The following is a 115,343-nucleotide window of genomic DNA, read 5'->3' as shown; positions in this document are numbered from 1 at the left end:
GGTAATAGCATTGCTGCTAGTGCTACTAGTATTGGTGTTTTGCTAGTTGCTCGTGTGCTTTCGGCCTTTTCACATGGGGTATTTATGTCAATTGGATCCACTATCGCAGCAAGTTTAGTACCAGAAAATCGCAGAGCTAGTGCTATTTCCATTATGTTCACAGGTCTCACCGTAGCAACTATTACGGGTGTACCTTTTGGCACATTCATTGGGCAGCAATTCGGCTGGAGGCTTGCTTTTATATTTATTGTTGTTGTCGGCATTATTGCTTTCATCGCTAACAGTATTCTTGTTCCATCGAATTTACGAAAAGGTGCTCGTACTACATTTGGCGATCAGTTCAAACTTTTGACAAATGGTCGTTTATTACTTTTATTTATTATTACGGCTTTAGGATATGGAGGTACATTCGTTGTCTTTACGTATTTATCTCCACTTCTTCAAGATATCACTGGATTTAATGAGAAGACAGTTGCTGTTATTCTACTTATCTATGGAGTTGCCATTGCGATTGGTAACGTGATGGGTGGAAAGTTGTCTAATCAAAATCCGATTGGTGCATTATTTTATATGTTTATTGTGCAAGCCATTGTGCTCTGTATCTTAACATTCACGGCTCCATTTAAAGTAGCTGCATTAATTACGATCATCTTAATGGGATTGTTAGCTTTTATGAACGTGCCGGGACTGCAAGTATATGTAGTAATGCTAGCTGAGCGTTTTGTACCGAGTGCAGTAGATGTGGCTTCTGCGATTAATATTGCAGCATTTAACGCTGGAATCGCAATTGGATCCTACCTGGGTGGAGTAATCACCGATTCTATTGGACTTATTCATACACCGTGGATAGGAGCATTAATGGTTCTAGGAGCTGTTATCTTAACAGATTGGAGTCGAGCCCTAGAGCGAAAAGATCAAAAAAAGTGTAGCGTAGAATTTAGATAAAGAAGGATAGAAATTCGAAAAACCCGACCTTTCAACATACGTTTACAGAATGCAATGGCTATCAACTATGCTTGCTTTCTTTGTTGGTAAAATTTAATCGATAAACCAAAATTATTAAATGTTGTTTGGAGGAAGGTGACGGATACTTACGTAGACAGCAATACAGTTCGAATTTAATTTCAATTTATAACAATTAGGAGGTCAATTTATGGTTGCAAAAAATTTACAAGATACAACTACTCTGCATAACGGTGTAAAAATGCCCTGGTTTGGTATCGGGGTGTTTAAAGTAGAAGAAGGTCCCGAGTTAGTTAATGCTGTGAAAACAGCCATTAAATATGGTTATCGCAGTGTTGATACAGCAGCTATTTATGGAAATGAAGTGGGAGTCGGACAAGGTATTCGTGAAGGAATGAAAGAAGCTGGTATTTCTAGAGAAGATCTATTTGTGACATCGAAAGTTTGGAATACCGATTTAGGATACGAATCTACAATCGCAGCCTATGAAACGAGCTTAAATAAACTTAGTTTAGAGTATCTAGATTTATACCTCATTCACTGGCCTGTAAAAGGTAAGTATAAAGATGCATGGAGAGCATTAGAGACTCTTTATAAAGAAGGACGAGTAAAAGCTATTGGAGTAAGTAATTTTCAAATCCATCATCTTGAAGACTTGATGAAAGAAGCAGAAATTAAACCAATGGTGAACCAAGTGGAATACCATCCACGTTTAACCCAAAAAGAACTTCAGTCGTTTTGTCAGAAACATGGAATTCAGCTAGAAGCTTGGTCTCCATTAATGCAGGGTCAATTACTAGATAATGAGGTTCTACAAGAGATCGCAAATAAGTATAACAAATCTGTTGCTCAAGTCATTTTACGTTGGGACTTACAAAACGGCGTTGTAACCATTCCAAAAACTACAAAAGAACATCGCATTGTGGAAAACGCATCGGTATTTGATTTTGAGTTAACGGAAGAAGATATGGAGCGGATTGATGGCCTGAATCAGAATCATCGAGTCGGTCCAGACCCAGATAATTTTGACTTTTAATAGAAAGCAGAAGGGTATGGATGTATTCTAACATCTATATCTTTGTTATAAAAAAGAAAGATGAGGCTTGATATTATCCCCTACAGGTAGAAAGTAAAAAAGAGAACATTTGATATGATGTTCTTAGGAGTCTATCTGGGAGGGAAATTTTTATGGAAAAGAAAGGGCAAATTTTTAACACATATACAGAAGAGCCGAAATGGGAAGTCGTTCGTTTGAAATTGGAGGGAGCTGGTCTCATTCAATAGCTCCGTGAGCATTTTGGAATCAAGAGCGCTGTCAAGATTGCACAATGGATCAAGAAAGTTCAACGTGGCAAGTCATTGGAAGATCAATGAGGATGTAGAATCGCAAACATTTTTCCAGTTTGGAAGAGGAAAATGCGTATTGAAAGCACAGGTGGAATACCTAAAAAAGCGCCATCCAATCTAAACGGGAAGGAGTGATCCTAAAAGCGGAAAGGTTTCAAATATTACGGATGATTACAAAAGCAAGCACCTGATGCTTCCACGGAAGGTAAGGCTTGTAGAATTGATGGATGTAATCTTTTTTGGTGAGCAGCTGACCCGCTTTCTGATCGCGTTTGTGTGGGGCAATGTTCTATCTTTTATGTCTAATGTGATGTGTCCATTCAAAAACGGAATGGGTATTGGCAAACAGTGCTTGGCACTGTTTGCCACGAAAATGGGTTTATGCCTAAGCAGCCGTTCGATCGCCCAAACAGAAAGCGAATTACGATGGTGTTCTCCCTATCGACTCCGGGGTTTTATTCTATTTTTTAATGGCGCCAGCGACATCATAGTCAAGAGGGTCTAATTCTGTTGGTTTTCCGAGCACAAGCTTTGCCAGTTCAGAACCTAAGTAAGGACCAGCTGTCAGTCCGGATGCGCCTAATCCGTTGGCCACATAGATGCCTTTGAAACCTAGAAGCGCTCCAAAGATCGGAAGAAAACCAGGAGTGTATGGACGAAAGCCAACTCTTGTTTCAAGATAAGTACAATTTGCTAGCCCTGGAGCTACCGCTAAAGCTTTGTCCAATACTTCGTGCAATCCGCCAGCCGTTATTCTGCAATCGAAGCCAACCTCATTTTCATGAGTTGCTCCAACAACGATACGGCCATCTTTAAAGGCAAGAAGATATTGATTATTTGGCGACATGACAACGGGCCAGTTGTCTGTATCCTGTTCTGGTCTTTCAAGGTGAACGATTTGAGCTCTTTGCGGAACCACTAAAAATTCAATGCCTAACGGTAGAAGCAGCTCTTTTGACCACGCACCAGCCGTTGCAATGACTGCATCTCCAACATATTGTCTTCCTTCTACTTCGACACCGATTACTTGAGCACCTTCATAGATAAGTTTTGCGTTTCCTCTGATATAAGTAGCCCCAAGCTTTTGCGCTGCCCGAACTAAGGAGTCACGAAGTGCTCTTCCATTGACGCGGGCGGCGCCGCCGACATGAATGGAGCTATACTCCTCTGCTAATGGCGGAAATAGCGCTTTTGTTTCTTCCGGAGAAAGCCGCGTAATTTCGCCCATTTCTGGTGCGTCTTCACGACGTTGTAATGCTCTTTCCTCTATCTTTTGAAGCTTCTCTTCATCTATATGGAGACAGATTGCTCCTACACGCTCATATCCGGTTTCAGTTTCACCATAGGATTTCAGTTCTTCGATTAAAGTAGGATAAAATCTCGCTCCGCCTTTCGCTAAACGATACCAAAGCTTATTTCGGCGCTGGGAAACCCATGGACAAACAATTCCGGCCGCGGCATCCGTTGCTTGGCCTTTGACACCCCTGTCTATTAACGTTACAGCAGCTCCTTCTTTTGCCAAGTGATAAGCGGTAGACGCTCCTAAAATTCCTCCTCCAACGACTATGTATGATTTCATAAAAAACACCTTTTCTGTTTTTTCTTTTTCCATCATTAGAATAGCACATGATGAAGCATTTGCGAAAAGCAGCAAGAGTTCATTTCTAAGGGGATCCATCTAGCTCAATTCAATATGTACAGAAAAATGACGCCTCTTCATCGATCTTACGGAAAGACTTAGACAGATGGATCTTCTTCAAAACAAAATAAAGGAACGTGTTACAAAACGCATTGCGGACAGTGACAGGCACTGTTCGCAATGTCATAAACTTCAGAAAGGTTCATCATTATTATTTAATTCATACTGTTTTTTAAAGGGGCGGTTTTGACCTCACATGCATTTCACAATATAATTTTATGTCTTTATATTGTGTTGTGGAGGGGGCCATTTTGCTTTAGGGGCAGCCTCTTATGTCACATCATCTACAAAATACTTTACGGAATAAGCTGGTTAACAATAAATTTGGCACTTGCCAATGGGTCTATTTTTTGTTGAAATTCCCTTATTTTATTGTGTAAAAACTCCAACTCTTGTGGAGAAAACAGTAATTTTTCGATCAAAATATCAATATGATTTGTATCATCAATTTTTATAGCCAAATGATTATTTATTAAAAAATCACAATTTTTTTCTTCATGACCAGGGATTGGTTGATATATATACATAGGCAGCCCCTTTGATAATGCTTCAAAACAGGTCAATCCGCCCGGTTTTGTAATAAGTAAATCAGCCGCTTCCATCCACTCGTCAATGTCGTTAACGAACCCTAAAATGTGAAAATGAGGATGATGGAACATTTCATCTCTTAACAATGCGGTTCTTAGTGTTTTGTTAAATCCAGTACATATGATTACCTGAATTTTTTCTTTCCATTTTAAAAGCGCATGAGCAAGTGGCTGAATTCCGCCTAATCCTAATCCTCCTCCCATGATTATGACGGTAGGAATATTTTTTAATTTTAATTTTTTTCGCATTTCCTGTTTGTTTTTCTTTATCCAAAAATTTGACCTTATTGGCAAGCCCGTTACTACAATCCGATCTTTTGGAATTCCCATATTTATTAATTGATTATACACATCCTCACTCGATACCAAATATACATCTACCTCTTGATGGACCCATGCCCCATGAACATGAAAATCCGTTATCACCGAGCAAAGTGTGAAATTATAACCCATCCTCTTTAGTAAGGATGCAGATGAGCTGGTAAATGGATGGGTGCAAATAATAAGGTGAGGTTTTTCCTGATGAAGAAGAACTTCAATTTGTCGATGGAATAGTTGAAAAATAATAAATTTTTTCCAATTAGAAAGAGGCTCGGTTTGTTTATAGTGATACATTTTTCTCCATAATGAAGGAGACCGGACGATTATTTTGAGGTAAGTATTAAGTAGCAGTTTTGCGGTAAGAGGATGGAGTGTTTGCCCCACCTCTAAAATTTTTGTTTGGATTGAAGGTGCAAGATAAGAAATTCCTTGTACCAACGCTTCCGCAGCTTTTGTATGACCACTACCAATGGCTTCTGATAGGATTAATACTTTCTTACTCACGAATTACACTTCCTTACTAATTCATCTAATTTTAAGGACTTGCTATTTTACTGATGATGGCACCACATTCGCTAGACACTTTATGGGCAAATAGCCAAACAACTGGTAAAAGTACTAATAAAGTGTTATTGGCTTTCTTATTAGAGACTCTAAAGGAAACCAGTTAAGTTCTGAAATGTGCAACACATAATATGATTGAAGTACTACAGAATAGACAGGATAGGTCCGTCTTTTTAGTACAATACAGTTTTTGTACTGAGGACCCTATTGTGAATTCACTAAATGCTTGGTTAAAGGTAGCTTACACTAGATAATTACGTGGAAACTGACAACTTTTGTTTACTTAGAAACAAATCGGTTATGACCTTGTATCCTAAATCATTAGGATGAACTTCGTCTGCCAATAGGTGAGGTTTGTTTAAAAAAGAATCCATAGGGTTAATGGCATGTACATTAAAATCGTTTGCTATTTCTTCATAAAATTTGTTTATCCTTTGAATTAATTGATTGGCTAACTTAATTTATGATCCGGGGTGCCAGGATTATAAAGCCCCATCAGGAATATATGAGTATTTGGGTTTGTTTCAGTTATATTGTGTAATATATGTGTCAAATTTTGTTTTAACATTTGAATCGTACTAATGTATCCCAATAAATTAACGTTATTCTGATAAGCACGAATCAAATCGATTCGGCCTATTGTAATCGTAATATGGGTGGCCCTCTTCAATAAGTCGCGTATTTCGGAATCAGTAAGAAATTGAAGCAATTCCCCGCTGCTTCTCCCTGGTTTACCAAAATTCATGTACTGGCACTCTTTCGTTTGTTTTATTGATTGAAAAAAACTGGCCGCAAATGACCGTTCATGTGTAGAAGCACCTACTCCGGCAGTGAGGGAATCTCCTAGGGCAATATAAAAAACTCGATTTTCCATTTGTTCCTCCTTTTGCACGTAAAAAAGAAAGTTATTATTGGCTTTTTACATTATGTTCATTATTTATTTTTTTATTTATCGTTTTTAACATTTTTCCCGAGAAGCCTCCCTTTCTCTAAACGGAGTGAAGGAGGGAGATGAATCGGGAGGTTTTTGATTCATAAAAACGAACATATGTTCTATAATCAAACGTATCTACGGATTGCGTAAGCAAGAAGTAGTAGAAGGGTTGGACAGCCCCATCGATGCAGGGCCGATGTTGCTTACGGAATCCATCAAGAAGACTTCCGATGCAGATATCGAGTAGAAGGAGACCGCCTTCTTCTACGCAGAAGCTTCTTCGATGGAGGTGGTAAGAAACTCTCACCTCTCAATGAAATGTAGGTGGGAGAGGTTCATTACTGGGGAATCGTTTGAACGTGTCTATTCTTCAAAAAGCTTAATAACAAAGTCCTTTAAATCGATTAACCTTGGCGGTTCTTTCACGGGGTGTTTCGTACCGGTTATGATAAGGGGAATTGTTGAATCGTATTTATGTAAAGAGCCGTGGCTTCCGCCATCTAAATGAATGGGATAAAACTGGCTTTTGAATTCGTATCTTGGCCGGGCTGTAACTACAGTCATGGGTATCTCCTGTGAATACATGGCTCCGTATAGTCTTGAAAGTGCGTCAGGATAATCTCCATAATCGACAATGTCCTCGTGAAGTCGCAGATCAAGGACCGTCCATTCCCCATTAATTTCCCATGATGATCCATAAATATCGACATATTGACCATTCGGTTTAAAATAGATTTCTCTCCCCGATCCCCCTTCTTTTACCCGAACTCCTCCATTCTTTTTTGTTGCGACAATATCAATTCGTGTTTCAGATAACAATTGCTGCAAGATTTTCTCCTCTAAGTTTGGCTTTAAAAGGTAAATATAAGCCATTCGCTCGTTGTTGCAAACGACAATATCGTGATCGTTCACATCTTCACCTAATTGAAGACTATGAAATCGTTCCAACAATACATCAAGATCAATGTTAAACTCTTCTTCTTTTCCAATTTTCGTTTGCCCGTGGTCGCTGGTGACAATAAATACAAACTGATCAAGTGCCTCATCCCAGGAATGAAACGTATTTAAAATCTGCTGTATGCATTTATCCACTTGTATCAAAGATTCCTCTGCATGATCGGGACTTTTCTTATGTATCCGATGGTCGTTGTCCGGAAGGTATACGAGCAAAAAATCTGGAGCATTCCCAGATTGAATGAGCGACTTAGTTGCCGATACGGCATAAGCATCGGTGATTCCGTACAATTGTTTAAATCCTTGCAGCTGCTTCGGGATATTTTGTATATCCGTTTGAACCATTGCCCCCCAATGTCATGACATCAGGACCGGAAATTTCTTCACGAAAACGGAATCTTGTTTGTTGTTAAGTCGAGCAAAAAAGGAAGCTGAACCCGATGTTTTTTAACACCCCTGTGGACCATTGTGTTAATGGAAGCCGATGTTTTTCCTCTCATCGCCAGTTCCTCAAAAATAGTCGAAACTTGTTTGCTTAAATGTTTTTCATTGAGGTTGTAAAGGACATTTTTGGCACAATTGGACAGTCCGAGTTTGCTTACGCACTTCCATCCATTTCCATAATTAATAATTTCTTTTTCTTTAGGATCATACCAAACGAGTCCAGGAACCCGATGAACATTAGGATATGCACCTGTTAACAATGAGCAGTCAACCGAAGCAGTCATTGTAGGAAAACTTGTAATGCAATTAGACCAATATCTTCCCCGCTCAACTAAAAATTGAAGTGCCGGAACTGTTCTTTGCTGCAAGCAATTTTCCAGTATGTCAGGCATTAATGAATCAACTAGAAGCAATATCACTTTCTTCATGATCATCTTCCTTCTCTCGTTTTATTAGATAAGTAAAGTATGTTACAAAAACGCGGAGTTTATGATGTATTCAGAGATTAGATAATGGGGGAAAAACTTCCAGATTATTGAAAAATCTAAATCATGAGGGATTTGGATCTCGATGGCTAGGATGAAATGTCCCTTGAGGAAATACGGTATTCATGAAAAGAATAAGCCTTGGTTAATTGGCGAAATTGTCAGCAGTGGTTGTATTTGAAGGCGAAAGAAGATGTCAAAAAATTGTATAAGATGATCGGCACCCGTGTCAATATTCAAGATAACTCGGTTTTGTACCAAAGTCCAAATCATCCACTTATTATTGAAGACGATGTAACAGTCGGTTATCAAGTTATTTTACACAGTTCCATTATTAGAAAAAACGCGTTAATCGGTATGGGGGCGATTATTTTAGACGGAGCAGAAATTGGTGAAGGCGCATTTGTCGGCGCCGGCAGTTTCGTTCCTCAAGGAAAAAATCTCCCTATATACAACTTGCCTTTGACCGTCCAGCAAAAGTCATTCGCGAACTAACAGATAAACGTGAAATGAAACGAATCCGCCGCGAATACGTTGAGAAAGGTCAATATTTTATAAATCATTACAGCAAAAATAATCATGCGAAAACCGCACTTAATAATGAAGCGTAGTTTTCGTTCTAACTAAACAAAAAATCTTACAATTTTTACAGTAAATTTGTATTATCTAAACATTATTTTTTTATTATATAAATGAGCAATTTTTTAAAGGGAGTACGAGCAATGATGACAAAATTTCTGAATCATGTTTACGATTTAGAATGTCGTATTTTCCGCAGTATTAACCGCCATTTTGACCGCAAGTTTTTAAATCTCTATTTCCGTTATATTACCCATATTGGCGGAGCGACTTTTTCAATTTTAACAGTAATATTAGCTATATTTCTACTCCCGCAAGATTGGCGCATGACCGCTGTTGCAAGCGCTTGTGCCTTAACGATAAGTCATATCCCTGTTGCCATCATGAAACGTCTCTATCCTCGTCAAAGACCATATTTAATATTAGATGAAACAAAAGTATTACAAAACCCGTTGAAAGACCATTCCTTTCCATCTGGACATACAACAGCTGTATTCTCAGTGGTAGTCCCATTTTTGCTAGCCTTTCCACACTTATCTTTTTTGCTTCTACCCCTTGCCATTAGTGTCGCTCTTTCAAGAATTTATTTAGGACTGCATTATCCGTCTGATGTCCTTGCAGGATGCCTGCTTGGAACAATAGTTGGCATTTTAGCTTTTAACAGCATACATTCCTTATTATGAACCTCTCCCACATATACCTCGTTTAGAGGTGGGAGACTTCTCAAAAAATGTTAAAAACGAAAAATGCCGGCCGATTGGCGAACAGTGACAGGCACTGTTCGCACTTGAGCTGCCGATTCTTTTCAGTGCCATCATCGGTGGAGCACTTGTCGGTGCGGGAATTGGGCTGATGTTACGTCACGAAACAAGCACTGGGGGAACCGATTTATTAGCACAATTTATCTCAAGGTTAACGAACTACAATGTCGGCATTCTTATTTTTATCATCGATGGAATCGTGATTCTTTGTGGAAGCTGGATTGTTGGGCTTGATATTTTTCTATATTCGGTTGTAGTGGTGACCGTGGTTGGAGCTGTAACAACAATGCTTACCTCGATGAACCGAAAAGTAGGAGGAATATTTACGTTATAGGGAGTTATGTGAAAATAAAGGCTCTATCCTGAAATAAGTGTGGATAACTTTTACTGTTATTTCATTCATCGATGTGCCAATTTGTATTAGCATGGCTGTCTGTTATCGTTAATTGTTGATTTTCGACCAATGAAAAGCCACTTTATGATTATAAGGTAGCTTTTTTGTGCTTATTTTATTCAACTATCGAACTCCGTTAGCTCAACAAATTTTTAGCACTAAGAACTTGATTTCAAAAAAGTTATTTCCGAATTTCAAGGAATAAAACAGACATACAAATGTTTCTATTGCATTGTCAAAGAAATGGTGTTGATCTTGAATTTATTGATGGTACAAATGTAATGATGTTGCTGTAGATTGGTGTCAGGATTAAATAAATAATTTTTAATTTAGCGAAATGAAACGTCTGGCTTCTCAAGCTGGACGTTTTTTATTTTCCTAAAATTACTTAGGTAATGTCATAGGTATAACATTACCGACATATTTTTATTTTAAATCATTTCGAGTAGGGGAGAAGGAGATGAAAGTATATAATGTTCACCAAGCACTAAAAATACTTCAGGAATATTACATTACTGACTCAATTCAGATGGTTACTCGTTGGATCAGAGAAGGAAAGATTAAAGCAGAACGTTCAGCAAACCGAAAGGAGGGTTGGCGAATTCATCACGATGATTTATTCGAGTTTATTGAAGAACACAGACCAGGGTTACCTGAGGTAATGGGAGTTTATGAATGGTATGTAGAAAACTCTTTTTCAATGTTGGCGAGTGACCATCGTGAAAAACAAAATAAATTGGATTCCGAAGAAGTTAAAGGTGATAGCACTCACTCGGAAGAATTAATTAAACAGCTCATGGAGGAGAAGAATCAATTAGAAAATCAACTCATTAATATGCAGGATGAGTTGAACTTGGTTTACGAGCAAATCACTGAATTAACGGTTAAAATTCAAAAGCTGGAAGAAGAAAATGCTTTTTTAATCGGTTTATATGAGCAAATAGATGAGATTTATCAAGAATTAGATGAGATGTATCAAGAATTAAAAAATAAGAATCAACAAGAAAGTAGTAATGAAACACCAAAAACAACGGAGCACAAATTAAAGAAAAAGATGTCTGTTAAAGATTTTAAAACAATTTTCGAAAAAGTGATCAAGGGATACGAAAGTGAAACAATAAAATTCATACAGCAAGAAAATGAACTAATCAACGAAATATATACGTTGTTTTTCAATGAAGATGGAGAGTTAAAAAATGAGGTTATTTATGATGATGAAAAATATCGTTGTCCATTGACTAAGAAGAAGTATAAAAATTTAAGATCCATGCTCAAAAACGCTATCCGAACAAAATTAGAACAAATCCTAAATCCAGTTGACGGAACAGTGTTAGCTAACGGTTCGAGTAGTTAGTCTTTTTCTTATTAAATGGATCTATTAAATTCTAATGTTGATTTTTAAACCATAGAAAAAGACCGAAATCAATCGGTCTTTTTTGTATGTCTTGTTCAACTATCGCACCCCGTTAGTTGAAGTAGAAACCTTCACAATCTCTGCTTTTTGCTTTGTTGAAGAAGTTTGGATTCTCCTGTACGTTCCCATTCTTCTACTGTTTCATATGCTCTTTCTGGAGAATACCCTTTCCCTACAAGAACTCCCATTAGAATAAATTCTTGAAGAATGTGTGTTAAATTTATTCCTCTTTTAACATCCTCTAATCCTTCATTTACCAAAAATTCCGTGTACTGTATCCATTCATCTGGAGTCCTGCCAAAAATAACTGTATTTCCATTGCCATGACCGTAGCCTTTTTCCCCAGCCAATGCATCTGCTTTGGTAACATGAACAGTACCAAATGGATGGTTAGGAGGAGCATATATCGAGTAAAGTTTTAGCGGGATATTACCTGTATTGATTACATTGTGCCATGTTCCAGCAGGTATCATAATGGCAGAGTCATCATAGATTTTTCTTTCAAAGTTTAAATTATCTTTACTCTTGCCCATTCGAACAATCCCTTGACCTTGTTCAATACGTAAGAATTGATCAACGCTAGGGTGCATTTCCAAACCGATATCTTCGCCCACATTGAGACTCATCAATGTAACTTGCAAATGATTTCCTGTCCATAAAGCGGTACGATACGTATTGTTTTGCTTCGTAGCCTTATTGATATTAACTACAAACGGTTCTGGTCCATAATCTTTTAACTCAATTTTATCTTTTCCCTTTGATGATTGTAAAAAACCCAATCGTTTAGCATGCCCTATCTCATTGGGAATAGTCCAGTAAACAGGCTGTCTTCCATAGTTATACATTGGTACGTTAACATAATAAGGATATGGATATGGATACATAAAAGGAACATAGTACATTTTTCTCACCCCTTCGCAGATTTATAAAATTATTCTATGCACTATGTTTAATTTTTTTGCTCTGTTATCGTTTATTGTTGATTTTTTGACTAAAAAAACCGCCCATGATAAGAGCGGTTAATTGAACTATCGCACCCGTTAGTCATAATGAACGAAAAAGCTCCAGTTCGCTTAACGTAGATTGCACTTGTCCATAATGGTAATGCATAACCAATACCATCTACCAAGTGTAGAGCTACAAACGAAAGGAGCTAATTATTATGAAGGATGTACAAAAATTCGTTGGTTTAGACGTATCGAAGGAAATGATTTCTGTTGGAGTGGCAGAGGCTGGACGTGGAGAGCCGCGTTTTCACGGTAATGTTCCCAATAATCCTGAATCTGTTCGTAAATTAATGAAAAAACTAGGCAACCCTGAAAATCTCCATGTGTGTTACGAAGCTGGATCTACCGGATATGGACTTGTTCGATTACTCTTATCTATGGGAATTGATTGTATTGTAGTGGCACCTACGCTTATTCCTCGCCGGGCTGGTGACCGTGTCAAAACAGACCGAAGGGATGCGTTGCGATTAGCTCAGCTTCTTCGAGCTGGGGAATTGACACCTGTTTGGACTCCGGATGAAGACCATGAAGCGTTACGAGATTTAATTCGGGCGAGACATGATGTGAAAGAGGATTTGCAACGGGCTCGTCAGAGATTGGTTCATTTCCTGCTTCGCAACGACATCCGACCTCCTCAAGGCACACGGAATTGGACGGTCAAACACCGGAATTGGCTCAATACCTTAAAGTTTGAAAAGCCATCCTTGCGTATCGTGTTTCAGGAGTATCTTCACGCCATTAAAGAAATAGAGGACCGCATGAAGCGAATCGAGGCAGAGATTCATCAGGAAGCTATTCATAGTGAACACGCACCTGTAATCCAGGCACTTCAAACCTTAAGGGGAATCGCGGAAGTAACGGCGGTGACGTTAGTCGCAGAAATTGGACAATTTTCACGGTTTTCCAGTGCCAGACAGTTAATGTCTTATGCCGGTCTTGTTCCGAAGGAATATTCCAGTGGATTCAGCCGTTGGCAGGGTTCCATCACGAAGATTGGAAATGCCCAGATTCGCCGTGTCCTTTGTGAATCTGCCTGGTCATACCGCCACACTCCTTCTGTAAAAGGAGAGTTATTGAAACGACAAGAGGGACAAGATCCTGAAGTGAAACGAATTTCTTGGAAAGCACAAAACCGTCTTCATAAAAAATTCTATCGTATCACCTCTCGTGGAAAAAGTGGAAAGCAGGCTGCGGTCGCTGTCGCGAGAGAGCTGATTGGATTCATTTGGGCGATTGGTTGTTACATTGAGGAGAAGAAGTTGAATGAAATAAATGTGGCTTAAATTCTAGTGGAAATGGATGATATATAGGTTCTTGCTTGTACATGTAACAAATTTTGAAGGTTTGGCTCGGAGGCAAAATCCCCGGTAAGGAGAACCCTCATCTTCAACTATGTACTAGGTTGCATAACCGAACGTACGCGGTTAGTCCGAGGCAGCTCCGTGACGGATAGGATTGAAATGCGGTATCCAACCCGCGAATATCAGACTGTAAACCGCCGTCAACGTATTTTGCCTTCGTGCCAAGATTTCAAATTCATCTTTTTTCAGCTGCATCATAATATCCTTTCATCGCTTTGATTTGTCAAGGGAACCCCACCCTTGACAAATCAGCGAGAAAGGACCAGTAGTTGGTAAGCTGAAAAAAGGTTATCCTTATCCTAAAACGGATCATTTGATTACATTTCAAAAGAGCTTGACTGTGAGCTTGACATTTTCGTTCATATCAGTTGAACAAGAAAATCTTATTATCACAATGGGTGGAAATGGGGTATGGATATAAAAAAATTTAAAGAGATTGTCAAGGAAACTACAACTTCTTATGGAATGATAAAGAAAAACAATAGTTATTACTTTAATAGCCAAGAAATAATATGTGTTCTTGGTTTGCAAAAATCGTCTTATCACTTCCAGAGAATGAATTAACTTCCATCATCTGTGGTGAAGCCCACTTCATGGTTGGCTAACGGGGCATGTTTGCTGAAGAAGAACGTGAGAACATCTACTTATAGTCGAAATGAGAAAATTTTATCAGGAGAAAAATTTTATGAATAATTTTCATCAATTAGTGAACCAATTACAGGAACGAGTTAGGCAAGAACCTAATAATGTTTGTTTAATAAACGATTTAGCTATCGCATTAATGGAAATCAACCATTATGAAGAGGCGTTTTTCCAGTTTAAAAAAGCGGCTGATATTCATCCAAATGTACAGTCGCTAAAAACTTGGCGTATTTCTACTATCATGAGGGAGAACCATTAGAGGAAGGTGTGTGGAGAATTAAAGAAAAAGAAGCCATTGAGCTTTTAAAAAAGGCCATCCAACATAATCCATCATCCTATTTTCCGTATAATTTATTGGGTGAAATCTATACAGTCAACCATCATTATAATCAAGCCAAAGAGGTATTATTAAAGGCTATCTATATTCAACCTACTCTAGAAAACTTAAATAATTTAGGTATTTGTTATTATAAAACATCATTTCTTGAAAAAGCAGCCGAGTATTTTTATAAGGCGAACTTGGAAAGGAAAGAGAGTAACTTTAGCTTGTATCCATTACTTAGTTATGGGATCTGTTTGGCGGAACTAGGGGAAAGGGAGGAAGCTTTAAAAACCGCAAACCAATTACTTATTCTTAATCAGGAGTTAGAAGATAATTTTGAGGACCAAATCGCTCACATTTATTACATTACAGGAGATTATTCTGAATTTGTTAATATTTACTCCAAATTAGATTTACTTTTTTATGAAGTAGATTGGATACCGCCTTATCTGTTTGCGCTTAAGGAACTTGGCCGATTAGATAAAATGGAAGATATTGTTGAATCGATCATCAAGCATAAATTAAAAGAAATCCAGGAAACTCTTGTAGATGACGAAGAAGAGTGGGAGCCTGGAAGAAAAGAAGAATACATGAATGAATTACAAATGGAAATAAAATTTTTGAGAAATTCGGCGAGGCAAATAATGGAAGGAAAACAGCCTACCTTGGAATATGAGCCCATTGTTGAGACAAGATGTTATTTATTTGGATGTAAAAGGCATAATAACCCTAACTATTTACCTTGTTAAACAAACGGATGCGACAGTGGAACAAGACATACAAAAAAGACACACTTCAGACATTGGCATTTTCATTTTTATACTCATTGGGGTAATCATGCTGTAGATGCTTTACGTGCTTTACATTCAATTATACAAAATCATCAATTTGATGTTGATTAGACTTGCTTCAAAGACTGTTATTTCGCTAACGGGTACGTTTCTGCAACAAGAATGGCAACGCTTTTTTATTCAACTAATGAAGTAGGTTAGTTGAACAAGAGAAGTGATAAACTGGCTAAGAAGTGAAGATATTGATCACTAAGGAGGTCGCTGTGGTTTTAGCAAATTTATTATCAACCGAACAAGATATCAAAAAGTTAATAAGTAGTAAAAAGCTGACTGTATATGTTCGTTCTTTTTATCAAAACTCAGAGAATGAAACCTCACATGTTGTGTTAATTAACGAAAAACAAGAACCATTTTCAATTATGAATGAACCATATGACCATCCATTTTGGGGTGAAATTGATCGAATCTCTATATGTTATGACGAGAACTATCGTGAAGAATTATTAGAATACTACTCTGAAGAAAAGAACGATTGGCGATATAGAGATGTTAATTATATTAGATTTACTGAAATTCATCATCCAAGATTGAGTGTTTATCGCGAGGAATATGAAGCATTTTCTGCTGAGGAAAAATGTAAAGAACAAATCCAAACAGATTTTGCTTTATTGCTTGAAAGTGAAAATAAGAATGTATTGATATACTGTTCGGAATTAGGTGCAACTCTTTATGTTATTGATGATGTGGAAAAAGTAAAGGAAGTTTTAGCCGGTGCCCAAAAAATAATTTAATGGTAGCCGGTGTTTTTCAACTAGCGGGGCAGATTACTGCACGAATCCAACTTATTTTGTACGTTAAAGTTTGATAATAAAGTAAAGTTAGGGGTATGATGTCAAGATGATTATTCCTGTACTAAAAGGGATAGATGTCATGTGCGATGACTGGGGAGAAGAACCTGATGATTTTTATGTTTGTCTAGATGCTTATATTGGTGAAGAGGGAAGTAAAAATCCCTACGAATATGAATTATTTAGGTTTCATATTATAAGCCCCAAAAGACTTGCAAAAAATTTAAATGATACTCTTGAAATAGACATAGGACGAGGATACTTAATAACTAGTGATTATAGCCTTCCAAGGATAGAAAGTAAAATTAAACAACTTCTAACTAATTGTAGAAGGGAAAATTGGGATGAAGTTATTCATGCAATAAGTCGGTACGGGATTTGGGCAGATGAAAGTTAATAATTTTAGTTTTTGTTCAAGGCACATCCAAATAGTGAACTACCCAAATTTATCAACGCTTATAAAAGTGCAAGTTCTACAATTTCCACAAGTGAAAAGGAAACTTTGGAAAGAATATTTTTGGTCAAGAAGTTATTGCTTACTGACAACAGGTGGTTCACCCATTGAAGCAATAAATAAATATATAGAAAATCAAGGATGAGGTAAGGGGATTGGATATGGCCAACAAAGCCTATAAGTTCCGTCTATACCCAACCAAAGAATAGGAACCATTGCTCATCAAAACATTTGGTTGCGTTCGCTTTGTATATAACAAAATGTTAGCGGAGCGGAAAGACATGTATGAACGCTTGAAACACGACAAAGAAGGATGGAAACAACAAAAATTTCCGACTCCTGCAAAATATAAAGAGGAGTAAATTAGCATATTATTTTGGGTCTCCTTTTTCAATGGCTGGTACGATGTGTAGCGATTGTTTGAAAATATGATCTAGTGACCGGAGAACGGATTTCAGGATGGGACATCCTGTTTCGGGGATTGTCCATCACACCGTCAAAAGTGGTAGGAATGGCTGGCAAAGCAGGGGTCAAAAGAGCGAAAGTGGCAGAAGCAGCAGCCGATGTTTCCAAATTGGTCTCGCAAACGAAACATGTTCTCCGCTATGATAAAGTTATGCCTGTCCTTCAAGCGGTATACCACCAAGTCGTAAAGGCGCCGATTACCAACACGATCCGTTTGTTCAAAAAGCAATGGGACGATCTTCTTGACAGCGTTCCATTTGTCCAATGGCAGCCCTCCCTCGCAGGAGTTGGAGCGGTGCCAAGTGGACAGATGATAGGAATCACTGAAGAATCCGTCAGCTCTGTGCGTATTTCGATGAGTCAAGCTGGGGATGGAGTGATTAGAAAAGGATCGGGTGTTGTTGCTAAGGGGACGGGTAAACCTACATCACCTAATATCCATGCCAAGGTTAACTATGGAAGCATTACACCAGAGAAGGACGAAGAAAGGTACTCAAAACAAATGTAGAGTATACAACTCCTACAGGATACACTTATAGAACCGATGACAAAGGACGTATTGTCAGTGCTGAAGGTAAACTTAACTTGGGGGAGTCCAAAAGAAATAATCATGCTCAGAAGGTGGCGGGTAGAGAAGATAGACTACCAGATGATGAAGGCGGACATTTAATAGCAACTATATTTAAAGGTTCGGGTGGGCTTGATAACCTAGTTCCTATGAATGGAAATTTGAATAAAGGAGAATGGAAGAAACTTGAGAACACATGGGCCAAGGATTTAGGTCAAAAAAAATCAGTAGAGGTAAAAATTAAACCTAAATATTCGAGTGATTCTCAACGTCCCGATAGCTTTGAAATAAAATATAAGATTGGAAAAGGCAGATGGATAAGAGTCGATTTTGAAAATGTTTCGGGAGGGAAATCAGGTGGATGAAACTAAATTAGACAGTATATATCAAGCGATCGCACAGAACATTATTGAAACAATACCGGAGGATTGGACTAAAGTTTATTTGTATGCGGAAATAACCGAAGGAGTACGTAAATCTTATTTCTTTTACTACCCAGTTGGGAGTGATGAACCTGTATACAGTCATGATATTCCTGAGTTGTTTGATATTGATGAAAACGAATATGACCAATTGTGGTATCAATTATTGGACTTATTGCAAGAACTATGGAATGAATTCAAAATCAATTCAAATCAGCCTTGGTCAAATCTTACCTTGATACTTGATAATGAAGGTAATTTTAAAATTGATTACAGCTATAATGATCTTTCTAAGGTTGACCCTCATGAGCAACAAATCATCTGGGAATATAAGTATCTGGGACTCATTCCAGAGGATGACGATGACAAGGAAATCTCAAGGAAATCTTAAAAGAATATTTAAACAGCATTAAAGAAAATAATGAATGATATTAATTATTTGTACCTGGCACCACCCGATTTGATTTGCGGATTAAAGCGGAGTAAGAAATAAACACGATCATCTTAAGAAGTAGGTCGATTGAGGACTCTACAATGAATAAAGTCAATCAAAAGGGGGATACATATCATGAGTACCCCCTTTGTTTTTTCAACATAAAGATTTTGATACCGATATAGCCAAACGGACGATTTTGTTTTTCTTCATTTCGTATTCACATAAAAGGCAGTGAGTTTCTTCATTCAAGAAGAATGCGCCATTCCTTATGGCAAACTGTCGGGTGTTGGAGAACTCATATTTATTAGTACATGCCTGAAATTTGCCGAAAGAGAAATAGGAGCAATTTACAAGATATTTACCCTATCTTCGCGATAAATAAATAAGAAAATGTTAGATTGTTGCTGGGATGGTCGCAATGTGCTGATAATCCCTGAAAATAAAATAAGGAGGTATCAACGCAATGAAAAACTTGAAAAAGAAACTCGGTTTATCTGTAGCTGTTGTTTTGTCTACATTAACGTTTGCAACAGCGTATGCGACAACTTCTGTTCCAACAACTTCTACAACTTCAGAAAACCCAAATGTAAGCTCTTTAAGAACGGATGAACCTACATCTTATCGAATTGATCAACTAAAAGATATTGCCATGTACTATTATTGGCATGGCGGAGATCTTGAAAAAGCAGAAAAAGAGATATTTAAAGGAATCACCCTGAAAGGGAAATATGATGTTGTTGAACAAGCATTTAAAGAAGCAACCCTAATAGATCCATATAATCTTGATCTGAAATTTTCGCTTGCATCCACACAAATCATTCAGAAAAAAATTCCAGAAGCGTTACAAACGTATAAGCAGATATTAAATTTAGACCCAAATAATTTCAATGCCAATCTGCTTTACGGGGTTTACTCAAAAGTAAATGGAGACAATGGTGCTTATAAAAGCTCTATTGCAAAGTTAAGACAGCTCGATTCTAAAAAAGCAAATGAATATATTCAAAAATTAAAAAGAACAGAAAGTATTATCAATGGAAAATTAAATACGGAAGTTCCAGATCATTTGCCACAAAAAGACCATGCAATTGTCATCCTTGGATATGCTCTTGCCGATGACGGTTCGATGAGACAACCGCTGATTGAACGTTTGAAAGTAGGTCTTGCCGTTGCAAAACAATACCCGAATTCAAAGATCATTGTAACTGGCGGGGTTCCTAAACAAGGAATTACAGAAGCAGAGGCAATGAGCAACTGGTTGGTTTCTCAAGGAATTGACAAAGATCGAATTATTCTCGAAAATAAGTCAACAGACACGGTGGAAAATGCCCTTTTTACCACTGCCATACTTGAAAAAGAGGGAATAAAAGACGTGACCCTTGTAACAAGCGCAAGCCACATGAGAAGAGCGTTGACGGTATTTAAAGAAGCCAGCGATTTTTATGATAAAATGAATGGCAAACATACCAACAGAAACTTCACCAATGTTGTTTATTTGGACTATCCAACAATCGAGGAAGCACACAAAGTAACGAAAGATGAAATGCTTGTGATCTACCGTGACTTGTTTCGAGTTTCTGGAATTTGGCAATATCCTGGGCTGCAAAGATAAACGAAAATCACGAATATGAGTTGTATACCATATTCATCTTATCTGCAATCAACAAAGAAGGTTTCCTAAAAGTGATCGCTTTTGGGATACCTTCTTTTATTTAATAGCTCTGCATCCTCACCGACTCCTTCAATAAGAGCGAATCCTCTTCGATACTGCCACGGCAATCCCAAGAAGTAGAAGTTACCTCTCTTTGGTGAAGGGGTTATCCTCTATGGTCTAAACTATTCGGAATTTGAATCCATCTATAATCCAGTTGCCCATTTTCCTTGCCAACAATGGCAAACATGGGAATGTAGAAATATTGTAACAAACTTTTCATGCGAAATAAGCGAACAAGATTATAATGAGTTTATAGAAACATTATGTCAAGAAAATAAAGTTTGGTGATGAAAATGTATGGAAATGGACATCCGCATCAAATCGGGAATTCCTACAGGCAAGAGAAGAAGGATGTGGATTATAATGAAAACCCATTTATCGTCATTTGGGAAGTAACGAGAGCATGCCAGCTTAAATGCGTTCACTGCCGCGCCGATGCGCAGCCTGTTCCAGATCCAAGGGAATTAACTCATGAAGAAGGCATCAAGCTGATCGATGCCATTTACGAAATGAATAATCCGATGCTTGTTTTCACTGGCGGCGATTGCATGATGCGGGAAGACCTTTTTGAACTGGCGGATTATGCCATTAAAAAAGGCATGCGCGTCTCCATCACACCAAGCGCCACCCCGAATGTGACGAAAGAAAAAATGGAGAAAGCTAAACAAGTGGGGCTTTCGCGCTGGGCTTTTAGCCTTGACGGGCCAACACCGGAAATTCACGACCGTTTCCGCGGAACACCTGGCTCATTTGAACTTACAATCGAAAAAATAAAATACTTAAACGAATTGAACATGCCGCTACAAATTAACACGGTAATTTCACGTTACAATTATGGCCATCTAGAAGAAATGGCGAATTTGGTTGCTGATCTGAAAGCGGTCATGTGGTACATCTTTCTGCTTGTTCCAACCGGAAGAGGGCAGATAAATGACTGCATTACCCCCGCCGAGCACGAAAAAGTGTTTCGCTGGCTATATGAACTAAGCAAAACAGCGCCATATGATATTAAAACAACCGCGGCACAGCATTATAGACGTGTAGTGCTACAGCAAAAAATGCGCGAACATAAAATTAAAAACGGTGAAATTCGTTATGAGGATACGATTACAACCGATACAGCTTCCATGATCGATGGCTTGAAGCGCGCTCCTAAAGGCGTTAACGATGGGAATGGATTCGTATTCATTTCTCACATTGGCGATGTCATGCCAAGCGGCCTGCTTCCGATTGTATGCGGAAACGTTCGCGAAACCCCGCTTTCGAAAATTTATCGAGAGTCAAAGGTATTTAAAGACTTGCGCCAGCCTGACAACTACAAAGGAAAATGCGGTGTTTGCGAATTTCGTTATATTTGCGGCGGTTCCCGCTCCAGAGCGTACGCGGTTACAGGAGATTATATGGAAAGCGAACCATTCTGTGTGTATATCCCGATGGCAATGAGGAAGAAGGAAAATGCGCCATTGAGCTAACCGTTTGTTCAATGAGGCAACTGCTGATTGAACGTTTAAAAGTAGGTCTTGCCGTTGCAAAACAATACCCAAATTCAAAGATCATTGTAACTGACGGGGTTCCTAAACAAGGAATTCCAGAAGCTTTGGCAATGAGCAATTGGCTGATTTCTCAAGGAGTTCAAAAAGATAGAATTATTCTCGAAGATAAGTCAACAGACACTGTAGAAAATGCCCTTTTTACCACTGCCATACTTGAAAAAGAGGAAATAAAAGACGCTACTCTTGTAACAAGCGCAAGCCACATGAGAAGAGCGTTGACGGTATTTAAAGAAGCCAGCGATTTTTATGATAAAATGAATGGCAAACATACCATCAGAAACTTTACCAATGTGGTTTATTTAGATTATCCATCTATTGAGGAAGCACACAAAGTAACGAAAGATGAAATGCTTGTGATCTACCGTGATTTGTTTCGAGTTTCTGGAATTTGGCAATATCCTGGGCTGCAAAGATAAACGAAAATCACGAATATTATATTGACATAATTCATCTTAAAGGAAGTTCCCATAACCCCCCCCTTGGCACCCAAGGGGGTTCAACTAAGCCGCTGAAGAAGAGGGGATTATTAATACTGTCTACTTGACAGGGATATGTTCCAATACTCTGGCTCTTTTATTTTCCTTTTTCTTCAATCCAAAACTTTCTCCACATTCACCCTCCCCGAAAAGAAAGTCGCTCCATTGCCCATATCGGCAACTCGGTCAGGGGTAAGTGAGTTTACCAGCTGTTTCGTACCTGGGGAATCGGCCCAGAGACCTTGAGTGACAACGACACCTGGAAGTACGTTTTCTCCAACAGAAACCTTCAATACACATTCTCCTCGATTGTTCCACACTCGGACTTGATCTCCATCCATAATACCTTTCGATAAGGCATCTTTAATATTCATATGCAAACGTGGTTCCTTTTCAAAAGAAATGTGTTTTTCATTATTAGAAAAGGTTGTGTTTAAGAAATTATGGTTGGGACCAGGCACAAACAAAAAAGGGAAGTCTCCATCGTTAACAAGTGGTGTATAGGTTGGCAAAGGAGGGTAGCCATCTTGTTCCATCTTCCTTGAATAAAGTTCAATTTTTCCGCTAGGTGTTGGCAGTTTTCCTGGCAACAATGGTTTTACATTTGCTTTTACATACTGCTTTTTAAACAATGTTTCATAATCGATTCCTTCAAGGTAAGGATTGTTTGGGTTATCCAGGGCTTGCGAAATCATTTCAGCTTCTGTCTCATATAAACACTGATCCTCGAAGCCCATTTTTTTCGCAAGCAATTGGAACACTTCGACATTCGATTTGGACTCTCCATATCGTTCAATAACTGGCTGCTGAATTTGAACATAATGGTGCCAGTATGATGTATAAAGATCCGTATTTTCGAATGAAGATGTTGCAGGAAGTATAATATCTGCGTATTTTGCTGTTTCTGTCAAAAATAAGTCATGCACGACGACAAAGAGATCTTCCCTTGCCAGACCTTTTCTTACTTTATTGCTATCCGGTGCAACAACCGCAGGATTTGTACCGTACACAAATAATGATTTTATCGGTGGATCTAATTCCAATAATGCTTGGCCAAGCAGGTTCATGTTTATGATTCGTGTATGTTTATTTTGCAATAAATCCGGGCGTTGCAAGCTCATTGTATTAAGGGCCAAATAACCACTATTTGATTTGATGGCACCGCCGCCTTTTACAAGCCATTGTCCTGTCAGGGCAGGAAGACAAGCAATTGTACGAATACACATGCCCCCATTGTCATGATGCTGAAGACCATTGCCGATTCGAATAAAGGAAGGCGTGATTTGACCATACATCCTGGACAGTTTATAAATATCTTCAACTGGAACACCTGTTATTCCGGAAACAGTGATGGGGTCGTACTGGACAACATGCTCACGCAACTCTTCATGTCCGATTGTAAATTGCTGTAAGAAATCGGTGTCTACCATGTTTTCGGCAAATAAAATATGCATCATGCCCAGAGCGAGAGCAGCATCGGTACCCGGCAATATTGGAATGAACCAATCTGCGAATTGGCCGGTTTGATTTTTATGTACATCAATGACAATAATCTTTGCTCCATTCTTTCTAGCTTTTTGGGCAAGTACAACCTGATGCATGTTTGTGCTTACAGCATTAATTCCCCAGAAGATGATTAATTTTGAATGTATAGTATCTTCAGGGTCTATTCCAAAGCTGCCTCCCATTGTGTATTTATACCCTTGCTGGCCAGCTGATGAACAAATTGACCGATCCAGCAGGGAAGCACCCAATCGATGAAAAAACCGCCGGTCCATTCCTTCGGCGCTGAGTCTTCCCATGTTGCCATAAAAGCTATACGGAAGAATGCTTTCAGGTCCCTCTGTTTGGATCAGCTCTTTCCATTTGGCAGTAATTGTATCAATCGCTTCGTCCCAGCTTATCCGCTCAAATTTCCCTTCTCCTTTAGCTCCCGTACGTTTCATTGGATATTTCAAGCGCTTTGGATCGTAAATTCGTTCAGTTATATTCCGTACTTTATTGCATATATTTCCCTTTGTCACAGGATGATTCGGATCTCCCTGTATTTTTACAATTTTTCCGTCTTGTTTATGCACCAGTAACCCACATTGATCAGGGCAATCCAGAGAACAAACGGATGGAAATACACCTGTTAGCTGCTTTACAAATGAGTGCATATATAGGCTCCTTTCATCATCAGGTTATATCATAATACTATTTTGTTAATTTAAAACATTAATAAAATGACTTTATTGATTTAGATGGTCAATATAATAAAATAATTTGAAAAGTAAGGTAACTTATCGGAATAGTTAGAATGATGATCATTAATTTAGATAACTATGGAAATTAAATATTTTTTAACTTTTATATCTAGAGAGGTGGAGGGACTGGTCCAATTGATCTTCTCTGGATAATGAACTCTTGTCCCTATAAAGACAAACACCTCCATCAATCGAATGAAGTTATACTTCGATTAGGAGGTGTTTTTTCCTTGTCCCATTTTACTAGGACACTTTACTATTCAATCCGAGTTTTTTAATGCTAAAGATATTATCAACCATAAATAATAACTAGGAATGGCTGCGTTTTCTAGAAATACAACCCACGTTTGCCAACAGACCTGTATGTCCAAATTTCAAAGATTTTGCACTAGACCCTTTTTTTCTTTATATTCACTGTTTTTTTCTCTTCCGTTTCTATTCACGAAAGAAAATGTGGCAAGCAGCAATAATATGACAAGGCAAACGGTAGAACCGATTACATTATTTTTATTAAATATAAAAGAAATGAAGATAATCAATAAAGATGCGATTGCTAATATCGTTGTGTATGGGAACCATTTTACCTGGAAGAACGGTTTCTCCTTATAATGGGAACGGAGTTTTAGTTGTGCTAAGCAAATACTCATCCATACTAAAAGAACCGTAAAACCAGGTATCGTCATTAAATAGCTGATGACTTGATCTGGAGTCATATAAGCGAAAAATACCCCAATCAATATACATATGGTGACGATCATAATTCCGTTTATCGGTATTCCTTGTTTGGAAATCTTTAATAACCTTTTTGGAGCTTCACCGTTTTGCGCCATGGAATATAACATTCTGGAAGTCGCATATATCCCCGTGTTTGCCGCTGATAAAACGGCTGTTAAAAGAACAAAATTCATGATATGAGCTGCTCCAGGCAGTCCTGTGATGCTCAATACCTGAACAAATGGGCTTTCTTCCCCCGAAACTTTATTCCATGGCATTAAACCGCATATAATAAGAATAGGAAGAATATAAAAAAGAATGACTCTCCATACGGTTCCCTTAACTACTTTTGGCAATACCTTCTCTGCATCTTTTGTTTCCGTAACAGCGACACCAATTAACTCTGCCCCGCCATATGAAAACATGACGACTAAAAAGGCGCTCAACATTCCTCCGACTCCATGAGGAAAGAACCCGCCGTGTTCCGTGTAGTTAGACAAAGGAGCATCAATAGTGCTTGGAATGATTCCTGATAAAATACAAAAACCTAAAATAATAAAAGCGGTTAACGCGATAATTTTAATTCCTGCGAACCAAAACTCAATCTCCCCATAGTACTTTACATGAAACAAGTTAATGCCGACGATCAAGACGGTGCAAAGGAAACTTAAAAGCCATAACGGTACGGATGGAAACCAATATTTTAGGAAGCTTCCTGCCGCTAAAAATTCGACAATGGTAACAATAGTCCAATTGATCCAATAAAGCCATCCTACGATAAAGGATATATGAGATCCAAAAGCTTTATATACAAGATGCTGAACGTTTAAGTTGGGATAGACAATGGCCATTTCAGCCAATGCCGCCATCACAATAAATAATAATAAACCTCCTAATAAGTAAGCAAAAACGACACTTGGCCCCGCTATATTTAATGTATCTGAACTTCCTTTAAAAATACCCGTTCCAATCATGCCTGCTAGAGCAATAAACTGGACGTGCCTAGGTAATAAACCTTTCTTTAAATCTTGATGACTTTTTTCCATATTGGCCCTGCCTTCCTGTCGCAATATTAAATGATGGTTTATTTACAGATAATGATAGAGTTATAAAAACTAAAATAAACACACTAGAAATAAAAGGTAAAATCGAAAAGCTGTTTTTTCATTAATAAATCCTTTCTGAAACTTTTTTGCTTAAACGCTTTTATGCTTTTATGTAGTTAAGTATAAAATATGTTTTTAGAATATAATAGTATTCTTCTGTTTGTCAAGAGCGTGTCGCAAAACTCATTCGAAATTGTGCATAAAAAAGTCTGTTTCCTGAGTACGGAATCGCAACATTTTTCTAGTTTGGAAGAGGGAAATGCGCATTGGAAAGCGAAAGTGCCATCCAAATCTACATGGGGAAGGGGAGTAATCCCAAAAGCGGAAAGGTTTTATTATATTACACGGATGGATGCCAAACGCAAACACCTTCGTAGAAGATATGGCTTGTGGAATGGATGGATGCAATCTTTTTTGGTGAGCGGCTGCCCCGCTTTTTGGGTCGCACTGTGCGGGGCATGTTCTATCTTTTATGTCTAACGTAAAAAAGGAAAGGGCAATCAGATATGTGGTTAAAATCCAACCAAGCGTGTTGGTGATAAGCACTTAGTTTTTTCCTATGGATAGTCTATTTATTTAATAATTTTTCCAAATGTTTAACCGTAGGCGTTAAATTGGCAAGGAAGTAAGATTCTCTTAATCTGCGGGATGGATCGCTTTGTTGCAAGTAGCCGGCTCCTCCATGATGTAACATTGAACCATGAACTGCTTTTAAAGTGAGATAAGTAACGTTTAAACGGATTCTTAATAAATCTTCGCAATGTTGCGTCAAATTAGAAGACTGAACAAGACGGTATATTTCTTCACGGATGGATGTTAGTTCGCTTTCTAATTCCTCTGGTTGAATGCTTAAATATCGATTGCATCCGTTTTGTTTATTTTGTATTTTTTTCATCGACTGGATAGAAGCGTCTGTAACTCCCAATCCTAGCGGGATTTGATAAATAAGAAATGAAGGACGTATTTTTGGTACAAAGTCATCCGCTTGCTCAGAAATAATCCATTGATCCGGAATGAACACTTCATTGAATGTGCATGCATACGTTGCGCTTCCATTCAGTCCTAAATAGTCTAGCTTCTCCTTTAACACCAATCCTTGCACATGGCATGGGACAAACGCCATGATCCGCTGTTTTTCATTAACGGATGCGATAATACCGAACCAATGATTTTGCCCTAAGTTGGAGACAGACGGCAAATGGCCGTTAATGATATATCCTTTCGGAGTTCGTTCTGCTTTCAAATGGAGAGATTCAAGCCCATCGTAATATTTCATTGGATTAGACAATCCGGTTCCCCCAAGCACCTCTCCGCTTTCAAGCAGCGGTAAAATTTCATTTTTGAGGTAAGAGTTTTCACATGTTCGCAAGTATGTTAGCGCCGCTAAGTGGCACCAAAGGGTAAAAGCTGTTGTCATGCATATTTTTGCCGTTTCCTCGACTAATTGCATTTCACGGGAAAGAACCTCTTTTTTTGAAAGCCCCGCTGACAATAGGAAACCGTATTTCCCGATATTTTCTAAAAATTGACGGGGATAATAGGCTTTTGTATCAATTTTTCTTACTAAAGGCTTTAATTGGTTGTAAAGCAAATTGTTCAATGCCTTTTTTGCTTCTGATTCCATAATGGCCATTTACCGCCACCTCCTATCTGATTATGTATTTTCTTTGTGAATAAGGGACATCGAATTATGACAATTTATGTAACTAGTAATTTAATGATAGTCAAACCCCAGCGGGAATGTGAAAATTCCAGCTGAGGTTAGGGGAATGTTATTTGTTTGGCAAAATTTCTGTAACCGTATCAATCGGTGCTTTCACAGCTTCACGGGCTCTTTTGACAGCGGATTCATCCGGTGCATTATAAAAGCAAAGGCATTTTGTCATATCTTCGCATACATACGTTCTAGAGAAAGTGACTTCCGGTACTTCTGCATAGTGTACGGAATTCTTTTTCTTTCTTTCTAAATAATCTTCCATGGTGAGATTTTCAGGAAGGTTCCATTCGACTACGTAGTTTACGGTATCCGCTTCTTTTTTGACTTCTTCGATATCTTTTCCAACTAAACGGACCGGTTTAATAAGAGTAACAGGAATGCCTAACAGTCTTAAGCGATCATTAATAATATTTCGTTCTTCGCTTTCAAAAATGAAAAATGCTCTTGAAAAATCTTTGGAAACTTGGACTTCAATGAGATTTGCATTGTTTTTTCTTACTTCTTCCTTAATCTCGGAAACTTTCTTTTCAAATCCTTCTTTGTCTTTTACTGCCCCGTTTAAAATCGATTCCACTAAGTAAAGCGCCATTTTTATTGCCTCCTTTTATTATTATAACCTTAAATTCTTATAAAATTAATATGATTTTATGGTAATTTTATTATAGTTAGTTCAAAAAATCAACCTTAAAAATAAATTATTCTGAATTTATTACTTTGTCACACAAATTTGGCAAGTATGCCTCCATATCACATGTTTTGGGCCATGAACATGCACTATACCAGAAGAAATTGAAAATTCGGCGTCTGATGAAATAAGAAGTTTTTCGACGGTCGGAGGCAAGTGTGGAACATGCTCCTTTGATAAAAAATAGTGGTAAACGAAATTTCTATTCTGCGAAAGGTAAGTTATAATTGAACCGAAACGAGAACAGGAGGTTTTTTTATGAAAGATAGATATGATTTGCCTTGCAATATCGCCCAATCCTTGAACATCATCGGTGATCGCTGGACATTGTTGATTGTTCATGAAATTTTAATGGGGCGTCAGACATTTAATGAAATAAGAAAATCGTTAAAAGGGATATCCTCCAATCTTTTATCGGATCGTTTAAAATATTTAGAAGAAACCGGTTTGATCACTTCTGCTTTATATTCTGAACACCCGCCAAGATACAAATACATGTTAACGAAAAGCGGAAAGGATTTGGAAATGGTGTTCAACGCCCTAATCCTTTGGGGCAGAAAGCATTTAAAAAAATGTTATAAAAAATTGGTGCATGAATCTTGCGGGCATGAGGTGGAAATTTCCTACTATTGTCCGCAATGTAAAACAAATGTAGAGAACTTGGCCGTTGTCGAAGTCGATTCTGAAAATATTCCCGAAAAGCGGTGATAATGGCTAGTAAAAAAGACAGAGAGCATCATACTTTCTGTCTTTTTTACTAGTTTATTTATTCGATAACATTCCCCATTGCTTTTCTACCCATCTTTCGAATAATTGGATTGCCTTGTCAAGAATAAGCCCCAAGATGCCGATGAAGATGATTCCGGCTAAAACAAGATCCAAACGTAAAGAATTTCTCGCATCGACGATTAAATAACCCAATCCGGATTGGGCGCCGACCATTTCACCGGCAACGAGGAAAATCCAAGCGGTGCCGAGTGCGATGTGAAGCCCGTTGGCGATAAATGGAAAAGCGGCAGGAAAAATGATTTTCGTCATTAGATGGGGCTGCTTGATCTCAAAGTTTTCCGCCACCTTTAAATATATACGGTCCACTTTCCTTACAGCGGAAACGGTGGAAAGCAATACCGGGAAAAACGCTGCGATAAATATAATCACAATCGCAGGGATGTCTCCAATTCCAAACCACAAAACAATAAAGGGTGACCAGGCAATCGGTGAGATAGGTCTTAGGACTTGAACAATCGGATCAATAATATTCCATAATTTTACTAGACGGCCTAACATGAGTCCCAATATAGCAGCAGTAACCACCGCTGAGAGATAACCAATGAAAAACCGGATGAGGCTCACTTTTAGATGTACAAATAGAGTGCCGTTGGTAATCAGAGCCCAGATTCCTTCCCCTACTTTTAAAGGAGAAGGGAAGAGGGCCTCTTCATAATTTCCAATTACAATCACGGTTTGCCATACAGCAATTAATATCGAAAATCCTATGATGACGTTGGTGAATTTCTTTATCATGTTCATACGATCACTTCACTTTATCTATTAATGAATTATCGACAAATTCTTCATAGGACGGAGGATTCTTGGACAATCCCGTTTCGACCATGTACTGACTTAGTTCTTCGTATGCGTTTTTATCTATTCTTAAATCTTTAAATGAAATCCATTTTAAGGATAAATTGAGCACATCTTTATTTACCTTCATGTATTTGGAGGAAGCTTCATAGGTATACTCATCTTTTAATTCTGCTTTTTTTCCGGCTTTGACATATTCACTAACAAACTCTTGAGCGACTTTTCTTTCGTTGCGGATAAAGTCATTTCTTAAAACCAGCGCGCAGCACACAGAATGTTTCCAAAGGTCTTCAGATTGGAATAACACCTTACCCTTATTCATTGCTACAGACAGAGCCCCAAAAGGTTCTGCCACTGCATATCCGGATATTCTGCCTTCTGAAAGGGCTGCCGGCATTTCAGCAGGAGGCAGTTCAACGATATTCACATCTTTATATTGAAAACCTTCCTGCTTTAACATTTGATAGAGCAATAGATTATGTGTAGAAAACTTATGAGGAATAGCAAAGTTTTTCCCCTTTAAATCTTTTACGCTGTGAATATCATGGGAAGTCACAACGACATTTCCATCTCTGTGTCCTAACGCCACTGCTTTTAAATCAACGCCTTGTTCTTTTGCTTTCATCGCCAATTCCACAAGCACGCTTGCTCCATCAATCCGTCCTGTATTCAGTGCATCCATCAGTTCAGGCCATGAGCCGAATTTAATGAGTTCGAGATTAAAATGCCGGGACTGGCCTTTTTCTAGTTCTTTTTCTATATATAGGGGTACGGCGTGGGTAATCGGCAAGTATCCTATTTTAATGGTCCGCTTTCCGTTTATGTTGGAATGAGCATTATTGGAATTACAAGCGGTTAGGCTAAAAATTACTGTCATGATGAATAAAGAAATCATAAGTTTCTTTAATTTTTTCTTCATGAAAATATGCCTCCTTTGTTATTATTACGCTGCATGATTGCACTATCTAAAGATTAGGCCAACTCTACTGGCATAGAGGTTTATATACATCCCTGGTTAAGATTAGTTAAATATTATAATCAACGGGAGGGGCAGGGCGATGAAAATGAAATTCTTCAAGAATAATCTTTCGGTAATATTGGAAGTCTCCGTGACTTCGATCTCTAGGCCTTGGGGTGTCAATTTTTAATTCTCTATGGATTCGGCCGGGATTTGCGCTCATGATCAACACCCGATCTGATAAATATACTGCTTCGTCAATATCATGGGTCACAAGAATGATGGTTGTCTTTTCTTTATCTTGAAGACGCAAGAGTTCGTCTTGTAAATAATAACGGTTAAAAGTGTCCAGTGCGGCAAACGGTTCGTCCATTAATATTACCTCTGGTTGAATCGCAAGCGCTCGGGCAATCGCGACTCGTTGTTGCATCCCGCCTGACAATTCATGGGGAAAGCGTTCAGCATAGTCATGTAAACCAACTAGCTTTAGATAATCGAAAGCCCGGCTTCGTCGTTGTTCGGAGGTTAAGTTCATCCCTTCGAGACCTAACTCGACATTTTTCAGGACGGAACGCCAAGGCAGGAGGCCATAATGTTGGAATAACATTACACATCGTCGACTAGGTCTTTCCACTACGTTTCCATCCAAAATGACATGACCTTGGTCTGGTTTTTCAAAACCGCCGATAATATTTAAAAGTGTACTTTTTCCGCAGCCGCTCTGGCCAAGGATGGAGATGATCTCCCCTTTTTCTATGCGAAAGGAGATTTGTTGGAGGACTGGTTCTAATTTTCCTTGATTAGGAAAGCTTTTACTCAAATTCTCCACTTGAATGATTACTGAATTTTTCAATCGCCTAACCTACCTTTCATTGTTTTCGAGAAACGGACAGACATTTTAGGCAGTGAATAAACGCGACATTTATGTTTTTTTAAATTAATTAATTCCTATATGTTTAATATGATTAATATTTGCTAGTAATTTTATGATACTTTGTTCAAAAAATCAACTTAAAATTCAAGATAATTCGCTCTTATTTAGAAATTACGTCAAAATAAAAATGAACGCATTCAACATTTTGGAGACTTTTTTATCCATCTGAATCAAGAGTATACTACTTCGTTCACGTTTCATGATTTTCGCGGAAAAACTTATTCAAAATTATGATGGTGTTGCAAAACTAGAGTAAAAACTCGAAGTTATGCATAAGGATGCAACATAACACATGCAGTACATATCGATGAAATCCGTACCATCTTGGCTGTTCCAACCCGTCATTTAACTCATTAAATACTCGTTCAATCTCGCGGCGAGGTCCAAACAGCCATTGGCTAAATCTCGTTTTCAAAAAGACAGGAACAACCCGTCCATAGGCATCTTTTCGCTCCTCGCTATTGCGGCGGTTGATAGGGGAAATGAATAGAATTCCTGATTGCTCCGCTGTTTGACGAACCTTTTCGCTGTCATATGCGGCATCGCCCAATACCAATTCGATATCCCACTGTTTTAAGGAAACAAGCAATTCTGGTGCTACTGCCGCATCATTCCGATTCGCTGTGGTCCACACATGAGATAAAATGATTCCCTCGGCAGTGGTGCTGAGATGGAGCTTATATCCTTTAAACCAATGGTATCGGGTGGGCACCCCCACTTTGCTTGCGAATCGTAAAGACTGCTTCGAAGGGCCGTGCTGTCGATCAGCACAATTTGAGGATACCGTACTTCTAGATCTTTGAGCAGTTGTGCATGAAAAACAGGAAATCCCTGTTCCCGGAACCACTTCGCCGCGCGGGAGAACGTAGACAGATGAGGGACTTCACCAAGCCCACAAGCCCGTTAAAAACATCGAAAACACTGCAGAATGCGTACTAATTTTCGCAAGGAATTAATAGAAAAATACGTTTTCAAAAAGAAGCATTTCAATAACGATTTTTTTCGACACCGACGGTCTTCCTGTCACATACGGTGTTTCCAGCAATGATAGTGAGTCAATATACCGAAATAATGATTCTAAAATTGGGCCCATTTCATAAGTCCATGCATGTTCGTTGCTTAAATTGGAAATCATGATAGTGTCCACCCCTTGGTACTTGGTTTTGGTCGCTGTATATGATTTCCAAGGTGGTGGATTTTTTATGTGCATTTATGCATTCGTTATGCGTTTTGCAACACGTTCATATAGTTTAAAGATTTGATCATTTCTGTTTTTACAAAAAATCAGGATGTAATCGAACTGGCAAGCGCCTATAGTATTTGGGTCGCCATGTTTCCGTTTGCGACAAGTTTCGGTTTAATCCTTTAAGGTGTTTTTACAGGAGCGACGGAGACAGCGCCGATTCGCAATTCCATGCTGATTTCTCTAGCGGTATATATTGCGTTCCTGCTCTTGAAGACGTTCGATGGTCCAACCATGGTGGTTCGTAATTTGTAAGCCTTTTTTCTTCATTCTTCATCTGCTCCTTTGATTTACTTTAGAAGCAGTATAGACAAGAATAGACGTGGATGAAACATGTTGGAATTTCAAACTGAATTTATATATGAATGGGAGGTGTTATATATGAGTGTAGAATTCGTAGCGCTTTTACCTTAATTGTTGTCTTATTCGTCTTACTTGTTATTGTAGGATGTTCTTGTACAGGTCTAGGCGGATATGGTGGATATTAATTAATTCCTCATAAGGTGACATGAGCCATCCCGGTGAACATCTCCCACCTACATTCTGTACTCTGTTTAGAGGTGGGAGACTTCTCGGTGAACATGTTAAAACGGTTTTAAAAAAGTCAATGATGTTAAATTCTCTGATTTGGGAAACAAAGTACTTACCTAATGTCTAAACTCTAACTTCGATTTTACGATCAGTATCTACTTACGAAAAGACATGTTCCATTTTTTGAGTTTTTTTACAAGAGTAGAATGATCCACTCCTAATTGTTCCGCTGCTTTTCGAAGAGATGAATGTTTTTGAATCGCCTCGCTAATGATTCGTTTTTCAAACTGTTCGACCCGTTGTTTAAGTGTTAGAGAAGTACCTGAATTTGTTTGCTCATAAATATGCAACGGCAGATCGTGAGGTTCTATCGATTGTGATGGTACCGAAACGATCATGTTTTCTACAAGGTTTTTTAATTCCCTCACATTTCCGGGCCAATGGTAATTTTTTAAAATATTTTTTGTATCAGGAGATAAGTGCTTGTTCATGCGATATAGTTTACAATAAAAAGAAAAATAATGATCCAATAACGGCTCTATATCCTCTGGACGTTCGGCTAATGGTGGAATATGAATTTCAACCACTTGCAGCCGATAATATAAATCTTCACGAAATTTCCCTTGCGAAATTAATTTCCTTAAATCTTGATTTGTGGCAGAAATAATTCGTATATCCAAGTTTTTAACTTTGCTGCTGCCTATTCTTTGGATTTGTTTTTCTTGTAAAACGCGTAGCAGCTTCACCTGAAGAGTTAGGGGCATTTCACCTATTTCATCAAGCATAATCGTTCCTTGATCCGCTAATTCTAACAGGCCTATTTTTCCGTCTTGCCGTGCCCCTGTAAATGCACCTTTTTCGTAACCAAATAACTCTGATTCTAGCAAAGGTTCCGGAATGGCTCCGCAATTTATTTTAATAAATGGTTTATCTCTCCTATTGCTTAAATGATGGATAAGATTGGCCATCACTTCCTTTCCTACACCAGATGGACCGGTTAACAAAACGCTTGTAGGGTAAGGAGCAATTTGCTTTACTTTTTCAATAATTCGTTTCATAACATCGCTTAGAAAGATAATTTTTTCATCTGAACCATCAATAGAGAAAGTATAGCGATTATGGCTCATTTCGGAAAAACTTTTAGCTTTTTCTAATTGAGTTTTCATTTTAATAAGATGTGAAATGTCTCTTACGCTTGTTACAACCATTTCGATTTCACCCTGTTTATTAAAAACAGGATTTCCTGTAACAATAACATCCTTTTGACCGCCGATTTTTTGTAAAATGGAAATACATTTTTTTTCTTTTAATACGAGAAGAGATACAGATTGGTCAAAATACCCCTGTCTAACTAAACTTTCCATATGCTTACCTATTAGTTCTTCCCTGCGGAAGCCTGTTATTTCCTCATAAGCGGAGTTCACCATTAATGTTTTTCCTTCCTTATCTACAACATAAATTCCATCTGTTGAAAATTCGATAACCGTTTCCATTTGCTTAAAAAGAGAATGATAGTGTTCCATTTCGGATATATCTTGGAGAACGCTGATTGCTCCGACTAATTCGCCATCTCGGTACAAAGGAGTTCGATTGACGAGACACTGGCGTCCTGCTATGTTCATCTTTACTCCGATCGAGCTTGTTTCGCTCTCTAATACATGAGGAAGCTGGGTGGTTGGGATAAGTTCCTGGATATCTCTTCCTTCCCAATTTTCATTTTCTATATGAAGAAGTTTTTTTGCAGAAGAATTGATTAATAAAATTTTTCTGTTTCGATCTACGACAATTACCCCATTATGGATAGAGGAAAAAATGCTTTCCCATATATGAGGATCTATGATTGTTTGTTTCATATGGAGCCCTCCTTATCTTTTTGATGGTGAAAAATTTCAACATATGGTGAAAAAAATCACTATTCATTTATTCAGCATTCATTTAAGATTTTCCTTTTTTTGTGGTGATTTTTTTCACCGTTTTTGTTCATTAATATTTCAAAAATTTTGTATTGTAAGTGAGTTCTTAGTCTTGGCACGATATTTGCATGTATATAGAAAATGAACAATAAGAGAAGGGGAGGTGAATATGAAAAAATAAAAGGACGATTGACGGATGGGGGGAGTAAGAATGTAAAGAATCTATGAAATGGTGGGCTCTTTTGATGCCAATTATTTATTGTTCTATGCCAAAATATTGAATCACGCGAGGCAATGATGACGGTGAGTCTCATGGCAGGACTTGCTTTTGGAATGCAGGCTTGGAGCAGTGCATGCTCTTGCTTATAGACGCTTCTGCTCATGGAGTAAGCAGCTCTTTATTGCTCCCTTGCGTCATGAAGTGGAACCAATAGTTTGTTTAGAAAGATTCCGGTGATATCGTAGAAGTATTAGAGGGAGAAGTGGAGCATTAAAGTGATGATCAGACAGCTTATGCAACGGTTAAAGCGATGAGCCGTATATGTCGCTATGGGGAAAATCCACAGTCTTTGTGTGAATTTTATATTCCGGGACGGCACTGAATGAAATGGCTCAGGAAGCTGCAAAACAAACTTGGCTTTTACGAAACAACCCTTGAAAATGAAATAGAAAAATATACCGTGCAATCTAGTAAGTAGGAGGGAAAAATAATGAAATGGAAAAATCGTCCGCACGGTGCTGAAACACCGTATATCCCTGCCGGTCCCTTTAAAATACGATTACCTTTTATTCATTATCGGTTTGAATGGCCCGATTATGTCCAAGGCTTGCTCATGTGTGCGGTAGACCTTGGGGCCATTACACTTTTAACAGACCATTTAGGGATGCCATTTGAAGTGGCTTTGGCTGTTGTCATATTGAATGGACTTTTATATTTACTTCATCATCTGCTCGGTGACCCGGTTATTCCAGGATGGGTTACTCCTGCGATTCCTTTAATTGTTTTGTTTGTTAAACAATTTCCTGAAGGTCCGGACCGAGTCTATGCACTCATAGCATTTCAGCTAACTCTCGGAATTTTATCCATAATTTTGGGGGTAACGGGACTTGCTAGTAAAGTGGTGCGTTTAGTGCCGGATGCGATTAAATCAGGCATTATTCTGGGCGCAGGAATTGGAGCTGTCGTATCCATCTTTGAAGAGGGAGGAAAGTTTGAATTATTCCCTTATACGATCACGATTTGTGTTGGATTTGCATTTTACCTAATTTTCTCTAAACATTTCGAAAGTTTAAAACAAAAAAATAAAGTTTGGGCATTGTTAGGGAATTTAGGAATATTGCCAGCTATTCTACTGGCCGTTGTTGTAGCCCCGCTTGTTGGGGAAGCGAAATGGCCGGATATTCAATGGGGAGTTAGTAAACCTGATTTTGCTACTCTTTGGTCGGAATATACAGTATTTGGGCTTGGCTTTCCGGCATTCTCATTTTTTGTAAAAGCAATACCTGCTGTCCTTGCAACGTATCTAGTTGTTTTTGGAGATGTGCTGAAAACGAAAGCTTTACTTTCTGAATCTGACATAGTACGTACAGATGAGAAAGTCGATTATAATCCGAACCGCGCCCATTTAATTTTCGGTGGCCGCAACGTTCTTATGAGTATGATCGGTCCCGATATTACGATGTGTGGACCAATGTGGGCAGCGATGCAAGTTGTAGTGATTGAACGATTTAAAAAAGGGAAAAAAGCAATGCATTCGTTCTTCGGTGGAGCCGGTTCTTTCCGTTGGGGTACAAATACGGGATTATTTTTGCTTCCTATCGTAAGTTTAGTACAACCAATTCTAGGGGTTGCGTTGTCGCTGACACTATTAGTGCAAGGTTATGTAAGTGTCCGAATCGGTGTCATGCAGGCACGAAGCCAGCGTGATCTCGGAATTGCCGGAGTTGTAGGGGCAATACTAGTGGTTAAAGGCGCGACACTGGCTTTTGCGGCAGGCATCCTTTTATGTATCCTGTTATATGGAAAAGACTTTCTGCGTGGAGAAAATGATCAGATTTTTACGCATCATTCTCAAGAAACAGAATACAAAGAAAAGGAAGCGATATGATAAAACATGGTTCACTCAAGAGATGTATATAAATGGACAACCTTTACATATGGACGACTCTTTCGTTGTTCAAAATCTAGTTTTCAGAACATGTAGGAGAAAGGGATTTTATGCAGCCGGTTGTAATCTTTGATGTATACGACTCTCTTGGATATACAAATACCGTTGAAAAGATGCGCAGATTTGCAAAAGAGACACATTCACAAGTTTTGTTTGATCATGATTCTGAACAATTTAAGCAGTTCCGTAAATCGGTACAAGGATATTATGAGTAAGAAAAGGAGAGGGAGACAATGAGTTTTGCCAAACTGGTTTTCGCGCCACTTAGCTATACTGGATGGGGAGCTTTGGAGCAATTGCTTCCAGAGGTAAGAAATTTTTCACCGAAAAAGATACTTGTCATAACAGATCCCGTACTTGAGAATATCGGATTGGTTCAACGAGTAACGAACCCTCTTATTGAACACGGGTACGATGTAGAACTATATACGGATGTCGTTCCAGAGCCGCCATTAGAAGTGGGAGAGAAGCTCGTTTCTTTTACGCGCCATGGAAAATTTGATATGGTTATCGGTGTCGGCGGGGGAAGCGCCATGGATCTGGCCAAATTGGCAGCAGTTTTGGCTGTGCATGAGGGAGCTGTTGCTGACTATTTAAATTTAACCGGCACAAAAAAAGTGCATAAAAAAGGACTTCCTAAGATTTTGATTCCGACTACATCGGGAACAGGCTCTGAAGTGACGAACATTTCCGTTCTTTCCTTAGACACTACGAAAGATGTAGTGACACATGATTATCTTCTAGCTGACGTGGCCATTGTCGATCCGGAATTGACAGTTTCTGTACCTCCTCGTGTAACAGCGGCTACGGGCATTGATGCGCTAACCCATGCAGTTGAGGCATACGTGTCAGTCAATGCCAACCCGACAACAGATGGTTTGGCTCTTCAAGCAATCCGGCTTATTGGTCGTTCTTTGAGAAAAGCAGTTGAAAATGGAAATGATAAACAAGCTCGGATTGATATGAGCAACGGCAGCTATCTAGCAGGATTGGCTTTCTTTAATGCGGGGGTGGCTGGTGTCCACGCCCTTGCCTATCCATTAGGCGGCCAATTTCATATTCCACATGGAGAATCAAATGCTGTATTGTTACCTTATGTAATGGGATATATTCGAAAAAGCTGCACAAAACGGATGGCTGATATTTTGAATGCTTTAGGAGGAAATTCAACTTACCTTTCTGAAGAGGAAGCTTCTTATAAATGTGTAGAAGAACTTGAAAGATTAGTGAAAGATGTAGGTATTCCGAATACGCTCGGTGGTTTTCATATACCTGAAACCGCTTTAGAGAGTTTAACTCAAGATGCTGTTAAGCAAAAGAGACTATTAGCGCGAAGCCCTTTGCCATTGTTGGAAGATGATATAAGAAAAATTTATCGATCCGCTTTTACTGGTATTGTGACCGAACCGAAATAAACGCTACCCCAGGTTTTGTCGAATTGGGTTAAGAACGCTCAGAAGGGATGAAACGAATAGTTGAACAGTGGGGTGACTTGTCACAAGAAGAGGAAAAATGAAGTAAGCAGACGGATTGGTTGTTTATCTCACTAATATTTCTGCTTTAAAAAGAAAAAAGGAGAGAAGGAGAAACGATGGAAAAAAAGAAGCTGTATATCAATGGAGAATGGGTGGAAGCAACTTCATATACCACATTAACATCGCCTTATTCAGGTGAAGTACTTGCGGAAATTCCGATAGCAACAGAATCAGAAGTCGAACAGGCAATTGCCGCGGCTTATGAGGCGAGAAACATGATGGCGAAAATGCCGGCACACAAACGAGCAGCCATTTTAGAAAAAGTGGCGGAACTCCTGCAAGAAAGAGCGGAAGAAGCAGCGCAGATGATAGCGCTTGAAGCAGCAAAGCCGATTACAACAGCTAAAGCGGAAGTAGGGCGTACGATTCAGACATATAAGTTTGCCGCTGAAGAAGCGAAACGTATTCATGGCGAAACAATTCCATTAGATGCTGCACCGGGCGGGGAGAACCGGGTCGCTTTTACAGTAAGAGAACCAATCGGTGTCATTGGGGCGATTACCCCGTTCAACTTCCCGATGAATCTTGTTGCTCATAAGCTTGGTCCGGCCATCGCGGCTGGAAATACGATCGTACTCAAACCGGCGAGCCAAACACCGCTATCCGCATATTTTATTGCGGAGCTTTTTGAACAAGCGGGTCTTCCAAAAGGAGCATTAAACGTAGTAACAGGAAGCGGAAAGACGGTCGGGGATAGACTTGTTACCGATGAGCGAATCAGTATGATTACGTTTACAGGAAGTCCGGCTGTTGGAATCGGCATCCGCAATAAAGCCGGATTAAAGAAAGTAACCCTTGAACTTGGTTCCAATTCCGCAGTCATTGTCGATGAAGATGTAGATGTTGATTCCATCATTCAACGCTGTGTAGTAGGTTCCTTTTCTTTTCAAGGTCAAGTTTGCATTTCGCTGCAACGGATTTATGTGCATGAAAAACGTTACGAGGAGTTTGTCAAAAAGTTTATCGCTGCCACTAAACAATTAAAAGTTGGCGATCCGCTTGATCCAAAAACGGATGTGTCTGCATTGATTACACCGAATGACGTAGAGCGAACTTTACAGTGGATTGAAGAAGCGAAACAAGGAGGGGCAACGGTTGCCACAGGCGGTGAAAGAAGAGGAAATATATTACTGCCAACCGTCATCCTTCATGCTCGGCCTGACATGAAAGTATCTTGCCAAGAAGTATTTGCCCCGATTGTATTAATTAATAAAGTCACATCAATGGATGAGGCGATAGAATTGGTGAATGATTCTCGATACGGATTACAAGCAGGTGTTTATACAAACAATATTCACGTTGCTTGGGAGGCTGTAGAAAAACTCCAAGTCGGCGGAGTACTGATAAATGACATTCCGACATTTAGGGTCGATCACATGCCTTATGGCGGTGTGAAAGAAAGTGGAACAGGCCGGGAAGGTTTACGGTATGCAATTGAAGAGATGACAGAATTAAAACTCGTCATTTTCAACCGAAATCAATAACACTTTCTTTTGCGGGGCTGACCTATAAGTGTCTGATATCATGATGTTATAGACTGTATATTGTGTTGTAGGGCTGACACTTTTTAGGGGTCAGCCTCTTTTTAGCGTTTGAATGGTTCTACGGAGCGTTCTTCTGATTATGTGCGGTATTTCGGTTTTTTCTATTGCCGTATGCCTTTTCTTATGGGAGTCATCCGCTTATTACAATATTTTTTTTGGAACAAAAAGGAAATAGCAAGCATCTAAGAATCGAAAATGTTTCATAAAAAGGGCAATAGAAGTATATGACTGGCAAAAAGACAACTGGAGGGAGCCATTTTAACATGTTCACAGAGAAGTTTCCACCTCTAAGCGGAGTTAAGTCCATATAATTGTGTAAAAAGGGAAATAGAAAAAGAACCATGACACATCTGTTCCTTGAGAACATGATCATTTGTCCAGGAAGGCGACCGGCAGGGAGACTTACCGGATTTACCTAGCATACGTCAAGTCATCAGGCCCATGTTTTCTATCAAAGGGGAATTTACACAATAGTTGGACTTGACCTTGATAGAAAACACGTTATAATGACTTTATTTCAAATTGCAAAGAATCTTTCTGATAATCTCGAACATGTTAAAAGGATCTTGCTAAATCAGTGATTGAAGAAGCAAATCTTTTTTCTAAAAAAAGAAGAAAGTAGAAGCCTTATATTTTTGTTCCTTTTGCTATTATTGACGAAATTCTCGAAATAATATTATAGATTCGTGGAAGGTTTTGGTTATATGTGGTAATATTTTTACACTGATATGCGATGTTGGTTGTCCGTTTTTGATACAAAAATCAAGGAGGTAACGGTGATGCAGTTAACAGAGGAAGAAGTGCAATCTCTTTTACAAGAGATGGAAGGTTGGAAGTTGGTGGAGGAGCGATGGATTGCGAAAAAGTATCGCTTTCAAGACTATTTGCAAGGAATCGAATTTGTGCGGCAAATCGCGGCCATTTCGGAAGAAGCAAACCATTATCCGTTCATTTATTGATCACAATTCATTTTGGCGGGCGAAGGGACTGATGAAAGCAATGCTTTTAAAATGGATTCGATGTGAAGTGGATGAAGAGAAGAAAGCCGCGTTTTCCGCCGCGCAAGAAACATGGCGTGATTTGAAAGGATGTCCCGGTTTTCTCGGGCAAATAGGCGGCTGGAATGTTGCGAAGCCGCAAGAGGCATGTATATTGGCATTTTGGGAAAATGTTGATTCTTATCAATCTTTTATGAGTGGAAAGCATGACGAAATTTTTGAACGAAGCAGGCAAAAAGGGATGTATCACAAAATCTCAGTAGACATGGTTGAAGTAAAACAGCCGATTGCGTCTAATCATATGAGCATGAACGAAGTGCTGCAAAAAAGCAAAATGCTGTACGTTGTCTACTCGGACAGAATAAAAGAAAAACAAACCCTTTCAGACACGATAAAACAAGACAAACATATATTGGCGACGTTTCTTTCAGAAAATCAACTTGTGGTTTTATGTGCATCGATGGAACTTTCTTCAAGCGAATGGAAAAACACCCCTCATACGCGAGTCAAGCTAGAAAGCGCGTGGACGGTTGTTTGAAAAAACAAAAGGAGGATGGTTCATGAGAAAGGTAGAGGTTGTTCCGTTTAATGAGAATTGGTCCGTTATGTTTGAAGAGGAGGCACGAAAGATTCATAACGTTTTTCGCAATGAAATCTAAGTATCGTAACGGTTAAAAAGAATCTCAGCCCTCGGTAATAGGTTTGTTAGTTATTAATCTAAAGAAAAATTATAAACTAACTCTAACTGTCTATTATTAGCAGAAGGGGCGAGAAAAAGTGAAAAGAGTATGGAATAACAGGAATTTTTTATTATTGTTTCTAGGACAAACAACATCTCACATTGGCAATACACTATTTATCATCTCGCTATTTTATTTCGTAAATATGAAAAGTGGGCCAAGGGATGTTGTTGTACTTGGATTATTAGCCACATTACCAGCTTTACTTGGCTTTATAACAGGAACTTTATCGGATCGAATGAGTAAAAAAAGGATCATGCTCGTTTCTGATTGGATTAGGCTAGTTTTGATTATTGCTTTAATATTGTCTTTAACCATTTATGGATATCACTTTTGGATCATCGGATTCATTTTTTTATTCATGAGCATCGCAAACTTTGTATTTATGCCAGCTTTAAACTCTATTTTACCGAACCTTGTTGAGGATAAAGATTTAACCGAAGCAAATGGTTTAATTCAAAGTTCCGTGCAAATTTCTGCGATAATAGGTGCTTTATTTGGCGCAGTGCTTATTGCTAGTGTTGGTCCAATATCAATATTTGCTTTTAACGGATTCACTTTTATGATTTCGATTATCAGTATTATGCTAATTCGTATCAGAATGAGTGAAAAAGAAACAACGAAATCGAAAAAATGGGATATATCTTGGTTTTCTGATATAAAAGAGGGATTCATGTATATTAGACAATTTGTTGTATTGAAAAAAATTATGATGGGAATGTTTTTTGTAAATCTGCTTTATGTCCCTTTTTATACTTTAGGCGCATCATGGTCTGTCGATATTTTAAAAGAAGGCTCTCGAGGATATTCTCTCATGGAAGCTTTTTTAGCAGGAGGTTCTCTCTGTGGCGCATTGTTAGCAAAATGGATTGAAAAAGGATTCGGCGGAAAGAATGCTTTTCTTTTTGCTCTTTTACCGCAAGTAACCATTGTCTTCTTTCCACTTGCTAAAAGTCTATGGCTAAGTCTTACGATATTATTTTTATTTGGCTTTGGGCTTGGCATATGGAATACATTATACGCGACTTATATTCATAGAACAGTAGAAGACAAAATAAGAGGTAGAATCTTCGGTGTAACTTCTACTATAGTTGGCGGGGCTTTTCCAATAGGATCAGGAGTGTTTGCTATCCTATTAAATTCGCTTAATGTTATTGAGGTGTTTTGGATTGCTTCGGCAGGGATTTCTATTTCGGTTTTGTATATGTTGATTGTTATTATGAAAGGGATTGATACCAATAAATCTTTATTTAGACAAGCTGAAAAAGAAACACCCTTTAAGGAAATCTAAAACATGTTAACTACCTGTCGCTTAACTTCGTTTGAAGTGGGGAAAATAGGCATAGTCGATTGAAGTACAGTTGAATCGTTTGGCTGTTAAAAACATTCCCATCTTTATTGAAGGCATTGAAAACATATCTCGTACTTCCTATGCGTAAAATAAATCTTATTGTTTCAGAAAGGAGAAGAATTGTTTGTTTAGGAAAACCCTGTTTTCTTCCATTTTCATATTCCTGTTCATGACAATGAAACCAAACGCTGCTCCGCCTCCTTCCGAGATAGAAAAAGCAAAACAAGAAGCTCCTCTGCATGTTATCGGCAAAGTCACTTCCGATCAGCTGTACAAAGACATAACAGAAGAAAAAATAACCCCTGTTCAAATAAGAAAAATGAACCTCGATGTGAAACAGATTTTAAAAGCTCCAACTAATGAAACACTCACTACAGTTGATATTTTCTACACATATATTCCTTCTTGGCAGGCATACTCAGGTGCAAAACGAATGGATATTGCCGTTGGTGATGTCATTGAAATTTGGCTGGAAAAAGGAGAGTACGGTTGGGAGCCAGCATTATCAGGAAATACAGTGAAACATCTCAAGTACGTAGAAAACCGCAAAGAGCCGATTCCAGAACCATTTTGGCATTCTATAAAGCGAAACGTTCGCACAGTTTGGCTAATACATTCCAGTGTCACTGTATTAGTTGGAATCCTCGCTTTTCTTTTCACGTTCGTCCTGCTGGCTTGGAGGAAACAAAAAACAAACCATTTATAAGAAAATACAGAAAATTTATTGACTTTCATGGACAAAAGAAATATCCTAATGATAAAGTTTGAAAAAAAGCAGAGGAGAGATGAGTGATGAGTTTAGTTCAGCAAAGAAGAGGTTATTTCGGAGAATTTGGCGGGAGTTTCGTGCCGCCAGCATTGCAGGAAGCGCTTGATTATTTGGAAGAACAGTTTTTAAAGTACAAAGATGATCAAGAGTTTAATGATGAATTTAAGTTTTATTTAAAGGAGTATGTCGGCCGCGAGAATCCGCTTACGTTTGCAGCTCGGCTTACCGAGCGGTTAGGCGGGGCGAAAATTTATTTGAAGCGCGAAGATTTGAACCATACAGGTTCGCATAAAATCAATAACGTCCTCGGACAGATTTTGCTTGCGAAACGAATGGGAGCAAAACGCGTAATCGCGGAAACGGGGGCAGGACAGCATGGTGTCGCCACCGCGACGGCTTGCGCGATGTTTGGCATTGATTGCACCATTTATATGGGGGAGGAAGACACGAGACGCCAGGCATTAAACGTGTTTCGCATGGAGCTTTTAGGCGCAAAAGTCGTTCCGGTATCAAAAGGACAAGGAAGATTAAAGGATGCCGTCGATGAAGCGTTAAATGACTTTGTTCAAAACTATAAGAACACGTTCTATTTGCTTGGTTCAGCGGTTGGACCGCATCCGTATCCAAGCATCGTTAAACATTTTCAGTCTGTCATAAGCGAAGAAAGCAAACGGCAAATTTTAGAAAAAGAAGGACGTTTGCCTGATGTCGTCATCGCTTGCGTTGGCGGCGGAAGCAACGCGATTGGTGCGTTTGCCCATTATATTGATGAACCAAGCGTACGTCTGATCGGCGTCGAGCCGGAAAAAGCGGCGACGCTTACAAAAGGTGTCCCATCCGTGCTTCATGGGTTTAAATGTTTAGTGTTGCTTGATGAAGAAGGGAATCCTCAGCCGACTTATTCGATTGCCGCTGGTCTTGACTATCCGGGAATCGGTCCTGAGCATAGCTATCTGAAAGTGTCCGGGCGTGCCGAGTATTATACGGTGACAAATGAGGAAGTTCTTGAAGCATTTCAACTCTTGTCGAAAACGGAAGGGATTATTCCAGCGCTTGAGAGCGCCCATGCGGTTGCTTATGCAATAAAATTGGCACCAACATTGAATAAAGATCAAATTATGATCGTCAATCTTTCAGGGCGTGGAGATAAAGACGTGGAGCAAGTGTTTCATATGTTAAAACAAGCATAAACTACTTGGAGAATTTTAATGTGTCAGGAGGCTGTCTCAGGATAATGAGACAGTCTCTTTTATTTGGATAGTGAGGCGGCTTTAAACATCCCCTTCAATTTCGACATCTACGTAATCCGAAATAAGCAGAAATGTGTACCGTTAAAAATTACATGAGAGAGAAGGAGGGAATAGCATTTCTATTTATTCTCATTTTCTTTGGATCCTTGTCGAATATCCCTTAGCCTTTTTGATTTCTGAATGAAAAGCTAGTTGCAGAAATAAAAATGGTTTAGCGTTTTAAGTTTTTTAACGTTTTTTCCGAGAAGTCTCCTTCCTTTAAGCGAGGTGTAGGGGGAGAGGCTCATATACATTGTCATTATATAATTTCAGGATAAAAGTAATCGCGGAGCCGTCCATTACTACTTATTTTATAACTTGTATGGTATCAAGAAAAAAGAACTGGAATCAATATAAAAATATGGATATGTTAAAACAAAATATATCAAGTCTAATCCTTGTTGGTTATCTCATTTTCCGAATGTTAAATCGTCTAATTTTGATAATATTAACACTCAACCTATAACTTGCCTAATCAAATTTATTATCTTACTCATATATTGAAGTATCTTTAATGCACAGAGGTGAAACGTATTGTCAGAACATAATGAAGAAAAATGTCATTATCACAATGTGCCAAAGGTGAAATGTGGTTGTACCAATATGCAAATAGCGAAAGTACATGGACCTGTATCTCCAGGACCCCCAGGACCGCCGGGACCCCCAGGACCACCGGGACCTCCAGGACCAGGGGTCTTCGAATGGGGAGAGTGTATCATATGGGCGGATTCGAGTGCTCCTGGTCCAGGAAATGGGACGCCGTCCGATCCGTATAATTCTCTGCAGGCCGCCATTGACGCAGCTACTAACAGTCCGTTAGCAGTTACTTTCGGTATGAGAGCCCGTTGCATCGTTCTTATTGCAGCAAATTCCGTGTTTGATGAGGATATTGTCATCCCGCCTGCAAGACATGTACAACTGCTAGGCTTGGGTCCATGGGTACTTGGCAACGCAGACTTAGCCAATTTTGCATCATCCGTTCCTAGAAATGTCACGATTCAAACAAGTCAAGCTGCAGAAAATGTCTATCTTGTGCAGGGCCCTGCTTTTGACGCACGTCCCGTAACGGTTATTGGTACGTTTGATAACGGGACATCCGTGAGCACCCATACCAATTATACGGATGGTGCTATTATTAGCGGGAATATTATCTTCCAAAACACGGATCCTGTTGATCCTTTTACAACCATTGAGTTTCAGCTTCTGAACACTAATGTTGTAGGAAGCATCATCCAAGATCCGGTTGATCCGCATATGGGTATTCTTAATACCTATATGTACAACAGTCGAATAAATATTATGATACACAATGGTCTGAGAATTCAGCGTATGGTTGATAGCCGATCGGATGGAACGATAAACGTGGCTGGATATTCACATATTACGAATACGTTTATCAACGGTAATGTGACTGTCGGTGCAGCATTTGCCGATGTGCCTCCGACAGGAATTTTCAGCAGCCAGTTTAGTACGATAACGTGGACTGGTCCGCTTACGTTGGACACAGCGTCCAATTTCTATTTTGTCAATAGCGGTTCGACCTTGGTAGGAGCCAAAACGATTCTGTTTAGTCTTGCATGATTATACGATCAATCCTTTATATAGAAAAACTTTAAATGTATCGTCATTTTTTGTAGTGTTGCAGTTCATCGTGCACTCATGACAAATCAAAGCTAATGGACATGGAACAACCATTTTAGGTATTTTCTGAAAAAGAACTGAGTAAAGCTCAGTTCTTTTTATTCTTTATGAAATAGTATAAGAACCAAAATGCATGGTTTTGCTCATCTGTTGCTGCACGACGAAAAGCTTCTTTTTATATATGGATTATTAGCCTCCTTAGCAATATCTAGGGAAAAATCAACAGTTTTTGTTTATTTTTCAAGGAATATTCTAAATTTTCAACGTAGGTATTAGGGTATTCCTCCATAACTTTTACATCAGGTTGGGTAACTGTCAGATTTACATATATTTGTAGAAATTGTGTGTTTTGCATAAATGAAATTGTCAAAGAAGGGCAAGATGAGCACGCAGAAGCGCTTCCAACTATTCTTTCCACCATGTAGATTTTTTTGAAACACATTGACTTACAAGTCAATATTTCCATATAATGGAATTGACTAATCAGTCAATCGGTGCAAAGCCGCCCAAAGGAGAGGGAATGTATGAAAGTTGTAGACATCAAGAATTTGACCAAGACTTATAAAAAGAACCGGGGAATTAAAAACCTTACATTTTCCATTGAGGAAGGAGAAATTTTTGGGTTTATCGGTCCGAACGGAGCAGGCAAGAGCACAACCATTCGAACACTGTTAAATTTCATTTATCCGACTAGCGGAAGTGCGACTATTTTCGGAAAGGATATTATCAAAGACTCAAAAGAAATAAGACAAAACGTGGGCTATTTGCCGTCTGAAGTCCATTATTATGATGATATGAAGGTGATCGACTTATTAAAATACTCAGCTGGCTTTTACAAAAAATTTAATTCGAAGAGAATGACCGAACTGGCGGAAAGGCTTGACTTGGATCTTAATAGAAAAATTGAGGATCTTTCATTTGGTAATCGAAAAAAGGTTGGGATTATCCAGGCGCTGTTGCATGAGCCAAAACTTCTTATTTTGGACGAACCGACAGGCGGACTCGACCCGCTGATGCAAAACACCTTTTTTGAACTTCTTGCAGAGGAAAGAGAGAAGGGGACAACGATCTTTTTCTCCTCCCATATTCTTTCTGAAGTGCAAAAGATGTGTGATCGGGTTGCCATTATTAAGGAAGGGGAGCTTGTTAAAGTAGAAACGATTGAAAATCTTACGAAGAAAAATTTGAAATATATCACAATTACATTTGAACAATCGGAACCAATAGACTTCCATCTGGAAGGAGTAGTGAAGAAAGAAGTAAACGGTAAAGAAATGACGCTGCTTTACAGCGGGGATATGAAGGCGCTTCTTAATAAATTAAATACCCTGCCGGTTCAGGATCTATTAATCGGAGAGCCGACTCTTGAAGAAGTATTTATGCATTACTATGAGAAGTGAGGGAGGGATGAAGTGAGGGAGGGATATAGAAAATGATTTTTAAAAGAGAATTGAAACGAAATTTAAAATCATTGATCATTTGGTGCATCGTACTTAGCGGGCTTATTTTATTGACGTTAAGTATTTTTCCTCAGTTTGCACAGCAGCAAAAAGAAATGACAAAACTCCTTGAGGCCTATCCGGAATCGATTAAAAAAGCGTTTGGAATGAATGAGCTAAACATGGGAGATTTGATGGGGTTTTACGGGGTAGAAATTTACATGATGACTACCCTTTTGGGAAGCATATACTCAGCAATCCTTGCATCCAATATCCTTGCCAAGGAAGAAAATGAAAAAACGATTGAATTTTTACTGTCAAAGCCGATCACAAGAAGTAAAATCGTAACAGAAAAACTTTTGGCCGTTTTGGTAAATATTTTGATCTTTAACGGGGTGTCGACGATAGCAAGCATCATTGGATTTCAATTTGCAAAAGATCCGGATGTTCCGACAGACACGTTTAGTTTGCTAATCGTCGCAACGATATTGCTTCATTTGACCTTCGGTGCAATTGCGTTTATGTTGTCATCAATCATGAAAAAAACGCGAAACATCCTTTCCATCTCACTTGGGATTGTCCTAGTTGCCTACTTTATGAATGTTTTGTCAGGGGTGTCGGAAGATTTAGAGGTTCTAAAATATTTTAGTCCGTTTAAATATGTGGACGCTGCCTCCATTATTAATAATAACGAGCTTGATCCTCTGTATATCTTTATTATGGCTGCGGTTATTTTGATTAGTATATTCACAGCATATATGGTATATAGAAAGAAAGATATTGCAGTCTAATAAGAGGTGTTAGAATTGTATTCAGCTTTTGAAAAGCAGCCGCAAGAAAAAAAGGACCTGATTATCAAAGTGGCCATCGAGGAATTTGTGAAGAATGGTTATGAAAAAACCTCTACAGATGTTATAACGAGCCGGGCGGGAATTTCCAAGGGGATCCTTTTCCATTATTTTAAGAGCAAGAAAAACTTATACCTTTATTTAGTGAATTATGTGAAGGACCTTCTTACGGAAAAAACAATGAAGGCGTTAAGAGAAATAAAATCTGATGATTTCTTTGAAAGGATCAAAGAAATCGTACTGACGAAACAAAAAGTGACGGCGCTGTATCTCCAAGAAACTCAGTTTATCATGGATGCCTTCACCAATCCTCCTGCTGCAGTAAAGGAGGAAATGGAAGAAATCATTAAAAAACACTACGAAACTTACCAGGGAGATTTTTTGCTGGAGCATGTTTATATTAAAGACCTTATCCAAACGGAAAAACTTAGAGAGGATATTTCCGTGGATACTGTTATCCGCATGACCATGTTAATCGCTGAACAGCTGTCTAATAAGTATTTGGCTCTATACAAAAATAAGCAAATTGATATCATTAATAGTACGGAGTCTATGATCAGGGAGCTGAATGATTATCTTAAGATTGTGAAATATGGAATCTATAAATCAGAATAGAATTTTTGCTTTCCTTTTCCGTGGCGTTTAGCTACGGGATTTTTGTATATTATTTTAAGATTTGTTGAAAATTATTTAAAAGTAAGACATTCTCAAGGTGTATTGCACAACAGATCAATATGTTGTAACCTTTTAGTTGTTTTTACAACGAAATACAACCGTTTATCTTCTTATCGAGAGAGGCGGAGGGACTGGCCCGAAGAAGTCTCGGCAGCGGACTCGGTTTCGAGTGCTGTGCCAAATCCAGCAAGCATTGTGCTTGAAAGATAAGAAGGGTTTCTTATATAGATACGTATAAGACCTCTTCTTATGTTCTGATAAGAAGAGGTCTTTTCTCTATGTGAATAGACCTTTCGAAAAAACATAAAATGAGGTGGAAAGAGTGGAGTTAAAAAAAGGAAATCTATTTGCGTTATTTCCGTTTGTCGTCTTTTTAGTGTTGTTCATTGGTGCAGGAATTGTTACGGGTGATTTTTATAAATTTCCAGTCATTGTGGCGATTTTGATTGCGGCAAGTATTTCGTTGATGATGAATCCGAAAGAGTCTTTAACGAAGAAGGTTGAAGTGTTTACCAAAGGGGCTGGAAATGCCGATGTCATGTTAATGGTCATCATTTTCTTATTAGCAGGGGCATTTTCGGAAGTAACCAAAAAAATGGGGGCTGTTGAATCAACGGTCAACTTAGCCCTTTCCGTTATTCCGCAAAATTTATTAATAGTCGGTTTATTTGTCATTGGATGTTTTATCTCCATTTCGCTAGGAACTTCTATGGGAACGATTGTAGCATTAGCGCCGATTGGAGTTGGAATTAGCGAACAAACGGATATTTCTTTGACATTATCGATGGCAGCTGTCATTGGTGGTGCCATGTTTGGAGATAACTTATCTTTTATCTCGGACACAACGATTGCGGCAGTACGAACACAAAATACGAAAATGAAAGATAAGTTTAAGGTGAACTTTTTCATTGTTTTACCAGCGGCCATTATCACCATCGTTCTTTTCTGGATATTTACTGCTGGAGAGCAAGCGGAAATGACGAATCAATCTTTTAATTGGATAAAAATTTTACCTTACCTTGGTGTATTAGTGACTGCATTAATGGGTGTCAATGTACTAGTTGTGTTAGCAGGCGGCATTTTATTAGCAGGAATCATCGGCCTTCTTGATGGAAGCTACAGTGCAATGGGTCTCATTCAAGCCATCGGTGACGGGGTCGCTGGAATGCAAGAATTGTCGCTGCTTGCGATTTTAATTTCCGGTATGGTGGAAGTCATTAAACATAACGGTGGAATTGATTATTTACTTCAATTAGTAACAAGAAATGTGAAGTCGAAAAAAGGAGCACAATTCGGTATCGCAGGGTTAGTGAGTTTAACAAATCTTTCAACAGCAAACAATACGATTTCCATTTTAATTGCTGGCCCGCTTGCGAAAAACATTGCAGATCAATATGACATTGATCCGCGTAAATCTGCCAGCATATTAGATATTTTTTCATGCTGTTTCCAAGGGCTCATCCCATACGGTGCGCAAATGCTTTTGGCAGCAGGTGTTGCTTCCATTTCACCATTAAGTATTTTGCAGTATTCATTCTATCCAATCTTAATTGGAGTTTGTGGTATGCTTGCGATTGTGCTTGACTATCCAAAATTGAAAACGCCAAAAGAAGTGAAGGCGAACTTTGAAGTGAATAAAGCGGTATAAAGAAAAGGTCTCAGGTGCTGAGGCCTTTTCTTTATGGAGTTTTGTTTTTGCTCTGACCTCGAATACGATTAAACCGAACGGTCGTTTTTTGATAAAGTACAAGAGTTATTCATCCAAAAAGGTTGTAAAGCAGCATCAATGAATAACCTTGTGTGTTAGTAAAGGGAGTATTACTTAAACTAGAAGTACGTCTCTGGATGTAAAGTAGAGGGAGAGCTTTTATAGGCCACTGCACCATACATCTGTTTTTATAATCATGAACGCTTTCAGAAAAAACTAAACCATATAGCAGAGAAATGATGTTCCTTATTCACAATTTTGATTTCGTATGGTATAGTTTATAAAACGTAATGATTACTATTATCAACAAGAGGTGAGAAGAAATGAAACCTTTTTTTCTTATCGTTGGAGCAGGTCCTGCTGGGATTGGAATGGGAATATTATTCAAGCAGTTAGGGATTGAGAATTTCGGGATTTTAGAGCGTGATCGCATTGGTTCATCGTTTAGGCAATGGCCGAAGGAGATGCGCTTTATTACGCCATCGTTTACTGGTCAAGGATTTGGCGCATTAGATTTAAATGCTATTTCACCGACCACATCGCCTGCGTATACACTGCAAAAAGAGCGGCTAAGCGGTGAAGATTATGCTCTATATCTTGACTTATTGGCGGAATATTACGATTTGCCGGTTCGTGAGGGAGTGAACGTGACCGAGGTGATGAAAAGAGGCGATCGTTTTCTCTTAAAGACGAATGAAGGAGATTACGAAGCAGATGCCGTCATTTGGGCGACGGGGGAATTCCAATTTCCGAATGCACGCCCATTTCCGGGAGCCGAACATGCGTTACATAACCGATATGTCGACAGTTGGAGCAAGTTTGAAAAAGGACACTATGTGGTCATTGGCGGTTATGAAAGTGGGATTGATGCGGCTGTGAATTTAGTTGCTTATGGAAATGAAGTGACAGTGATTTCGGCTAAGGAGCTAAATGGAGAAAAAGAAGCGGATCCAAGTTTGGCGTTAGCACCGTATACGTGGGAGCGCTTGCGAGCAGCTGAACAAACAAAGCGCTTAACCATTATAGAAAAGACCAAGGTGGAGAAGATTGAGAAAGAGAAAAACGGCTATACGTTATTCCTCTCGAATGGGGATCAAATGATGACACAGACGAAGCCGATTTTAGCAACAGGGTTTCGCTCAGGAGCGGAACAAATTCACTCATTGTTTGAATGGTGCGAAAACGGAAAAACGAAGCTGACGGTTCATGATGAATCGACCATTACGCCGAATTTATTTTTAATTGGGCCGAGCGTCGCTCATGATCAGGCGATTTTCTGCTTTATTTATAAGTTTCGGCAACGTTTCGCGGTAGTCGCAAAACAATTGGTTGATCGTTTCGGGCTGCCTCATGAAGAAGACGTGTTCACTCACTATGCAAACAATCAAATGTATTTAACGGACTTATCATGTTGTGAGGTGAAGTGTGATTGTTAGCCGGGCGAACGAAACGAAAACGACTTTTGCTTATCGGATTTGAATCCGTTGGAAAGACAACGTTATTTTCAAGGTGGACGCAGTTTGGCATCGGCGAAGAAACAAATGTAAAGGGAACGACGTATACGATTCGCTCCCATCCCATTCGTCGCTTGAATGGGTGGGAGGTTGTCGATACACCGGGGCTGCGCAGAGGGGATGAACTTGGTAAACGGCAACTCAAAAAAGAAGTGGCAAAGGCACATCATGTCATGCTCGTTGTGCGCGGTACACATTTCCATGAGGAGTTGGAAGAACTTCTGTCCATTGTTTCTGTTGCGCAAGCGGACGTCTCCATTGCCGTTACGTTTGTGGATAAAATGAACGGACGAGCGAAAGCATTGTTAGAAAATGTCCAAAGGCAATACCATTTCCCGCTTTTTTTAACAAAAGGGAGAAAGGAATCGGAACAAACACTTCCTCCATTTGAACAAGGAAGAAAATGGACAGAAGATGACATCAAGGTGTTGCAGTCGCTCAACTTGCCCAAACAAGAGCCTGCTTCGCTTTTATTTGAGCGTCCAATTATCGGGCCGCTCGTTTCTGTAGCAGCGATTTTGATGATGTTTCTCTTTCCTGTTTACATTGCCTATAACATAGCAGAGTGGGGACAACCTTTATTAGAAATAGCGCTTGCCGGTGTCGTTCACGCTCTTGAAGGAAAAGGAAAACTGGTGGAAGCGTTGCTGGTTGGAGATTACGGGTTGCTTACGTTGGGGGCATATTCATTTTTATGGGCGTTTCCAGTTGTCTTTTTGTTGAGTATCATGATGGCTGTCACCGATGAAACGGGGATTAAAGATCGGATAACAGATGCGCTTGATCCGTATTTACGAAAAATAGGATTGAATGGCCAAGATCTCATTCCTGTATTAACTGGATTTGGATGTAATGTTGTGGCTGTCCAGCAGAGCAGATTGTGTAGCGCTTGTACGCGGAAATCGTGTATTTCTCTCCTTTCATTTGGTTCGGCATGCAGTTATCAAATTGGCGCAACGATTTCGATTTTTCATAGCGCGCAAAAGCCGTATTTATTTTTGCCGTATTTATTCACTCTTTTTATCGTTGGTGCACTGCATACAAGAATATGGAACCGGCAGGCATTGTTGCATACAGCCTTGATTCGCCCGCATCGAACATTTATTCAGATGCTGACATGGTCAGGAGTTTCGTACCGCGTTCGTTCAACGGTATTTCAATTTTTAACACAAGCCATGCCGATCTTTTTGATGATTTGTTTCATCGCTGGATTGATGGATGTGTTAGGATGGATGGAAAAAGTGGTTTTATTGTTTGCGCCGCTCGTTCAATGGTTGAATTTGCCGACGGAAGCCGCTGTCGGTCTTGTTTTTTCCATGATTCGCAAAGATGGCATTTTACTGTTTAATGAGGGAAATGAGGTGTTGTTGACGTCGATGTCGACATTTCAACTATTTCTTGTCGTTTATCTCGCTTCCACTTTCAGTGCATGCGCGGTTACTTTCTGGACGATTGCGAAGGAATTAGGAATGAAGGAGGCGCTGTCATTATCAGGAAAGCAAATGATCACATCGTTTACATCCGCGCTTTTGCTTTCGATATTATTCGGGGGATGAGACCGAGCTTTCTCGCTTATCCCAGACCTCATTCTCATCATTAGAGGATTTTGCTTGCGGCAGGGCCAGTGAAGGTTGAACAAGCGCTGCCATTTGCTTTCGCTTGATCATGGAGTCCGACTGCTTAAGCAGCCTCATTCCCTTCGTAGAACAAGAACGTCTTCAATGACTTCATAGCCGATCGAACGATTCGATCGGCTTTATGTGTATATTCATATATCGAAAACTCAACCCAGATTACATTCGTGCGCGTTTTTCGCTTGTGAGATGATTGTAATCTCAGTCGGTGCCTATTACCATGTAAACAAGTCACCGTTGCTCCGATGAACCTCTCCCACCTTCATTCCATGAAGAGGTAGGAGTTTCTTACCACCTCCATCGAAGAAGCTTCTGCGTAGAAGATTCCCCATTGCAGGCATACAATCGGTTCAAATCCGCTCTGGATGCCCGAAAGAACACTTTTTGACCACGAAGCATGAGCATTCCCTTCTTTCTTTGCCTGATAGGATGGTTTCATTATAGCGCATATGTTCGCTTTTTGTGAATAAAAAACTTTCCGATTCATCTCCCTCCTTCATTCCGTTTAAAGGAAGGGAGACTTCTCAGAAAAATGTTAAAAAATAAATTTTCTTCACTTTCTCTTTAAACTGTTCAACATGAACAAACCTTGCCTCTCGTAAAACTTCTTTTCCATCGACATATAAAATCAAAACAGGTGCGGTAAATATAGAAAGGTGACCTGCGATGTTCGGGACATCATCGACGTTGACAAAGGCCATTTGAATCTTTGGAAATTCGGCCATGACTTTTTTCACTTTTGGCAGTAACGCATGGCAAACACTGCAATTTGTTTTCGAGATGTATAAAAATGCTAAATGATGATTGTTTACGAAATGCTCAATTTCTTCTATGGAAAATAGTTCATTCTTTGCGTTCAAAATTCATTTCGTCTCCTTCCTGCTGATTTTCAACCAAACACTTCTTTTCATTATACTATAGGAAGCTGCAAGAATTCTTGTCTCTGATACTGCAGACACTACTCTGGTCTTGTTGAAAACCAGATGGAGGAACGTGGCTGTTTGGCTTTTCACCATTCGATTAAACATGTTTATTCTGTTAGTGGCTTTTAGAATTGTAGAACCAGATTTGGTAGGATGGAAGCATACAGGGGCTCACTGGCTATACCATTATAGAGGTAACTACTGATATAACATCGAGTTTTATCATCCACTCGTTTTTCCACTGTATCGATGCGAGTGAGGAATTCGGCCGCTGATTGTTGTAACGCCGGAGAATTCGTGATAATGTCCCCCGCCTGGAAGTGGAATAGCCGGTCCGGTAACACCCCTTATCTCATGCCTATGTCCATCATCGAAAGAGGTAAATGTAAAATAACGGTGTGTATGTGGAACACCGCTTGGCGCAGGTTCTGTCACGCCAACATATTTATGGCTATGGCCTGCGTCATAAGAAGTAACCCCGGAGAATTGGTGAACATGCACAGGCCTGCCATCCCAAGTAGTAATATACAGGTTATGCGAGTGATATGAGTCGGAATCAGCAGAATGAACCAAATAACCGCTAACAGGTATCTCCATCGTTTTTCCCCCTTTCATCCATTTTCCGTATATCATATGATGATGGGAGTCTAGATGTTAGGCGTATCAGCTAAATTGCCCTTCGGATTTGCCCGCCAAGCAAAAGACGAAGCATTTTGAGCAATCGAAACAGCTGCCAGAACTGATTGCCCAACTCAATCCGTTTTTTTTGGCATAGTACCAAATTTCAATGCTACAATATAGGAAAACAACTGAAATGGATCAGGCTGGACGTTTCAAATATCGACAATACAATATCTCAAGCCTAATAGTCACTCATTTTGATCGTGAGAAAACGGTAAACGAGTTCACGGATGCACCGCCGATTCTGAACATGTTGAGGAGGTGTTTTAACGTGAATAGTAGGCAGGAGGATGTTAAAGAAATGTGGAAGCGCTTTATTTTTGAAAATGAATTAGATGAAAAGCTTTCTCCCATTGTCAAAGACTCATGGATTCGATCAAAAAAATGGAAGGTAGATCCTTTTCAGCCATATGGCCATATAAAAAAAATTGAAACGGAACGATACAAAAATCTGATTGATTGGTCCATGCCATTAATGGAAGGACTCTATTCCATCGTGAAGGGGTCCGGATTTTTAGTCATTCTTTGCAATGAAAAAGGCCAGCTATTAAAATCAATTGGTGATCCGGATACTCTAGAAATGGCTGCTCAAATCGGTTTTGTCGAAGGGGCGGATTGGAGCGAACAAACCATGGGCACCAATGCGATTGGAACATCCATTGTTATCGATCAACCTGTACAGATATTTGCGGAGGAACATTATTCGCAAATATGCCAATCATGGACTTGTTCCGCGGCCCCGATCCATGATTCAAAAGGGAATATCATTGGAGTATTAAATGTCTCCGGCCCATATGAAAAGGTGCATCCTCACACGTTGGGCATGGTGGTTTCAGCGGTCAAAGCTATTGAGTATCAATTAAAATTAAATGAAAATACAGAAAAAAATATCATGATGCAAAGGTTTCTTGAAGCGACAACCAATAATATGAAAGAAAGCATCCTGATTATTGATACGGAAGGAAAAATTATAAAGGCCAACGATCAGCTGAAGAAGCTTCTTTGCCTTGATCAGTTACACCTAGAAGGGAAAAAGATTAACGAAATTATTACAAATAAATCCATTGTCTCCAATAAGCCTGTCTATCTGCAAAACCAAGAACTCCATTTAAAAGTGAAGCCATCAAGAAATACCCATCATGTAATGGTCGATAAAATCCCCATCTATAAAGATAAACATTGGATTGGTTCGATGATCATGCTGAAAGAAATCCAAAAAGTGCGCCAATTTGTCAATCACTTATCTGGAAACCAAGCCAAAATAACGTTTGATGATATTATCGGGCAGCATCCCCATTTCATTCAAAAACTGAATGAAGCCAAACTTGCGGCAGCAACCGACTCCAATGTTTTAATATTAGGGGAAAGCGGAACGGGAAAAGAAATGCTCGCACAAGCAATCCATAATGCAAGCAAGAGAAAAAACAAACCGTTTATTGCCATCAATTGCGGCGGAATTCCTCGCGATCTTCTTGGCAGCGAACTGTTTGGCTATGTGGAAGGTGCTTTTACGGGAGCCAAAAAAGGAGGAAGTGCAGGAAAATTCGAACTTGCTGACGGCGGCACTCTCTTTTTAGATGAAATTGGCGAGATGTCTTTGGAAATGCAGGTCCTTCTTTTACGGGTCATTCAGGAAAAAGAAGTGATGCGGATCGGCGGCCATAAAGTGATACCGGTGGATGTCCGCATTATTGCAGCTACAAATAAAAATCTCCGTGAGGAAGTCCAAAAGGGAAGCTTCAGGGAAGATCTGTTCTTTCGTCTCAATGTCATGCCGATCACCCTGCCGTCTTTGCGGGAAAGAAAAGAGGATATACCGCTTCTTGTCCGTCACTTTATCGGCAGGCTTTGCAAAAAATTAAACAAACCGTTTCCAGAAATCCGACAAGACTTTTTAGAAGCTCTTATTCAGTACGACTGGCCGGGGAATATTCGGGAATTGCAAAATATACTAGAAAGAACGTTAAATCAGAACACAAACCCAATTTTGTCTGGAAAAGATTTGCCGGAAGAAGTGTTTCAAATGTTTCCAGGGCAAAAAAAGGAGGAGATGTTGGTACATAGAGATGAGATCAAAAAACAGTCTATTATCCGGGCATTACGTTTATGTAATGGGAATATTACGAAAGCAGCCAAACATTTAGGAATTTCCAGGAGCACTTTTTATCGACAAATGAAAAAATTTAACATTGCTTATTAACAAAAATTATTGTTTCGTTTTGTATCAAATTGTATCAATATGTGGTAGCAAAGTGTTCCAAAATGGGACACTTTGTTTCTTTTTACCGAAAAATGTTAGCGGAATCTATTATCTCATAAAAATTTAATAGAACTATGAAATTATTTGTGGCAAATCGATCAATTTCATAGCTCTCTCTCATCCGACTGTGTTGGCACATTTTTTGCATCTTAATATAGATGAAAACGTTTTAATTTCTAATGGAGGAGGAGAGCAAGTTGACGATTTCTTTGAATCATCTTACTTGGATGTACGAAACAATGTACAAAATTCGTTATTACGAGGACAAGATGGCAGAAGCTTATGCAGAAGGAAAAAACCCGGTCTTTAATATCGGTGCAGGGCCTGTACCGGGTGAAATGCATTTGGCGACGGGGCAAGAACCGGCTGCTGTTGGTATATGTGTTCATCTAAAGAAAGAAGATACGGTAACGTCTCCACACCGTCCACATCATCATGCGATTGCAAAAGGAGTTAACTTAAACAGAATGACCGCTGAAATCTTTGGTAAAGTGACTGGACTCGGAAAAGGAAAAGGCGGGCATATGCACTTATTTGATCCAGATGTTAAATTTTCATGCGGAGGAATTGTCGGAGCAGGCATTCCACATGCACTTGGGGCAGCGCTCGCCGCAAAGAAAAAAGGAACGGATTGGGTAGCTGTTGCTTTTATTGGGGAAGGAGCGGCCAACCAAGGAGCTTTCCATGAATCTTTAAATATGGCAGCACTGTGGAACTTGCCTCTGATTGTCGTGATTGAAAACAATCAATACGGAATTTCTGTCCCTAAATCCGCATCCACATCCGTTCCATCCAATGATATAAGAGCTGTTGCTTATGGAATGAAAGGATATTATGTGAAAGATAATGATCCTATCGAAATGTACAACGTTTCAAAAGAAGCGGTGGAACGAGCGAGAAAGGGAGAGGGGCCATCGATTATTGAAATTGAAACTTACCGTTATTTAGGACATTTCCAAGGAGATCCAGAAGTTTACAGAGATAAAAACGAAGTTACTTTACTAAGAGAAAAAGACCCAATTGTTCGTATGCGTCAAATCTTAATCAAAGAATACGGAATAGAAGAACAACAGCTGATCGAATTGGAAAATAAGGCAAAGCAGGAAGTGGAAGTCGCTTATCAATTCGCGCGCGAAAGCGATTATCCTGAACCGGAAGATGCTTTAAAAGATCTGTTTGTCTAAATCACTATAGAAAGGAGTTATCAAAATGCAAAAAACAAAGCAGCGCTTATTAACGGGAAATAAAGCGATTGCAGAAGCGATTCGATTAGAAATGGAAAGAGATCCAAACGTGTTTGTCATGGGAGAGGATGTCGGTGTATACGGAGGTATATTTGGGGCAACGGAAGGATTATTTCAAAAGTTCGGTCCTGAAAGGGTGATCGATACACCGATTTCCGAAACGGCTTTTATTGGAGCTGCCATTGGAGCTGCTGCAGAAGGAATGAGGCCGATTGTCGAATTAATGTTCGTTGATTTCTTCGGCGTCTGTATGGACCAAATTTATAACCATATGGCAAAAATTCCGTATATGTCAGGGGGCCGGGTTAAGCTGCCAATAGTGTTAATGACCGCTGTTGGCGGAGGATACAGTGATGCTGCTCAGCATTCTCAAACATTATATGCCACTTTTGCCCACCTGCCGGGAATGAAAGTGGTGGCGCCATCCACACCGTACGATTTGAAAGGAATGATGATTTCTGCCATCCGGGATGATAATCCAGTCGTCTTTATGTTTCATAAGACATTACAAGGACTAGGATGGATGGATCAATTGGACGCATCCGTCGGGCATGTTCCGGAAGAAGCGTACACTGTGCCAATCGGCAAGGCAAAAGTAGTAAGAGAAGGAACAGACATTACGATTGTGGGCATCCAAATGACGACTCATCACGCTTTAGAGGCTGCTAAAAAGCTGGAACAACATGGAATTCAGGCGGAAGTCATCGATTTGCGTTCACTCGTTCCTTTAGACCGCGAAACGATCCTTCAGTCGATTAAAAAGACGCATCGTTTGTTGGTAGTCGATGAAGATTATTTATCATACGGCATGACGGCAGAAATCGCCGCGATCGCAGCCGAAGAAGGTTTGTATGATTTGGATGCACCGGTCAGAAGACTAGCCGTTCCGGATGTGCCAATTCCATACAGCCGTCCGCTTGAACAATTTGTCTTGCCGAATGCCGAAAAAATTTTTAACGAAGCAATGAAACTAGTAAATGAATAAAATCGATTTCCAATACAGGAGGTAGCCATGTTAATCGAAGTGAAATTGCCTCGACTATCCGATACTCATGATGAAAGTTTGATCACCTTCTGGCACGTTTCAGAAGGTGATTCGGTAGAAAAAAACGACACGCTCGTTGAAGTTCAAACAGAGAAAGCCGTTTCGGAAATTGAGGCTCCGGAGTCAGGCGTTGTAAAAGAAATCAGAAAAAAAAGAGGTGAGACTGCGGCCGTTGGGGAAGTATTGGCTGTCATTGAAAAAGTCAATGAAACAGCAGCCTCATCAGAAGAACAACCAAAAGTGGCACAAGAGGCTCTGGTGGAGAGAAAAGCTACTCCGCGTGTAAAAAAATTAGCCAAAGAACTTGGGGTGGATTGGCGCCTTGTCACTCCAACCGGGCCGAACGGTAAAGTCACGGAAGAAGACATACGAAACGCGGCAAAGCAAAGCGAAGACGAAAAACAACCAAACCGGTTTGTAAAAGCAGCACCATCCGTGCGCAAATTTGCAAGAGAACACAATGTGAACCTTGATGAAGTGACACCGACCGGACCGAACGGAAGAATACTAAAAGGCGATGTTGAAGCTGTCATCGCCAAACGAAAATTAGAACAATCAGAAGCGGAAAAAGAAGCAGCAGCCGGCAAGGAAATGAAAAAAGAGACGATCACGCAAAGTCAACGAAGAATTCCGCTTACTGGAATTCGAAAAGTAATTGCCAACGCCATGGTTCATTCGAAATCGGTGATCCCGCATGTGACTCATTTTGATGAGGCCAATGTAACAAAGCTTGTGTCTCATCGCCAAAGGGTAAAACCATTTGCGGATGAAGAGGAAATTAAACTCACCTATTTAGCATACGTGGTCAAAGCGTTAACAGCTGTACTGAAAAAATATCCGATGTTAAATGCTTCATTGGATGATGAACGAGAAGAAATTATTTTAAAGGATGAATATCATATCGGCTTTGCCGCCGACACCGACCGCGGTCTTGTCGTTCCGGTGATTAAACATGCAGACCAAAAGTCGTTATTTCAAATTGCCAAAGAAATTCAAGAGCTTGCGAAAAAAGCAAGAGATGGTTCCATCAAAGCGGATGAAATGGCAGGATCCACGTGTACGATATCGAATATCGGATCAGCGGATGGTTCTTGGTTTACGCCGATTATCCATCATCCAGAGGCATGTATTTTAGGAATTGGCAGAATTGAGAAGAAACCTGTCGTGGTCAATGATTCGATTGAAATCGCCTCGATGATGGCTTTATCACTCAGCTACGACCATCGGTTAATCGACGGGGTTTTAGCACAAAAAGCTTTAAACGAACTGAAAAAATATTTAAGCGAACCGGATTTGTTATTTGTAATATAAAAATCTCCGCATTACAGGATGGTTTGCTTGTGTTATAGGCGAATACAGGCAAAAAGGAGCCCCAGGGAATATCTCTGGGGTTTTTTGGCTTTTCATCTGTTGAAGGACCTTTTCAGATTCTAGGTCCTTACCTCATCTTTTCTCATTTCCTAAACGGGCCAATCAGGATTGAAGTGTTCTATTGGTTTAACATGATTTCCGATAAAAATTGATTTTCGAGAAATACTAATAAAAACAAAAACTGGAGGAAAAGCAGGGATGCCATGGATCGAAGGGCGCATTATTTCCGGTGAATATGACAATGAAATGAACGTTTTTACCATCCAAAAGTTCAAACAGTTTTGGGTTGAATCTGTCCTCCAACCACATCAGCTGCAACATCTGTCCGACTATCTGAAAAATCATGAAAATGAGGAAGAAGGACAGCTACTCATTCTTTACGATCAAATGCCTGTGAAATTGTCACAAGAAGAAATAAAGCAACTCATAGCGGATCTAGATGAAATTCAGTCTCGCTGTAAGGGTTTTTCATAAAAAAGATGCACAAATTTGTCACCGTATCAGAATTACGAAAAATGCATTCAAACTACAGATATCTCGACTGGATATTTGGATGAACGAAATCAATCCCTTGCTAGCGGAATTAAAAATCGATTGATTGAAATAGTTAAAAGCCCCATCGGAACCATTCGATGGGGCTTTCTTACCACACGAAGACACTCCTCTTTTTCGAAACTTTGTACATACTTGAAAAATGAATGGTTTCAAACTTTTATTAATGCGCGTTAGAGAAGCAAGATCATGCTTGGAAACTAATATCTTGATTATATTAGAACAACTATTGTTGAATTTGCAACGATTATTTTTTTAGTAAACGGTTACAAATGGAATTGTTGACATTTATTTTAACATTTCCATCGATATGTTGAAAAATAGGTGGGAAGGGCGTATGTTATATATCGTAAAGAATGTGAAAAAAATCACAAAATAGAATGAAAGAGAAGTGTCGGAGAGATGGAAGCAGTTCAAAAATGTAAAGAGTTGGCTGTAAAAAAACGAGCCATTCTAGATCGTTCCCTTGTTCAATATATGATGCGGGCTGCTTTAGCAGGGGTGTACATCGGATTTGCTCTTGTTCTTTGTTTTCGTGTAGGTGAATTTTTCCGTGAAGCGAATTCTCCTGCTACTTATTTAGTAAGCGGTATTTTTTTCGGAATCGCTTTAGTATTAATTATGTACGGTGGGGCAGAACTATTTACTGGTAATACGATGTATTTTACAATCAGTACCTTGCACAAAGAAACGACAATCAAAGATACGTTGCGGAACTGGCTTGCATGTTATAGCGGTAATTTATTAGGTGCTGTATTTTTCGCTTTTCTTATTTCGCAATCCGGTGTTTTTGATCATATTCCACAAGACCATTTATTATTTCTTGTGGCGGCGAAAAAAATGCACGCAACAACGATGCAGCTCTTTTTTAAAGGAATTCTCTGTAACTGGCTTGTTTGTTTAGCGATTTTTATTCCCATGCAAATGAAAGAGGATATAGCAAAAGTATTTTCGATGATTCTTATTGTTTTTATCTTTTTTGCCTCTGGATACGAACACTCCATTGCCAATTTCGTCCTCTTTTCACTTGCATTAGCAGTCCCGCATCCAGCGACGATCGACTTAGCAGGAGTGGTGCATAACATTATTCCTGTTACAATAGGCAATATTGTCGGCGGTGCCCTATTTATGGGAGCGTTGTATACATACTTGACATCTCAAAAAGAAGGTCACGTTTCAGCAAAACAGCCTGTTGGATACTTGTTTCATAAAGGGAAAATTTTGAATAAATGATGAAATGCCTGCCCATACCCGAGCGTTATTGAAATTTTTTCGGGAGATGGTGTTGATAAGTCATTTTTTTAACATTTTTTCCGATTCATCTCCCTCCCCTAAGTGGAAGAGTAGAAGGGAGATGAATCGGAAGGTTTTTATCCCAAAAAAACTATAATATTTCTATAACAAGAACAATGTAAGGAGGAACCACTATGCTCCGTGGACAAAAGGTGTTTTTCCATGCATCAAAAGCAGATCACAAGCGGCTGTACGCCTGCGACCGTGAGTCAGATCTTGTCTGGAAAGAGTACCTTTGATTAGCGAAGGAACACTCCTTCAGTACGGAAGGTGAATTTCGAAAAGCGAGCTACAAAAGCAAACGAAAGGAAAGTTCCATCTTCATAGTCATTCGATTCAAGCCGTGTGTCATAAGTATATGTTCGTCAGATAATCCTCTCATCAAGCCCTCTAAAAAGGACTTTCCACCGCTCATTATCCCTATAAGAAAAAAATAAGTACTTCAACACGAAATAGGTAAAAGACGGCTTCAACATCCATGAAAATGGAAAAATTGAATTGTCCATCGGTATTCATAATGGGAAACTTGAAAAACTGATGTTGCTTACTATTCCGTTGAAAAGGCTTCCGATGGGTTCATCCGAGTAGGGGAAGGAGCCCTTCTTTTTCAGCGAAGCTTCTTCGATTAATTTGGTAAAAACCCCCACCTCTAAACGGAGTGTAGGTGGGAGAGGTCCATGAATAACCTAAAATCAGATAGGATGTTCTCAAATTAGGGGGTCAATCTGGTAAAAGAGGGGCAGTTTCGCTGGGAATTACACGTTTAATAACAAAATTGGAATTCATGTTCACCGCTTGAAAGTGTGTTTTTTAGTCACTGCATATGGTTTCCAAGACGGGCGGATTTGTTGGCGTACATTTGCATTTTGGCGTACATTTGCGTTTATGAATGGATTATGCGTTTTGCAGCATGTTCGACGTACGGAGCATACTTTCAAGTTATCAATGGCTGTTTGGTTACTATTACCAGTTATTCTGATTCTTGTAATTCTATTGGAGCCCACGTTAACACCTAAGGGATTCCATTTATCAAAAGGAGAAACAAAAACATTGGCTGGACCTACTACACTTGCAATCAAATTGTTATTTGCATCAAATGCTTCCAGAGTAACATTTACAGCGGAAGTATAAAAGAAGCTAACAGAAGCGACTGCGGGCTGAAACGTAATCTCACGAGTGGTACCACCCATCCAAAATGCAATTGTATCAGGAGAAGGCCAATTTCCAACATTCCCTCCCTTGAAAAAAAGCCAACCGGGAAACGATGCCAATGTTACACACAAAGGGATTGGGGGAATTGGAGTTAAACTTTCTCCACCTTCAAACGTAGTAAGACCACATCTATTGTTACAACTACAACACCCATTGTCACAAATGACTTCTACAGGGGTGTTCGGAGGATTTTGCTTCACGGTGACTAGGGAAGAATCCCCTCCTGTAAGAGTAAATTCCATAAAATACCCCTCCTTTTTGATGCATTCCATTTAGCCAAGCTACTACATATTAAACGTTTTTTTACTGAAAGGTGCCTTTTTATCAATAATTAGGCTCGAAAACCTGGGGATGGACATGATGTTCAATTTGAACAACGAATATGCATGGTCTTACGAAACAGAAGTCTTATTCCGATTTTTAGGTTATATTCTCGTTTTTTCTTGGTAAGTAATCTATGATGGTGGTCTACTGGCAGATACAGTAGACCATTTTTTATTTAGTTTTAAATAAGCGTACTTAGGTCCCAAAAATCAAATGTTCAGAACATTGCGGCAGACGTTGTGTTTAATTCATTTTTAGATGGGAAATGGCACAAACCTTTCTCATCTGATTGCCGTATCATATCTTAAAATCTGTTTAATGCCGGGTCGTATAAATAGGCTCCCGCCCAATATACAGTAACCACATCACAATCACATGTATACAATATTACACACCGAGAAAATGAGGAAGAGAGGAAACGTATATGAAATGGCTTTATCTAAACGAGATTGTTGCTCAAATTGGTGGGTCATTGGTGCAAGGAACGGGAAATCCTCTCATTAAAAATGTGGTAACGAAACGCTACAAGGTAGATAATCATACACTGCTCATTGATTTATATACAAAAAGAAAAATCCGCTCCAAGCTGTTTCAAAAATATAAGCCTATTGTCGTTGTAACGGAAAAGCCACAAGACTTTAACCATCTTGGCGATGATGTCATTGTCATAAAAGTAGAAGATGTAGATGAGGCCTATTGGAAGTTTATTGATTATTACCGCAGCCTTTTTGATATCCCCATTATAGGGGTAACAGGAACCTGCGGTAAAACAACAACAAAAGAAATGATTAAACATATTCTTGAAAAACGTTATAAAGTCCAAGCTACTTATAAGAGTTTCAACGGCGGTCATCGAAATCATCGTTATCTTCTTGGAATTGATGAGACAACAGGAGCAGCCGTGATTGAAATGGGCGTAGACTCCCCAGGGGATATCACTTTTTATATAAAATATTTTCGCCCACAGATAAGGATTTTGTTAAACATTGACGTGTATCATCTGGTGGGATGTAAAACTCCGGAACGTTATCTGGAGGCGAAAGCGGAAATCCTGCATGATTTAGATCCGGTGAACGGAACTCTCATCTTAAATGCGGATGATGAGAACATCAAAAAAATTGATGTGAGTAAATTCCGCAACATCATTCTCTATTTCGGCTTCAGCGACGGATGCGACTTTCAAGCAACGGATGTCGCCTATGACCGAGGAGGTATGAGGTTTACGCTCCGTCATCAAAATCAAACCTATCCCGTCTTTGTGCCAGGGTATGGCAAACATAACGTGTATAATGCTCTTGCCGCCATCGCAGCGGTGTGGAGTGCAGGGGTGGATATAAAGGAAGCATGCGAGCGATTGGCGTCGTTCAATCAAGTAATCGAACATTTGGAGTTCCATTCCGGGCTCGGTGGCTGCACCGTCATTGACGATACATGGAATGTAACTCCTCTTTCGATGGCAAACGCTCTTCAAGTAATGAAAGAAGTTGCCGGTTCCAAAACTAAAATCGCTCTTTTAGGATATATGCCCCAGTTAGGGGACGGAGAGTATGCACGGCAAGAGTATGCCAAGATGGGAGAGAAAGTAATCGAAACACAAGTGGATTTTCTCATTGTGGTGGGGGATGAAGCGAAGGAAATCGGAAGAAAAGCCCTAGAACTCGGAATGGATTCAAGTAAAGTTTATTTTTCCAACAGCGGTACGGAAATCTATGAGATCCTTCACCCACTTTTAAACGAGGAAGCGATCGTGCTTCTCAAGATCCCTCACCGTGTCATGGTTCAGGACTCATTTAAAGAACTGAAGGCGAAAATCATCGTTTCATGAATAAAGGGGAGAATGCACATGAAAAGTTTATATCTCCAAGAAATTCTTGCGGCGATAGGCGGTACTGTCATACAAGGATCCGGCAATCCCTTGATAAAAGATGTTACCTATCGACCCAAAAAAATTAAAGACCAAACGATGCTGTTTTACCGTTACAACGATATGAAAATTGACAGGAAATTATTTCAAAAGTACAAATCGGTCGTTGTTGTTACAGACAATCCTGATTATTTCCAAGATATAGGCAAGGATGTCATTATTATTAAAGTACCAAATATAGAGGAAGCCTATTGGAAGTTTGTTAACTATTATCGCCATCTTTTTGACATCCCGATTATCGGCATCACTGGTACCTGTGGCAAGACAACGACCAAAGAAATGGTAAAACATATATTAAGAAAATATTATAAAGTCCAATCCACCTTTCTCAGCAATAATCAAAGATCCCTTAATTTAAAGTATTTGCTCGGTATTGATGATGAGACACAAGCAGCTGTCTTTGAAATGCCTGTTGCTTCCCCAGGTTATTTGGCCAACACCATTCAATATTTCCAACCCCAAATCAGAGTCTTGTTAAACATTGATGTCTACCATTTAAAGGATTGCAAAACACCGGAAGCCTATATGAAGGCGAAAGCCGAAATCATAAACGGATTAGATCCGAAGACAGGGATTATCATCTTAAACGCTGATGACAGTAACATAAAAAAGGTTCTCGATGTTAGCGGATTTCAACGGGTCATCTATTTTGGCTTCAGTGACGGATGCCATTTTCAAGCGAAAAATGTCCGCTACGTGGATGGCGGAATGCAGTTCACTCTTAAGCATCAAGATCAAACTTACGAGGTTTTTGTGCCGGGTTACGGCAAGCCTAATGTATACAACGCCCTTGCCGCTATCGCAGCCGCATCCAGTGCGGGCATGAGTGTGCAGGAATGTTGCGAACGATTGGCATCGTTTGAACAGATGAAAGAACATCTGCAATTCCGTCACGGAGCGGGCGGATGCACCATCATTGACGATACATGGAATGCGGCTCCTCTTTCCATGGCGTCCGCACTTGAAGTACTTCAAGAAACCTCCGGCTCGAAAACGAAGATCGCGATTTTGGGATATATGCCCCAGCTTGGGGAGAGCGAATTTGCAAGGCAACAATACGCGAGGATAGGCGAAAAAGTGGTGGAAACACAGGTTGACTACCTGTTTGTCGTAGGGGATGAAGCCCGGGAAATCGGAAGAAAAGCAATCGAGCTTGGAATGGATCCGGGCAAAGTTCATTTTTCCAACAGCGGAACGGAAATCTATCAAATCCTTAAGCCTTTTTTAAACCAGGACTCTGTCGTGCTTCTTAAAATCCCTCATCGCGTCATGGTTCAGGACTCCTTCCAAAAGTTAAAACGGGCAATAATGCCTTAAATCAAATTTCATGGGATATCAAAAAATGAAATTTTATAAATGAAAGGGATCGGCGATGAAAAAGACAACTCAGTTAAGAAATCTAATCAATTCTAATTCATTGGAATTTATCATGGAGGCTCACAATGGATTGTCGGCGAAAATTGTGGAAGAGGCCGGATTTAAAGGAATTTGGGCGAGTGGACTATCTATTTCCGCTTCCATGGGAGTAAGAGACAACAACGAAGCTTCATGGACACAGGTGCTGGAAGTTTTGGAGTTTATGAGCGATGCTACGTCCATACCGATTTTGCTGGACGGGGATACCGGCTACGGAAACTTCAATAATGCCCGACGTCTTGTAAAAAAATTAGAATCAAGGCAAATTGCCGGTGTCTGTATAGAAGACAAATTATTTCCGAAAACCAATTCTTTTATCAGCGGAGAAGCACAACCGCTTGCGGATATCGAAGAGTTTTGCGGTAAAATCAAAGCGATGAAGGATAGCCAGACTGACGATGACTTTGTTGTCGTTGCGAGAGTGGAAGCCTTTATCGCAGGCTGGGGGCTCAGAGAGGCGCTTCGCCGCGCCGAGGCTTATCGTCAGGCGGGGGCCGACGCGATTTTGATACACAGCAAGAGAAACGATGCTGCTGAGATCGAAGCATTTATGAAAGAATGGGGCAACAGACTTCCAGTCGTGATTGTACCGACAAAGTATTATTCCGTTCCAACGCAGAAGTTTAGAGAATTAGGTGTTAGCCTCGTGATTTGGGCTAATCATAATCTAAGGGCAGCGATCAAGGCGATGCAGGAAACGAGCCGGCAAATTTGTCAAGAACAAAGCCTTGTGAATATAGAGCCTAACGTTGTTTCTGTAGACGAAGTGTTCAGGCTTCAGGGAGTAGATGAATTGAAACAAGCCGAAAAAAGATATCTTCCGGCTTCTGGAAAGAACGTGAATGCCATTATATTGGCGGCGAGCAGAGGCGATATGGATGAGCTTACTGCAGAGATTCCAAAGACTCTGCTTGAGGTTGGAGGAAAATCCCTACTAGCGACGCAAATTGATGAATTTAATAAGGTTGGCATCAAAGATATTTGCGTGGTTAGAGGCTTTGCCAAAGATAAGGTTGCCGCAGCGAATTTTTCGGTTATTGACAATGATTTATTTGCGGAAACGAAAGAACTTTACTCCTTATATCTAGCTAAGGACAAAATTAAAGAGAATACTGTGATCAGCTATGGAGATATTATTTTCAAAAACTACATCCTCAACGATCTTCTGAACGATATGAACGACATTACCCTCATTGTAGACGCTGATGTAGAAACCATCAGTCATGATAAAGACTTCGTATCCACCGACACACCTTATTCTAAGAAACTTTACTCCAGCACTGTCCGGTTTATCAAAATGTCAGGGGACTTGAAAGAAGAAGAAATCCATGGTGAATTTATCGGTCTCTGGAAGGTGACAAAAAACGGTTCTAAAATTGTAAAAAAAGCTTTAGAAGAACTATCAAAAAGAGAAGACTTCAAACAGCTGACAATGGCAGACCTTTTTAATTACATTAGTTCGTTCCACCTTATTGCGGTGAAATATATCAAAGGTTCATGGCTTGATATCGATACCATCCGCGACCTCCAAAAGGCAGGTGATTTATTTGATAAACACTAAAATGTTCGGTGAAGAATTAAAAAAGATGGGCTTTCATTTCTTCAGCGGAGTACCGTGTTCTTTTCTAAAGAACTTAATCAATTATGCGATTAATGATTGCGAATACGTTGCGGCAACCAATGAAGGTGAAGCGGTGGCGATTGCCGCGGGGGCTTATCTGGCAGGCGAGAAGCCGGTCGTTCTCATGCAAAATTCAGGGTTAACCAATGCCGTATCGCCATTGGTTTCCCTGAATTATCCTTTCCGGATTCCTGTGCTCGGATTTGTAAGCTTGCGAGGCGAACCAGGCATTCCTGATGAACCGCAGCATGAGTTGATGGGACGTATCACAACACAAATGCTGGATCTTATGGAGATTAAATGGGAATACTTATCTGCTGACTTTGAGCAGGCAAAAAATCAACTCGTGCGAGCTCATTCATATATCGAAAGGGACCAAACCTTCTTTTTTGTCGTGAAAAAAAATACGTTTGAGAAAGAGCCGTTAAAGGATCAAAAACAACGATCTAACTTAAACGTGTTAAAGGTCGGGAAAACGAAAGATGATCAACTTCCAACCCGAATCGAAGCATTAAAACTGATCAACTCATTAAAGGATGACAAAACCGTTCAGTTGGCTACAACCGGCAAAACAGGACGGGAGCTCTACGAGATTGAAGATGCTCCGAATAATCTATACATGGTGGGTTCCATGGGCTGTGTCAGTTCTCTGGGACTTGGGCTTGCACTGGCCAAAAAAGATAAAGATATCGTCGTTATTGAAGGAGACGGAGCCTTGCTGATGCGCATGGGAAGCCTGGCTACAAATGGATACTACGCTCCAAAAAATATGCTGCATATTCTATTGGATAATAACACACATGATTCGACAGGCGGCCAGAGCACTGTATCACACAACGTAAATTTCGTGGATATTGCGGCAGCTTGCGGCTACTCGAAATCTATTTACGTTCATAACCTTGAAGAATTGGAATCGTGTATCAAAGATTGGAAGAGAGAGAAAAGTCTTACGTTTCTATATATGAAAATAGCTAAAGGATCCAAAGAAGGTCTCGGGCGGCCGAAAATGAAGCCATATGAAGTGAAAGAAAGATTGAAGGTGTTTCTTCATGATTAAAACGGCAGTCATTTTAGCGGCGGGAATGGGAACCAGACTGGGAGAAAGAACGAAAAATCAGCCTAAAGGCTTCTTAATGCTTGATGAAAAGCCAATTGTAGAACAGTCTATTTGCAAATTGCTTGAGATGGGAATCGAAAAGATCGTGATTGGAACAGGCTATTTGGCGGAAGCTTACGAGTGTCTGGCTACGCAATATCCGCAAATTACATGCGTACGTAATGACGAATATGAAAAAACAGGCAGTATGTATACCCTTTACAATTTAAAGGATCGTATTTCTGATGACTTTCTTCTTCTTGAGAGTGACTTAATTTATGAAAAAGAAGCGTTAGATATATTAATCAACAATAAAAGGCCGGATGTTATTTTGGCGAGTGAGTTGACAGGTTCGGATGACGCAGTATTTATCGAGACCGATGAATATCGTTTTTTGCGAAATATGGCAAAAAAAGAAAATGAACTCAACCATATCTATGCGGAGTTAGTAGGCATTACGAAAATCTCCTATCCTACTTTTCAAGCCATGTGCAACTTTGCGGAAGCGAGCTTTGATGATGACCTTAAACTCGATTATGAACACGCTCTTGTCGGCATTTCCAATCAAGTTAATCTATACGTTCACAAGTTGGATGATCTTGCCTGGTGCGAAATTGACAACGAACACCATTTACTTCGCGCACAACGTTATATCTATCCCATGATTAAAGCGAAAGAAAAGAATGTTCCGCCGGTAAAAAGAAATATCTTGCTCAATCCGGGGCCTGCGACAACGACCGATACCGTTAAATACGCGCAAGTAGTCCCTGATATCTGTCCGAGAGAAGAAGAATTCGGCAATGTAATGCAATTTATTTCCGATGAACTCACAAGATTTGTTGCAGACCCCGAGCATTACACCACTGTTTTGTTCGGGGGATCGGGCACCGCAGCCGTTGAAGCAATATTGAGCTCGGTAATTGGTGAGGAGGCTGTGCTTATTGTCAATAATGGCGCGTATGGCAAGAGGATGTGCCAGATTGCGGAGGCATATGGGTTGAATTATATCGAATATCGAAGCAGACCAGACGAACCTTTGGACCTTGCTGCGATAGAAGCGATGATTCAAAACTCTGCACGTAAAATTTCCCATCTGGCCGTCGTCCATAATGAAACAACGACAGGCCTCCTGAATGATATTGAATCCATTGGACGTCTATGCAAAAAATATCAAATCCAAATGATTGTCGATGCCATGAGTTCCTTCGGGGCGATCCCGATTGATATGGAAGCCATGAATATTAGTTATCTTGCCGCGTCTTCCAATAAAAATCTTCAAGGAATGGCCGGTGTTGCATTTGTAGTTGCTAAAAAGGATCATTTAGAAATGACTAAACACCTTCCTCCCCGAAATTTTTATCTTCATCTTTATTCACAGTATAAATATTTTTTAGAAACGAAGCAGATGCGATTCACCCCTCCGGTGCAGACACTTTATGCTCTAAAGCAGGCTATCATTGAGACGCGTCTGGAAGGGATTGAGAAGAGGTATGAGAGATATACCAAATCATGGGAAGTGCTGATCAATGGCATTACTCGCTTGGGTTTAACCCATCTAGTCAAGAAAGAGCATCATTCCCGGATCATTACAGCCATCATGGAACCGAATATCCCTAGCTACGATTTTCAGGAGATGCATAATTATTTTTATCGCCACGGATATACCATTTACCCCGGCAAGCTCGAAGGACAGAATACTTTCAGGGTAGCAAATATCGGGAATATTACCTATAAGGATATGGAATTATTTATAAGTCTGCTTGAACAGTATCTAATAAGCATAGGTTACTGCACGGAAAGGAAGGAGATTAATGGCGATTCCAAAACATAGATTAGCGGCTTCAGTAGCTGTTGTAAATAGTGAGAACAAAATTCTGTTGGTTAAGAACTGGAAAAGAGGGTGGGAATTCCCTGGCGGTTATGTAGAAAACGGCGAATCCATCAAGGCGGCAGCCATCAGGGAAGTCAGGGAAGAGGCAGGCATTGAAGTCCGTTTGACCAAATTTTGTGGAATCATTCAAGATATCAAAAACAGCAGATGTACGGTACTTTTTCTCGGGACGCCGGTAAGCGGTGAATTAGCGGGAGGAGACGATGCTTTAGATGCGGGGTATTTTACCATCGATGAGGCCTTGCAGAAGGTCAAATGGAAAACATATAAAGAAAGAATTATGAAATGTTTGAATGAAGAAGAGCATCCTTTTTTCATCGAATCCTAATTTTAGGGGGGGGGAATGATGCCTGTTTCCTATGTATCTTTGACAACAGAAGAAGCGATCGCTAAATACAAAAAGAATTATGATGACTATGTCAATAATGAATTGGTGAAAGTGGCTCAGTATAGAGAAGCATATAAACATATCAAGGGAAGTCTGGCCGATCAAATCGTAGAACGCGCGATATGGTATATGGAGCATGGCTATACGGTATATGGCCATGGCTTCAACTCATACCATTCCCACGGAGTTGTCGATTGTTCGGGGTTTACGAAATTAGTCTATGGCGACTTTGGTTTTGAATTAACTGGTGTCGCTAAAAAATATGACAATATCGGTACAAGAGTGGAAGGTGTATATACGAAAATCGTCGATGGATATTGGAGCCTCGAAGGGGTGGAAAATCTTCGTCCCGGAGATATATTCACTTGGTGGAAACAGCGGCCCGACGGTACTTTTTACATCGGCCATGTTGGGATTTACATGGGGCAGCTCAATGGAAACCCAGCGGTAATCTGTACAGCAAGTGGAGCTCCTACAGCGATTGGGATTATCACCGGCTTTAAACGCTGGTATGGACAGCATTTCTATAATGCTCAACGAATTCTGCCGGAAGGCTCATGGACACCGGGAAAAGTGATCCCTGGCCATGAAGACAGAGGACCGGTCATTCCAGAGCAGTATGTACTCCCACCGCAAAAGCCTATTGTTATGCCTAATACCCAGAATTCCCAGGAGTAATAAGCCTTTTTGCTCTCCTTAAACATGTGGTGTCAATAGAGGGGGTTAAGCTTTTTTATATAGATCCTTTCACTTCTTCCATCGAGCCTGCTTCTGTTCGCGCTTTTCTGCTCTTCCGTCTTGAATGGGCTTGCAAAGGTCCATCATTGGACCTAAATGCTTTTTATTTATGCCAAATGATTTATTTGGACTTATACACCAATAAATGACGCAGTCATAAGATAAAGTATTGAAAGCTGTAATCTGATCGGAAGTAAAGAGGTGAAACTAGTGCAAACAGAAACCGTTGACTTTGGTTTTATATATAATGCAAAAAAACAGCAGCACATTTTTCCAAAAATGATTAACCACTTCAGCAAATTATCGGAAGAATACAACATAAGAACCGTCTTGTTTACATTACAAAATCTGGATTTGGAGGAGCAGGCCATTAGCGGCACGATCATAGAAGGAGATCAGGTAAGTCAAGGATTTTGCGAATTACCCCCTCTTATTTATAATTTTGCCCTTCATTCGACCGAAGATAAAATTGGAAAAATGAGAAACTTAAGGAAAATGGAAAATATCATGGTCATCAATCCTGTTAATCGTTTTGTTCAGGGCATCATTTTCGAAATGTTAGCCTCTTTAACAGGCTCTGAACAATTTCTCTTGCCCTCAGTAACATTAAATGCCGCAACTTTAACGGAGTATCTTCACAAGTACGATACGCTATTTCTTCTGCCAGAAAAAACGTTCCATCCACCAAAAGCTGTGGTCATCAAAAAGACTCGGAACGACAACTACATGATTTGTATCGGCCAAAACGGACAGATATGCGAAAAGAACGATATCGTTAACTATATCCAAAAGATGACGAACAACAAAAAACATATTCTAATGAAGGGAATCGAATGCTTTCAATGGGAGAACGGCCCCTTGGAAGCCAGAATCTATCTTCAAAAGGATGCAAACGGAGAATGGTCCGTTACAACCATAACGGCCAAGAACGGCATATTTTCAAGAAATGCATTCTGTCCCTCCAAAATAAACGATATACTCTGCAACCTTTATCATAACAAAAATATTGAGGAAACATTAGTCGACGTTTCTTTACGAATAGGAGGATTTTTAGATTTTTACATTCCCTTCATGGGGAGTTGTACACTTGATTATATATTTGATGAGAATGGTTGTCCCTACCTCATATACGTTGCTGGTTTTGAACAAGATCCATACTTGTATCATCACATAGATTCGGAGGCACAATCGAACCTTCTGAATAATGCTTTTCATTATCTGTTATTTCTAATGCATAACCATGTAACGGAAGGGGGGCAACAAAATGAAGTGGATCAAAGTGGAGAGAGAGGACACGGGGGAGATTGAAGATTCAGTAAATACGATATATGTTTCAAAAAATCTGGCAGACAAATTGAAAACTCAGACCAAACTGATATTTGGCCAAAACGAAATCCCCATCACAGTACAAGCTTCATCCTCCATTGATGAATGTACGGGAGATCATTTTCATAATCCAGCTCTGATCCGGCTCTCCCAAAATGTGTTTGACCAGCTTTTGATTCAGAAATCTGTCACGTATCAGATACGCTATACCGACACAACAATTTATATAGGTCCAGTTATTGGTTTTCTGCTTGGTGACCAGCATTATTATTATCACCATCGCAGATTGAAGGAATTAACGGATGCTATGGGGGCTTATGAAAAAGTAGGGGGTCTTTTCATCGCGTTCAGGCACTGCTCCATAAGTTGGCCAGAAAAATGTATTTATGGCCTATACTTCAACTACGAGAACAAAAGGTGGGTATATGGCAAATTGCCTCTGCCGTCAGTCGTTTATCGAAGAGGATTTAATTCCAGGAATAATTTCGTTAACGAATGCAGCGACGTTTCCAGTTGGGAAGTATTTAATGCTGTAAGGTTTGATAAATGGCAGTTGTATACTCAGTTAAAGGAAAATGATCGGCTGAATCCATATTTGCCAGAAACGGCATTATTAAGTGTTGACAGCTTATTAGCATTCCTCCATAAATATTCAAAAGTCATTCTGAAACCTAATAAGCTTTCTAGAGGCAGAGGGATATCGATTATCACATCCAAACCTGACGGGACACTGGAAGTTCATGATTATCGACAGTTTACCAATTTTACGATTCCCGCATCACAATTGGAGGATTATTTGCATGAAGGAAAATATTTGAAACGCGATTATATCATTCAGCCTTTTTTGGATTTAGCGCGAATCGACGGCAGTCCCTGGGATATAAGAGTAGTGATGCAAAAAAACAGATGGAAGCAGTGGGTTTGTAATGGAATAGAGTGCAGACTTGCAGGGACGGGGAAGATGATTACGAACATTTCCAATGGAGGCAGAGCGCTTGAGTTGAGTGAAGCGTTAACATTAGCCTTTGGTTCCGAAGTGGATCCTACTCAAGTGAGAAAAGATATTCTCTCCATTTCGATGGAGTTTTGCAAAATGATGGATAAAACAGGATTCCATTTTGCTGAATTTGGATTGGATCTTGCTCTTGATCAACAAAAACATTACTGGTTTATAGAAGCTAATGTTCGTCCAACCTTTAAAGGATTTAAAACATTAGATGATCGCATCTACCGACGGATATGTTACGAACCTATTCTTTATTCAGCTTCTATTGCCGGTTTTGGCTGGGAGGATAGCGATGAATCCGAAATATAAAATCATTCCGGACCTGCAGGCTCAAGACTGCTTGACGATCCACCCGAACACTGCGAAACAAAAAAATATTTCCGCTTCGAAAAAATGGTTTCTTCGTTTTGGCATCCAAGCGTTAGAAATTAAACTGAAAATATCTTCTAAGTTAAACGAAAACGAAATGAAATTATCGATTGGAATGATTGAGTCCTTAAGGATTCCTCTCAGTGGCCGTTACGAAATCCGGCGAGAGGGAAATGAAATTCTGATCGGGCCTTATATAGGTATTCTGACCGCATCAAAGAAGAGCATTTTGGACGATAGCGTGCAATATTTATCCAACTACTTATACGATTATGACCGCATTGGCGGAGCGATTGTTGCCTTTTCACTGGAAGGCATGGATCCTCTCAAATATACAATAGAAGGATATATGTTTAACCCGGACACGAAAGAATGGGAACCAGGCGTTTATTCGTATCCAGCCGCCGTGTTTAAAACGATTTATCTTAACAAAAGCTGGAGAAATCATTTTCAAACGTTTTTCGGCAATCGGCTATTTAACAGTTATGTATTTAATAAGTGGGAAATGTATAAATGGTTAAGTCAAGCATCTCACTTAAAGCAGTATTTGCCTGAGACGATTCTCTACAAAAAGCCACAGGATCTTGAAGCATTTTTGAACCTTCACCGACAAATTTATGTAAAACCGCTTCATGGCAGCATGGGTGAGAGAATTTTCAAGGTTTCCAAAAGTGAGGAACATGGCCTGAAATTGCAGTATCATCAAGATGGCATCCCTTATGAGATGACCTTTTCCAATCTCTTTAGCCTGGCTGATTTCTTCAAAAGCCAATTCAAGGGGAAAAAGTATATTTTGCAGCAAGCTCTTGACCTGATATCGTTCGAAGGAAAGAAAATCGATTTCCGCATCGTGATGGTAAAAGACCAGGCAGGTGTGTGGAATGATATGTGCATGGTGGCCAAATACGGACAGCAAGGCAGCATTGTGACAAATATTTTGGCGGGCGGCACTGCCGAAGTTGGAGAAATTACGCTGCAGAAAATATTTGGTCTTTCATCTGATGAGGTCTTTAAGTGGCGGAAAGAAATATCGCGTATCGTACATGAAGCCGCACAATGGATTGAACAATGCGGGGTACATTGCGGAAATTTAGGCGTTGATATCGGCATAGACACCCAGAAAAGGATGTGGATCATTGAAATGAACAACCTAAACCCTAGTCCGTTGTTTGCTCTTGATATTAACGATCGTCCGCTGTTTTATCGAATAAAGCTGCTGAATATGCTTTATGCCAAGAGACTTGCTGGGTTTCCGGAGGAGTTGTCATGAAGCGATATATTAAATGGATTTCCGAGAAAAAAGCCAACATGATTTTTCTTCCCGAATCCATCATAGAAGAAAGGGAAGTGATACCTCGGCGGATGATCTTACAAGTTGGCATATGGAAACAGGAAGTCGAAGTGGAGATTCATAGCGGCATACCTGAAAATACGATTGGCTTATCAAGCGCAATAAAACTGCCTTTCCAATTGCCGGAACACCTTCCATATGAAATAGAAATGAAAGGAAGAAAACTGCATCTCGGCCCGGTTATTGCCTTTATGGCCTTCAAGGAAGAACGGGATATCACGCCTGAGTCATTAAATGCGTATAAGGACTACTTAAGCAGCTACTCAGACATACGAGGACTTATTTATATTTGTGCAGCCAATAGAATCCATTCATCCGCCCAAACGGTTGAAGGTTATTACTACGACCCGGCTGCGAAAGAAGATGAAACTCCATGGAAGTATGGTTTTTTTCCGTATCCGGACGTTATCTACCGGAAAATAGATGTAAAAAAGCCAGTGTATGATCAAATTATTTCTAAAATTGAGGAAAATATGTTCAATTCCTATTTATTTAATAAATGGGAATTATGGCAATGGCTCTCCCCATATCCTTATTTGCGCGAACACTTGCCATATACCCAACAGTTGCAAAACGTTCAAAGCTTGGATCATATGTTATCCTTATATGGATCCGTCTATTTAAAACCGATAGAAACAAGCAATGAAAAGGGACTTTTCAAAGTGGATCAAACATGTGGCGGATATCGTTTCGTTGACGAATCTGCGGGGGAAAAATGTTTTCATTCCAAAGAAGAAGCAACGGAATTTCTGAACGGCTTCATAACGCAGGAGGACTATTTTATACAACAGGCAGTTTCGGCCAAGAGCTATGGAGAACACCGCCTTGATTTCCGAGTCATTCTGCAAAAAAATAGTTCCAAACATTGGAACTGTTCGGGCATCATTGCCCGTTTGGGGGACAAAACTGAAATTACCGCCAACTTTGACCGGTCAGGAATCTTTTTAACTGGAAAGGAAGCATTGAGGAAAGTTTTTCAAATGAACGAAAGGGAAGTATTTTTAAAAGAACAGGAAATGATTGATCTTTGCGTCTCAGCTTGCAAAACCCTTGATAAATGTGGAGGGAATTATGCGGATTTGGCCATTGATCTGATCATAGATGAAAACTTAAAAGTGTGGTTAATAGAAATCCATCCGCTGTATGACCACCAATTGCCTCTCTATTCGATCAAAGATAGGGAAATGTATTTAAAAGTAGTGACCGCTCCCTTCGAATATGCGAAATCTCTAGCTGGTTTCAGTTAATAGGGACCACACTCATGCATGCTTGACGGAGAAGCAGAAACATTCATGGTTAAACTGGGGCAGGTTGGCGGCAAAATTTTATACTTCGTTTCATCATGATTCTTTTTTTGCCAAAGACAAAGAGACCCATATCTGCTTTGGGCTTCTTTATCTTTTTTGCCGAGAAGACCCTCACCTCTAAGCGGAGTATAGGTGGGGGATGAATCGGCATTTTTTGCTTTTTAGTAATCGTAATAGTTGAAAAACGTTCTTCTTCAGTCATAAAATATAAATATACCGAACCTATGTTCTGTTAGATTAGGCTTTACTTTCCCGGGAATTGGTTTTGAAGCTACAGGCATTATGATACCTGGGGGCTATGGGGGAAGAAGGCGTTTGTTTAAAAAATTATTGTCAATTTTGTTTTATATATCATACGCTTTACTAAACCGCTGTTTCTGTTTCCAAAAGCCGAAAAGAGGAGGGGAGTCCCGTGTACAAGCATATTGTCAAACGAGGAGAAACCATCTCTTCCATTGCGATGGATTATCGTACCTCCGTGCAAGCGTTGTTAAGTGCCAATCGTTTAACCATCTCTTCTATCCTTGTTCCCGGTCAGGCGATTATTATTCCTCATCTTCCCGCCAAAGGCTCTATTCCATATACAATCCATATTTCTGTCAGCCGCCGGCAGTTAACATTAAAAAATAAGGGAAACATCGTTCGTACGTATCCGATTGGTGTTGGAAAAATGGTGACGGCAACACCTGTTGGCGACTTTGTCATTGTCAATCGCCAGCCGAATCCTGGCGGGCCGTTTGGCGCCATGTGGTTAAGTTTATCGAAAATTCATTATGGCATTCACGGCACAAATAATCCATCTTCCATCGGAAAATATGTATCAAAAGGATGCATCCGAATGCACAACAAAGACGTACTGGAATTAGCTTCGATCGTGCCAAACGGAACAGAGGTTTTCATCCGGCCATAACATCAAGAAATGCCGCAAACAAATTAAATGAGGCATATCGATCACTTATAAAAAATAGAAAGTTCGGATTTATATGGATCCGAACTTTTATCATACAACATAATCACCTGTTGCTTTCGGTTGAATTTATTTATATTCGATGCATTTTTGCATTGTTTACTAAATGAGTAAATCAAATGTTTGTTGCTTATCAAAAATTAGTTGTTAGAAGCTCCCTTGGTCGGTGTTGAATCCATCGTAGTAGACCAGCTTCCCCCGTCTGGCATCCGTACCCAAGATTTATCTGCAATGGAGGAAGAGTAGTGATACTGATCAATGATTGTCCCATCCGGAGATTTTAAAGTTACATCGTCTCCAGAGTTATTGTAATAGGCACTTGTTTCCCATACAAAGTATCCTTTTGCAGGGATGGTCGTTCCATTTGGAATGGTATAAGGAGACGAACCGCCATTGACAATATCGTCAATGATATAGCCAGATAAATCAACGGGAGAATCTGTTGGGTTGTAGATTTCTACAAACTCTTTCGGATAGTTTGTTCCGGATGCAGGTAGAACCTCATTAATCACAAGATCGCTAGAGACTGTCGAACCTTCTTTTGTATATCCAGCAGAAAGAGCATCCGATTCCGTAAAGAAAAACACACGCTTTTCAATCGGGATTTGTTTATAGTCGCTTGGTACAACATACTTTTTTGTGAAGAAATCCCCTACATACTTGTCTTGAGATTGTCCTGAAACACGGTCGCGAAACTCAAAAGGAAGTTCCGGAATAGGATTGGATGGATTCCACATTCCCCGACCGTTCTGTTTTGCTTCAAGATAGGCTTGCTGATACTCTTCGAAATGAAGCATATTTGGCCAGATATAGTAAGTCACGGCATGCCCCTGACGCACCATTTCTTTATTGACATCTAATGAGCCTTTATAGATATGAGCGAGTAAACGGCCATAAGCATCTGTTTCCTCTACATCCGTCTCAATCGTCACACGGGTTCCAGATGGAAGGAGTTGTTGAAGATAGTTTTTTGCTGCTGTTCCCCAAGGTTCTTGAGATTGTCCTTGATAGTTGGTTTCAGGAGTATCGATGGAAAGCATTCTTACCTTGTTTGTCCCTTGGATGGTTTCTTTGAGATAAACCGTATCGCCATCTACTACATGATCAATGGTAGCGGTGTAAGTAGCAGCAGATGAAGTGTGCGGGAAAAGCCCCCAAAACGCACTAAGAGTAGCAATGACAGGTAAAGCTAGAGAAAAAAATCGTTTTTTCACCACAAATCCTCCTTTAATAAAAGATCTACTTTCATTAAACCGTAATATTATTTGAGTATTATGAATTTTATGTTTATATATTGTAAATTTTTGTAATTTTATATTTAAAAATGGCCGAGTATCGGAATGTTCATCTGAAAAGAGGTTTCTATGTTTTAATAAAATTTTAACAAAATTTACATTATATGATGATGTATATAAATTAATGAAGGTTCTGTATCAAATCGGAGGTTGTCAGCAGTTATGTAAAAACCGAAAACACAACAGGTGCAGCTATTACCTTAGACATAAGGTAATAATTGGAAAGTTTTTTTCTTTTATTACGGTAAGTTAATAGTACTTTTAAAAATAGGTAAATATTGGGTTTATCAGCAAATTTTTGAGAAAAGCTATTATATAATGACTTTAGATGGAAAGAAAGGAGTTGAAAGTCTCCTGTAATTAAAATGCCTAGGAGGATGACTTAAAAAAATAATTAGGAGGAATAGAAATGGTATTTAAAACACTTTGGAAACTATCGACTCCTGTACTTGCCCTGATGCTTGTTGCGGCCTGCAACAATGGTCAAGACACGAAAGAAAACATGAATCCTCAAGAAAAGCCAACTAACGCAGAGATAAACACAAAAGAACCTGCTAGTAAGGAAGTGACTCCAGAAGAGAAGCCTACAAATGGTGATACGAATTCAGAAGAGCCTACAGATGGAAAAACAGATTCTGAAGAATCCACTAACAAATGATTTTGGATCTGTCACCATAGAATTAATAAAGCTCGATCAGAACCCTATGATAATATTCCATTTTACCAGTTGTTTTTAACATAACCTTATTTTCTCTATAAAAAATAGGGTCAGGCTTGGATCTGGCTGACTATAGAAAAAAGGAAAATATTACCTACTTACCAGTTTATTATTGATGATCTGCTGTGATCATTCTATTCTTTTACTTCTTTTCGTTGATGGAACGACATTTTTGGTCAACAAAGTCCAACATTCAGTGCAGTAAAGGATTGTATCAACCTTTGTTCATAAAAAATCCTTTTCTTGCAGTGATAAATATCACTGCAAGAAAAGGAAAATGTAGACAACATAAGATGGAGAGGGAGCATGATGGAAAGTTTACTCTATCTAGGTATGTATCTCCCGGGTGCTCTTGCCGTTACGTGGCTGATTACAATCGCCTTTGACCTATTATTTAAATAAAGGTACCAGAAGCAAGGGAAAAAATGGTTTTTTAGAACATGCTCAGGACCGACTAGATAGATTAGAAACGGTAGCTAGGAAGGAGAAAAGGAAATGAATTATGATACCAGCCTTCTTGATGAAAAGGAGAGAAAATTAGCCCGTTATTTGGAAGAGCATACAACAGATGAAGTTTTGAAAGAAGCCCAGGAATACATTCCATCCCTTCGTTCTCATTCAGATATTTTCCGTAAGTTGAGCGAAATGAATATACCACAACCCGTCATAAACACTATCATTTATTACGTTCTTGCCACGAATAACCAACAACTCGTGACTTATCAACTATTGATGCTAGCTGATTTATGCAGAAAGTGTAAAATAAAGAATGCTCAGGCAGCTATTACATTCTGTAAACAGTACTATTCATATCATACTCAAATAAGTCAAGAAGCTTAAAATCAATTTTCCCTTAAAAAAAGGTAAATCGATTCTGTTTGGTGATTTAAGGGTGATGACTTTCCATGAAAAAACGTGATAAAAGGCGAAAAAAGAAACGTGACTTCTTAAAAGATTACTTGAAAAACAGGTTAAAAAATTGGAATCCTAAACCTGTAAAAGCACCTGTATCTAACTATAAAACGTTGGTATAACAGTTGTGGTGCAAAAATCAAAATTAACATCCAAGGCTAGTAAGTCATAACAACTTACAGTGCGTTTATATACATAATCAAACTATATATATTGTAGCTAAAAAGCTAAGAATGCTTCCATTCATATCTTTGCATCAAAACTTTTTTTCCTGTGACACTCTAGGTTTGATATTTATCTCAAAGAGAAGAATAGAGCTAACCTAATAAGAGTGTAAGGAAGTCGATATGACTTCAGAAGAAGTCATGACTCAAATCCAACAACTAGAAAGTAACGGAGAATCATTGCAAAAAAACAAGTAAAACAGAAACATCCAGAAATGATGATAAATGCACTGTATTTTTTCCTGAGTTGGCAGCATTCAGTCGAGGAAAGCGGGGGAAATGAAGTTTCCTAATAAAGAGAATTCAATCTAGTTTGATTGGGTTCTTTTTATTTTAAGACAATGTCCTTTTAGTAATCGCTTATAGAAGAGTTGATTGTAGGGGGAGAGGGAGCAAAGTTGTAATCTAATACCATTTGATTTTTTCATCTTTTTTCAGTGTTCTACGATTTACCCGTTTCGTCCGTTACTCCAATGTAATCAACGGTGATAAAATGGATCTTACGTTCTTTTGGTGAAAGGTCAAGATAACGGAGAATGAGAAGCTTAAAAATTCTAATTTGCACACTAACTTTCTCAATTAGTCATTCCCTATCACCAAGATTGCGTAAGAGCCAATTTTAAAACGTTGTTGACAGTTTTTGAGGAATGATGAAAATTCATTCATAATATGAAAGGAAAATTCCCTAAAATGTATTTTTCTTTACGATGTAAACTTCATTTAAATTTTCTGTAAAATTTACAGAGAAAGGCTTTTTGCATGTTCCGGGAAAAAATAAAATGAAATTGAAGAAGGGAAAATTTTATACTGAATAGGAGGATCATCGTGCGAAAAACAGTATTTACCGTTACCGCAACACTTTTAATTGGTGTCGCATCCACAGCTCTAGCAATGCCTCAATCGCACATTACCAGTACAAAAGAGCAAAAACTAGATGATCAGTTCCAACAGCTTTCCCGTAACACGAAGTGGCAGCAAAAAGAAAAGATTCACCTACAATTTAATGCGTATCACCCGCAAGGAATGACTCGAATCGGAGACCTCTATTATATGTCCTCTGTGGAAATCATCGAAAAACCGGTAAAGTATGACCAGCCTCAAGATGGCTATGATCGTACCCCTGGAAAAGGGATCGGTCACTTGTTTGTCTTTAACAAACAAGGTGAACTGTTGAAAGACATCCAACTGGGTGAAGGTATCATCTATCATCCAGGCGGCATTGCATTCGATGGCAAATCCATCTGGGTTCCTGTGGCAGAATATCGTCCCAACAGCCACTCTATTGTCTACAAAGTAAATTATGAGACCATGAAAGTGGAAGAAGCATTCCGGGTCAATGACCATATCGGCGGAATAGTTCGTGACGCCCAAAGTGGAAAACTTATAGGAGTGAGCTGGGGTTCGCGTAAATTCTATGAGTGGAATGAAAAAGGTCAACAACTGCGTGTAAAAGAAAACTCCAGTCATTTTATCGATTACCAAGATTGTGAAGGTGTGGGCAAAGGCAAAATGATTTGCAGCGGTATTTCTGAACTCCCAAATCCTGCAACTGACTATTCTAAACCTTACGAGTTAGGTGGATTAGCCTTGCTTGATATGAAAAGGCTGAATACGATTCATGAAGTGCCATTAATGGAGTTTTCTCCACAAGGACATGTCATTACTCGTAACCCGGTGTTCCTGGAGAATGCTGGTCAAGAGCTGCGACTTTACGCTGTGCCAGATGACGATGACGCGTCATTGCTAGTGTATGAAACAACCAATCTTAATAATAAACAGTAGGATCTGGTAGAAGTCTGTATTGTAAAATAGAAAAAAGAGCTATTCTTATAAAGCCCTAAATTAATAAAACGATGAAAACAAAAAGGTAAGCGTATATTAGATATTCTAATATGTTGCTTACCTTTATTACATAATTCCCCATAAAGCCATCTTTTAGTTAAATTTTGTACGTAGTCCAGTTAAGTACGTGCTCAAAATATGTTTCAAAGTTTCATCTGTGTCTAGATTTATATTGAATCCTTTCTTTAACTCTAGGGAAGCGAATCCATGTACAATACTGCGAAGGCCGCGCACAGTATGGAGGGCATTTTCGCGATCAAGTCTGTATGGTTCTAAAACACGCAACAAGAGAGCAACAATTTCGTTTCCGGCTGCTTGAATGTCTACGTCCAAAGGATCGGGAGCTCCCATGGTTGCTTCGTAAAGTCCGGGATGTCGCCGAACAAATGAAACATAGGCAACTCCAATGGAATACACAAAGCCTCATCACCGGATTTACCGATAGCCGCTTCTGCCAGTTCTTCCTTTAGTTTGCGAATCGCATAACAAGCTAGTTCCTTTTTCAAACCTGGTAATCCTTGCACAGAGTTATACAACGAAGGTGTGCGGATCTGTAATTTTTTAGCTAAGGAATCGAGGGACACCTGTTCAAACCCTTCTTGATCAGCAAGGTCCGCTGCTGCCTTGAGAACTGACATTTTATCAAGGCCTTGCCTCATTAATTCTCCCTTCTTTCTAGTGATTTTTCTGCATCGTTTATTGCCCTGCTCATTGTCTCGACAGGATTAATTAACATAGGACCGTGTCCCACGTTGTATGTATCCATTGCAAATACGAATGAATCAAAAAAACGACGAAAACCTATTTACAACTAAACAAATTTTCTGTATATTTATAACTAACTAATTAGTTAGTTGCATAAAAGGAGGAAGGATAGTGTCTAAAACCAAAGGGGAAGAGAGTAAGAGAAAGTTGCTTCAAGCGGCAGAAGAGCTTTTTGCGAAAAAGGGGTTTCAAAGTACCAAAATAAGCGAAATCGTTGCAAACGCGGGTTTAACGCAAGCAGCTTTTTATCTTTATTTCAAAAGTAAAGAAGATATCTTTCAACAAATGATTCAGGATTTTGACCAGCAGTTAATTGACCTAAGTGATGCTGGGAAAAAGGCTGTTGAATTTTTTCCAAATGATATAAAAAGTTATGTAACCAACATGTTTATCCAATTGTTTACTGTGCTAGGAAAGAACCCAAATTTGACAAGAATTGCTCTTCAACATGCAACAGAAAGCGATCAAATTCGCAAAAAGATTGTCGAGCAAATAGCAAATAACATGTCCAATAACCAGCGATTCGGAATTGTAAAAGAAGAAATAGACACATGGGTGGCAGCAGAGGCCATTGTTGCTGTTACAGAGCGACTGGTGAATCGGTATTTATTGACAGGAGAAAAAACGGAAAAAGAACTGGGGGAGCAAGTAGCACAGATGTTTTTGAACGGGATCTTAAATCATTCGAAAAGTGGTGATTGAAGTGATATTAGAATGGTTAGATTCTCGACTTCATCTAATCAGTGTTCTATGGTTGTTTCCCATTTTGTTTATGTTTCATGATTTCGAAGAGATTCTTACCGTGGAGAAATGGGTGAAACATAACAAAGAACAAGTTTTTGCGCTTTTACCTAAATCAGCCCGCAAGTATTTCTATAGCAGTTTTCAGATGACAACTGTTCAATTTGCGGGAGATGTATTTTGGATTTTCCTTACCATTACGATAGCAACAGTTCTAGCCGTCGTTTTCTCTTTTTACTATATATTTTTGATGTTATTGGCAATCTTTTTCGCCCATGTATTCACACATGTAGGGCAAGCCCTTTATTTGAAAAAATACACTCCGGGTGTGATCACTTCCATTCTTCTAGTATTCCCTTATTCTTCTTATACCTACTATCGTTTGCTAAAAGAACAAGTGATAAGCGGCACGGATATCTTGTGGAGTAGTATAGGCGCAATCATCATATTGCCGATTCTATTTCTTTTTCTAGTGAATGAAAGAAACAAAGCAACAAACAAGTTTTAGAATGCAAATAGAGGAGGGAGATAATCCCCTCCGTCTTCTTTTCATTTGAATATTTTTGCTTTTTTTAATAGAGAGAAAAACCCCCGTTTTTTGTTTTCCAAATCTTCTTCAATCGATTCATCTTCCGCTTTAAGAAAGGTTGTTTCATTTCTTAGGACCATATCCTGTGTTTCGGAAGATGTTTTTGCCGGTTCGTCATGAAAGGATAGTTCTGCTGGCGGATTTGGAGTTGTTGCTTGAATTTCTTCGTTAGAGAAATCATTTATTTCTATCTCCAATGTTTCTTGTACATTCTCCGCCATTATGGAAGCAGCGGCACTCTCTGCTGGAGATAAGACGTTTGTTTCGTCCTTTTCATTTAAATGCTTATCTTCTGTTTCTTGATTTTCGGATTTCATCTCTTCGAGAATTTCACGGTCGTCAATGATTTCATTTTCTTCTTCTTGAACAGCTGTGTGATCTTCAGATACGATGGTAACCGTATCGCAATGAGCTTCCTCTTCAGTTTGTTTGGACATAACCGGATGTGCTGCCAATTGCTCAGATACCTCTTCCTCTATATGCTCTGATGTTATTGGTTCTTCCTCTGTTGCAGCCCTCAGTTCGCTAGTTGATTCAGGTATATCGAGGATCTCGATGTCTGAATGATTATCTCGAGTGTTTGTACATAATAGTGTTGGTGTTACTAGATTGGGTGATTTGTCATCATCCTCTCCCGACTGCTTATGTCGAAATGGTTGGCGAGTGTTTTGGAAAGGTTGGGTTTCAATTCGTACATTTTTAATCTGGATGGATTTCTGAGGATATACATTGGACGTTGTTGGATTCATTTGATTTTGCCCTTTCTTTTTAACTGGGGATACAATGATCGGTTGCGTTGTTTCATCAATGAACTCCTGTAATTTTAGAAAGCTATTGACAGGTGGTATTGTGTTTTCTGTATTTTTTTTTATAACGGGACTTTTTGGCGAAGGAGTTATTTCTTTTGGTTTCTCTTCTACATGAGGAGTTTCTTGTTGAGTCGTTAACAGTTGTACTAATTGTGACAACATTTGTTTCATTTCGTTCATTTCCGGGTTTTGAGAATCTTTGCTTTTCTGTCCCATTCTTTCCGTTAACTCTGACAGCTGCTTTGATATTTTCTCTATCTCTTTCGCAAAATGAGAGGTTTTTTCAAGAAGAGTTTCAATTTCGACATGTTGATGTAAAATATGTTTTTGTAAAACTACCATATCTTTTTGTTTATCCTTGTCTAACTGTGATAACATTTCTTCGATTGCATGAAATTTTTGGGTTAAGATGCGGACTTCTTCTTTTAAATCTTCTGTTTCCTGTTTTTGTGTAAATAAAGCGTCTTTGAACTCTTCAAAGTCTTTTAAAACCTTATCGATGTTTTCTTTCAAAAAATCATAATTTTTTTCCATAGTCTTGATCCTTTCTACCCAAGATGTGAATGATTCTAATTTTGATTTAAAAGAAAGATACTCATTCATAAGAGCGCGGTGGGAAGAGAGTTCTCTCTCCAATGACTGTGTTTTTTCCTTCAAGATCTCTTTTTCTTTTTCCAGTTCAGCTTGCCTTTGTTTATAGTTAGATAAGTCATTTAATAAGGATTGGATTTTTTCTTCATCTGCTTCCACTTTTTGTTGAAAAACGGCATTTTCATTTCTTAATTCTTTAATCTCATCATGCAATAAGCGATTTTCTTTTTTTGTTTCCTCTAACTCTGTTGATAAGCGGTCAATCTGATGATTTTGAGTGGAAATCGTTTCTTCATAATTATGGCATTTCTCTTTAAGTTGGGCGTTTTCGGTTGTTAACTGGTCCATTCTTTGTTTATAGTTAGATAAGTCACTCAATAAGGATTGGATTTTTTCTTCATTTGCCTCCACTTTTTTCTGAAGAACGAGATTTTCATTTCTTAATTCTTGAATCTCGTCATGCAATAAGCGATTTTCTTTTTTTGTTTCCTCTAACTCTGTGGATAATCGGTCAATTTGATGATTTTGAGTGGAAATCGTTTCTTCATAATCATGGCATTTCTCTTTAAGCTGGGCGTTTTCGGGTGTTAACTGTTCCATTCTTTGTTTATAGTTAGATAAGTCACTCAATAAGGATTGGATTTTTTCTTCATCTGCTTCCACTTTTTGTTGAAAAACAAAATTTTCATTTTTTAATTCTTTAATCTCATCATGCAATAAGTGATTTTCTTTTTTTGTTTCCTCTAACTCTGTTGCTAAGCGGTCCATCTCATGATTTTGAGTGGAAATCGTTTCCTCATAATCATGGCATTTCTCTTTAAGCTGAGCGTTTTCGGTTGTTAACTGTTCGATTTGTTCTTGGAGATGGTTCCATTGTTGATCGGATTGAAACGAAGCAAGCATGGTTTTGTATTTTTCCACTTCTGATTTAAGGTGGATAATTTTTTGTTCCAATTGGATGCTTTTATGCTCTTCGTTCACGACCTCACCACCTTTTTGGCGATTTTCACATAGAAAATGCCCATTTCTTTACAATTGTATGCAAGTTCCTAATAAAGGTTGACATAGAAAACCATTTGCATATGCTGGGAAAATTGGGCATTGATACTGTCACTCATGATGGCAATTTACATAGTATAGAGTAGCCTGAAAAAATAATGAAAGGAAGGTTGCTCGATGGCGATTAACTTAGAGCATTTTGGTCAAGAATTACGTCCAGAGTGTATTCAAGTTTGTAAAGTATACGACTGGACAACGCATGTTGTGTCGCTCGCACGAGATATCACATTTACTTTCCCAGCTGGTTCTCTTACTGGTGTCACCGTTACTCAAGTGAATTGTTTAGTAACTCTTTTAGAATGTGCTGAAGACGGTCCACGCCGTGATATCGAATGTGTGGTAGGAGATGAACCCGTTACACTGCAAGCTGTTACATTAAACAAAACCATTCAAGTTGTTTTAGAAGCGATTGGAACAAATGCAGCTGGCGCAACAGTGACTGTATTAAGCAATCCAGCACTGATCACAGTAAGTGAAGAAGTGATTCTTTGCGCACCAGAAGGCACAACAGTATGTTGCAATTCTACACAAAATGATTTTAACATTTGCCGGACGGGGGCATTTACAGTAACTGGAGATACGATTACTGCTTCTGTTTTTGTAAGAATTTGTCAAAACATTGTCGTCACATTTGAAGTAATTTTGGAAGTTCTTGCGAAGTTTTGCCAACCTCGTCCAGAAATTATTTGCGAGGACGAATGTCCAGTCGATGTATTTCCACCGCAATGTCCAGCTATCTTTCCAACTCTCAACGGATGATTGCATAAAAGAGGAGAGTTCTCAACTCTTCTTCATTTGGAAAAAGAGGGGATTTACTCCTCTTTTTTTCATACATATAACATGAAAGAAGTTTTTATTTTCACAAGGAGGGGGAAGATGAGCGATCTGCTTTTGGACGTGGAAAAAAAAGTTCGCGCACTGGAACGGGACATTCAGGCAGTCAAGCAGACTTTGAACGAAATAAAGAAAGCAAAAGAACAGGGGAAAGGTATTCATCCTATAAGTGTTATTTCCTATTTTACGTATTCGTTATTATTGCCGAAAACGGCAGAGCAGAAGGGAACGGTCGTCGGAAACTTTGTCATTCACAATACCGGTTCGGTTCCACTTGAAAACCCTTTTATATGTCTAAAAGTGATGCCAAAAGAACGTGCCATATTGTCCGCTAAGCTTGGAGGGGATGTCCAATATGATCGCCGTTTGAATCCGTTGGTGATGGAACCATGGCAATATATTGATGAAAATGCGGATAAAATCGTAGAGGAAAAAGGGGAGTTCTGGCTAAAGCCTGTCCACATTTCAAAAATCGAGGCTGGACAGAAATTATCTTTTTCCAATTTCCAGCTAAAGTTTGATATCAGTGAAGAACAAACGACTTATAAAGTGGAAGGGTTTTTTTATTGCAAACAACTTCCAAGTGGGGTTCGGGCTTTGAACAATATTGTTATTCATGTGTAATGAAAATGATTCTATAAAAAATGGAAATGTTCATCGAAAAAATGAGAGGAGAGGAAAGGATGGAGTATGACAAGAGAAGTGAAATGGATTTGCTAAGAATGAGGAGAACTTAATCAATGGACACAACGTTAGTGCATGGAAAATGGCTTGTTTTCCATTAGATAAGGAAGGCTGACTCAATGTCTATTCTGCCTGTTTGAGTCAGCCATTGTTTATTTATGCTTCTCGAACGACAAGAGCATTTAATGCGCGAGTTTCTGCAGTATAAGTAATACCAGCTATAGCTGCAACGTTTATAACGACACGGTAAACCTGTGTTCCGACGCCTGGTACGTCTACCCAAGTAAGGTTTGGATATTCAGTAACCGTAGCAGCACCAGTTATTTGAGTGTCTACATCGAGCTGAGCCAAATCCACGAATGCTCCTCCATTTGTAGACCGCTGGAGAACATAAGTAACACCTGTTACGTCAGTTGTTACTCCTGCGTTAGCGGATGTAATTGCTAATTCAACCATGGAATCTAATTTTACCTCATCTCCGCTAAGCGTAGTGATTGGCTCAAGAGTAAGCACTACATTTGGATTAGTGGCAGCTGTGAGCGTTTGAGGGGTTGCTGATTGAGTAAAAAACAATTGCGGAAATAAGCCTCCATTACATAAGCAAGCCATAGTATATATCATCCTTTCAAATTTTTTGTTTTCGTACTACTGTATTAAATGACAAACGTAGAGAAAATGTTTCGGATGAACAACCATTCTTTCGCCCATTTTGAATTTTATAGTTGTAAATGGGAGAGTATCTAGAAATGATCGTTATGATGTTAGTTTAAAAACTGGGCACACCAAAAGAGACGTGATCATAAAACAAATGACATGGAGGGAGTGGCCAATGTAAGGAAAATAATTTGATAAAGAAAACAAGGGGGCAAGAGCGAGTGTATTCGAGTATATCGAGGTTTTTGCCACTATAAGCGAGTCCATTCCAATAATCGATATCCATCAATGATGTACGAAAAGATGTATCAGCCATTGACTTCCTTGTAAGAGAATGAAGGTGTCAACCCCTTCATTCTCTTGCAAGGCAAGAGAAGCGCAGTAGAAACATCTCTATTTTTTGTGTCTATTTTCTTAGCATAATACCAAACTTCTATTTCATGACCTCTTTTTGAAATGAAATTGGCAAGCAGGCAATAGATTCACCATTAAGAAACTGTTTGTGTTCATATCATCGTGAAAAGGAAATAGTTATTTTCATGCCTGGATGGGGGAAATTGCTTATGTTTTTATTTCATACCAGAAATTGTATAACTTTCAATAATATATTTTTGGAAGAACATGAAAATAACGATAATCGGAACAACCATAAAAGTCGATCCAGCCATTTGTAAAGCAAAGTTACCGCCATATTGCCCTTTCAATAAGGACAAAGCGACTGATAATGTGTAAAGATTCTCGTCATTTGCGATAATTAATGGCCAAAGGAAGCTGTTCCATCCCGCGATGAATGTTAAAATCCCTTGCACTGCAAGAATCGGTTTGCAAATCGGCAAAACAATCTGCATGAAAACCCGGAATTCACTTGCTCCATCTAACCGAGCTGCTTCCAGTAATTCATCTGGAATCGTTGACATGAACTGTCGGAACAGAAAGATGCCAAACGCCCCGACAAGACCAGGCAAAACAATCCCTACCATTGTATTTGTTAAATGCATTTCGTTCAAAATTAAATACACGGGAATCATTGTTACTTGTCCGGGAATCATCATGGTCGCTAATACTAGATAAAACAATTTTTCTTTTCCTTTAAATTGAAACTTCGCAAATCCATAGCCTGCCATCGCATTTAAAAACAAGCCGATGAAGGAGCAGAGAACAATAATAATCGTGTTTTTGAGGTATAGCGCAAAATTCATATTTTCAAATAAATTAACGAAATTTTCGAATGTAAATTTGTCGGGCCAAAGAGTGGGCGGGATTTGCATTACTTCACTTTCTGTTTTAAAGGCGGATAAAATCATCCAAATAAACGGAATAGAAATTAGCAAACCGCCTATCGCCAATGCAATGCCAGCAGCCCATTGTTGATATCGCTCTCTTTTAGTAAGATACACGGATTGATTAGATTTCATGGTTTCACCTCAATTTCTCCCTCAATAATCCACTTCTTTGTTTTGCAGTTTGAATTGAATGATTGTCACAATAATAATGGCCATAAACAAGATAAACGAACCAGCAGCGGCATAGCCGAATTTGCTGAATTCAAAGCCGTTTTGATAAATAAATAATGCTACAGAAGTGGTGCTATCAAGCGGCCCGCCTTTTGTCATAATAAACGGTTCTTCGAAGAATTGCAGCCAACCAATCATGGTGGTAATGGAGACGAAGAAAATGGCATATCGCAGCAACGGAATAGTTATTTTTGTTAACTGTTTCCATCCGTTAGCTCCATCCAGTTGTGCTGCTTCATAATACTCTTTGGGAATTCCTTGCAGAGCAGCTAAAAAGATAATCATGTTGACGCCAATGGCTCGCCATAATGCTAATATAATTAAAGAAATTTTCGCCATCGTTGGGTCTTGCAGCCATGGAACAGCTGGTAAATGAAGCAGTTTTAATAGGTAGTTAAACAATCCAAATTGAGGGTTGTACAAATAACTCCACACCACGGCAATCGCTACAACATTGGTAATGGAGGGCATGTAAAATACGACGCGGAATACTTTAAAGATGGGCGACTTCCCAAAGTTTATGAGAAGGGCAATACCTAAAGAACAAACAATGACAAATGGAACGCCAAAAACAACATAAAAAAGCGTGTTATAGATGGATTTTATAAAAACCGGATCACTAAAGATGTCTTTATAGTTCTGTAAACCGACAAAATTAATCGTCGACCAATCAGCCAATCCCGCTAAATCAATGTCGGTAAAACTGATGATGAGTGCAATAAAGATTGGTAGTATCGAAAACAATGTCAATAAAATGATAGCTGGTGCAATGAAGAAATACGGTATTTTATTATTAATGAAACTTTTCACGAGCCCCTTCCTCCGTTACGCCCAAAGTAATGAGTTAACTAGCAGGGATTCCTGCTAGTTAACTATATACTAAAGCTATTTACTTAAAATTTCTTCAGCCTTTTTGTTAAATTCATCCATTTCTTTTTGCACATCCGCTCCGCCACGATAAATTTTTTCGAAGCTTTTCAAATACGTTTGCGCAATCTCTTCCCACTGTTTGATCATTGGCATTGGTTGCGAAGCTTCCATTTGTTGGCCGAAAGTTTTATATAATGGGTCTTCTTGTAAAGCTTTATCTTTCCACGCTTCTTTTGCTGCAGGAAGTGAGTTTGTCATTTTCATCCATTTGAGTTGTGTTTCAGGTTTACTCATGAATGCGACGAATTTCAGTGAAGCATCTTTATTCTTTGTGTATTGGAAGACTGACAAGTTAGAACCGCCTAATGCAGAGAGGTTGTTTTCTTTTTTCGGAAGCACAGCTGTTGCCCATTTTCCTTTTAAGTCCGGAGCTTGGTCGTTAATTAATTTAACCATCCAAGGGCCGCTGATGAACATTGGAACGATGCCGCCACGGAAGGCCTGAATGATGTCCATTCCTAAATCTTTTGGTGCCGAGCCATCTTTAAAGAAACCGTTTAAATATTCTACTGCCTCTACAAATTCTTTTTGATTGAATAATGGTTTATTTTGTTCATCGAGTAGTTTGGAGCCATTCTGACGAGCGAACATGAAAGCTAAACTTTGTTCGTTCGTATCAATGCTTATTCCGTATTTATTATCGCCCGGTTTAGCTAACTTTTTCGCCGCATCGCGCAATTCTTCCCATGTTTTTGGCGGTTCATTGTAACCTACTTCTTTTAATAAATCTGTACGATAATAAAGAACTCGAGTATCAATATACCATGGAACGCCTACTACTTTATCTTCGTACTTTGTTGTTTCTATAGAACCTGGATAGAAGTTATTTTCATCAAACTCCGGATATTTTTTGATATATGGTTTTAAATCCAATAATGCCTTAGCTGATGCAAATTCAGGAATCCAAGTTGTTCCCATTTGGATAACGTCAGGCCCTTTTTTTGACGCCACAGCGGTTAATAGTTTATCGTGGGCTTGATCCCAAGGAATCGCTTGAACTTTAACATCAATGTTTGGATTTTCTTTTTCAAAGTCTGTCACGATTTTTGGAAGGGATTTTGCCTCTTCTCCCATGGCCCATACGTTAATGGTTGTTTTATCGTTTTTATCCGATGATGAGCCTGAATCAGATGAACATCCTGCAAGTGTTCCTGAAATAAGGAATGTACTTAGTATAGCGGTGGTCAAGAATTTTTTTCTCATCTACTTATTCCCCCCAGATTCTCTTTTTGCGCGGTAGATAGTTGGAATGCAAGTGCATACAAGCTTGTCCTATTTTTTTATATTAGCGGAGCAAATGAAGCAATTCCCCCCTTTTTTTGAACATATCCTAAAAGATGAACATTGCTCTTTTATAATTTTAAAACATTTACCGACCGTTCACCTCCCACATATACGAAACGTTTCTTAAATAAATGGTGAAACGTTTCACCGATTGATAAAAAATAAAACAACCTTCGCTAGAGATTCTTTTATTGAAACGTTTCGACAGGGTTATTATAAGATAATTTGTAATCGTTTTCAATAGGATTTTTTTTCGCTACTTAATTATTTTGTCGCTCGTGATAAATACTATAAAACTTCAATAAAGATATGAATCTGCCATGATGAGAAAATAAGAAAATATTTCTCTGTTTTGCATAGAAACGTTTCGATAAAAAATTGACTGTATTTATGAAAGCGTTTATAATCCAGTTGTAAAGCTTGTCGAAACGTTTCAATAACCAATCTCGCTAGAGGTTCAATATATGTAAAAAATGCTGTTTAACAACATCTGAACACGGGGGATGGAAAATGACGGAACAAGAACAAAAATTAGCTTCTATTATTCAGAAGATGACATTGGATGAGAAAATTGCTCAATTAGTGCAGTTAGCGGCTCCTTTTTTTGAAGGAGCGACAAATGAAGGGCAGATTACAGGCCCTATGGCAGCGATGAAAGTGAATGAAGAAGCCGTACGCAATAGCGGATCGGTGCTGGGGGCAGCGGGAGCGAAAGAAGTCATTAACATTCAACGTGCTCATTTGAAAAAAAATCGCCTTGGCATTCCATTATTATTTATGGCGGATGTGATTCACGGCTATAAAACGATTTTTCCAGTTCCATTAGCGATTGGTTGTTCGTGGGATTTGGAATTAGCGGAAAAGAGTGCTGAGATTGCGGCTAAAGAGGCTTCGGTGTCAGGAGTGCATGTGACGTTTGCGCCGATGGTTGATTTGGTACGAGATCCGCGTTGGGGAAGGGTGGTCGAATCAACGGGGGAAGATCCTTACTTAAATAGTCAATTTGCACGGGCGTTTGTTCGTGGTTTTCAAGGGACGGATTTGCAGAATGACCATGACCGGGTTGCTTCGTGCGTCAAGCACTTTGCTGCATATGGAGCGCCAGAAGGCGGACGCGACTACAATACGGTCAATATGTCAGAACGGCAGTTGCGTGAGTCGTATTTACCTGCTTATAAAGCTGCAATAGATGAAGGATGCGAAATGGTGATGACAGCGTTCAACACCGTAGACGGCATTCCGGCTACGGGAAATAAATGGCTGATGCGGGATTTGCTTCGAGGTGAATGGGGATTTGACGGTGTTCTTATTTCGGACTGGGGCGCTGTCAAAGAAATGATCCCGCATGGTGTTGCTGCGGATGAAAGGGAAGCAGCTTATAAAGCCATTCAAGCAGGGGTCGATATCGAAATGATGTCGCCATGCTACATTCATCACTTAAAGCGTCTCGTCGAAGAAGGAGCAGTCGATGAAAGATTAATTGATGAAGCCGTGTTCCGCATTTTACGGTTAAAACAAAAATTGGGGCTGTTTGAAAATCCATATCGCGGAGCCGATGAAAAACGTGAGCAAGAGGTCGTTCTTTGTGAAGAACATCGTCGTGTAGCGCGCGAATTAGCGACAAAGTCATGTGTTTTGTTGAAAAATGAAGGAGTGCTTCCGCTTGAGCGAGGCAAAAAAATCGCATTGATTGGGCCATTTGCCCAAAGCGGCGATATTTTAGGTCCGTGGTCATGCCTTGGTTCCAAAGACCAAGCAATTCCATTATATGACGGATTAAAAATGAAAGTCGATTCATCTCTCCTTTTTGTTTCTAAAGGATGCGATATTGAAACGGGGACAGAGGAACAGTGGAATGAAGCGCTTCATGCTGCACGTGAAGCTGATGTCATCGTGTTAGCGTTAGGTGAGCATTCGGATATGAGCGGAGAAGCGGGTTGTCGGGCAGATATTCGTTTGCCAGAAGTTCAGCTCGAGTTAATTTCCAAACTAAAACAGTTGAATAAACCAATGGTTGCCGTATTGTTTAACGGCCGGCCTCTCGATTTGCATGGAGTTGTTGACAAAGTGGATGCTGTTTTAGAAGCATGGTATCCAGGAACAGAAGGCGGAGCGGCTATTGCGGATTTATTGTTTGGGGATGCAAACCCTTCAGGGAAATTAACGATGTCTTTCCCATATTCGGTCGGGCAAATACCGGTGTATTACAACTGTTTCAATACAGGGCGCCCGAAAGATGCACCGGATGCTCAAGAACGGTACGTATCACAATATTTGGATATCCCAAATGAACCGTTATTTCCATTTGGATTTGGATTGAGCTATACAACGTTTTCATACAGCGAAGCGGCGTTGTCTTCAGATTATATGACTCCGGAACAACCTATTTATATTTCCGTAAATGTGACAAATACAGGGAAAGTTGCTGGCGAAGAAGTGGTACAGCTTTATGTGCGGGATGTCACAGGGGATGTCGTTCGCCCAGTAAAAGAGCTAAAAGGGTTTCAAAAGATCTTATTACAGCCGGGCGAAACAAAAAGAGTAACATTTACATTAACAGAAGAGCAACTTCGCTACTATCATTCAGACTTGCGGTTTACAAGTGATGCTGGGACATTTGTTGCATATGTCGGTCCAAACAGTCGGGATGTGACAGCTCTTATGTTCAAGTTAGTGAAATAAAGAAAGAGTGGGGAATAAAGATGGCAATGATAACGGATTCAACATTTAAAATCGAAGCAGGAGATTTGCGCTTTACCTTTTTGAATAGCGGTGATCTTTGCGAAGCAGCACATAAAACGACGATGATTAATCAAGTGGTAGCTAATCCGATCGATGGATCATTGAACAACCTTTATTTACGGATACACAATTCCACTGGCATAAAAATCTTTCCATTGCTCGGTGTTCGCTCTGAAAGTAGCGTAAGCTTTTCCAATTCCCAAGTTTTTTGGGAAGGGGCTGTGGAGCAAATTCGTTATCACGTTACCTTTAGTCTCACTGAGCAAGGAATTTGGTTTTGGGATGTCATAGTCGATGGTCATGATGCAGAAATAGATATTATTTATGGCCAAGATTTAGGCCTTGCTGATAAAGGTGCAGTTCGGACAAATGAAGCATTTGTATCACAATATATTGATCATAAAGTATTTGAAGATGTGCATAAAGGATTTGTTGTTTGCTCCCGTCAAAACCTGCCTCAACGTGGGGCTTTCCCTTATGTGCAACAAGGGGCTTTAACAAAAGCAATAGGTTACTCAACGGATGGGTTCCAATTTTTTGGGTTGTCTTATAAGGAAACAAACGAGCCTGAAGCGTTAACAAAACAATTCCTTGCTAATGAAGTATATCAATATGAATTCGCTTACATTGCGTTGCAGTCTGAGCGAGTGAAATTAACGGGAACAGCACGATTTGTCTTTTACGGTCTTTTTAAAGAAAATCATCCGATAGCTATTACTTCTTTAGAGTATGAAAAAGATATATTAAATGCTTGGAAACATGTGAATGCACAAAGGAAAGCGGCTGTTCAAGTTTTGGATAAGGTGAAAATTTCTTCTGTTTTCGGAGCACCTCTGAAAACGAAATCAATGACGAAGGAAGAAATTGACCATTTCTTTCCTAATCGCCATCAAGAAGAATGGGATGGAAATACACTACTTTCATTCTTTACGGACACACACGAGCATGTTGTTCTAAAAGAAAAAGAGCTGCTTGTGGAACGGCCGCATGGCCATATTATGATATCCGGGCAAAACATGAAAAAGTCAGAAAATATTATCACCTCGACATCTTACATGTATGGGGTGTTTAACTCACAGCTTGCTGTTGGCAACACATCATTCAATAAAATGCTGACAAATACCCGTAACGCGCTGAACGTAATGAAAACGTCCGGTCAACGCATTTATGTAGAAATGGATGGCGTATATCATTTATTAACCATGCCATCGATGTTTGAAATGGGATTTAACTATGCGCGTTGGTTTTATAAAACGGCAGACGATTTGTTGATTGTTACCAATTATACTGCAGTCGATGCGCCAGAAGTGCATTTGCATGTCCGCTCTGCCAGCGGCAAAGCCTATCGCTACCTTGTTACGAACCAAGTATCGATGAATAACAATGAATACGAAGTGCCGTTCTTGATGGAAAGAAATGGGCAAACCATTTCGTTTTATGCAGATGATGCATCAGATAGTGCTAAAGCATATCCTAATCTGTGCTATCGGTTGCGGGTAACAGGGGCAGATGTCATGTTGGCAGATGAGCGGAAGTTTGCGTCGAACGCCTTGCCGCGGTCTGCTTCCCTCGTTGTCCTTGATTTAAGTGCAACGAATGAATGGACCATAACGATTCAAGGCCTTGTCCACGGCGAAGAGATACCTTTTGTCGAACGAGAGGCGGAGACAGAAATCGAACGTTATCGGGCTTTTTATCAAACGGTGATGAACGGGTTTTCTTTATCGCAAAACGGAGTGGTAACGGACGAACTAAGAAAAGTAAATGCTCTCGCCTGGTGGTATACACATAATATGCTCATTCATTATTTAGTTCCGCATGGACTCGAACAATACAGTGGCGCTGCTTGGGGCACCCGGGACGTATGCCAGGGGCCGACAGAGTATTGGATGGCAACTCACCACTATGATGCAGTGCGCGATATTATAAAAACAGTATATTCTCATCAATATGAAGATGATGGAAACTGGCCGCAATGGTTTATGTTTGATAAGTATTTTACGATTCAACAGGAAGAAAGCCACGGGGACATTATCATTTGGCCGCTGAAAGTGTTGGGGGATTATTTGGCTGCAACGAAAGATTACAGTATTCTGCAAGAACGGGTTCCTTATACCAAGCGAGGCAGTTTCGAATTTACTGAAGAAACGGCTACTATATGGGAACATGCCAAAAAAGCGGTTGCCTACATTAAACAACATTTCTTGCACGGGACGCACCTGTCATCGTATGGGGATGGTGACTGGGATGATACGCTTCAGCCGGCTAATGCACAGTTGAAACAGTACATGATCAGCAGCTGGACAGTTGCTTTGACTTATCAAGTCTTCCGCCAATTGTCGCACGTTTTGGCAGATGTGGATGAACAAGAAGCAGCAAAACTGCAAGCATTGGCTGCAGGGATTGAAGCAGACTTTCACCGCTATATATTATCGTCAGAAGTAATTCCAGGCTTCATCTATATGGAAAAACCAGAAAAAGCAGAGATGATGCTTCACCCAACCGATACAAAAACAGGTGTTCACTACCGCCTGATTCCAATGACCCGAGGAATAATCAGTGAGCTGCTGGCACCAGAACAGGCAGAAGCGCATTATCAAATTATCAAAGAAAAGCTGTATTTTCCAGACGGTGTTCGATTGATGGACCGGCCTGCCAGGTATGCTGGCGGCGTCAGCACCCACTTTAAACGCGCCGAACAAGCAGCGAATTTTGGCCGGGAAATCGGCCTCCAATATGTCCATGCTCATATTCGTTTCGTTGAGGCGATGGCCAAACTCGGGAAAGCTGAGGAAGTATGGAATGGCCTGTCAATCATTAATCCAATACAAATTCAACAAGTTGTACCGAACGCAGAACGCCGACAAAGCAATACGTACTTTAGCAGTTCAGACGGCAAATTTAACACACGATATGAAGCGCAAGAACGGTTTCATCAATTGCGTGAAGGAACGATACCGGTAAAAGGCGGCTGGCGTGTTTATTCAAGCGGCCCCGGAATATACATGAATCAGTTAATTTCTAATTGTTTAGGGATTCGTCAGGCGGCAGGTGATTTAGTAATCGATCCGGTATTGCCGCAAAAATTTGATGGCCTACAGTTTAACTTTCAGTTTATGGGACGTCCTGTTACATTTGTTTATCACCTCCATGGACAAGATGTACACCGTGTTGTCATCAATGGCCGTGTTGTTGCGGCCCAAACTTTGGCGAACCGTTATCGTAAAAGCGGTGTTCGAATTAGCCAACAAGAACTCAAACGTCTTTTGAAAAATGATTCCAATGTCGTTGAGATTTTTATGCAATGATCTTTTGGCGGCCTTCATGGACCGCCACATTTTTCGAAAAAATGGAGGAAAAATATGAAACGGGAATGGTGGCATAAAAGTGTCGTTTATCAAATTTATCCTCGGAGCTTTCAAGATTCGAACGGTGATGGAATTGGTGACTTGCAAGGAATTATTTCACGGCTTGACTATTTACAAGAATTAGGTGTTGATCTTATTTGGCTTTGCCCGGTCTATGCTTCGCCAAATGAGGATAATGGATATGACGTCAGCAATTACTATGACATTCATCCAGAATATGGGACAATGGCTGATATGGAACAGCTGATTGATGAGGCAGCGCAGCGCGGTATCGGCATTATGATGGATATCGTCGCTAATCACACTTCAGATGAGCATCCATGGTTTGTCGCTGCAAGTAAAGATCGAAACAATCCATTTAGACAGTTTTATGTATGGCGTGATGGAACGGACAATGGTGAGCCGAGCGAACTCAAATCTATTTTTGGCGGCAGTGCCTGGGAATACCATGAACAAACTGGCCAATATTATTTACACTTATTCAGTAAAAAACAATCAGATTTAAATTGGCATTATCCTCCAGTTAGACAAGCGATTTATGATGTAATGCGCTTTTGGATTTCTAAGGGAGTCAGAGGGTTTCGCTTTGATGTCATCGATTTAATCGCTAAAGAGGTTGACAACAACGTCATTGCAAACGGTCCTCTTCTTCATGAGTATTTACAAGAAATGTATCGAGAAGTGTTAGATGGTGCAAATGTAGTGACAGTTGGAGAAGCTGGAAGCGCCGATTTGGAACAAGCTGTTTTATATACGGCACCGGAACGACGTGAACTTAATATGATCTTTTCGTTTGAACATCTTGCACTTGATGAAGAGGCGGGAAAGCAGAAATGGGATATGAAGCCATTGGTGTTGGACGATTTGAAACAAGTTTTCTCGAAATGGCAGTATGGTTTAGCAGAACGCGGTTGGAACAGCTTGTTTTGGAACAACCATGACCAGCCGCGCATTGTTTCACGTTGGGGGAACGATACAACATATCGCTATGAGAGTGCGACAATGCTGGTAACACTGCTGCATATGATGAAAGGAACTCCTTATATTTACCAAGGTGAAGAAATAGGGATGACAAACGTTCGTTTTCCTGATCTTTCGTATTACCGGGATATCGAAACATTTCAAATGTATAAGGAACGTAAACAAAAAGGCTACTCTCATGAAGAGATTATGGCATCCATTTACGCAAAAGGCCGCGATAATGCACGTACACCAATGCAGTGGAGCCAAACAGTTCATGCGGGATTTACAACAGGCACGCCATGGATATCGGTTAATCCAAATTATGTAAACATTAACGTAGAAAAAGATCTTCGGGCAGAACGCTCGATTTATCGCTATTATCAACAATTAATCCAATTACGTAAAAAGACAGATATCGTCGCGTATGGCGATTATCAGTTGCTGGAAACAGAGCCGCAAATTTATGCCTATACACGACAATTAGGAAAGGAACGATGGTATATTATCTGCAATTTTACGGATAAAATGGTGGAATGCAAACTATTGAATCAACTGCCAACCGGAGAGATGGTGCTAAGCAATTATCAGAAGTCCTTTTTAAATGGCCGTCTTAGACCATATGAAGCAATAATATGGAAAACTCGTATATAAAGATGGGGAAGTAAACAATGTATAATATATAATGATAAAAAAGGAGAGAGCATTTAATTAGATAGGAGAGAGTTTCATGGTCAGTATTAGAGACATCGCAAAAAAAGCAGGTGTTTCCATATCGACGGTGTCTTACGCATTAAATGGCAGTCCAAAGGTAACGGAAGAAACAAGCGCGAAAATCTTAGCGATTGCCAAAGAATTGAATTATGTTCCAAATGCAGCGGCACGAACACTAAAAAAGAGAGAGACAAAAATTATTGGCGCCTTTTTAACCAATTATAGTGGTGCATTTTATGGACAACTATTACAAGGAATGCTTGAAACGCTGGGGAATAATGGATATGAGCTCATTGTCTGCAGCGGTAAGCAGTCACATCGTTTTCTGCCGGAACGAATGATTGATGGCGCCATCATTTTAGATCAGACGTTTTCAAGTGAAGAATTGCTTAGCTACGCTGATCGTGGACATAAATTAGTCGTTCTAGACCGCGAATTAGATCATCCAAATATTAGTCAAGTGTTGCTTGATAATAAAGCAGGCGCTACATTGGCCATCGATTATTTAATTGAGAAAGGCCATCGCAAAATATATGTTGTTACGGGTCCAAAAGGTTCTTATGATTCCAACCAGCGTTTGAAAGCCGTAAGACAAGTAATAGAGCGGCATCCGCATATTGACTATACAGAAATTGAAGGAGATTTTGATAAACAGGCTGGAGAACGTGCGGCGCAACAAATCATCCAGCAGTATAGCCAACCAGTTGCGGTTTTTTGCTTAAACGACGAAATGGCGATTGGAATGTACAATTATTTGGCCAAGACAGATTATCGGGTTGGCGAACATGTCCACATTATTGGATTTGACAACATTGAATTGGCTCGTTATACCCAACCGCGATTAGCGACAATCGATTATTCGAAGCGGAAGTGGGGGGCCCTAGCTTCTGAACAATTATTGAAATTGATTGCTAATAAACCTGTAGAGCATGAGCGAATTTATGTAACATTGATCGAAGGGGAATCTGTACAATCGATATAAAGTGTCATCTTGCGGGAACATATCAGAGTCGTATTATCCTTCATTTATGCGGTTTTGAAATCCACGATGATAAAAAGACCGTAATCCGAAGGCCCATGTGCATCGCTGTGCCGTTTACAAGGTACGTAACATGCTAAACAGTGTTTAAAAAAACAATTCGAATGGCAGATGATTAAAATCCGCTTCAGACAAGCCCTATCTCACAAAATTCTTGACGCTGCCAATCCATTGACGATTGATTCAATTAGGGAGTTATTCTAAAACAAAATCGCTAATTTGGACATTTTTGTTCAAATTTTGTTTTAGGATTTTAAATCCAATAAAGAAAAGGAGAACTTGAACGCTGAAGGAAACCAGCTCTCCTTTTTTCTGTATAGCAACCAAAATGCTATCTTGTTTCGCTTTTTATACGAAAACGGCCATTCTAATTGATCGTAATAATAAAATAAGTTAAATTTTTCTTCTCACTCCTCATGAGAAGAGTATAAATTCAATTGTTTGATTTTCTATGAAGAAAATGTATAATTTTTGCTACAGAAGGCGTGTTCCCAGTTACGTGTCTTTTTTAAAAGAACACTTTAAGTGGTGGTGAATTCAATGGATAGAATAAGTAATTCGCCAGTGGAAGTAGGGGACTGGGTAAAAGGGAAAACAAAAAATGGAGAATTGATATACGGTTATATTGAAACGGTAAATCCATTACAAGAAACTGTCAAAATAAAGGTGATGAATTGTGATAATGAGCAAATCATTGGAAAAACCGTTGAAACACTAAAACACTGGGTAAAAAAACTACCGATGTCGACCTTTGATAATGAGGAATCGATTAAGGCATTAATTGATTTGGCTTTATTAACTAAGGATGAAAGCTGGTTTATGGAACTGTCCACCAAATTAAAATCGATAAGGCAAGTTGCAAAAGAAAGTGAAATGAAGAATACCACTCAAATAGATAGGGAACATACGGCACAAGAAGCTGAATGATGAAAATACTCATGGTGCGCGCCAAGAGCGGCACGCGTATAAGCGAAGAAGGCTCCTTTCAAAGCTGTTTGAAAGCCATCTATACAGGTTGAAAGAATGGAATGCCGAAAAAACAACTCATATGTTTTTTCGACGATCCATCATTGAAACTCATGTGAATAGAATTTCAGCTGATTGCACAAAAGGGAGTTCACCAATGGGCTCTATAGAGCTTGTTTCAATAACTCTTTATCTGCTAAAGCAGAGAAATCTCGTGTATAATGAAAGTGCTCTTGCATGGGAAATCTTTCTTCATGTAGGATGACATTTTCAATTTGATGAGATTTCTTGTGCAAGAGCTATTTTACGTTCAAGTGTTGTTTATATAGCGCTGTGAGAAATTCGACCAACTTTCCTGCAAATATTTTAAGAAATCAGCTTAACTCGCCTAAATATATCGATAAATCTATATATATATCGATATAATGGTATTTCAGTCATAAAGTGTCTTTTCTCTTTTATGGTTAACAGGTGGTGCTGATCTAGGAGACATTCTCCAAGGTGGATAGTTAGCTGAGAGTGGAAAGCTTGTTCTGTTACATAGTGATGTGGAGAATGGATAACCTTATTGATACATTCGATGCATTGGATTCACATACATTTAAAGTCCGTCACTAAGTCTTGGGGATTAATTCATTTGTTATGAGAGCTATCATCGTGGATAGCTCTTTTACTGTTTCATGAAAGATAGGCAGAAGGGGAATAGGAATTATGATTCGCAGAGCAAGACGCGAGGGTGCAAACGAGTTAAGTCAATTATCTTTCTAAAGCATTTTGGGGATATAGCGATGTTATGGAAGAAAGAGTCTGTTTCCAGTGATGACAATGGAGGCAGACTCTAAATGTTTGTGAGTTTAAAAGCTCGGATATCTTTCTATTTCATCATATTTTTGAGCTAACGCATGAATAGTATCACATAGCCATGCAATCGCTTGTTTGAGTTCATCCGCAGGCAGTGCAGCAAAACTTAAGCGGATATATTGATTCGGCACATGTGTCGGAAAACAGGCGTTTCCTGGCAGAAAAGAAAGCTGCTTCATATGAGCGTGTTCTAAGAGAATATCCGCATGGACATTTTTCGGAAGCTTCACCCAAATGGTATTTCCTCCATTGGATGGGCGGAATGTAAGCAAAGATGAGTGTTGATGTAAGAATTGAACACATTGGTTTGCCCGTTTTCTTAAATCATTGCGCAACTGTTGCAAGAAGATGTGTAATTCTGGTGATTGCAATAATGCTGCAATGATTTTTTGCATTAACAGCGGCGACCCTAAATCGGATATGCTTTTGACCGCAATAAGTTTTTCGAGCAAGCGGCCTTCGGCAACAAGCGCGCCAATTCTGCAAGCAGGTGATAAAAATTTGCTGAAGCCTTTTAAGTAAATTACATGTCCGGATTGATCAAAGCTTTTTATCGGCGGAGGAGGTGGTTCATGAAAATACAGCTCGCTCCAAGGATCGTCTTCTAGAATAAGAAAATGATAGCTCTCTGCAATATCGATCAGTTCCTTCCGCTTTTTCATGCTTAAAGTAGTGCCGGTCGGGTTTTGAAAAGTCGGATTGATGTACAGCAATTTTGGATGATATTGGTCACAAATTTGAAGCAGCATTTTCGTATCAATTCCGTCCTGTTCCACAGGGATCGGAATGATCTGGGCCCCTCTTGCCTTAAAAATATCAATACTCCCTGGATAGGTAGGCGCTTCCATCAAAACGATGTCATTTGGGCCGATAAATGTTTTGGCAACGAGTTCAATTCCTTGTTGCGCACCGCTGACAGCCAAAATATGTTCGGGTGGAATATGCAGGTTCTTGGAGACAAGATAATTGCTGACCGCTTTGCGAAATTCGCTATCCCCATTCGCGCTGCTATATTGGCCTAATACGTACGGATGTTGTTCCATGACTTGCATCGTAACTTTTTTCATCCAGTTGATTGGAAAAATACTTTCATCGATACAGGCGGTCGCCAAGTTATAACGAATATTTCGCAGCGGCTGCGAGATCGATAATGATTGAGCTCGAGGGACATAGTCGGGAATAAGCATTTGCCAATTCGTATTTGTATTATAGATGTTTTGTGGTTGTTTAAGTGATTTTACGAAAACTCCCTTCCCTTGAAAGCTCTCCACATATCCTTTTTGCTGTAATTGTTGGTACGCTTTTTGAACAGTCACCAATGATACGCCCAATTCTTTGGAAAGTTGACGGACAGACGGCAATTTTTCTCCATTTTTTATCATGTTCGAAGAAATGCGATCCATAAAATATTGACATATTTGATCATGAATCGGGAGATGAGAATGTCGTTTAATGGGAATATTCATCACCAACATCCCTTTCACTGTTATAGAAAGAGTTTTACTGTTATACATGCATTGTATCATTCTATAGATAAAAATGACATGAGAAAGGTGATGAATATTTATGGTTTTAGTAGCTTATATAACGATGTGCCTCATCTTCGGAACAACGTTTTTAGCGATTAAAATCGGGCTGGAAGCAGGGTGGATTCCTTATTTTTCGGCAGGTTTTCGCTTTTTTATCGCGGGGCTGCTTGTAGTAATGTATGGCTTTGCAACAAAGCAATTTCAAGTTCCGACGAAGAAACAACTCATTCAATTTCTTATCACGGGGGCGTGTATGACAGGTATAACATTTGGGACGCTGTATTGGGCGGAACAGTATATTCCGTCTAGTTTTGCCGCTTTGTTATCGGCTACGGGGCCGCTTTTTGTAGCGCTGATGCATTCAAGAGTGGAAAAAGTGAAAATAACTAAGGTTCAGTTTGCGGGGCTTGGATTAGGCTTTCTCGGAATCGTTTTTCTGACGTGGCCATCGATTTCTGTACAGTTTGACATATTGTGGTTTATTGCCTGTTTGGTGATGATTATCGGGGAAAGCTTTTATGCGTTTGGCACGATTTACTCAAAAGTCGTATTAAAACAAGGTATATCACCGTTGATGTTAAACGGGTATCAAATGTTATTTGGTGGGCTGTTGCTGTTGCTTGTTTCTTTTATTGTGGAAAAACCAAATATATCCCATGTTAATCCGACAGGGTGGCTTTCGCTGTTATACTTGATTGTCATTGGTTCGATCTTAGGACACGGTTTATACTACTGGCTCATTCAAAAGACCAATCCTTCTTTTCCTTCGACATGGCTTTATGTGTCTCCGTTTATTTCACTAGTGCTTGATATATGGATTCAAAAAGAGACGTTTCATCTGCTTTCCATTATAGGCGGTATCACTATTTTAGCGGGGGTGTATTTGATGAACGGGCAAATAGTTTACCATGCTTTTTTGAAAAGGCAAAAGAGTGTTGCACGCTAAAAGGAGGGCGCATTTTGCACATAACCCTGTCAAGTAGACAATGAAAAAAGAGTATATGAAGCCGCGGTCTTTTTTCGATATTCAATCTTCACAACCTTTTGACAAAAAGTAGGATTTTTTCGACTGCTGTCAAATTAGTTAAGGGAAAGTTACGCTAACTAACGCATGTGCATTCACATTCATGCCATTTATTAAGCGCATCATTGGAATATGTTAAGTAAAGTCATGAAGTAACTGTAACTTTCAGTTTGTGTCGTTGAACTAAGATTTATACCGGTGTGCAATTGTTGTTATCCGTCCTGAACTACAAAATCGGGGGAGGCAAATAGTAATGCGATTAACCGATGAAGAAGTGCAATCCCTTTTACAAGAGATGGAAGGCTGGAAACTGATGGAAGAGCAGTGGATTGCGAAAAAGTACCGCTTTCAAGACTATTTGCAAGGAATTGAATTTGTGCGGCAAATCGCAACCATTTCCGAAGAAACCAATCATCACCCGTTCATCTCCATTGACTATAAGCTTATCACGGTGAAAATTTCATCGTGGCGGGCGAAAGGGCTGACGAAGCTCGATTTTGAACTGGCGAAGAAATATGATGAAGTTTACGAAAAAATGAGATGAGAAATGCAGGGGGAGGAGAAACATGGTCAAACATCAAGTAGCATTTGTCACCGGCGCGGCAAGAGGGATCGGTTATGAAATTGCGAAAAAGTTTGCTGAAAATGGGGCAAAAGTGGTTCTTACCGACCTAAATAAGACAGAAGTGGAGGAAGCGGCGGAATCGCTTCGAAATGCGGGATACGAAGCGGTCGGCTTGAAGTGTGACGTCACCGCTGAAGAAGAAGTGAAAACAGCGCTTCATGAAACGATCGAGCGGTTTGGCCGCATCGATATTTTAGTGAACAATGCCGGTTTGCAATACGTTGCCAATCTGGAGGATTTTCCGACAGAGAAATTTGAACTGCTCATTCGCGTCATGCTGATTGGGCCGTTTATCGCCATCAAGCACGCGTTCCCAGCCATGAAGAAGCAAAAATACGGGCGCATTATTAATATGGCGTCGATTAACGGGCTGGTCGGTTTTGCTGGGAAAGCGGCGTATAACAGTGCCAAGCATGGAGTGATCGGTTTGACGAAAGTAGCAGCACTCGAGGGGGCCCCGTACGGCATTACAGTGAATGCGCTATGTCCAGGATATGTCGATACCGCTCTTGTCCGCAACCAGCTAACCGATTTAGCCGCCACGAGAAATGTGCCGCTTGAAAAAGTACTCGAGGAAGTCATTTATCCGCTCGTGCCACAAAGACGCTTGCTGTCGGTCGAGGAAGTAGCAAACTATGCGATGTTTTTGGCAAGCGAACAGGCGAAAGGAATTACGGGACAGGCGGTTGTCATTGATGGAGGATATACCGCACAATAATAAAAAATGATACGGTTTTTTGTAAGGCTACCTTGAAAATAAGCGGTATAACAAAGATATGAATCTAGTAGTATGGGCAGTACAGCTTATTTTAATGCATCGTTGTGTCAAAAAATTGGCATGAGTGTCTTTGTTCAATTTCTTTTTATACCAAAGAAAAAGGCCGAAATTAAATCGGTCTTTTTTCATTCAGAAGTAAAACCTTTTCTCCAGTCAGACTCTTCATAATGAACCTCTCCCACCTACACTCCGTTAAGAGGTGGGAGACTTCTCGGTAAATATGTTAAATCCACTTTTCATTTTCGTCTATTCCTCTTTCTTCTGACGGGGTACACATTCGTTCACTAACAAGTTTTTCAAGAAGCTCCTTTTCTATTTTTTGTAAATAAAGAGTGTTTTCTTGAAGCTTTTTTAGGTTTACATCAAATAACCAGGAACGAATGGCATAATTATGATGAAACAGAAAGGTATAATCTTCATTTTCATATAACCTTCTAATAGGTTGGCAACTAAGAATCTGTTGAATATGATCATCAATCGCTTCATCAGACGGTTCTGCTTTTTTGCGCAATTTTATTCCTAATGGAGTAGAAATTAAAGTAATTATGGCAACAATAATAATAGCCAGCCAATTAGTGAAAGAAAAAAATCCTGTATAAACAAAGTAATTAAGAAGGAGGGAGGTAAAGAGATATATAGCTCCGACACCTAAATAAATTATTCTAGCAATTGGAATTGGTAATATTGAAGAAATTTGTAACAGTTCATCAAGGATAGATCCATTATTCGGATTTGCATTGTCCACATATTTACGGTCTGATTCACTATATGTCCAACCTTTGTGGAGAACCATAATTGACGTAAGTAAAAAAGCAAAGCCAATTAAGGGTAAAACAACCTTTTCCCAACTCATTTCTAATAATCCTTTCTTAATTCCAATTGATTTTTATCTTCAATCGACTAAAATTTTTTATCCTTAAAACTTTCCGTAAGACTCATCATAATATTTCAACTATGTTCATTCATACTCAACCTACTCTAGTAAAAAGGCTTTTTACTCAAATATAAGCCAAAACAAATTACAGTTATATCAGTAAATTTTCCCATCCTATTCAAATTTGCAGGTAAATACAGCTGTCAAGAACTTGACTTGGTCTATATTTGTCGTAAAACCGTATGGTATGATGAAAATACAGAAGAATAGCGGGCATCGCTAGAAAGGGGAAGATCATGAAGCAGCTGGGCATTTTAGCGAAAATCGAAAATCAAATGGAACGATTTTCACCAGCAGAAAAAAAGATTGCTACGTATATTATGGAACATGCGGAGCTTGTGCCGAATATGACGACAAAAGAATTGTCACGAAACGCCGGGGCAAGCGAGGCGAGCGTCGTGCGCTTTTGCAAAACGATCGGCATCGGCAGCTTTACGGCGCTAAAGCTGGCGCTCGTCCGCGAACTGACGATTGCCGATATGAATATTAACGATTTTTCCATTATCGAAAAGCAAGATGCGCCGTATGATTTGTTCAATAAAGTCACGTATGTCAATAAAGCGGCTATCGAAGCTACGACGACGACCATTGATAAACGCGAATTGGAAAAAGCGGCGGAAGCAATTGTCAACGCGGGAAAAATTTTGTTTTACGGGGTCGGCGGTTCCGCCGCTTCGGCCATGGATGCCTCCTATAAATTTACGAAGCTCGGTTATGTATCGGCGATGTCTCCGGATTTTCACACGATGCTTCCGCTTGTCGCCAATTTAAAAGAAGGGGACGTGTTTGTCGCTGTTTCCACCTCAGGAAGAACAAAAGATGTGCTCGAAATCTCCCGGTTTGCGAAAAAACAACGTGCGACGGTGATCGCCATCACCAAACTCGATCCTTCCTCTCCGTTGTATAAAGAAGCCGATATTAAATTATGCCTCCCCGATGTCGAACAAGACCACCGCATCGGCAGCATGGCATCGAGAATGGCGCAGCTGAACGTGATTGATGCGCTTTATTTAATCACTTTTCATCAAGTGGGCAGCCGCGTAATCGAAAAATTCCATGAAACACGAGAAGAAGTCGTGCGTTTAAGAAGATAGAAAAGGCGAGGATGCAAGCTCGCTTTTTATTTTTTCCTCAGTCATATATTGATATTTTATTTCATAATTATATAATAAAATTAAGAAATAAAATTTCATAACCAAACAAGAAGGTGACGAGATTGCTAGAACATCTTACAACTGAACAGTGCAATGCGAAAACGAAAAACTTGGATGAAATGACAACGAAGGAAATTTTGCAAGTGATGAACGAAGAAGATCAGACTGTCGCTTTGGCGGTCTCCAAACAATTAGACCAAATTGAGAAACTGGTGCAAAAAGTCATCGCATCGTTTCAACGAGGAGGCAGGCTGATTTATATCGGTGCGGGGACGAGCGGCCGCCTTGGCATTTTGGATGCAGTAGAATGTCCGCCGACGTTTGGGACCGATCCAGACATGGTGCAAGGAATTATCGCTGGTGGATTGAAAGCGCTCACAAACGCCGTCGAAGGGGCGGAAGATGATGAGGAGTTGGCGGTCCGCGATTTACAAAAGGTTTCGTTGGCGGACAACGACGTTGTTGTCGGCATTGCCGCGAGCGGTCGCACGCCTTATGTGATCAGCGCACTTCGCTACGCGAAACAAATCGGCGCGACAACGGGAAGCATCGCCTGCAATAAAGGAGCGGAAATCAGCAAATACGCCGACGTCAGCATTGAAGTGGAAACAGGACCGGAAGTGTTGACCGGCTCGACTCGCCTAAAAGCGGGAACAGCGCAAAAAATGGTGCTTAACATGATTTCGACCGCTTCGATGATCGGAATTGGAAAAGTGTATAAAAACTTGATGGTCGATGTCCAGGCAACGAATGGGAAGCTGAAAGAGCGAGCGAAGCGGATTATTATGGAAGCGACAGGCGTGGATGCGAACGCAGCAGCGCGATATTATGAGGCGGCGCACGGAGAGGTAAAGGCGGCGATTGTGATGATTTTGCTGCAATGCAGCTATGAGGAAGCAAAAGAGCGCCTGCA

General features: G+C 39.6%; 92 protein-coding genes, 12 pseudogenes and 1 riboswitch (2 of these 105 running past the window's edge). Of the genes and pseudogenes, 75 read left to right on the top strand and 29 right to left on the bottom strand.

Annotation, left to right across the window (positions count from 1 at the left end; translation table 11 throughout):
* The 3 genes and pseudogenes from AC1WMD_RS09440 to AC1WMD_RS09430 all read left to right on the top strand — a co-directional run.
* A protein-coding gene (locus tag AC1WMD_RS09440) for an MFS transporter (protein WP_042407508.1) crosses the window boundary here: on the top strand, nucleotides 1-945 show its 3' portion. Its footprint begins 261 nt before the window's first position; only the last 945 of its 1,206 coding nucleotides appear in the window; its start codon lies beyond the left edge, outside the window; its stop codon occupies nucleotides 943-945.
* A 208-nt stretch (nucleotides 946-1,153) separates the two neighbouring features.
* Nucleotides 1,154-1,999 carry a glyoxal/methylglyoxal reductase gene (gene pgoN / locus AC1WMD_RS09435; RefSeq protein WP_494256913.1) on the top strand — a complete coding sequence of 282 codons (846 nt, stop codon included), beginning with the start codon at nucleotides 1,154-1,156 and terminating at the stop codon, nucleotides 1,997-1,999.
* A gap of 152 nt (nucleotides 2,000-2,151) precedes the next feature.
* Nucleotides 2,152-2,489: pseudogene (locus AC1WMD_RS09430) on the top strand (IS3-like element ISBth8 family transposase); the annotation flags it as partial.
* Between the two features lie 281 nt (nucleotides 2,490-2,770).
* Here the strand turns inward: AC1WMD_RS09430 and AC1WMD_RS09425 are convergent.
* The 5 genes from AC1WMD_RS09425 to AC1WMD_RS09405 form a co-directional block, all read right to left on the bottom strand.
* Nucleotides 2,771-3,889 carry an NAD(P)/FAD-dependent oxidoreductase gene (locus tag AC1WMD_RS09425; RefSeq protein WP_494256911.1) on the bottom strand — a complete coding sequence of 373 codons (1,119 nt, stop codon included), beginning with the start codon at nucleotides 3,887-3,889 and terminating at the stop codon, nucleotides 2,771-2,773.
* Between the two features lie 416 nt (nucleotides 3,890-4,305).
* Nucleotides 4,306-5,421 (bottom strand): MGDG synthase family glycosyltransferase, encoded by a 1,116-nt coding sequence (locus AC1WMD_RS09420; protein WP_494256909.1) that lies wholly within the window; start codon nucleotides 5,419-5,421, stop codon nucleotides 4,306-4,308.
* A gap of 511 nt (nucleotides 5,422-5,932) precedes the next feature.
* On the bottom strand, nucleotides 5,933-6,355 hold the full coding sequence (locus AC1WMD_RS09415) for a GDSL-type esterase/lipase family protein (protein WP_494256907.1): 423 nt from the start codon (nucleotides 6,353-6,355) through the stop codon (nucleotides 5,933-5,935).
* Nucleotides 6,356-6,778: 423 nt separating this feature from the next.
* Complete coding sequence (locus tag AC1WMD_RS09410; protein WP_260676122.1) at nucleotides 6,779-7,714, bottom strand: alkaline phosphatase family protein; 936 nt, start codon at nucleotides 7,712-7,714, stop codon at nucleotides 6,779-6,781.
* Nucleotides 7,715-7,752: 38 nt separating this feature from the next.
* A complete protein-coding gene (locus AC1WMD_RS09405; RefSeq protein WP_494256906.1) occupies nucleotides 7,753-8,241 on the bottom strand; it encodes an alkaline phosphatase family protein in 489 nt (162 codons plus the stop codon).
* A 270-nt stretch (nucleotides 8,242-8,511) separates the two neighbouring features.
* Here AC1WMD_RS09405 and AC1WMD_RS09400 point away from each other — a divergent pair.
* The 4 genes and pseudogenes from AC1WMD_RS09400 to AC1WMD_RS09385 form a co-directional block, all read left to right on the top strand.
* Nucleotides 8,512-8,875, top strand: a pseudogene (locus AC1WMD_RS09400) (gamma carbonic anhydrase family protein); the annotation flags it as partial.
* A 145-nt stretch (nucleotides 8,876-9,020) separates the two neighbouring features.
* Entirely contained in the window at nucleotides 9,021-9,560 is a 540-nt protein-coding gene (locus AC1WMD_RS09395) for a phosphatase PAP2 family protein (protein ID WP_494256904.1), read from the top strand.
* A 118-nt stretch (nucleotides 9,561-9,678) separates the two neighbouring features.
* Nucleotides 9,679-9,972, top strand: a pseudogene (locus AC1WMD_RS09390) (YitT family protein); the annotation flags it as partial.
* 520 nt (nucleotides 9,973-10,492) lie between these two features.
* A complete protein-coding gene (locus AC1WMD_RS09385) occupies nucleotides 10,493-11,386 on the top strand; it encodes a helix-turn-helix domain-containing protein (RefSeq protein WP_043904370.1) in 894 nt (297 codons plus the stop codon).
* Nucleotides 11,387-11,517: 131 nt separating this feature from the next.
* Here the strand turns inward: AC1WMD_RS09385 and AC1WMD_RS09380 are convergent, their stop codons facing one another.
* A complete protein-coding gene (locus AC1WMD_RS09380) occupies nucleotides 11,518-12,348 on the bottom strand; it encodes a cupin domain-containing protein (protein WP_043904371.1) in 831 nt (276 codons plus the stop codon).
* Between the two features lie 260 nt (nucleotides 12,349-12,608).
* Between AC1WMD_RS09380 and AC1WMD_RS09375 the strand changes: the two genes are divergently transcribed.
* The 13 genes and pseudogenes from AC1WMD_RS09375 (at nucleotide 12,609) to AC1WMD_RS09315 (ending at nucleotide 20,371) form a co-directional block, all read left to right on the top strand.
* Complete coding sequence (locus AC1WMD_RS09375; protein WP_043904372.1) at nucleotides 12,609-13,736, top strand: IS110 family RNA-guided transposase; 1,128 nt, start codon at nucleotides 12,609-12,611, stop codon at nucleotides 13,734-13,736.
* A gap of 763 nt (nucleotides 13,737-14,499) precedes the next feature.
* A complete protein-coding gene (locus tag AC1WMD_RS09370) occupies nucleotides 14,500-14,715 on the top strand; it encodes a hypothetical protein (protein WP_494256902.1) in 216 nt (71 codons plus the stop codon).
* Nucleotides 14,716-14,723: 8 nt separating this feature from the next.
* On the top strand, nucleotides 14,724-15,527 hold the full coding sequence (locus AC1WMD_RS09365) for a tetratricopeptide repeat protein (RefSeq protein ID WP_494256901.1): 804 nt from the start codon (nucleotides 14,724-14,726) through the stop codon (nucleotides 15,525-15,527).
* Between the two features lie 60 nt (nucleotides 15,528-15,587).
* Nucleotides 15,588-15,680, top strand: a pseudogene (locus AC1WMD_RS09360) (DUF5063 domain-containing protein); the annotation flags it as partial.
* 152 nt (nucleotides 15,681-15,832) lie between these two features.
* Nucleotides 15,833-16,360, top strand: coding sequence for a hypothetical protein (locus AC1WMD_RS09355; protein ID WP_494256899.1), 528 nt, complete (start codon nucleotides 15,833-15,835; stop codon nucleotides 16,358-16,360).
* A gap of 106 nt (nucleotides 16,361-16,466) precedes the next feature.
* Nucleotides 16,467-16,814, top strand: a complete 348-nt coding sequence (locus tag AC1WMD_RS09350; RefSeq protein WP_043904374.1) for an Imm8 family immunity protein — start codon at nucleotides 16,467-16,469, stop codon at nucleotides 16,812-16,814.
* A 12-nt stretch (nucleotides 16,815-16,826) separates the two neighbouring features.
* Nucleotides 16,827-17,016, top strand: a pseudogene (locus AC1WMD_RS09345) (IS200/IS605 family transposase); the annotation flags it as partial.
* 10 nt (nucleotides 17,017-17,026) lie between these two features.
* A pseudogene (locus AC1WMD_RS09340) lies at nucleotides 17,027-17,230 on the top strand (helix-turn-helix domain-containing protein); the annotation flags it as partial.
* 77 nt (nucleotides 17,231-17,307) lie between these two features.
* Nucleotides 17,308-17,358: pseudogene (locus tag AC1WMD_RS09335) on the top strand (hypothetical protein); the annotation flags it as partial.
* A 24-nt stretch (nucleotides 17,359-17,382) separates the two neighbouring features.
* On the top strand, nucleotides 17,383-17,844 hold the full coding sequence (locus AC1WMD_RS09330; protein ID WP_494256962.1) for a hypothetical protein: 462 nt from the start codon (nucleotides 17,383-17,385) through the stop codon (nucleotides 17,842-17,844).
* Nucleotides 17,845-17,894: 50 nt separating this feature from the next.
* Nucleotides 17,895-18,269: a DNA/RNA non-specific endonuclease gene (locus AC1WMD_RS09325; RefSeq protein WP_494256958.1), complete on the top strand. Its 375-nt coding sequence runs from the start codon at nucleotides 17,895-17,897 to the stop codon at nucleotides 18,267-18,269.
* The gene (locus AC1WMD_RS09320) at nucleotides 18,262-18,717 is read left to right on the top strand and encodes an antitoxin YezG family protein (protein ID WP_494256897.1); all 456 of its coding nucleotides are present in this window, start codon (nucleotides 18,262-18,264) and stop codon (nucleotides 18,715-18,717) included. Before AC1WMD_RS09325 ends, AC1WMD_RS09320 begins: the two co-directional genes overlap by 8 nt.
* 508 nt (nucleotides 18,718-19,225) lie before the next feature.
* Nucleotides 19,226-20,371, top strand: a complete 1,146-nt coding sequence (locus tag AC1WMD_RS09315) for an ElyC/SanA/YdcF family protein (protein ID WP_494256896.1) — start codon at nucleotides 19,226-19,228, stop codon at nucleotides 20,369-20,371.
* Between the two features lie 65 nt (nucleotides 20,372-20,436).
* On the opposite strand, the pseudogene AC1WMD_RS09310 reads toward AC1WMD_RS09315, so the two are convergent.
* Nucleotides 20,437-20,624, bottom strand: a pseudogene (locus AC1WMD_RS09310) (hypothetical protein); the annotation flags it as partial.
* 142 nt (nucleotides 20,625-20,766) lie between these two features.
* On the opposite strand from AC1WMD_RS09310, the gene AC1WMD_RS09305 reads away from it, so the two are divergent.
* Both AC1WMD_RS09305 and AC1WMD_RS09300 read left to right on the top strand, forming a co-directional pair.
* Nucleotides 20,767-21,945, top strand: a complete 1,179-nt coding sequence (locus tag AC1WMD_RS09305) for a TIGR04053 family radical SAM/SPASM domain-containing protein (protein WP_494256894.1) — start codon at nucleotides 20,767-20,769, stop codon at nucleotides 21,943-21,945.
* An 11-nt stretch (nucleotides 21,946-21,956) separates the two neighbouring features.
* Nucleotides 21,957-22,442, top strand: a complete 486-nt coding sequence (locus tag AC1WMD_RS09300) for a YdcF family protein (RefSeq protein WP_494256892.1) — start codon at nucleotides 21,957-21,959, stop codon at nucleotides 22,440-22,442.
* A gap of 173 nt (nucleotides 22,443-22,615) precedes the next feature.
* Here AC1WMD_RS09300 and AC1WMD_RS09295 read toward each other — a convergent pair whose 3' ends face one another.
* The 4 genes from AC1WMD_RS09295 to AC1WMD_RS09280 all read right to left on the bottom strand — a co-directional run bounded on the left by AC1WMD_RS09295 (nucleotide 22,616) and on the right by AC1WMD_RS09280 (nucleotide 28,874).
* Complete coding sequence (locus AC1WMD_RS09295) at nucleotides 22,616-24,661, bottom strand: molybdopterin oxidoreductase family protein (protein WP_494256891.1); 2,046 nt, start codon at nucleotides 24,659-24,661, stop codon at nucleotides 22,616-22,618.
* Between the two features lie 461 nt (nucleotides 24,662-25,122).
* The gene (locus AC1WMD_RS09290) at nucleotides 25,123-26,508 is read right to left on the bottom strand and encodes an amino acid permease (protein WP_494256889.1); all 1,386 of its coding nucleotides are present in this window, start codon (nucleotides 26,506-26,508) and stop codon (nucleotides 25,123-25,125) included.
* A 628-nt stretch (nucleotides 26,509-27,136) separates the two neighbouring features.
* Nucleotides 27,137-28,201, bottom strand: coding sequence for an acyl-CoA dehydrogenase family protein (locus AC1WMD_RS09285; RefSeq protein WP_494256887.1), 1,065 nt, complete (start codon nucleotides 28,199-28,201; stop codon nucleotides 27,137-27,139).
* A gap of 139 nt (nucleotides 28,202-28,340) precedes the next feature.
* Entirely contained in the window at nucleotides 28,341-28,874 is a 534-nt protein-coding gene (locus tag AC1WMD_RS09280; RefSeq protein WP_062755335.1) for a DUF4242 domain-containing protein, read from the bottom strand.
* A gap of 354 nt (nucleotides 28,875-29,228) precedes the next feature.
* Here AC1WMD_RS09280 and AC1WMD_RS09275 point away from each other — a divergent pair, with 354 nt between their 5' ends.
* Complete coding sequence (locus AC1WMD_RS09275; protein WP_062755333.1) at nucleotides 29,229-29,678, top strand: winged helix-turn-helix transcriptional regulator; 450 nt, start codon at nucleotides 29,229-29,231, stop codon at nucleotides 29,676-29,678.
* 54 nt (nucleotides 29,679-29,732) lie between these two features.
* On the opposite strand, the gene AC1WMD_RS09270 is transcribed toward AC1WMD_RS09275, so the two are convergent.
* The 4 genes and pseudogenes from AC1WMD_RS09270 to AC1WMD_RS09255 all read right to left on the bottom strand — a co-directional run bounded on the left by AC1WMD_RS09270 (nucleotide 29,733) and on the right by AC1WMD_RS09255 (nucleotide 33,581).
* Nucleotides 29,733-30,500, bottom strand: a complete 768-nt coding sequence (locus tag AC1WMD_RS09270; RefSeq protein ID WP_483642604.1) for an ABC transporter permease — start codon at nucleotides 30,498-30,500, stop codon at nucleotides 29,733-29,735.
* 4 nt (nucleotides 30,501-30,504) lie between these two features.
* Nucleotides 30,505-31,473, bottom strand: a complete 969-nt coding sequence (locus AC1WMD_RS09265; RefSeq protein WP_494256884.1) for an ABC transporter substrate-binding protein — start codon at nucleotides 31,471-31,473, stop codon at nucleotides 30,505-30,507.
* A 106-nt stretch (nucleotides 31,474-31,579) separates the two neighbouring features.
* A complete protein-coding gene (locus AC1WMD_RS09260; protein ID WP_494256883.1) occupies nucleotides 31,580-32,365 on the bottom strand; it encodes an ABC transporter ATP-binding protein in 786 nt (261 codons plus the stop codon).
* Nucleotides 32,366-32,693: 328 nt separating this feature from the next.
* Nucleotides 32,694-33,581 (bottom strand): annotated as a pseudogene (locus tag AC1WMD_RS09255) (transposase).
* 473 nt (nucleotides 33,582-34,054) lie between these two features.
* On the opposite strand from AC1WMD_RS09255, the gene AC1WMD_RS09250 reads away from it, so the two are divergent.
* Entirely contained in the window at nucleotides 34,055-34,177 is a 123-nt protein-coding gene (locus AC1WMD_RS09250) for a YjcZ family sporulation protein (protein ID WP_494256882.1), read from the top strand.
* 198 nt (nucleotides 34,178-34,375) lie between these two features.
* Here AC1WMD_RS09250 and AC1WMD_RS09245 read toward each other — a convergent pair whose 3' ends face one another.
* Nucleotides 34,376-36,073 carry a sigma-54 interaction domain-containing protein gene (locus tag AC1WMD_RS09245; protein WP_494256881.1) on the bottom strand — a complete coding sequence of 566 codons (1,698 nt, stop codon included), beginning with the start codon at nucleotides 36,071-36,073 and terminating at the stop codon, nucleotides 34,376-34,378.
* 770 nt (nucleotides 36,074-36,843) lie between these two features.
* Between AC1WMD_RS09245 and AC1WMD_RS09240 the strand changes: the two genes are divergently transcribed.
* The 16 genes and pseudogenes from AC1WMD_RS09240 (at nucleotide 36,844) to AC1WMD_RS09165 (ending at nucleotide 55,908) form a co-directional block, all read left to right on the top strand.
* Nucleotides 36,844-38,241 carry a hypothetical protein gene (locus AC1WMD_RS09240; RefSeq protein WP_494256880.1) on the top strand — a complete coding sequence of 466 codons (1,398 nt, stop codon included), beginning with the start codon at nucleotides 36,844-36,846 and terminating at the stop codon, nucleotides 38,239-38,241.
* Nucleotides 38,242-38,375: 134 nt separating this feature from the next.
* A pseudogene (locus tag AC1WMD_RS09235) lies at nucleotides 38,376-38,516 on the top strand (N-acyl homoserine lactonase family protein); the annotation flags it as partial.
* 18 nt (nucleotides 38,517-38,534) lie between these two features.
* A complete protein-coding gene (locus AC1WMD_RS09230; RefSeq protein WP_494256878.1) occupies nucleotides 38,535-39,716 on the top strand; it encodes an iron-containing alcohol dehydrogenase in 1,182 nt (393 codons plus the stop codon).
* 176 nt (nucleotides 39,717-39,892) lie between these two features.
* Nucleotides 39,893-41,320, top strand: a complete 1,428-nt coding sequence (locus AC1WMD_RS09225) for an aldehyde dehydrogenase family protein (protein WP_494256876.1) — start codon at nucleotides 39,893-39,895, stop codon at nucleotides 41,318-41,320.
* 839 nt (nucleotides 41,321-42,159) lie between these two features.
* A pseudogene (locus AC1WMD_RS09220) lies at nucleotides 42,160-42,376 on the top strand (4a-hydroxytetrahydrobiopterin dehydratase); the annotation flags it as partial.
* Nucleotides 42,371-42,916, top strand: a complete 546-nt coding sequence (locus AC1WMD_RS09215; protein ID WP_494256956.1) for a YdbC family protein — start codon at nucleotides 42,371-42,373, stop codon at nucleotides 42,914-42,916. The pseudogene AC1WMD_RS09220 and the gene AC1WMD_RS09215, both read left to right, overlap by 6 nt.
* Nucleotides 42,917-43,155: 239 nt before the next feature.
* Nucleotides 43,156-44,409 carry an MFS transporter gene (locus AC1WMD_RS09210; protein ID WP_494256874.1) on the top strand — a complete coding sequence of 418 codons (1,254 nt, stop codon included), beginning with the start codon at nucleotides 43,156-43,158 and terminating at the stop codon, nucleotides 44,407-44,409.
* Between the two features lie 235 nt (nucleotides 44,410-44,644).
* Nucleotides 44,645-45,175, top strand: coding sequence for a hypothetical protein (locus AC1WMD_RS09205; protein ID WP_494256873.1), 531 nt, complete (start codon nucleotides 44,645-44,647; stop codon nucleotides 45,173-45,175).
* An 86-nt stretch (nucleotides 45,176-45,261) separates the two neighbouring features.
* A complete protein-coding gene (trpB, locus tag AC1WMD_RS09200; protein ID WP_494256871.1) occupies nucleotides 45,262-46,428 on the top strand; it encodes a tryptophan synthase subunit beta in 1,167 nt (388 codons plus the stop codon).
* A gap of 633 nt (nucleotides 46,429-47,061) precedes the next feature.
* Nucleotides 47,062-48,108, top strand: a complete 1,047-nt coding sequence (locus AC1WMD_RS09195; protein WP_043904383.1) for a hypothetical protein — start codon at nucleotides 47,062-47,064, stop codon at nucleotides 48,106-48,108.
* Nucleotides 48,109-48,692: 584 nt separating this feature from the next.
* The gene (locus AC1WMD_RS09190) at nucleotides 48,693-49,568 is read left to right on the top strand and encodes an ABC transporter ATP-binding protein (RefSeq protein ID WP_494256870.1); all 876 of its coding nucleotides are present in this window, start codon (nucleotides 48,693-48,695) and stop codon (nucleotides 49,566-49,568) included.
* A gap of 32 nt (nucleotides 49,569-49,600) precedes the next feature.
* Nucleotides 49,601-50,398, top strand: coding sequence for a DUF2705 family protein (locus tag AC1WMD_RS09185; RefSeq protein WP_494256869.1), 798 nt, complete (start codon nucleotides 49,601-49,603; stop codon nucleotides 50,396-50,398).
* Between the two features lie 15 nt (nucleotides 50,399-50,413).
* Nucleotides 50,414-51,070 carry a TetR/AcrR family transcriptional regulator gene (locus AC1WMD_RS09180; RefSeq protein ID WP_043904385.1) on the top strand — a complete coding sequence of 219 codons (657 nt, stop codon included), beginning with the start codon at nucleotides 50,414-50,416 and terminating at the stop codon, nucleotides 51,068-51,070.
* A gap of 167 nt (nucleotides 51,071-51,237) precedes the next feature.
* Nucleotides 51,238-51,343, top strand: a riboswitch (SAM riboswitch).
* A gap of 109 nt (nucleotides 51,344-51,452) precedes the next feature.
* Nucleotides 51,453-52,778: a Na+/H+ antiporter NhaC family protein gene (locus AC1WMD_RS09175; protein WP_494256868.1), complete on the top strand. Its 1,326-nt coding sequence runs from the start codon at nucleotides 51,453-51,455 to the stop codon at nucleotides 52,776-52,778.
* Between the two features lie 383 nt (nucleotides 52,779-53,161).
* Nucleotides 53,162-54,274 (top strand): NAD(P)/FAD-dependent oxidoreductase, encoded by a 1,113-nt coding sequence (locus tag AC1WMD_RS09170; RefSeq protein ID WP_043904387.1) that lies wholly within the window; start codon nucleotides 53,162-53,164, stop codon nucleotides 54,272-54,274.
* Complete coding sequence (locus AC1WMD_RS09165) at nucleotides 54,268-55,908, top strand: nucleoside recognition domain-containing protein (RefSeq protein WP_494256866.1); 1,641 nt, start codon at nucleotides 54,268-54,270, stop codon at nucleotides 55,906-55,908. The genes AC1WMD_RS09170 and AC1WMD_RS09165 overlap by 7 nt, the downstream gene beginning before the upstream one ends.
* 340 nt (nucleotides 55,909-56,248) lie before the next feature.
* Here the strand turns inward: AC1WMD_RS09165 and AC1WMD_RS09160 are convergent, their stop codons facing one another.
* From AC1WMD_RS09160 to AC1WMD_RS09150, 3 genes are all read right to left on the bottom strand, one after another.
* Nucleotides 56,249-56,473: a hypothetical protein gene (locus AC1WMD_RS09160; RefSeq protein WP_043904389.1), complete on the bottom strand. Its 225-nt coding sequence runs from the start codon at nucleotides 56,471-56,473 to the stop codon at nucleotides 56,249-56,251.
* 37 nt (nucleotides 56,474-56,510) lie between these two features.
* Nucleotides 56,511-56,846 (bottom strand): thioredoxin family protein, encoded by a 336-nt coding sequence (locus AC1WMD_RS09155; protein WP_043904390.1) that lies wholly within the window; start codon nucleotides 56,844-56,846, stop codon nucleotides 56,511-56,513.
* Nucleotides 56,847-57,131: 285 nt separating this feature from the next.
* Nucleotides 57,132-57,506, bottom strand: coding sequence for a YmaF family protein (locus AC1WMD_RS09150; RefSeq protein WP_494256864.1), 375 nt, complete (start codon nucleotides 57,504-57,506; stop codon nucleotides 57,132-57,134).
* A gap of 355 nt (nucleotides 57,507-57,861) precedes the next feature.
* Between AC1WMD_RS09150 and AC1WMD_RS09145 the strand changes: the two genes are divergently transcribed.
* The 6 genes from AC1WMD_RS09145 to AC1WMD_RS09120 all read left to right on the top strand — a co-directional run bounded on the left by AC1WMD_RS09145 (nucleotide 57,862) and on the right by AC1WMD_RS09120 (nucleotide 65,295).
* Complete coding sequence (locus AC1WMD_RS09145; RefSeq protein WP_494256862.1) at nucleotides 57,862-59,790, top strand: sigma-54-dependent Fis family transcriptional regulator; 1,929 nt, start codon at nucleotides 57,862-57,864, stop codon at nucleotides 59,788-59,790.
* Between the two features lie 257 nt (nucleotides 59,791-60,047).
* Nucleotides 60,048-61,034: a thiamine pyrophosphate-dependent dehydrogenase E1 component subunit alpha gene (locus AC1WMD_RS09140; RefSeq protein ID WP_494256860.1), complete on the top strand. Its 987-nt coding sequence runs from the start codon at nucleotides 60,048-60,050 to the stop codon at nucleotides 61,032-61,034.
* Between the two features lie 25 nt (nucleotides 61,035-61,059).
* On the top strand, nucleotides 61,060-62,079 hold the full coding sequence (locus AC1WMD_RS09135; RefSeq protein ID WP_494256859.1) for an alpha-ketoacid dehydrogenase subunit beta: 1,020 nt from the start codon (nucleotides 61,060-61,062) through the stop codon (nucleotides 62,077-62,079).
* A gap of 27 nt (nucleotides 62,080-62,106) precedes the next feature.
* Nucleotides 62,107-63,450 carry a dihydrolipoamide acetyltransferase family protein gene (locus tag AC1WMD_RS09130; RefSeq protein WP_494256857.1) on the top strand — a complete coding sequence of 448 codons (1,344 nt, stop codon included), beginning with the start codon at nucleotides 62,107-62,109 and terminating at the stop codon, nucleotides 63,448-63,450.
* A 258-nt stretch (nucleotides 63,451-63,708) separates the two neighbouring features.
* Entirely contained in the window at nucleotides 63,709-63,984 is a 276-nt protein-coding gene (locus tag AC1WMD_RS09125; RefSeq protein ID WP_494256855.1) for a hypothetical protein, read from the top strand.
* A 480-nt stretch (nucleotides 63,985-64,464) separates the two neighbouring features.
* The gene (locus AC1WMD_RS09120; RefSeq protein WP_043904391.1) at nucleotides 64,465-65,295 is read left to right on the top strand and encodes a formate/nitrite transporter family protein; all 831 of its coding nucleotides are present in this window, start codon (nucleotides 64,465-64,467) and stop codon (nucleotides 65,293-65,295) included.
* An 848-nt stretch (nucleotides 65,296-66,143) separates the two neighbouring features.
* On the opposite strand, the gene AC1WMD_RS09115 is transcribed toward AC1WMD_RS09120, so the two are convergent.
* Entirely contained in the window at nucleotides 66,144-66,809 is a 666-nt protein-coding gene (locus AC1WMD_RS09115) for a hypothetical protein (RefSeq protein WP_494256854.1), read from the bottom strand.
* A gap of 506 nt (nucleotides 66,810-67,315) precedes the next feature.
* Between AC1WMD_RS09115 and AC1WMD_RS09110 the strand changes: the two genes are divergently transcribed.
* The 12 genes from AC1WMD_RS09110 (at nucleotide 67,316) to AC1WMD_RS09055 (ending at nucleotide 82,234) form a co-directional block, all read left to right on the top strand.
* Nucleotides 67,316-68,716, top strand: a complete 1,401-nt coding sequence (locus AC1WMD_RS09110) for a UDP-N-acetylmuramoyl-tripeptide--D-alanyl-D-alanine ligase (protein WP_043904393.1) — start codon at nucleotides 67,316-67,318, stop codon at nucleotides 68,714-68,716.
* Nucleotides 68,717-68,734: 18 nt separating this feature from the next.
* Entirely contained in the window at nucleotides 68,735-70,132 is a 1,398-nt protein-coding gene (locus tag AC1WMD_RS09105; RefSeq protein WP_043904394.1) for a Mur ligase family protein, read from the top strand.
* A gap of 55 nt (nucleotides 70,133-70,187) precedes the next feature.
* Nucleotides 70,188-71,792 (top strand): phosphoenolpyruvate mutase, encoded by a 1,605-nt coding sequence (gene aepX, locus AC1WMD_RS09100; RefSeq protein WP_494256852.1) that lies wholly within the window; start codon nucleotides 70,188-70,190, stop codon nucleotides 71,790-71,792.
* Entirely contained in the window at nucleotides 71,779-72,909 is a 1,131-nt protein-coding gene (aepY, locus tag AC1WMD_RS09095; RefSeq protein ID WP_494256850.1) for a phosphonopyruvate decarboxylase, read from the top strand. The genes aepX and aepY overlap by 14 nt, the downstream gene beginning before the upstream one ends.
* Nucleotides 72,902-74,779 (top strand): 2-aminoethylphosphonate aminotransferase, encoded by a 1,878-nt coding sequence (locus tag AC1WMD_RS09090; RefSeq protein WP_494256848.1) that lies wholly within the window; start codon nucleotides 72,902-72,904, stop codon nucleotides 74,777-74,779. Before aepY ends, AC1WMD_RS09090 begins: the two co-directional genes overlap by 8 nt.
* A complete protein-coding gene (locus AC1WMD_RS09085; RefSeq protein WP_494256846.1) occupies nucleotides 74,760-75,167 on the top strand; it encodes an NUDIX hydrolase in 408 nt (135 codons plus the stop codon). The genes AC1WMD_RS09090 and AC1WMD_RS09085 overlap by 20 nt, the downstream gene beginning before the upstream one ends.
* 15 nt (nucleotides 75,168-75,182) lie before the next feature.
* Nucleotides 75,183-75,905, top strand: coding sequence for an NlpC/P60 family protein (locus AC1WMD_RS09080; RefSeq protein WP_494256845.1), 723 nt, complete (start codon nucleotides 75,183-75,185; stop codon nucleotides 75,903-75,905).
* A 270-nt stretch (nucleotides 75,906-76,175) separates the two neighbouring features.
* Nucleotides 76,176-77,273 carry a YheC/YheD family protein gene (locus AC1WMD_RS09075; protein ID WP_494256844.1) on the top strand — a complete coding sequence of 366 codons (1,098 nt, stop codon included), beginning with the start codon at nucleotides 76,176-76,178 and terminating at the stop codon, nucleotides 77,271-77,273.
* Nucleotides 77,230-78,606: a YheC/YheD family endospore coat-associated protein gene (locus tag AC1WMD_RS09070; protein WP_494256842.1), complete on the top strand. Its 1,377-nt coding sequence runs from the start codon at nucleotides 77,230-77,232 to the stop codon at nucleotides 78,604-78,606. The genes AC1WMD_RS09075 and AC1WMD_RS09070 overlap by 44 nt, the downstream gene beginning before the upstream one ends.
* Nucleotides 78,590-79,936: a YheC/YheD family endospore coat-associated protein gene (locus AC1WMD_RS09065; protein ID WP_494256841.1), complete on the top strand. Its 1,347-nt coding sequence runs from the start codon at nucleotides 78,590-78,592 to the stop codon at nucleotides 79,934-79,936. The genes AC1WMD_RS09070 and AC1WMD_RS09065 overlap by 17 nt, the downstream gene beginning before the upstream one ends.
* Nucleotides 79,933-81,264 (top strand): YheC/YheD family endospore coat-associated protein, encoded by a 1,332-nt coding sequence (locus AC1WMD_RS09060; RefSeq protein WP_494256840.1) that lies wholly within the window; start codon nucleotides 79,933-79,935, stop codon nucleotides 81,262-81,264. The genes AC1WMD_RS09065 and AC1WMD_RS09060 overlap by 4 nt, the downstream gene beginning before the upstream one ends.
* A gap of 472 nt (nucleotides 81,265-81,736) precedes the next feature.
* Nucleotides 81,737-82,234, top strand: coding sequence for a L,D-transpeptidase family protein (locus tag AC1WMD_RS09055; protein ID WP_494256838.1), 498 nt, complete (start codon nucleotides 81,737-81,739; stop codon nucleotides 82,232-82,234).
* 197 nt (nucleotides 82,235-82,431) lie between these two features.
* Here the strand turns inward: AC1WMD_RS09055 and AC1WMD_RS09050 are convergent, their stop codons facing one another.
* Nucleotides 82,432-83,505 (bottom strand): thermonuclease family protein, encoded by a 1,074-nt coding sequence (locus AC1WMD_RS09050; RefSeq protein ID WP_494256837.1) that lies wholly within the window; start codon nucleotides 83,503-83,505, stop codon nucleotides 82,432-82,434.
* A gap of 490 nt (nucleotides 83,506-83,995) precedes the next feature.
* On the opposite strand from AC1WMD_RS09050, the gene AC1WMD_RS09045 reads away from it, so the two are divergent.
* The 3 genes from AC1WMD_RS09045 to AC1WMD_RS09035 all read left to right on the top strand — a co-directional run bounded on the left by AC1WMD_RS09045 (nucleotide 83,996) and on the right by AC1WMD_RS09035 (nucleotide 87,222).
* Complete coding sequence (locus tag AC1WMD_RS09045) at nucleotides 83,996-84,244, top strand: hypothetical protein (RefSeq protein ID WP_043904406.1); 249 nt, start codon at nucleotides 83,996-83,998, stop codon at nucleotides 84,242-84,244.
* Between the two features lie 555 nt (nucleotides 84,245-84,799).
* On the top strand, nucleotides 84,800-85,144 hold the full coding sequence (locus tag AC1WMD_RS09040; protein ID WP_017437759.1) for a hypothetical protein: 345 nt from the start codon (nucleotides 84,800-84,802) through the stop codon (nucleotides 85,142-85,144).
* Between the two features lie 1,121 nt (nucleotides 85,145-86,265).
* A complete protein-coding gene (locus AC1WMD_RS09035) occupies nucleotides 86,266-87,222 on the top strand; it encodes a DUF6454 family protein (protein WP_494256836.1) in 957 nt (318 codons plus the stop codon).
* Between the two features lie 153 nt (nucleotides 87,223-87,375).
* Here AC1WMD_RS09035 and AC1WMD_RS09030 read toward each other — a convergent pair.
* A pseudogene (locus AC1WMD_RS09030) lies at nucleotides 87,376-87,941 on the bottom strand (TetR-like C-terminal domain-containing protein).
* A gap of 217 nt (nucleotides 87,942-88,158) precedes the next feature.
* On the opposite strand from AC1WMD_RS09030, the gene AC1WMD_RS09025 reads away from it, so the two are divergent.
* Together AC1WMD_RS09025 and AC1WMD_RS09020 are read left to right on the top strand one after the other, a co-directional pair.
* A complete protein-coding gene (locus AC1WMD_RS09025) occupies nucleotides 88,159-88,749 on the top strand; it encodes a TetR/AcrR family transcriptional regulator (RefSeq protein ID WP_494256835.1) in 591 nt (196 codons plus the stop codon).
* The gene (locus AC1WMD_RS09020) at nucleotides 88,739-89,296 is read left to right on the top strand and encodes an HXXEE domain-containing protein (RefSeq protein WP_494256833.1); all 558 of its coding nucleotides are present in this window, start codon (nucleotides 88,739-88,741) and stop codon (nucleotides 89,294-89,296) included. The genes AC1WMD_RS09025 and AC1WMD_RS09020 overlap by 11 nt, the downstream gene beginning before the upstream one ends.
* Nucleotides 89,297-89,337: 41 nt before the next feature.
* Here AC1WMD_RS09020 and AC1WMD_RS09015 read toward each other — a convergent pair whose 3' ends face one another.
* A complete protein-coding gene (locus tag AC1WMD_RS09015) occupies nucleotides 89,338-91,758 on the bottom strand; it encodes a hypothetical protein (RefSeq protein WP_494256831.1) in 2,421 nt (806 codons plus the stop codon).
* 195 nt (nucleotides 91,759-91,953) lie between these two features.
* Between AC1WMD_RS09015 and AC1WMD_RS09010 the strand changes: the two genes are divergently transcribed.
* Both AC1WMD_RS09010 and AC1WMD_RS09005 read left to right on the top strand, forming a co-directional pair.
* Nucleotides 91,954-92,595 (top strand): BMQ_0737 family morphogenetic spore coat protein, encoded by a 642-nt coding sequence (locus AC1WMD_RS09010; protein ID WP_494256829.1) that lies wholly within the window; start codon nucleotides 91,954-91,956, stop codon nucleotides 92,593-92,595.
* Nucleotides 92,596-92,712: 117 nt separating this feature from the next.
* On the top strand, nucleotides 92,713-93,294 hold the full coding sequence (locus tag AC1WMD_RS09005; protein WP_494256827.1) for a hypothetical protein: 582 nt from the start codon (nucleotides 92,713-92,715) through the stop codon (nucleotides 93,292-93,294).
* A gap of 216 nt (nucleotides 93,295-93,510) precedes the next feature.
* Here the strand turns inward: AC1WMD_RS09005 and AC1WMD_RS09000 are convergent, their stop codons facing one another.
* From AC1WMD_RS09000 to AC1WMD_RS08985, 4 genes are all read right to left on the bottom strand, one after another.
* Complete coding sequence (locus tag AC1WMD_RS09000; protein ID WP_494256825.1) at nucleotides 93,511-93,963, bottom strand: hypothetical protein; 453 nt, start codon at nucleotides 93,961-93,963, stop codon at nucleotides 93,511-93,513.
* 614 nt (nucleotides 93,964-94,577) lie between these two features.
* Nucleotides 94,578-95,423 (bottom strand): carbohydrate ABC transporter permease, encoded by an 846-nt coding sequence (locus tag AC1WMD_RS08995; RefSeq protein ID WP_494256823.1) that lies wholly within the window; start codon nucleotides 95,421-95,423, stop codon nucleotides 94,578-94,580.
* Nucleotides 95,424-95,444: 21 nt separating this feature from the next.
* On the bottom strand, nucleotides 95,445-96,332 hold the full coding sequence (locus AC1WMD_RS08990; RefSeq protein ID WP_043904413.1) for a carbohydrate ABC transporter permease: 888 nt from the start codon (nucleotides 96,330-96,332) through the stop codon (nucleotides 95,445-95,447).
* 75 nt (nucleotides 96,333-96,407) lie between these two features.
* Nucleotides 96,408-97,655 (bottom strand): sugar ABC transporter substrate-binding protein, encoded by a 1,248-nt coding sequence (locus AC1WMD_RS08985; RefSeq protein ID WP_494256821.1) that lies wholly within the window; start codon nucleotides 97,653-97,655, stop codon nucleotides 96,408-96,410.
* A gap of 591 nt (nucleotides 97,656-98,246) precedes the next feature.
* Here AC1WMD_RS08985 and AC1WMD_RS08980 point away from each other — a divergent pair.
* From AC1WMD_RS08980 to AC1WMD_RS08960, 5 genes are all read left to right on the top strand, one after another.
* Nucleotides 98,247-100,418: a glycoside hydrolase family 3 N-terminal domain-containing protein gene (locus AC1WMD_RS08980; protein WP_494256820.1), complete on the top strand. Its 2,172-nt coding sequence runs from the start codon at nucleotides 98,247-98,249 to the stop codon at nucleotides 100,416-100,418.
* A gap of 20 nt (nucleotides 100,419-100,438) precedes the next feature.
* On the top strand, nucleotides 100,439-103,786 hold the full coding sequence (locus AC1WMD_RS08975) for a GH36-type glycosyl hydrolase domain-containing protein (protein ID WP_494256819.1): 3,348 nt from the start codon (nucleotides 100,439-100,441) through the stop codon (nucleotides 103,784-103,786).
* Between the two features lie 54 nt (nucleotides 103,787-103,840).
* Complete coding sequence (locus tag AC1WMD_RS08970; protein ID WP_494256818.1) at nucleotides 103,841-105,460, top strand: glycoside hydrolase family 13 protein; 1,620 nt, start codon at nucleotides 103,841-103,843, stop codon at nucleotides 105,458-105,460.
* A 76-nt stretch (nucleotides 105,461-105,536) separates the two neighbouring features.
* Nucleotides 105,537-106,502 (top strand): LacI family DNA-binding transcriptional regulator, encoded by a 966-nt coding sequence (locus tag AC1WMD_RS08965; protein ID WP_043904418.1) that lies wholly within the window; start codon nucleotides 105,537-105,539, stop codon nucleotides 106,500-106,502.
* Nucleotides 106,503-107,099: 597 nt separating this feature from the next.
* Entirely contained in the window at nucleotides 107,100-107,486 is a 387-nt protein-coding gene (locus AC1WMD_RS08960; protein WP_043904419.1) for an IDEAL domain-containing protein, read from the top strand.
* A gap of 893 nt (nucleotides 107,487-108,379) precedes the next feature.
* On the opposite strand, the gene pdxR is transcribed toward AC1WMD_RS08960, so the two are convergent.
* Entirely contained in the window at nucleotides 108,380-109,852 is a 1,473-nt protein-coding gene (gene pdxR / locus AC1WMD_RS08955) for a MocR-like pyridoxine biosynthesis transcription factor PdxR (RefSeq protein WP_043904420.1), read from the bottom strand.
* Nucleotides 109,853-109,952: 100 nt separating this feature from the next.
* On the opposite strand from pdxR, the gene AC1WMD_RS08950 reads away from it, so the two are divergent.
* From AC1WMD_RS08950 to AC1WMD_RS08940, 3 genes are all read left to right on the top strand, one after another.
* Nucleotides 109,953-110,861 (top strand): DMT family transporter, encoded by a 909-nt coding sequence (locus tag AC1WMD_RS08950; protein WP_043904421.1) that lies wholly within the window; start codon nucleotides 109,953-109,955, stop codon nucleotides 110,859-110,861.
* Nucleotides 110,862-111,192: 331 nt separating this feature from the next.
* The gene (locus tag AC1WMD_RS08945) at nucleotides 111,193-111,483 is read left to right on the top strand and encodes a 4a-hydroxytetrahydrobiopterin dehydratase (protein ID WP_043904422.1); all 291 of its coding nucleotides are present in this window, start codon (nucleotides 111,193-111,195) and stop codon (nucleotides 111,481-111,483) included.
* A 22-nt stretch (nucleotides 111,484-111,505) separates the two neighbouring features.
* Nucleotides 111,506-112,282 carry a 3-hydroxybutyrate dehydrogenase gene (locus tag AC1WMD_RS08940; protein ID WP_043904423.1) on the top strand — a complete coding sequence of 259 codons (777 nt, stop codon included), beginning with the start codon at nucleotides 111,506-111,508 and terminating at the stop codon, nucleotides 112,280-112,282.
* A gap of 283 nt (nucleotides 112,283-112,565) precedes the next feature.
* Here AC1WMD_RS08940 and AC1WMD_RS08935 read toward each other — a convergent pair whose 3' ends face one another.
* Nucleotides 112,566-113,195 carry a hypothetical protein gene (locus AC1WMD_RS08935; protein WP_494256816.1) on the bottom strand — a complete coding sequence of 210 codons (630 nt, stop codon included), beginning with the start codon at nucleotides 113,193-113,195 and terminating at the stop codon, nucleotides 112,566-112,568.
* A gap of 317 nt (nucleotides 113,196-113,512) precedes the next feature.
* Here AC1WMD_RS08935 and AC1WMD_RS08930 point away from each other — a divergent pair, with 317 nt between their 5' ends.
* Complete coding sequence (locus AC1WMD_RS08930; protein ID WP_494256814.1) at nucleotides 113,513-114,370, top strand: MurR/RpiR family transcriptional regulator; 858 nt, start codon at nucleotides 113,513-113,515, stop codon at nucleotides 114,368-114,370.
* Between the two features lie 122 nt (nucleotides 114,371-114,492).
* Nucleotides 114,493-115,343, top strand: the 5' portion of a protein-coding gene (murQ, locus tag AC1WMD_RS08925; RefSeq protein WP_494256813.1) for an N-acetylmuramic acid 6-phosphate etherase. 37 nt of this gene lie beyond the right edge of the window; 851 of the gene's 888 nt are visible here — the first part of the coding sequence; it begins with the start codon at nucleotides 114,493-114,495; its stop codon lies beyond the right edge, outside the window.

The sequence above is a fragment of the Parageobacillus sp. NEAU-HV-2 genome, from assembly GCF_059115485.1.
This window is presented reverse-complemented; position numbering and strand designations above follow the sequence as displayed.

What these genes read in the sequence shown, in the direction of transcription:
- AC1WMD_RS09285 (WP_494256887.1), bottom strand. Translation starts at nt 28,201, where the DNA reads ATGGCCATTATGGAATCAGAAGCAAAAAAGGCATTGAACAATTTGCTT.
- AC1WMD_RS08985 (WP_494256821.1), bottom strand. Translation starts at nt 97,655, where the DNA reads ATGAGAAAAAAATTCTTGACCACCGCTATACTAAGTACATTCCTTATT.
- AC1WMD_RS09315 (WP_494256896.1), top strand. Translation starts at nt 19,226, where the DNA reads ATGAAAAACTTGAAAAAGAAACTCGGTTTATCTGTAGCTGTTGTTTTG.
- AC1WMD_RS09410 (WP_260676122.1), bottom strand. Translation starts at nt 7,714, where the DNA reads ATGGTTCAAACGGATATACAAAATATCCCGAAGCAGCTGCAAGGATTT.
- AC1WMD_RS08980 (WP_494256820.1), top strand. Translation starts at nt 98,247, where the DNA reads ATGACGGAACAAGAACAAAAATTAGCTTCTATTATTCAGAAGATGACA.
- AC1WMD_RS09130 (WP_494256857.1), top strand. Translation starts at nt 62,107, where the DNA reads ATGTTAATCGAAGTGAAATTGCCTCGACTATCCGATACTCATGATGAA.
- AC1WMD_RS08965 (WP_043904418.1), top strand. Translation starts at nt 105,537, where the DNA reads ATGGTCAGTATTAGAGACATCGCAAAAAAAGCAGGTGTTTCCATATCG.
- AC1WMD_RS09275 (WP_062755333.1), top strand. Translation starts at nt 29,229, where the DNA reads ATGAAAGATAGATATGATTTGCCTTGCAATATCGCCCAATCCTTGAAC.
- AC1WMD_RS09385 (WP_043904370.1), top strand. Translation starts at nt 10,493, where the DNA reads ATGAAAGTATATAATGTTCACCAAGCACTAAAAATACTTCAGGAATAT.
- AC1WMD_RS09040 (WP_017437759.1), top strand. Translation starts at nt 84,800, where the DNA reads ATGAATTATGATACCAGCCTTCTTGATGAAAAGGAGAGAAAATTAGCC.
- AC1WMD_RS08950 (WP_043904421.1), top strand. Translation starts at nt 109,953, where the DNA reads ATGGTTTTAGTAGCTTATATAACGATGTGCCTCATCTTCGGAACAACG.
- AC1WMD_RS08930 (WP_494256814.1), top strand. Translation starts at nt 113,513, where the DNA reads ATGAAGCAGCTGGGCATTTTAGCGAAAATCGAAAATCAAATGGAACGA.
- AC1WMD_RS09115 (WP_494256854.1), bottom strand. Translation starts at nt 66,809, where the DNA reads ATGGAATTTACTCTTACAGGAGGGGATTCTTCCCTAGTCACCGTGAAG.
- AC1WMD_RS09125 (WP_494256855.1), top strand. Translation starts at nt 63,709, where the DNA reads ATGCCATGGATCGAAGGGCGCATTATTTCCGGTGAATATGACAATGAA.
- AC1WMD_RS09415 (WP_494256907.1), bottom strand. Translation starts at nt 6,355, where the DNA reads ATGGAAAATCGAGTTTTTTATATTGCCCTAGGAGATTCCCTCACTGCC.
- AC1WMD_RS09290 (WP_494256889.1), bottom strand. Translation starts at nt 26,508, where the DNA reads ATGGAAAAAAGTCATCAAGATTTAAAGAAAGGTTTATTACCTAGGCAC.
- AC1WMD_RS09295 (WP_494256891.1), bottom strand. Translation starts at nt 24,661, where the DNA reads ATGCACTCATTTGTAAAGCAGCTAACAGGTGTATTTCCATCCGTTTGT.
- AC1WMD_RS08960 (WP_043904419.1), top strand. Translation starts at nt 107,100, where the DNA reads ATGGATAGAATAAGTAATTCGCCAGTGGAAGTAGGGGACTGGGTAAAA.
- AC1WMD_RS09240 (WP_494256880.1), top strand. Translation starts at nt 36,844, where the DNA reads ATGAAATGGAAAAATCGTCCGCACGGTGCTGAAACACCGTATATCCCT.
- AC1WMD_RS09230 (WP_494256878.1), top strand. Translation starts at nt 38,535, where the DNA reads ATGAGTTTTGCCAAACTGGTTTTCGCGCCACTTAGCTATACTGGATGG.
- AC1WMD_RS09370 (WP_494256902.1), top strand. Translation starts at nt 14,500, where the DNA reads ATGAATAATTTTCATCAATTAGTGAACCAATTACAGGAACGAGTTAGG.
- AC1WMD_RS09085 (WP_494256846.1), top strand. Translation starts at nt 74,760, where the DNA reads ATGGCGATTCCAAAACATAGATTAGCGGCTTCAGTAGCTGTTGTAAAT.
- AC1WMD_RS09070 (WP_494256842.1), top strand. Translation starts at nt 77,230, where the DNA reads ATGAAGTGGATCAAAGTGGAGAGAGAGGACACGGGGGAGATTGAAGAT.
- AC1WMD_RS09395 (WP_494256904.1), top strand. Translation starts at nt 9,021, where the DNA reads ATGATGACAAAATTTCTGAATCATGTTTACGATTTAGAATGTCGTATT.
- AC1WMD_RS09010 (WP_494256829.1), top strand. Translation starts at nt 91,954, where the DNA reads ATGGCGATTAACTTAGAGCATTTTGGTCAAGAATTACGTCCAGAGTGT.
- AC1WMD_RS09405 (WP_494256906.1), bottom strand. Translation starts at nt 8,241, where the DNA reads ATGAAGAAAGTGATATTGCTTCTAGTTGATTCATTAATGCCTGACATA.
- AC1WMD_RS08975 (WP_494256819.1), top strand. Translation starts at nt 100,439, where the DNA reads ATGGCAATGATAACGGATTCAACATTTAAAATCGAAGCAGGAGATTTG.
- AC1WMD_RS08970 (WP_494256818.1), top strand. Translation starts at nt 103,841, where the DNA reads ATGAAACGGGAATGGTGGCATAAAAGTGTCGTTTATCAAATTTATCCT.
- AC1WMD_RS09150 (WP_494256864.1), bottom strand. Translation starts at nt 57,506, where the DNA reads ATGGAGATACCTGTTAGCGGTTATTTGGTTCATTCTGCTGATTCCGAC.
- AC1WMD_RS09265 (WP_494256884.1), bottom strand. Translation starts at nt 31,473, where the DNA reads ATGAAGAAAAAATTAAAGAAACTTATGATTTCTTTATTCATCATGACA.
- AC1WMD_RS09160 (WP_043904389.1), bottom strand. Translation starts at nt 56,473, where the DNA reads ATGAATCGGAAAGTTTTTTATTCACAAAAAGCGAACATATGCGCTATA.
- AC1WMD_RS08995 (WP_494256823.1), bottom strand. Translation starts at nt 95,423, where the DNA reads ATGAAATCTAATCAATCCGTGTATCTTACTAAAAGAGAGCGATATCAA.
- AC1WMD_RS09090 (WP_494256848.1), top strand. Translation starts at nt 72,902, where the DNA reads ATGATTAAAACGGCAGTCATTTTAGCGGCGGGAATGGGAACCAGACTG.
- AC1WMD_RS09250 (WP_494256882.1), top strand. Translation starts at nt 34,055, where the DNA reads ATGGGAGGTGTTATATATGAGTGTAGAATTCGTAGCGCTTTTACCTTA.
- AC1WMD_RS09330 (WP_494256962.1), top strand. Translation starts at nt 17,383, where the DNA reads ATGGCTGGCAAAGCAGGGGTCAAAAGAGCGAAAGTGGCAGAAGCAGCA.
- AC1WMD_RS09060 (WP_494256840.1), top strand. Translation starts at nt 79,933, where the DNA reads ATGAAGCGATATATTAAATGGATTTCCGAGAAAAAAGCCAACATGATT.
- aepX (WP_494256852.1), top strand. Translation starts at nt 70,188, where the DNA reads ATGAAAAAGACAACTCAGTTAAGAAATCTAATCAATTCTAATTCATTG.
- AC1WMD_RS09170 (WP_043904387.1), top strand. Translation starts at nt 53,162, where the DNA reads ATGAAACCTTTTTTTCTTATCGTTGGAGCAGGTCCTGCTGGGATTGGA.
- AC1WMD_RS09135 (WP_494256859.1), top strand. Translation starts at nt 61,060, where the DNA reads ATGCAAAAAACAAAGCAGCGCTTATTAACGGGAAATAAAGCGATTGCA.
- pdxR (WP_043904420.1), bottom strand. Translation starts at nt 109,852, where the DNA reads ATGAATATTCCCATTAAACGACATTCTCATCTCCCGATTCATGATCAA.
- AC1WMD_RS09080 (WP_494256845.1), top strand. Translation starts at nt 75,183, where the DNA reads ATGATGCCTGTTTCCTATGTATCTTTGACAACAGAAGAAGCGATCGCT.
- AC1WMD_RS09245 (WP_494256881.1), bottom strand. Translation starts at nt 36,073, where the DNA reads ATGAAACAAACAATCATAGATCCTCATATATGGGAAAGCATTTTTTCC.
- AC1WMD_RS09190 (WP_494256870.1), top strand. Translation starts at nt 48,693, where the DNA reads ATGAAAGTTGTAGACATCAAGAATTTGACCAAGACTTATAAAAAGAAC.
- AC1WMD_RS09185 (WP_494256869.1), top strand. Translation starts at nt 49,601, where the DNA reads ATGATTTTTAAAAGAGAATTGAAACGAAATTTAAAATCATTGATCATT.
- AC1WMD_RS08935 (WP_494256816.1), bottom strand. Translation starts at nt 113,195, where the DNA reads ATGAGTTGGGAAAAGGTTGTTTTACCCTTAATTGGCTTTGCTTTTTTA.
- AC1WMD_RS09065 (WP_494256841.1), top strand. Translation starts at nt 78,590, where the DNA reads ATGAATCCGAAATATAAAATCATTCCGGACCTGCAGGCTCAAGACTGC.
- AC1WMD_RS08945 (WP_043904422.1), top strand. Translation starts at nt 111,193, where the DNA reads ATGCGATTAACCGATGAAGAAGTGCAATCCCTTTTACAAGAGATGGAA.
- AC1WMD_RS09215 (WP_494256956.1), top strand. Translation starts at nt 42,371, where the DNA reads ATGAAAGCAATGCTTTTAAAATGGATTCGATGTGAAGTGGATGAAGAG.
- AC1WMD_RS09425 (WP_494256911.1), bottom strand. Translation starts at nt 3,889, where the DNA reads ATGAAATCATACATAGTCGTTGGAGGAGGAATTTTAGGAGCGTCTACC.
- AC1WMD_RS09270 (WP_483642604.1), bottom strand. Translation starts at nt 30,500, where the DNA reads ATGAACATGATAAAGAAATTCACCAACGTCATCATAGGATTTTCGATA.
- AC1WMD_RS09380 (WP_043904371.1), bottom strand. Translation starts at nt 12,348, where the DNA reads ATGTACTATGTTCCTTTTATGTATCCATATCCATATCCTTATTATGTT.
- AC1WMD_RS09205 (WP_494256873.1), top strand. Translation starts at nt 44,645, where the DNA reads ATGAAACCAAACGCTGCTCCGCCTCCTTCCGAGATAGAAAAAGCAAAA.
- AC1WMD_RS09120 (WP_043904391.1), top strand. Translation starts at nt 64,465, where the DNA reads ATGGAAGCAGTTCAAAAATGTAAAGAGTTGGCTGTAAAAAAACGAGCC.
- AC1WMD_RS09225 (WP_494256876.1), top strand. Translation starts at nt 39,893, where the DNA reads ATGGAAAAAAAGAAGCTGTATATCAATGGAGAATGGGTGGAAGCAACT.
- trpB (WP_494256871.1), top strand. Translation starts at nt 45,262, where the DNA reads ATGAGTTTAGTTCAGCAAAGAAGAGGTTATTTCGGAGAATTTGGCGGG.
- AC1WMD_RS09300 (WP_494256892.1), top strand. Translation starts at nt 21,957, where the DNA reads ATGAGGCAACTGCTGATTGAACGTTTAAAAGTAGGTCTTGCCGTTGCA.
- AC1WMD_RS09350 (WP_043904374.1), top strand. Translation starts at nt 16,467, where the DNA reads ATGATTATTCCTGTACTAAAAGGGATAGATGTCATGTGCGATGACTGG.
- AC1WMD_RS09105 (WP_043904394.1), top strand. Translation starts at nt 68,735, where the DNA reads ATGAAAAGTTTATATCTCCAAGAAATTCTTGCGGCGATAGGCGGTACT.
- pgoN (WP_494256913.1), top strand. Translation starts at nt 1,154, where the DNA reads ATGGTTGCAAAAAATTTACAAGATACAACTACTCTGCATAACGGTGTA.
- AC1WMD_RS09305 (WP_494256894.1), top strand. Translation starts at nt 20,767, where the DNA reads ATGTATGGAAATGGACATCCGCATCAAATCGGGAATTCCTACAGGCAA.
- AC1WMD_RS09005 (WP_494256827.1), top strand. Translation starts at nt 92,713, where the DNA reads ATGAGCGATCTGCTTTTGGACGTGGAAAAAAAAGTTCGCGCACTGGAA.
- AC1WMD_RS08940 (WP_043904423.1), top strand. Translation starts at nt 111,506, where the DNA reads ATGGTCAAACATCAAGTAGCATTTGTCACCGGCGCGGCAAGAGGGATC.
- AC1WMD_RS09375 (WP_043904372.1), top strand. Translation starts at nt 12,609, where the DNA reads ATGAAGGATGTACAAAAATTCGTTGGTTTAGACGTATCGAAGGAAATG.
- AC1WMD_RS09110 (WP_043904393.1), top strand. Translation starts at nt 67,316, where the DNA reads ATGAAATGGCTTTATCTAAACGAGATTGTTGCTCAAATTGGTGGGTCA.
- AC1WMD_RS09045 (WP_043904406.1), top strand. Translation starts at nt 83,996, where the DNA reads ATGGTATTTAAAACACTTTGGAAACTATCGACTCCTGTACTTGCCCTG.
- AC1WMD_RS09000 (WP_494256825.1), bottom strand. Translation starts at nt 93,963, where the DNA reads ATGGCTTGCTTATGTAATGGAGGCTTATTTCCGCAATTGTTTTTTACT.
- AC1WMD_RS09280 (WP_062755335.1), bottom strand. Translation starts at nt 28,874, where the DNA reads ATGGCGCTTTACTTAGTGGAATCGATTTTAAACGGGGCAGTAAAAGAC.